This window comes from Paenibacillus sp. LjRoot153, assembly GCF_964253085.1.
GTDB lineage: Bacteria > Bacillota > Bacilli > Paenibacillales > NBRC-103111 > Paenibacillus_E.
Genome location: NZ_CAXUQH020000001.1, coordinates 6,165,000 through 6,280,342, shown reverse-complemented (window position 1 = coordinate 6,280,342; position 115,343 = coordinate 6,165,000). Strand labels below are relative to the sequence as shown.

The following is a 115,343-nucleotide window of genomic DNA, read 5'->3' as shown; positions in this document are numbered from 1 at the left end:
TACGCATGCTTTTCTTCTGTGAGTAGCAGAATAATTAATGGAAAGGAAGTGTGGAATGGATTTTCGTTTTGATATCATACTTGATTATGTCCCCTTGCTGCTGAAAGGTACGCTATGGACGATTGGTATTTCCATTCTCTCCATCTGTTTCGGGTCTGTATTGGGGCTGGCAGTTGGTTTAGGTAAAATGTCACACCGCGGCTATTTGAGATGGCCGACGAGTATCTATGTTAACTTTTTCCGTGGCACACCGTTGCTGGTTCAAATATTGCTTGTTCACTTCGGGGTTGTCCCTTTATTCTTAGGGTCGACGAACCCGATCATCGCATCTATTGTGGCATTGTCTTTGAATTCAGCGGGGTATATGGCGGAGATTTTCCGTGCAGGTATCCAATCGATCGATAAAGGCCAGACTGAAGCCGCGCATTCCCTGGGCATGACGCATTTCCAAACGATGAAATCGGTCATTTTACCGCAAGCGATCAAACGGATGATTCCGCCATTTGGTAATGAATTTATCGTTTTGATTAAGGATTCCTCCTTGTTTGCAATCATCGCGGCACCAGAGCTTATGTATTGGTCCAATGCCATGCGCAGCCAATATTTCAAAGTATGGGAGCCGTATTTGACAGCTGCACTTATTTATTTTATTCTTACTTACTCTCTTAGCAAGCTTCTTGGCTATATCGAAAGGAGAGTATAATATGACAGCTTTAATAGAAGTAAAGAACTTGAAAAAAGCGTTCGGAGATAACGTTGTTCTTCGTGACATTAGCACGAAAATTAAGCACCAAGAGGTGCTGGTTGTGATTGGTCCCTCAGGTTCAGGGAAATCTACGTTCTTACGTTGTTTGAACCTACTAGAAGAGCCCAATGGTGGAACAATTACGATTGATGGTCGTAATCTCATGGACCCTACAAACAAAATTAATGAGATCCGCATGGAACTGGGTATGGTTTTTCAGCGGTTTCACTTATTCCCGCATATGAAGGTTGTTGATAATATTATGCTTGCGCCTATCCAGGTGCGGAAATGGCCAGAGGATAAAGCGCGGAAGAAAGCCCTGGAGCTTTTGGCCAAGGTCGGACTGGCGGATAAAGCTAACGCGCTTCCGGATTCTTTATCCGGTGGTCAGGCACAGCGTGTTGCGATTGCACGTGCACTTGCGATGGAGCCAAAAATCATGTTATTCGATGAACCAACCTCTGCGCTGGATCCCGAAATGGTTGGCGAAGTGCTGAATGTTATGAAGCAATTGGCCCAAGAAGGCATGACAATGGTTGTCGTGACGCATGAAATGGGCTTCGCGCGTGAAGTAGGCGATCGTGTCATGTTCATGGAGCAAGGTGTTATTGTTGAGGAAGGCAGCCCGCAACAAATTTTTGAGGCACCTACCCAGGAACGTACGAAATCGTTTTTGTCCAAAGTGCTATAGATCAATTACAATGAGGCTCGCGCTTAGCGCGGCCTTTTTTTTATTGAAAGCTAATTTCAACGGTAGAAGGTCATGCAGGTGAACTAGTTGATGGACATATCTAAGGAAAGAACGTTATCATAATGAAAGGTAGGTTTCATAAAGGGGGAAGTGAGTTCGTGTTTAAAAGTAAGCGGTTTCGAAATAATTGGATTATTATTCTGCTTATTTCCAGTATTCCTGGACTTATCTTCGGAGGATTAATGAATTGGTTGGCAGGAGGACGCCTAGAAAACGAGCTGCTTCAGATGCACAATAAACAGATTCAACTGAGAGCGGCCAATATCGACGAACAGTTCTCATACTTGGAAACATCGGTAATGCATTGGGCATTCGATCCGAATTTCAGTTATTCATTAGCGAGTTTAAGTCTATCGCGCGATTTTGAGATTGCTCGCAACATTACACAGACTTTAGCCAATATGAAAGGTGCCAATCCACTGGCTATTGAAGCAGAGTTGTTCTTGGAAGGGTCAGCCCCCGTGCGATTTCATCCGCAATACGAGGCATTAACGGATGCTGCGCAGATCGACGGATACAGGCAATTGCTCGCGCATGATAAGAACGTGTTCTGGTCACAGATTACTTCCGAATCGGATTCTCCAAGTGATAACCCATTATCTTTAATGGTAAAAATACCTGAAACCGATGAGAAGCCTTTCGGTATCATTGCGGTCACTATCGAAACGACGAGGGTCGTCAAACTACTGCAAACGTTGGCCCCTTATGACGACGGGGGGACGTTCCTGTTGGACGAGAATGGCGAGCAACTGCTATCTAGCTCAGGGCAAGAATCAGCGTCGCAGCTGGAAGAAGCCATTAAGAGAGAGGTTCTTGCCAGCAAGACTAAATCAGGCTCATTTCTGTTTGATTGGAATCAAACGACCTACACCGTATCCTTTGGGACGATGTCACGCATTGGTACCGATTGGAAGTACGTTACTGCTTCTCCGATCAGCACGATTACAAAGCCGGTCGTTTTTATTTCTCAACTGGTTTTGACATTAAGCATCGCGATGCTGCTGCTCGCATTCGTTTTATCTTGGCTTGCTTCACGACGCATCTATTCGCCTATCGCCCAGTTAGTTAGGATGCTGACGGGAAATACTGCATTAACGGGGTTAGGGAACGAACATCATGATGATTTTAAAATAATTGAGAAAGAATGGCTGCACCTGACTAGAGAGAGCATGACGCTTCAGAATAAGCTGGAACAGCAACTTCCTCATCTCAAGGAGGGCTTCCTGCTTCAACTTGTTCAAGGGTATCTCTATTCATACTCCGAGCAGGCTCTTCTTGAGAGGATGCGTAATTTCGGCTGGTCGGTGGACAATCGGCATTACGCCGTGCTGTACATCCATTTGAGCGGATTTGAAAACTTGGAAGGACGCTTCTCGTCTGGCGATGAAGGTCTCGTCACTTTCGTTGCTGCGAATATTACGAAGGAGCTCGCCTCAAGCCGTTTCGAGCAAGCGGAAGTAATGAATTTCCACGATTTGTCAGTGGGTCTTCTCCTTATCGTTCCTGACGAAACCGAAACGGAACTGAAAGAAGCATTCAGAACCTTTAGTCAAGAACTGACCCAGGCTATTCATCATGTGCTCAACGTGTACGTCTCGGTTACGATCGGCAGTCTCGCTTTATCTGTCATTCATGTGCCCTCCCGATTTGAGGAAGCGATGCAGGCATCTAGCAGACGCCGCTTCGAGAGCCGGAACCAAATTATCGATTTGGAATCTATGGATGAGTACGATAAAGAGAACCAGGAGATTCATTATCCTTTCGCACTCGAAAGAGAGATCATTCAAGCGCTTCGTACAGCCCAGAAAGATGAGGCGAAACAGCTTATTCAGACTTTCCTGGAAGAGCTGATTGAACGCGGTGCTAAAATAATTGACATTCACCAGGGAGCGCTTCAACTGCTTGGTAGTATCTTGCATGCTATTCGACTTGCGGGTCTGGATCCAAACCGTATATTCAAATCGGCTAATTTGTACGAACAACTCATGCAAATTGGAGACCCACAAAAAATGATCGCCTGGTTTCACGACAAAGTAGTGAGTCCGTGCATGCTGGAACTGGAATCACGCTCCGACTCGCAAGTGAAAAAGACCGTAGAAACTGTGATGATTTATTTGCAGAACAATTATATGAAGGAAATATCTCTAGAAAGCTGCGCCGATCAAGCAGGCACGAATACGGTTGCGTTAAGCAAAGCGTTCAAACAGGTCAAAGGTAAAAATTTCATCGACTATTTAACCGAGCTGCGCATTGAAAAAGCGAAGGATCTCTTGCGTGACACGGATTTGAAAATCAATGACATCGCCGAGAAGGTTGGATATCAGCCAAGTTATTTTAATCGGATCTTTAAGAAACAAGAAAGTATTACACCAAGCCAATATCGGGATTTATACCGAAATTAATAGCATGATGGCCACAAACCGCCTGTAATGGCGGTTTGTTTTTTTTGCGATTGAAAAAAAGTCTTATTCCTTTAAAAAAGTGAAAGCTCCCGTCATAGATGAAATTAAAAAGTGTTGTTGAAGGAAATTTCAGCAGATATTAGTCTTGAACCAAGACACAAAATGAATTTGTAGAGGGGTAAAGATGAAATGGGACAGAAAAAGCATCTACGTGTGCGTTGGTTGGAAGAAGCACCACCAAGCTCTAGCGGCGTTACATGGGGAGTACCTTGGCACATAGGTGAATTGAATCGGTCGCAAGCCGGCGCTTTCAACCTGATTGGTCCATCCGGAGACGCATTTGAGCTTCAGAGCTGGCCAACCGCCTATTGGCCTGACGGCAGCGTGAAATGGACAGCGCACGCTGCGTCGTTTGATAAGCCTGAAAGCGAAGGCTATTCACTTATATCCGCTTATGAACAGTCTCCAGCGGTCCTTGCGAGATCTCTCTTGAAGGTTACACAATCGGCTGATGAAGTGATTGTCGACACAGGTGTCATCCGGTGTATCGTCGGAAAGCAAGGAAAGTCACTCATCCGGGCTTTATATCACGGGGAGAAACAGCTTGGCAAGGAAGGTTCACTCGTCTGTATGCGTGAAGAACGACGGACGACATCGCGTGGCCGTCTTTACCAGGAAGAATCGTTTTATGGTGAGGTCAAATCCGTAACGATCGAACAGGAGGGATCCTCACGGGTCGTACTGCTAGTGGAAGGCGAGCATATTTCCAAGGAAGGCGATCATTCTTGGCTCCCGTTTCGGTTGCGTCTATATTTCTATGCCAACCAAGCATCGATTCGGATGGTCCACACGTCATTGTTTAACGGAGATCCGCAGGAGGACTTTGTGAAAGGGCTTGGTATCTCCTTTGGTTTACCGCTAAGAGCTCCTCTTTACAACAGGTATGTTCGTTTTGCGGGCGATACCGGCTTTTTCAGCGAATCCCCCCGGCATCTGTCCACATGGCGAACGAAGGGTGTCTACACAGAAATGTTCAGGCAGCAGCAAGCTGGAGAAGCGATTGCATTCGATCCTGAGAAGGATGCGAAATTCAAGGCACTGCTTGACAATTCCGCTGCGTGGGACAGCTATAAATTAACGCAGCTTTCGGCCGACTCCTATTCTGTCGTCAAGCAAACACATGAAGAATGCAGCCCAGTGAAGGCCATCAGCGGTAACCGTGCGAATGGGCTCGTATACGCAGGAGACACTCACGGCGGACTTGCAGTAGGTCTACGTAATTTTTGGCAGAAACACCCTTCGTCTTTGGAAGTAAAAGGTATGACGACGGATGAGGCCAAGCTAACAATCTGGTTCTGGTCGCCAGATACGGCAGCGATGGATATGCGTCATTACGATACGACAACGTATGTAGAAAGCGGCTATGAAGGGGCAGAAGAGCTACGCAGTACACCCTATGGAATCGGAAATACGAACGAGCTTATGCTGTGGTGCTGCGATGGGACACCTGCTGCTGCCGATCTTGCCAACATGACTGGGAATGTGCAAGCCCCGCCGCAGCTCGTATGTGAACCTACACGTTATCATGATACGAACGTATTCGGCATCTGGAGCCTGCCTGACCGCAGCACGCCTGCAAAAGTTTGGATCGAAGATCAACTCGATGCCTGTTTGAGCTTTTACCAGCAAGAGGTTGAACAAAGGCGTTGGTACGGTTTCTGGAATTATGGAGATTTCATGCATACATACGATGAAGTAAGACATGAATGGAGATACGACGTAGGCGGTTTTGCCTGGCAGAACACCGAGCTTGTACCGAACATCTGGCTGTGGCTCTCGTTTTTGCGATCGGGGCGAGCAGATTTGTTCCGCATGGCGGAGGCTATGACGCGTCATACGAGTGAAGTCGATGTCTATCATTTAGGTGAATATGCAGGGCTCGGATCTCGTCATAATGTGGTTCACTGGGGGTGCGGATGCAAGGAAGCGCGTATCGCAATGGCGGGTTTACACCGTTACTTTTATTTCTTGACTGCAGATGAACGTATTGGAGATATTTTGGCGGAAGTGGCCGATGCTGATTTCGCCACCGTCGGAATCGATCCGATGCGAGCCTATTTCCCAAAGGATGAGCATCCAACCCACGTGAGGAGTGGACCGGACTGGGCGGCTTTCAGCTCGAATTGGATGTCGCAATGGGAACGCTTTGAGTATACGAAATATCGAGATAAGATCCTGCAAGGAATTAAGAACTTGAAGGCTGCACCATTCCGGCTCTTATCAGGCACTACATTCGGATACGATCCGAATACTGGGATTCTTACCCATATCAGTGATGGGAATTACGGATTTCATATGGTCATATCCTTCGGCGCACCGCAGGTGTGGATTGAGCTTTCGCAGCTGCTCTCTGATCCTGAATGGGATGACATGCTTGTGGAATTTGGCAACTTCTACTACTTAGAATCCGAGGAAAAGTTAGCACGTACGAATGGGGTCATTTCTCAAGATCAATTCAGTTGGCCGATGTTTGCGGCAACGATGGCGGCCTATGCAGCCAATAGGCGTAATAATGCGGAGTTGGCTGCGAAGACATGGCGCATTCTGCTGGAGAATCGACTGCCTGGAGAAAGTGAGGACGCGTTGCGAACCTATCAAGTGCCGGAGCTGGCGTATGTAAGGCCGATTCAAGAGCAGCCGACCATCACGACAAACGTAACATCACAATGGTCATTGAATGCGATAATGTGCCTTGAGCTGATCGGGAACGAACTTCCGACGGAGCTGAATGCTGAATTTATGAATTTGCTCAACAAGTAAGTGCAGTGCAGTCTAAACATTCCATGTTTAATGTTCGGGGAGGAATTTTTTTTGAAATATGTAAGGATCAATGAAACGGATATTAAACAAGCTATCGATCGGGTTGTAACAAGAACCTTTCAGATGGATATGACATGGGATTGGCCCGCTGGTGTCGCATTCTACGGAGTAGGTCAAGCTTATCTGGCTACAGGTGAAGCGAAGTATTTGGAACAATTGCAAATGTGGATCGATGAGCAGCTGGAGGATGGTATACCTACTTTAACCGTCAACGCGGTATCCATCGGTCATACTCTGCTAACCCTGTACGAACAAACCAAAGAGGAAAGGTATCTGGATGTAGCCGTCCAAATGGCGGAATTCTTGCGAACCGATGCAGTTCGATTCGGGGGTGGGGTGTTTCAGCATACCGTATCGCAAAACTACGATTTCCCGCAACAGGCTTGGGTCGATACGATGTTTATGGCCGGATATTTTCTCATCCGCATCGGTACTTTGCTTCGTAGAAACGATTGGCTGGACGATGGCCTACTGCAGTATCATGCACACGAGCGCTTTTTGCAGGACCCTGAAACGAATCTGTATGTTCACGGTTGGGATCATATCGCGCAGAACAACATGTCCGCGGTTTATTGGGCTCGAGGAAATGCATGGGCGGCATACACGATGGCGGAAGCTCTTCATATTGTAGAAGTCACACATCCGTCTTATATGAAAATGTACGATTCACTGCGTGATCAGCTTAGCAGCATCGTTCGGCTTCAAACCATTCACGGTCTCTGGCATACCGTATTGAACGATCCGACCGCTTATGAGGAAACATCAGGTTCAGCGGGTCTTGCTGCCGGATTAATTCGATATAACGAAGCCATCGGCGCCCCTATGTACAATACATACATTCAGAAGGCGGTGCCTGCCATATTATCGAAAATATCGAATAACGGTACAGTAATGGACGTATCGGCAGGAACGGCTGTGATGAAAGATGCTGACGGCTATATAGGGGTTGCCCATCAGCGAATACAAGGTTGGGGACAGGGCCTGGCATTGGTATTCCTATCTTCGCTTCTTACGTACAAATGGGTAAAGGACATTTCCCAAATGGAATAAAGCTATTGTTCAACTCATTTATATTTCCACAGGAAAGCGGCTGCCATGCAGACGCTTTCCTGTGATAACACATTTTTTCTGAGTAGTTCAAACAAGAATACCTTTGTGCTGGGCCTTATTTTGTTGCTAATACTTTTTTTCTGGATTCATACTATTTTGAAGAAAGCGATTTTTTAAAAAAGTGTTATTGTCAGAAATTTATGAATCTTATAGTGTGGGACTTACAGAGCCACAAGTTAAAATTTTAATTGCGAAGGAGTGAAAACATGATCAAAACTTCAAATACTGAACAGCACATCGTGCCTGTCCCAGACGTTAGAACTTCCAAGCGAAGCACGTTAATAGCAAAAATAGTAAGAGATAAATATTTGCTGCTGCTGGTGCTGCCGGGATTAGCCTACTTTATTATTTTTAAATATGTTCCGATGTGGGGGGTCCTGCTAGCCTTCAAAAATTATCAACCTTATGTCGGTTTTATGAAAAGCGAGTGGGTCGGACTTGATAATTTTAAGCAATTTTTTCAAGATCCTGTCTTCTTCAAATTGATACGCAACACGCTTTTGCTTGGCTTGTACGATATGGTGTTTTTCTTCCCAGCACCAATCATACTGGCTATCTTACTAAACGAAGTTCGCAAATCTTTTTACAAACGTTTCATTCAATCGCTGATTTATATCCCGCATTTTATTTCGATGGTTATCGTTGCAAGTATTTCCTATCTTCTTTTGACGACAGAAGGTGGTGTCATTAATGAATTGATGCTGAAGGTATTCGGGCATAAAATCGACTTTCTAACTAGCGAAAACTGGTTTCGTTCCATGATTATCACACAGAGTATTTGGAAAGAGATGGGTTGGGGAACGATCATTTTTCTCGCAGCGCTTGCGGGGGTAGATCAAGAGCAATATGAAGCGGCCATCGTCGATGGAGCAAATCGATTTCGCCAGCTGTGGCACATTACACTGCCAGCTATTCAGGGAACGATCATTGTCGTGCTGATTTTGCGAATGGGTCACTTTATGGACCGTGGATTTGAACAAGTATTATTAATGATTAATCCGTTAAACAGATCGGTTGCTGAGGTGTTTGATACGTATGTTTATACAGCGGGGATCATTCAGGGCGCTTTCAGCTACAGCGCGGCAGTAGGGCTATTTAAAGCCATTATCGGTGTCGTTCTCGTTTTTACAACGAATTATTTAGCTAAAAGGGCTGGACATTCCGGTATATTCTGATTTTTGCACATGATTACGAAGTCAGTTTTGCATTCGCAAAACGCTTAGGAGGAGAGTACGATGAACACACGCCATTTGTCTGTAGGCGAAAAATTGTTTGATATCGCCAATTATTTGTTTCTTGCTATCGTTGCCCTGGCCATGATCCTTCCGGTCATGTATATCGTGGCGGGATCGTTCGCAAGCGATCTCGAGATAGGGAGCAGATCCTTTTTCCTTATTCCCAAAGACATCACATTTGATGCCTATAAATTTGTTTTTAAAGATAATACGTTACCGAGAAGTTTGGGAGTATCTGTATTTATAACCATTGGGGGTACTCTTGTAAATCTTTTCTTTACCTTTACGATGGCCTATGCTTTATCGCGGAGCCATATGATTGGCCGAAATGTCTTCATGAACCTGATCATCTTCACCATGGTGTTTAGCGGTGGAATTATTCCTACTTACCTGGTTGTTAAAAGCTTAGGACTGTTGAACACCTACTGGGCTGTTATGCTGCCTGTTGCGATCAACGCCTTTAACTTGATTGTTATAAAATCATTTTTTCAGGAAATTCCTAACGAATTGATTGAATCGGCACGAATTGATGGGTGTAATGATATTGGTGTGCTGTGGCGTATTATTCTTCCGCTTTCTAAACCAGTTATCGCAACATTCGCTCTTTTCTACGCAGTTGCACATTGGAACGATTTCTTTAATGCGCTGATCTATTTATCAGACGCCAAGAAGTGGCCGATGCAGGTGCTATTGCGGCAAATTGTACTAATGGCAACGGGCTCGCTAGAAATGGGAACTTACGATCCTACTTACGTAAAACCTCCGGATCAATCGATTAAAATGGCAATCATCGTCGTGGGGACATTACCGATTTTGTTGGTTTACCCATTTATTCAAAAGTATTTTGCTAAAGGGGTCTTAATTGGTGCTGTAAAAGGTTAATCGTTTTCGATGTAAAGGGATTATTTTCGGATTGTCGCAGCATCGGTTCAAGACTGGTAAGGTATTGACGACAGGTGCTTGCTTCAACATATACAAAACCATGTTTGATATGACAAAGGGAGGCAAAAGAATATGAATTGGGACAAAAAGAAAAAACCATTGTACGCAACGACTAGCGTGTTATTAGCAGTTACAGTTATTGCAGGGTGCAGTTCGGGTACTGACGTGTCTAAACCGACAGACACAGCTAAGGCAACCGCAGGAGCGACGACGGCAGCAGTAGAAAAGCCATTACCAATCAGTATTATGCTGAAGAGCTATTACAATGATACAGCTACCCCGGAAAGTAAAGTATGGAAAAAAGTAGAAGAATATACAAACACGAAGCTGGATTTTCAATTTGTTCCTGATGCAAGCTATAACGATAAACTGAACATAACACTAGCTTCCGGTTCGATTCCTTCTCTTCTATTTGTAAATAATGCGAAATTGCCTGCTGTAGCCAACGCGATCAAAGGAGGCGCATTCTGGGAAATAGGCCCTTATCTCAAAGATTATCCAAATCTTAAACAAGCGAACCCAACCGTTCTTAACAATACGTCGGTAAACGGTAAATACTATGGCCTCTTTGTATCCCGCCCGATCGGACGAATGGGGATCAGCTACCGCAAGGATTGGCTTGATAACTTAGGCATGAAGGAACCGAAGACGATCGATGAATTTTACGCGATGTTAAAGGCATTCGCCACCAAGGATCCGGATCAAAACGGCAAAAACGATACGTATGGCATGGTTGTAACCAAATATGCGGGCCCTTTTGATATTATGCAAACTTGGTTCGGGGCTCCGAATAAGTGGGCTGAGAAAGACGGTAAGCTAATACCGGCCCATTTGACTCCAGAATATATGGAGGCACTCAAATTTTTCAAAAAGCTGTATGATGAGAAGTTAATCAATCAAGATTTTGCAGTTTATGATTCAGCGAAATGGAATGATCCGATTATTAACGGACAAGCGGGTGTAGCGGTTGACGTGACAGAACGTTCCTATCAAATTGAAGAGAAAATGAAACAAGTCAATCCGAAGGGCAGTATAGATTTAATTGGTGCTGTAAGCGGTCCTACCGGCCTTCATAATCAACCGACAGCTGGGCATAACGGTATGTTCCTCATCTCGAAATCGAGCGTTAAAACAGAAGCTGATTTGAAGAAAGTACTTACTTTCTTGGATAAGACCAACGATAAAGAGATGCAAGCGCTACTCAACTTTGGTATTGAAGGTGTTCATTATAAAGTGGAAGATGGCAAACAGGTTATTCTAATCGTTCCGACTGACCCAATGGCTCCTGATATTAATAATAAGAATATGAACCAGATCTTATCTTCGATTCCGTACATTATACCTGACATGTTCAAACCGTCTACACCGCTTCGCACGAAATCGGTCGAAGTGCAAAAGGCCAATGAGAAAATTATTGTTACAAATCCAGGAGAACCATTTACAACTGCAACCTATACACAAAAAGGCGCGCAATTGGATCAAATGGTGGAAGACGCAAGAATTAAATTTATTGTTGGCAAAATTGATGAAGCCGGCTATAAAGCCGAAATGGATTTGTGGAAAAAGAGCGGTGGCGATGACTATACGAAAGAAATAAGCGAAGCCTTCGCTGCAAGCAAAACTAAATAAGGTAACGGAGTAGAACTACTCTTAGCGGATAAGGTCCAGTCGCTCCATAGGACTGGACCTTATCCTAAGGGTTCCGGATGGAATTTATTACGTTTTTACTAAGGGAGCGATTGCGATGACAACGGCAAGATCTAGAGGCGGTAAAGGAACGGTTTGGCCTTCGGAACGACGCAGTTATACTGACCGGATTACAGGCGTAACCGTAACTCAGTTAACGAATCATTGTTCGCATAGTCATCATATTTATTTTACAAATAATGGATTCTACGGAGATGGGAAGTTGATCTTTGGATCAGATCGTGAGAATGTTACCAATTTGTACAGCATGGATCTGCGCGATGGTGTAATAACCCAATTAACGGATTTGGAACGTGGCCGTGAATCTCGGATTCAAGGGACCTTTCTTCATCCAGACGGACATGAGGCCTATTTCTACTATGACAATGCGATCATGGCAATCAACTTGGGAACGATGGAAGAACGGATTCTCTATACGATTCCTGAGAACTATAAATTCGGCAGCTTGAGCTGCACCGCAGATGGGCAGTGGTTATGCTTTGGTCTGAACAAGGATTTAACACAAAGTATCGCAATGGATACCAAGAATGGTTACTTGGGTTTTGAGGAGTATTTCCGTGCGAAGCCGCACTCTATGATTATGGGAGTTTCCCCTATCGACGGGAAAGTGAAAAAGTTTCATGAAGACCAGCTGTGGATTGGCCACGTCAATACGTCTCCAACGCAAGCTCATCTGTTAACATTTTGCCATGAAGGGCCTTGGGAACAGATTGATCATCGAATTTGGGTGCTGGATATCGCTTCCGGGCAAGTTTGGAAGGTAAAGGATAAGATACCGAATGAATATGTTGGCCACGAATATTGGCTGTCAGACGGCATTCATATCGGTTACCACGGTTTTACTAATTCTCTTGAGGATCATACCGGGAAAATTATCGGAGCTGTCCTGTTTGATAACAGTCATGTCGAACAGTACGAGTTTCCTTTTCAAAATATGCATGTTCATTCTAATGATTTATCCCTTGTTATCGGTGACGGTCAGCAAACGAGCGCCTATCATGGGCAGCAATTTCAAGATACGATTCAGGTATGGCGCAATGATGGGGCAGGATTTAAAGGTCCGCGTATATTATGTAAGCACCGAGGAAGTTTCCATTCGCAAAATCTTCACGTCCATCCGAGACTAAGCCCTGACGGCAAGCATGTACTGTTTACGAGTGATATGTCGGGATATGGTAACTTGTACATGGTCGACGTGCCAGCATTCGAATCTTTACCTGAGATGCCAGTTACATGAAGACACAACCAAATCTACTTCTCATCTTTACGGACCAGCAGCGATGGGATACGTTAGGGGCTTACGGAAACGAAACGATTCAAACGCCGCATTTGGATCGGTTGGCGCAGGAAGGAGCCGTTTTCGAAAACGCGATTACCCCGTATCCGCTATGTGCTCCTGCCAGAGCATGTACGATGACGGGGTTTGCTGCCGGAAAGACGAATGTGTTCAATAACGAATCCAATCCTGTAACTGCTGCCGATGAATCAATTGCTGCTTATTTGTCCAAAGCCGGGTATCACAATCAGGCGATCGGGAAGATGCATTTTACACCGGATGAGCAAACATATGGGATGGATCATCTTATTTTATCTGAAGAAATGAGAGGTGTACGTACGGCTGGAAGCTTAGAGGATATTCGGTTTGATGATTATGACCGCTACCTCATGGAGCATGATGCCTGGGGATGGGAGAAACCTCCCGAGATTGGTTATAACGAGCTTAAGCCGCTCGTGAACGGCCTGCCCAAAGAGCTTCATATTACACAATGGTGTGGGGATCGAACCGTAGAATGGCTTAAAACGGAAAGACCTTCTAACAAGCCCTTTTTCTTATGGACATCGTTCGTCAAACCTCATGCTCCGTTCGATTGTCCTTCACACTTGACGGATTTGTATGCGCCGGAAGAAATGCCTAGGCCTTGGGTGTCTGAAAAGGATGGAACATCAAAAAATCCTTATTTGGGGTCGCATCGTCAAGCGATGGAAGCTGATCTATACTCGGAACAAGCTATTCTAACAAACAGGGCTTATTATTATGCCAATATAACGTTTATTGATGAACAAATTGGTCGGATTATGCAAACGTTGGAGGAAGAGGGGCTGGTGGGCAATACGCTCGTTATTTTCACTTCCGATCACGGGGAACTGCTTGGCGACCATCGGTTATGGTATAAAAACTTAGGGTACGAAGGCAGTTTGCACATCCCGATGTTAGCGTGGTGGCCTGGTGTTATTCATCCGGGTACCCGCTGTGAAGAATTGACTACCCTGCTCGATATTTTTCCTACTCTCGTCAATCGGACAAGTGAAAAGGGCAAGTACGAAGGCAGATCTGGTTTGGATCTATTGGAACTGCTCACGGAACCTTCCTCGGTTCGCCGAAATGTAGTCTGTTCCGAATTTTATGTGGCACCCAACTATATGCTCCATGTTCGCAGCAAAGAGTGGAAATATCTCTTTTATCAGAACGGTGGTTATGAGGAACTGTATGATCTCCTGAGCGATCCGCATGAACTTGTTGATTTGGCGAAGGATCCCGACTTTCAGCATGTAATAAAAGAGCATCAAGAGGAAGCTATTCGTTGGGTTATCGATTATGGAAATCCTGAAATTGCACTCGATGAAACAGGATGTAAGTTGAAGGTGATGCCATTTCAGCCTCAAGCAGCCAAATTTAATCCAAGGCCGTTTTCGCGAATGCCTTGGGATTCCAGAATTCCGCCATCGTTGCTTCCCGAACAGCAGCGCTCATGGTTTTGGAAAGAGCTGGGTGGGGATTGGAGCAAGCTTATCCGCTTATTGGGAGGAGGCGTGTAGAACATGAATTGGAATGAAATCTTCTCACTAGAGAAGCTTATTTATCATAATCCTTTGGCGGATGAACAGGATGTACGGGATTTCAAAATGGAAGGAGAAGCCGTTGTCAGTTTTCCGCTGAATCGAATGCGAATGGAAAATAAGCTTGACCCCAGAATGGGGCAAAAATCTAATTTCGTTTATTGGTGTTCGGTTGAATTTCCGGACAACATCGCAATCACGTGGGATTTTTGGCCGATTCGCGAGCCCGGCCTTTGCATTTTGTTTTTCGCCGCAAAAGGAATCGGTGCTGAAGATTTGTTTGACACTCGGCTTTCTGTAAGAACCGGCACGTATGACCAATATCACCATGGAGATATTGATGCTTTTCATGTTTCGTACTTCAGACGCAAGGAAGAAAATGAGCGGAGTTTTCATACGTGCAATCTGCGCAAAAGCTATGGCTTTCATTTGGTTTCGCAGGGTGGAGATCCAATCCCGTCTGTTGCGGATGCAAAGGGTCCATACCGAATGAAATTATTAAAATGGGAGCGTGAAATCTTATTCGTTATTAATGACCTGACCATTTTTCATTGGGTTGATGACGGAAAAGCTTTCGGGAAGCCCCTGTGCGGAGGAAAGATCGGCTTTCGTCAGATGGCTCCTCTCATAGCGGAATACGCCAATCTTAACGTATATTCGATTTCAAAAATGTGAAATGATTTTAATTGGTTTGAGAAGCCTGGTTTATTTATAATCCAGGCTATTTTTCTATGTTTGATACCTCGAAATTATTCAGGTTTTCTCCCAAAATGCATATTTCATGTGATATATTGACAATAGGTATAATTTCCCACTAAAATTAAAGTGTACTATTCCAGTGGGAATTATAGAAATTAGCTTTTTATCGTTATATCAATGTATCTATTATTCTAGGAGGCAAGCTCATGTCAAATTCTGAACGTAAACATTTACCAGAAACACTAGCGATTCATGCAGGTCAAAAGGTTGACCCCGCGACTAATTCAAGAGCGGTTCCTATTTATCAAACGACATCCTATGTGTTCAACGACACCGAGCATGCTGCGAATTTATTTGCACTTAAAGAGTTTGGCAATATCTATACACGGATTATGAATCCGACGACAGATGTATTTGAACAACGTATTGCTGCACTGGAAGGTGCGCCTGCCGCGCTTGCGGTGGCATCCGGTCAAGCAGCCATCACGTTTTCGATTCTGAACATTGCCGAAGTTGGTGATGAAATCGTATCAGCTTCCGCATTATATGGTGGTACATATAATTTATTTGCAAATACATTGCCTAAATTAGGGATTAAGGTGAAATTCGTAGATGCTAGTAATCCAGATAATTTCAGTGCTGCGATTACGGAGAAAACGAAAGCCATCTATGCTGAATCCATTGGTAATCCCAAAGGGGATGTCCTGGATATTGAAGCCGTAGCGGCGATTGCGCATGAACATGGGATTCCGCTTATCGTAGATAATACGTTCCCAAGTCCCTATCTGCTCAGACCAATCGAGCATGGCGCTGATATTGTGGTACACTCTGCGACCAAGTTTATTGGAGGTCACGGTACGACCATCGGTGGCGTTATTGTAGACGGAGGGAAGTTTGATTGGGCGGCAAGCGGCAAATTCCCAGGTTTGACGACGCCAGACCCGAGTTATAATGGTGTTGTTTACACAGAAGCCGTCGGTCCAATTGCCTATATCATCAAGGCACGCGTGCAATTATTGCGAGACTTGGGAGCATCCCTGTCCCCGAATAGTTCATTCTTATTATTACAAGGCTTAGAAACGCTGCATCTTCGTCTTGAACGTCACAGCTCCAATGCGTTGAAAGTAGCTCAATATTTAGAAGCACATGAGTCCGTGGAGTGGGTAAGCTATGCGGGACTTGAAAGTCACCCGTCCTATTCATTAGCTAAGAAGTATTTGCCGAAAGGACAGGGCGCGATTCTAAGTTTTGGTATTAAAGGCGGCATCGAAGCGGGCAAAAAGCTGATACACGCTGTAGAGCTATTCTCTCATTTGGCCAATGTGGGAGATTCCAAATCCTTAATTATTCATCCTGCAAGTACCACACATTCGCAATTAAATGAGCAGGAACAAGTATCTGCTGGTGTATCTCCTGGACTTATCCGTCTATCCGTTGGAACAGAAGCGATTGAGGATATTATTTATGATTTGGAACAAGCCATCGTCGCTAGTCAAAAGTAAACTTGAAACGTTAACCCGTTCCGCATAAAATATGAGAAGGCTGCGATTTAGGAGCTCAACCTAAATCCAGCCTTTTTTTCTCATTCATTTGAAAAAAATGCATGAAGTATGAAACTTTTTCAATTAATTAGCGGTCTATTACTTTGAAAAGCTTATAGAACTTCTAGGAGGCATGAAGACAAGAAATGAAGGGGAAATGGAAAGCCAACATGCATAACAAAATGACAACTAAAATGAAAATATCCATCGCCATATTGCTGGCTTTAACTATTGTGGCAGGTTGCGGCAATAAAAGTGATGTCGTGTCTACGATTTCGCCTTTGCCAACAACAGCAGTTAGTGCAACATCAACCCCAACGGCTTCGCCAAGCGTTGCAGCGACACCGACGACTTCAGCGACCGCTTCGTCAGCGGCTACACCTACATCGAAACCATCGTCTAGTCCAGCGACTTCACCTGCGGCAAGCAATACGCCGCCGACTAAGAATGGCGCAATTCAGGTGATAGCTAAACCGGAAAGTATTACGGTTCTGGTTAATAAGCAGAACGCGCTGCCTTCCAGCTATGAGCCGACGGATCTTGTCTATCCGAACATTGCATTTACTTTTACCGAAAAAAATGATAAACGTAAAATGCGACAAGTTGCCGCTACGGCTATCGAGAAGTTATTCGCGGGCGCGGCAAAGGATGGCATCCAGCTTGCGGGCGTATCTGCATATCGTTCGTATGCCACACAGAAAGCGCTATTTGAAAGTTATGTGAAAAAAGACGGCGAAGAAAAAGCCAAAACATACAGCGCAGTTCCTGGAACTAGTGAACATGAAACAGGGCTTGCCATCGATGTCTCGGGCAGCAATGGGAAATGTGCAGCAGCGGATTGCTTTGGTGGAACGAAAGAAGCGGTTTGGTTAGAGAAGCACGCGAATGAGTATGGTTTTATTATCCGCTACCCTCAGGGAAAAGCAGCCATTACGGGCTATCAATATGAGCCATGGCATTTGCGATATGTTGGAGCCGACATTGCGAAGGAAATCCAGTCGAAGAACTTGACGATGGAAGAGTATTACAATACCGTACCAGTTTCGAAATAAACGTATGCCAAAAACCCCGCTCGGACGTTTGAAGTCCAAGAGGGGTTTTTTGGGCTTTGATTTTACCATCCTCGTTGATAAGGCCCTGGTGGAGCGAGCTCGATTCGTAAGTCACGAGCAGCTGATCTTGCCCAATAAGGATCACGCAATAGCACTCTGCCTAGAAAAATGAGATCGGCACGATTATTCTGAAGAATCTCTTCCGCTTGCTGCGGTTCTGTAATCAGTCCGACAGCACCGACAGGGATATCAGCATGGGTACGAATTTCTTCGGCGAAAGGCACTTGGTAGCCTGGGAAAAAGTGTGGAACGATCGGTGCATTGCCGCCGGAACTGACATCGATCAGATGGACGCCAAGTTCTTTGAGCTGAGTCGCGAAATAGACATGATCCTTCGGCGTAAGTCCTCCTTCCACATATTCATGAGCCGAAATACGGACAAATAGGGGACCATCCCACCGGGTTTGAATAGCCTGAACCGTTTCACGTAAGAAGCGGAACCGTCCCTCTTGATCACCACCATACGCATCTTGACGATGATTCGAAAGCGGTGATAAGAATTCATTGATGAGATAGCCATGCGCCGCATGTATTTCAATAACGTCAAAACCAGCTTGCTTGGCACGATCAGCTGCATCAGCGAAGGCTTTGATTGTATCCTGAATGTCTGTAAGTGTAGCTTCTTCAGGTGTTTTGAACGTATCTGAGAATGGGATGGCTGACGGGGCAATAATCGGAGTATCTAGGACGGCTTTTCTGCCCGCGTGGGCAAGCTGAATGCCTGCATGAGAGCCATGATTATGGATGGACGAGACTACACGCTTTAAGCCATCGATATGAGCGTCCTCCCAGATCCCTAAATCCCGCGTGGAAATCCGTCCTTGCGCAGTAACTGCTGTTGCTTCAAATATAAGTAGTCCCACTTGGCCGACGGCCCGTGTAGCGTAATGAATATGATGCCAATCCTTGACTTCACCGGATTCATCAGAAGCATACATACACATAGGTGACATCACGATACGATTCTTCAAAGTTATGCCGGCAATAGTGTAGGGCGTAAATAACATGCACAATCAACTCCTTAGAGGTAATAGAAATAATTGTTCCATTGTATACTATTCCTGTTGGAATTATCAAATTTAAATTTCGTATTGAAAATGCTTGACGTTCTAGACATTCTATCCTAATCTTCGTGTAGGAGAATAAATATATGCATGTCGTAATTTTGCACCTTCATCTGTCACCAATTCGAAATTTATCCGCATTCATAGCCGTGATACAATGAACCCAAGTCACTTATTTGGAGGTCATTCAGGATGAAAGTAGCAATGTTGAGTTTCTGGCATGTACATGCAAAGGATTATGCGAAACAGGTAAACGAGCACCCGGATACAGAAATCGTTGCCATTTGGGACGAGATTGTAGAAAGAGGTCAGCAAGAAGCCGAAGTACGAGGTGTGGCTTTCTACGCAAGTCTTGAAGAGTTATTAGCCAATCCAGAAATCGAAGCCGTTGTTGTAGATACACCAACCAACCTTCACCGAGATGTAATCATCGCTGCCGCACGGGCAGGTAAACATATTTTTACAGAGAAAGTCATTGCTCCTACGCTTCATGAAGTGAATGAGATCCTTGCAGCAGTTGAGGAAGCAGGTGTGACTTTAACGGTCTCCTTACCGCGTTTGAATTCACCATCAACATTAGCTATTCAAGATATAGTTGCCAAGGAGTTATTAGGTCAAATCACACTTGTGCGTACGCGACTCTCTCATAATGGCGGAATTTCGACTACGGCGAATCCGAATGGTTGGCTGCCGCAGCATTTCTATAATGCCGAGCAATGTGGTGGCGGAGCACTCATCGATCTTGGTTGTCATCCCATGTATCTGAACCGACTACTACTAGGCTTACCTGTTGCTGTAAGCGCTTCTTATGGCTATGTGACAGGAAGAGAAGTTGAAGATAATGCCGTATCGCTGCTCCAATATGAGAATGGTGCTTTGGGCATCGTGGAAGCGGGATTTGTAAATGCCTTCTCACCTTTCGTTATTGAAGTACATGGCACAGCAGGCAGTGTATTATATTCTGAGCAAGATGGCCGAGTCATGCTGCGTACGAACAAGCTGGAAGAAGCGACAGGACAATGGGTGGCTTACGACTCAATACCAGAGGCCAAGCCAACTGCGTTTGATCAATGGGTAGCACATATTCAAAATGGCACCAAAGCCGCCGAAAATATCGGCTTGGCTGTAGACTTGACGAAGCTAATGGAAGCTTCCAATCTATCCGTTGCTAGCAAAAGCCAAGTACGATTGGATTCCTTGGCAAACTAATCGTCACCAACTGGAAAGGAAGCGGTGTTTCCCTATGAGTCAACCCTTTTACTTCGAACCTATGCTAGAAAATCCGATGGCTTTAGATCGCCTGGAACTAAGCTTCCGTTGGGGAGCTTACGGAATTCGAGTATTGCGTTGTCATCTGACTTCCTTTCCAGCGGGAGCCATCGTAAATTATCATCAGCATTCCGAGTACGAGATTCACTATATCCCCTGCGGCAAAGGGCGAGTTATTCTGGATGGGATTACGCACCCACTCCATGAAGGACTGCTCTACGTCACAGCACCTGGTGTCATTCATCGGCAAGAAGCGGATGAGCATGAAGCGATGGGCGAACTATGTCTCCACGTGGATATTGTGAAACTATCGGATAAGGAAGAAGCAGGAGCCTCCGCGATGTCCTCCTCTGGTTGGGGAGAGGAATGGGAGATGGCAGAAGCTGAAGCGTGTATTGGACAGCTCTGTGAGGTGCCCCATATTCCGGCGGTGGATCGCCATGAAGCGATGAAATGCTTCCTCGTCGCTTATGAAGCGTGGCGGAACAACCAGCTAGGTCAATACACGGTGATTAAACAGTCCATCATTCAGATGCTGTTAAGAACAGTTAGTGCTTATAAACCGGAACAGCAGGGAGTTAATCTGCCAGCCCGTGATATGAAGAACTATCGCTATCAGATGGCGGTTCAGTTCATTTCGGACAATTTCCGTCGTCCCCTAACCTTGGAGGGGGTAGCAGAACGCGTGCAGATCAGCTCTAGGCAGCTGCAACGGATCTTCAAGGAGAAGGCAAATGTTTCCTTCAGCGAATACTTGGAGCAAATTCGCCTCAAATTCGTATGCAGCGAGCTGCTGCAAACCACGCTGACGCTGGAGAAAATAGCAGAGCGCAGCGGCTTCACGTCCAGCAATTACTTGCATTACGTATTCAAGAAAGCGCATGGCACAACGCCTAATGCCTACCGCGAAAATACAGTGCTCCAACACGCGAGCACGATGTAAACCAAAAAACAGAGCTGTCTAAAAGTAGAGAATCTACTTGTGGACAGCTCTGTTTTAGTTACGCCCTAGCATCTCAATCATATCGAAACCTTTAGCTACTCCAACCACACAAATCAGCAGTCAGCGCACCAGCAAACTAACATCAAGCACCTCAATCACATCGAAACCCTTAGCTACTCCAACCACACAAATCAGCATCCAGCACACCGTACACCAGCCAGCCACACACCAGCCCCCCTACTAACTGGAAAACATACAGCTATTTCGAGCCAATTTCGCGATTTTATCCGAATAACTGGAAAAACTCCAGCTATTTTCAGGCTTTCTCCACAAAAGAAGCAGATAGCCGGAATTTAACTGGAGTTTTTCCATCTAAACTTATATTTTAGCTGAAGTTGATGAATTTAACTGGAGTTTAGTTTTTCCAGTTAAACGCAACCTTTCATCTCAATTAAGGTCCTATTCGAAAAGCTTCCGCAGATTTACGCCATATGGAGCTTGAACGATGCCTTTTTCCGTGATAATCGCGGTTACATACTCATTCGGCGTCACATCGAACGCTGGATTGAAAACTTTCACGCCAACAGGCGCTGTGCGCTTGCCAAAACCTTGCGTGATCTCGTCCTCATGGCGCTCCTCGATCGGAATATCGCCGCCAGTTGGCGTGTTCAAGTCAATGGTTGACAGCGGACTTGCCACATAGAACGGGATGCCATGCGCCTTCGCCAGCACAGCTACGCTGTACGTGCCGATTTTGTTGGCTACATCGCCGTTCGCCGCAACGCGGTCTGTTCCGACGATGACCGCTTGAATCCAGCCCTTTGCCATGACTGCGCCGGCCATGTTGTCACAGATCAGCGTGACGTCTACGCCAGCCTGCTGCAGTTCAAAAGCCGTGAGCCGCGCGCCTTGCAGCACGGGCCGTGTTTCATCGGCGAACACTTTGATGTTCAGCCCTTGTTCCTTCGCCAAGTAGAACGGCGCTAGCGCCGTGCCGTACTTAGCGGTAGCCAAACCGCCGGCGTTGCAATGCGTCAGCACGCCAAACCCATCCTCGAACAGCGTGAGCGCATGTTCGCCGATACGGCGGTTGGTGTCTTCGTCCTCCGCCTGAATGACCTGCGCTTCTGCAAGAAGCGCAGCCTTGAAAGCATCCGGGCTCACGCCATCGGCTGCCAAAGCACCCGCTCTCGCGCGCATGCGATCGAGCGCCCAGAACAAGTTCACCGCTGTCGGACGTGACGTCGCCAGGTAATCCGCTTGCTTCTGGACTTCCGCCAGAAGCCCATCAACCGCAGCATCCACGCCGCGGATGCCGAGATACACCCCATACGCGGCGGCGATGCCAATCGCAGGTGCGCCGCGAACTTTCAGGTGCCGAATCGCTTCCCACACCTCAATCGGTGTCTCCAGCGGCAAGTACACAATCTCCTCCGGCAGCAGTCGTTGATCCAGCAAATCCAGCTGCTGGCCGTTCCAGCGCAAGGATTGCAATGCGCCTTGCACTTCATCTTTTACATTGTTCGTAGTCGTCATATGACATAACCTCTTTCTGCTGCTCGTGTTGCAATTGCAAGTAGTTCATCAATCGTTGCTACCTGACGGTTAGCTCGAATGCATGCTGTTCCGATCGTTAAGGCCATGCGCTGAGCGCGTTCTCGCGCTGCAGCATTTTCGATTTTATCAATATCTGCAACGTGGGCAAGACCAACTATGCGACGTACCATTTTGGCGCCAGTGAATCCGACCGTATCGCGCAACAAGTTTAACATGAAATAATCTTGGTATCCTGGAGCGGTAAATACACGGTCAACACCTTGCTCATTCCATAGGGCACGGAAGTTTTCTTCAAAGTGCGTCCATACATCCTTAATGGTTTGTGTTAAATATGCACGGTAAGCGGAACGGCTTTCTTCATCCTTACTCCAACCTTCTTGCGCAGCAAAGTTGAGTAGGAGATTGGCTAGAACAGCACCAATATCGAAGCCCATCGGTCCATAATAAGCGAATTCTGGGTCAATGACTTTTGTCGAATCGGGCTTGATGAAAATACTGCCAGTATGCAAATCGCCATGGAGCAGGGCTTGTGCTTGTGTTAAGAACTTGTTCCGCAGAATCGCAACTTCGAAGTGAAGCTCTTTGTCTGCCCACAGCTGTTCTGCTGCATCACGGATAGGCGCTTCAATATTGTTCGTTTCGGCATCACGATATGGATCATCGAAGATCAAATCTTCCGTAATTTTGCAAAGTTCAGGGTTGATGAAGCGTCCCAGCTGAATCTTTTTCTCTTGTTGATTTTTGCCTAAATCTGACGTGAAGAATAGCGTCTTAGCTAGAAAGCGCCCAATATGCTCCGCAAATAGGGGGTATTGGTTGCCCTCAATCAACCCTCTCCGCATGATCACGTGATCACTCAAATCTTCCATAACTGTAAGCGCTAGGTCTGCATCATAGGCGTACACATGGGGGACTAAGTCTGGCACGAGCCCCTCTTCAATGATCAACGCTTCACTCTCAATGCGCGCACGATCAAGCGTCAGCGGCCAGGATTCCCCAACAACTTTGGCATAAGGAAGAGCTTGCTTCAAAATAATACTTTTTCCTGTAGCAGCTTCTGTTATACGAAATACGAGGTTTAAATTCCCATCCCCAATTTCTTGGCTGGCCAGATCAGAACCTGTTTGAAATAATTGCGGAATACGGCGTGCGTATTCGATGGCTTGCGCTTCCGATAACGGATGATAAGTGGACATGAATGAACCTCCTAAAAGTTTTCGTCAGAAAACTGACTTCGTAAGCGTGCTCTTAAGTGATTGGAATTAATTCCAACTAATTTACTGAGTATTAATATTCTTTACCTAGTATAAGACAAATTGTTTCCGCATGAAATACACTTTTCAGAAATGTCGTTTATTTTACATAAAATCCGCGTGATATACGTAAATTAGCGTGTACAAGGACGATTTTAGGCAAAATAAAGGAGGATTTGAATGACGAGCGCAACATTCGTTTCAACGCAATCAATTCAAACTGTTCTTAATAAGCAAATTGCAAACTGGAATTTACTGTTCGTAAAGCTTCATAATTTTCATTGGTATGTTAAAGGGAATCAATTTTTTACGCTTCATGTAAAATTTGAGGAGCTATACAATGAGGCTGGGCTGCATGTGGATGAGTTGGCTGAACGATTATTGGCGATTGGCGGTCAACCTGCCGCAACGATGAAAGCTTACTTAGAAATTTCTTCACTTAAGGAAGCTTCTGGCACAGAAACAGCTACGAAAATGGTTGAAGCAATTATTGAAGATTTCACGATCCTTACACAAGAACTGAAAGCAGGCATGCAGATCTGTGAGGAAGCGAGTGACGATACCACTTCGGATATGCTTTTGGCGATCCAAACTTCTTTGGAAAAGCATCGCTGGATGCTGCAATCATTCCTGGGATGAGAAATTTACACAATCTTTAATTCAATCAAACATTCACGAGATGAAATTCCATTATCCTAGAGATAAAGGATTTCAAAGGATGTGAAATGGATGAAAATTCTGAATGTCATATTTGCCATTGCTGTAGGCACCATTTTCTTATTCTTTGCGTACCAGGCAGAAGCACCTGACAGCACTCATGAACCGAATCCAATGAAACATAATCAAGATCAGTTTACCCGAATGCAGGTTACGTATAACAAAGATCCAGAGAATTAAAGGAATGGCCGATTTTTAGGGCTGTTCCTTTTTATTTTTCCTGAAAAATGTCAATCTGCATTTGTTTTGCTTACAAAGTTTATTTATAATAGATAGATTAATGAGGAGAACGAGGGGTTGCGACATGGGGCATGGGAAAGCTTTAAAGGAATGGGCATCTGCTGTCAAAGCGTTAGAAGCGGGTTCGCAAATTTTTATTATGCGCAAGGGAGGTATTGTCGAAGAAACAAGAGACTTTCAGGTGGAATCGAATGATTTCTTTCTATATCCAACATATGAGCATCAGCGAAAAGAACTACTGAAGGAGCAATACCGCGGGATTATCGATGAAACGTTGGTCAACTGGAGTGCACAAGATAAACATGTAACCATCAACTCCTTTGCCCGAATGGTGGAAGATATCGAGGTCAGCGACCAGGAAAAGCTCAATCAGTTGTTTCCCTTTCATATTTGGACAGAAAATTTCACAGAAGAGCGATTGAAGTGGAAACGTAAAAACCCGCTGCATATAATGATTTTAAGGGTATTTACGTTGAACGAACCGATCCAAATTGAGATCGAACAGGCCTATATTGGCTGCAAATCATGGATACAGCTTGGGGCATTGGTACCGAATGATTCCGAAATGACCCCCGTGTTGAATGAGAAAGAATTTAACGCACAAGTTGCTGAAATAAAACGTACTTTGGCGTAAAATTTACGTAGTATTTCACAAATCGCTCTCCTTTTTCATGGAATTGCCCTTTCTTGATTTGTTACAGTAAGTTATAATAGAATTATTCTAATGAGAATCAGTGATAATCACTACACAGGATTGTCATCTATCTAGTACACTCAAACATTATGGAGGCTTAATGAAAATGGCAAATTCATCAACATTTACAATAGAGGGTCTGAAAGCGACCATCGAAGGAAAGGAAATTTTGAAAGGTCTTAGCCTAGAAATCAAAGGCGGCGAAATTCACGCGATCATGGGGCCGAACGGTACGGGTAAAAGTACATTGGCATCCGCGTTGATGGGTCATCCGAAGTATGAAGTTACAGAGGGTTCTGTCACTTTAGATGGCGAAGATGTTCTTGAGATGGCTGTTGACGAAAGAGCACGCGCTGGTTTGTTCTTGGCTATGCAATACCCAAGCGAAATCACTGGTGTAACGAATGCTGACTTCTTGCGCAGTGCAATGAACGTTCGCCGCGGTGAAGGTAACGAAATTTCTTTGATCAAATTCATTCGTCAAATGGAAGCGAAAATGAAGCAACTGGAAATGAATCCTGAGTTCATGCACCGTTACTTGAATGAAGGTTTCTCCGGCGGTGAGAAAAAGCGTAATGAAATTCTTCAAATGCTTTTGCTTGAGCCTAAATTCGTTATCCTAGATGAAATCGACTCCGGTCTAGATATCGATGCTTTGCGTATCGTTGCTGAAGGTGTTAACGCGATGCGCAGTGAAGAGCGCGGATTCTTGATCATTACGCATTACCAACGTTTGTTGAACTACGTTAAACCTGATTTTGTACATGTTATGATGCAAGGTCGCATCGTGAAATCCGGTGGTCCTGAGCTCGCTGAGCGTTTGGAAGCGGAAGGTTACGATTGGATTAAAGAAGAACTTGGCATCGTTGATGAAACGGTTGGTCAAGACGAGGAAGAATTCAAAGTTCCTATGAACACACCAGGGCCGAAGTACTAGGAGATGAGAGACTTTGATCTTAGGATCAAAGATACTTATAAATGGAGGAAATCATGAGCACTAAAACAACACTTTCCATCGATACTAATGCTGTTACTGAGCTCTCCCGCAGCAAGCAAGAGCCGGAGTGGATGACAGCCCTTCGTACTGAAGGGGTAGCATTAGCGAATTCGTTGGAATTACCTATACTAGAAAAAACAAGAATCGACCGTTGGAGCATTTCCGCCTACGGTTCCTATAAAGAGCAAGCAGCTTTGAGTTCACTTGATGCTTTGCCTGAAGTGACCAAGGGATTAACGAATTCCGATAACCTAATTGTTCAACGCAATTCCGGTATTGTGTTCAATCAAGTATCCGAAGAATTGAAAAAGCAAGGCGTTATTTTCACAGATCTTGAAACGGCTGTTCGTGAGCATGGGGATTTGGTTAAGCCTTATTTCATGAAGGCAGTTCAAGCGAATGAAAATCAACTTACAGCTCTGCATGCAGCATTGTGGAATGGCGGTATTTTCATCTACGTTCCGAAAAACGTCGTTGTTGATATCCCACTTCAAGCTTTGTTTGTTGCAGATGATGCTGAAGCTACATTTGCTCCGCATGTCCTGATTGTTGCTGAACAATTCAGTTCCGTTACGTATGTTGATAACTTTGTGTCCTCCGTTGGAGACGCAGCGCTTGTACAGAATGGAATCGTTGAAGTATTTGCAAAACCAGGCTCACGCGTTAGCTATTCCTCCATTCACAGCTTGGAAGCATCTGTAACAGATCTCACATATCGTCGTGCGATCCTTGAAGATGACTCCCGTATTGGATGGGTTGTCGGTGAGTTGAACTACGGGAATTCGATGTCCGATACGACATCTATTCTCAAAGGGAAAGGCTCCGACTCCGATGCGAAAGTCATCTGTGTGGGTACGCATGAACAAAAACTAAACTTGACGACTCGCGCTGTACATTGGGGCAAAGCGTCGACAAGCGATATGATTACACGTGCGGTAATGCGTGATAGTTCAACTGCGATCATTAACGGGATCACAAAGATCGAAAAAGGCGCACAAGGCTGTAACGGTCAACAAACCGAGAAAGTCTTGATGCTTAGCCCGAAAGCGCGCGGAGACGCGAATCCGATTCTTCTAATCGACGAAGATGATGTTAAAGCAGGTCATGCGGCGAGTGTTGGGCAAGTGAATGCAGAACAAGTTCACTACCTAATGTCCCGTGGGATTACAAAGGAAGAAGCTCAACGCTTAATCATTTACGGATTCTTGGCACCAGTCGTTTCCGAAATTCCAGTTAAGAGCGTTGAAGAACAGCTGCAAAGCTTAGTGGAGAGGAAGCTAGGACAATGATATCTGCCGAGATACGTGAACTTTTTCCCATTCTGAAGCAAGAAGTGAACGGTCATCCTTTGGTTTACTTGGATAGTGCTGCTACTTCCCAGAAGCCTATTCAGGTGATTGAGGCACTGAAGCATTACTACGAGTGGGATAATGCTAACGTTCATCGCGGGGTTCATACCCTAGGTTCCCGGGCAACGGATGCGTATGAAGGAGCAAGAGCCAAAGTGGCTAAGTTCATCGGCGCAGCCAGTGAGCAGGAAATTATTTTCACTAGAGGCACAACAACCGCTATCAATATTGTGGCAGCTAGCTTTGCCGAATCGGTACTTCGTGAGGGCGATGAAATCGTCCTTACACCGATGGAGCATCACAGCAACCTGATCCCTTGGCAGCAAGCTGCTAAGAAATCAGGCGCCACTTTAAAATATATTCCGCTTCAGCCAGACGGATCCATATCCATTGCAGATGTAGAGAACACCATTACTGATCGTACCAAGATTGTTTCGATTGTGTATGTGTCTAACGTGCTCGGCGTCATCAACCCGATCAAAGAAATTGCCGCTATTGCCCACAAGCATGGTGCCAAAATCATGGTCGATGGTGCGCAAAGTACGCCTCACATGAAAGTGGATGTGCAAGATTTGGATTGTGACTTTTATGCATTATCCGGACATAAGATGTGTGGGCCTACCGGAATCGGGGCATTGTATGGGAAGAAGTCTTTATTGAATAACATGGAACCTGTTGAGTTTGGCGGCGAAATGATCGATCATGTCGATCTTTATGAGTCGACTTGGAAGGAACTTCCGTGGAAATTCGAAGGCGGAACGCCTATGATTGCAGGAGCAGTTGGTCTTGGAGCGGCCATCGACTTCTTAACGGAAGTTGGGATGGATAACATATATAAACATGATGTAAAGCTCACCAATTATGCGTTGAATCGTATGATGCAGATACCAGACTTAGCTGTGTATGGGCCTACTACGAATCGTGCAGGACTTGTAACGTTCAACCTTGGGGATGTTCATCCTCATGACGTAGCAACCGTGTTGGATTCAATGGGCATTGCAGTTCGTGCTGGTCACCACTGCTGCCAACCACTTATGAGATGGTTAGAACAAAGCAGCACAGCTCGTGCAAGCTTTTATCTATATAATACGGAAGATGATGTAGACCGTCTTGTGACGGCTTTACTGAAAACAAAGGAGTACTTCGGCGATGCAATTGGATGATTTATACCGTAGAGTAATTATGGATCACTATAAAACTCCTCGCAACCGTGGGAAATTTGAGTCCGGCGAGTCCGTTACGATCGATCTTAACAACCCAACCTGTGGGGATAAAATTTCACTGCAGATGCAGGTTGAAGAGGGTATCGTGAAAATGGCGAAATTCACAGGTGAAGGCTGCTCGATTAGCTTATCTTCTGCATCCATGATGACGGATGCGGTCAAAGGCAAAACAATCGAAGAAGCACTGAAGATGGCTGATGATTTCTCTGGCTTGATGAAGGGTGAATCCGTAGAATTTGAATATGAAGACATTGAGGCCCTGTCGGGCGTTAACAAATTCCCCGCGAGGATTAAATGCGCAACTCTGGCGTGGAACGCACTACGCAAAGGGATTGAACATTCTCACAAAACCGATAACTAACGCATTTGCGATGGAATAGGTTAAAGATATGGAACAAAGAGAACGTTAAGGAGGAATCAACCATGGCTAAACAAATGCCAGATTTAGAGGATTACAAATACGGTTTTAGAGATGAGCACAAATCCATTTTCCAATCCGGTAAAGGCTTAACTCGTGAAATCGTTGAAGAAATCTCAAGAATTAAAGGCGAACCAGAATGGATGCTGGAATTCCGTCTGAAATCCCTTGAGCAATTCTTCAAAATGCCTATGCCGCGTTGGGGCGGAAACATGGATGATTTGGATTTCGATGATATCCAATACTATGTTCGTCCATCCGAGAAGCAAGGTAAAACGTGGGAAGAAGTTCCTACGGAAATTAAAGAAACGTTTGACAAGCTTGGTATCCCTGAAGCAGAGCAAAAGTTCCTTGCTGGTGTATCTGCACAGTATGAATCCGAGGTTGTTTACCACAGCATGCAAAAAGAGCTTGAAGATCAAGGTGTTATCTTCACAGATACAGACACAGCTCTTCGTGAATACCCGGAGTTGTTCAGACAATATTTCGGAACAATCATTCCGCCAGCTGACAACAAATTTGCTGCATTAAACAGCGCAGTTTGGTCTGGTGGATCCTTCATCTACGTACCAAAAGGTGTTAAATGTGAAGTGCCTTTGCAGGCTTACTTCCGTATTAACTCCGAGAACATGGGCCAATTTGAGCGTACATTAATTATTACTGACGAAGATAGCTTTGTGCATTACGTTGAGGGCTGTACAGCTCCAATCTATAGCACGAACTCGCTTCATAGTGCAGTAGTAGAAATCGTATGTTTGAAAAACTCCCGTGCTCGTTACACAACGATCCAAAACTGGGCACCTAACATCTACAACCTCGTTACCAAACGTGCGGTTGCAGAAGAAGGAGCTACGATGGAGTGGGTTGATGGTAACATCGGTTCCAAGCTGACAATGAAGTACCCAGCAGTTGTACTTAAAGGCCGCGGCGCTAAAGGGATGGTTCTTTCCATCGCTGTTGCGGGCAAAGGTCAACATCAAGATGCGGGCGCGAAAATGACGCATTTGGCACCAGATACAACATCGACGATTGTTTCCAAGTCGATCTCCAAGCATGGCGGTAAAGTAACTTACCGTGGATTAGCTTCCTTTGGACGCAACTCCCAAGGTTCCAAAGCTAACATCAAGTGCGATACGTTGATCTTGGATAACGAATCGACTTCAGATACAATTCCTTACAATGAAATCTTGAACGACAACATTACGCTGGAGCATGAAGCGACAGTATCCAAGGTATCTGAGGATCAATTGTTCTACCTCATGAGCCGTGGTCTTACAGAAGCAGAAGCGACGCAAATGATCGTTATGGGCTTCATCGAGCCATTCACCAAAGAACTTCCGATGGAATATGCCGTAGAAATGAACCGTCTCATCAAGTTCGAGATGGAAGGATCTATCGGTTAATCTCCTAATAAAAAGCGTGTCAGAGAACATTCTCTGGCACGCTTTTTCGCATGTTAACCGTTGATTCGCTTACGATTCTGTGTCGCGGCTGATTGGAGAGCCACATATAATGATTGAATATTGAACTTCTTCTTGAATTCAAAACGATAAGCCGCCGTCGTAATGTTATTGGCTTTGTAATAAGGTGAGGTTATGTAATGGATGGTGAGCTCGCTGTCATCAAACCCTGTACCACCAGATTCCATCGATACTTCATAGATCGAATCTAGATCAATCGTGGAGACCTTCGTTTTCTTGCCAGTGACACCTTGATGATCAATCAGGATAATGCGCTCGTCGGTGATTACGAAAGAATCTCGAACAAGTTTAAAGCCTGTTGTGATGACTTCATTTGGCATCAGATACGTTCCATACTGCCTCGTAAGCTCCTCAACAGAAACTTCTGATAAATTTCCTAGTAAACCACTAAAAATACCCACTATCATCACTCCTCCTTGAACAAATATATGTCTCAATTCCACATCTATACGGCGTTCTCCGCTGACTGTATCCGTTGCTTCCAACAAACGCCAAGTCCGTTTGTACGCCTGAATTGCATAATTGACTGCCACTTGTCTCACTCTATAAAGGATTAAATGTGTTCCTGAAGGAGAGAGAAATTCATGTGGAAAAAGCTAAAGACACCAGCAATAGGTAGTATGGTCGTTGTGCTGGCGATTTCGACAGCAGCTTGTGGGAAGGATAATCTAAGCCCACAAAGTGTAACACCAACTCAAAGTCCATCTGGTCTAACTGGGACTGGCAATTCAGTGACGAAGAGTCTATCGCAAACGGGCAAAGATATCATTGGGCTTGCAACCAATGATGATGCAGTCCTTCCGATGAAACAAATCGGGAATGTCAATTATGTATCTGCCCAAGACCTCATTAAAACATTGAATTTCCAATCAGATTGGGAAGATTCGGGAGGCAAGCTAATTTTAGGGGATAATGATGCCAACTTTGAATTGACCATGAACTCGACTAAAGCCAGTAAGGAAGGCGCAGATATTCAACTAAGCCAGCCTGTAGTGAAGGAAGGCGCGACGGCGTATTTACCTGTCTCTGATTTGGCGGATTTATTTCAAGACGATATGTCGTATGAAGTTAGGAATAGTAATGTTATTATTCACGCTTCACCTATTGCGATCATCGAAAATGAGGATGATCCTGTAAGCGCGAATGATAACTCGCCAGAGTTGAATTTCGGGGATGATCCGTCTGATCCATTCAAAGGCGATGGAGCAGGAGTAAATCCTGCATGGATGTCTAATCAAACGAATGGTGATCTACCAGTGTGGTCGGCAAACAATCCGGACGAGGTCATGCCAGTTTTGAAAAATATCGATATCAATGCCATGATCAATAAAGGAAAGAACTATTTAGGAGTCAAATATAAATTTGGTACAGGCTCATATCCCAAAACAGGACGATTTGATTGCTCTACATTTACCCAATATATTTTTGGGAAATACAATATTAGTCTGCCGCGGGTAGCTCGGCAACAAGGTGCTAAAGGTAACTTGGTATCACGTAAGTCGTTGCGCAAAGGTGATTTGATGTTTTTCTACGTGCCGGGGCGTTTCAAAACGAATAGAACGGTTGGTCATGTAGGGATTTACATCGGAAACAATAAGATGCTGCATGCATCCCCTAAACCGAAGAATGGGGTACAAATTACAAATATTGATAAACCCTATTGGAAAAAAACGTTTTTAAAAGCAAAGCGAATTGCTTATTAATGGAATTAGTGGTAAAAGCCTATCCCAAGGATAGGCTTTTATTTTTGTTTATTTTGAAACAATTGAATCCCTTCTGCGTTTAAATGTGTAGGAAGTTTTTTTGTGGAGGAGGCATGGAAGAATGACAATTGTACTTTATGAAAAATTGCCCGAGGGGCAGCTGCTCCGACTCGGTGAACGTGCATGGGATGATCAGCTTATTCAAGCCTTAAATGTGGCTAATTTTATTCTCGTTGGCGGGAAGGAATATGAAATGATTGAGGGGCGATTGAATTTAGATCTCCATGTTTTCGAATTGCTGCTCGTTAAAGCCGGCTCAGAAGGGGGAGGGAGCAAGGAGTGAAACGACCGCTTAAAGTACTATCAGCTTCACTCAGTCTGATTCTGTTTAGTCAAATGCTTTGGGTATCGGCTCAGGCTGCAGAGACACCTAGTCCGAGCACGAGTTCATCTAAATTAGTAGAATGGTCGAATGAAGATGTCAAAGCGTATTACGATCCACAAGTGGATTGGAGCTTGCCTATTCCGCCTGATAAAAGCTTAGCTGCACCATCACCATCACCATCGCCAACGCCGAGCACAACTGGTAGCAGCAATGCTCCTATCATTGTGAATCAAGTTTCGGGTAATGGCTTTGGATGGGATGATCTGCTGCTGTATCATCTGATTTTCAATACCGTAAGCCCTTATTCATCTAGCAGCTGGGGGAACAATCACCGCTCTTATTATTATCGATCCAATACGCCCTATGTCAATAAAACGTATCAACCCAGTTCGTTTACGAATCGGTCTACCACGAAGACACCAACAACCTCTAGCGGAAGTGGGACCTTTACTTCGAACTCGAATAAATCGTCAACTACCACCAAAGGTACAACAGGTTCTTCGGTTAGTGGTTCAAACGCGAGTGGCAGTACATCGACCAGCGGCTCCAAGTCAACATCAACCTCTTCAGGCAGCATAGGTGGTAAATCAAGCGGTTTTAGCTCCTCCTCCAGCTCAAGCTCTGGGGGTTAATCGAATGGGATTTGAAGTAATTGGAATACCAGCCCTTGACAGAAATTCTCGTGTTCAGCAATTAGCTGATCTGGGGTTTACATGGGCTAATTTGGATAACGAAGAGTACTGGATTGATCAACTTGTGGTTATGCCAAATGAGGTTTATCAGGACCTTATTCATGCAGCTGCTGAACTTTGGCAGGTGTTTGATAAAGCCGTTCGTTATGTTCTCGGTAAAAGGGAGCTTTATGCAGACTTATCGATACCGGAAGTGCTATGGGATGGGCTGGATCGACTTGAGCCGAATGGCAAAGGCTTCATAAGCCGCTATGCGAGATTTGATTTTACTGTCGATCAAACAGGGAACATTAAACTACTAGAACTAAACGCAGATACGCCTACGGGTTATGTCGAAGCCTCCATTGCGACTCCGTGGCTTTGTGAGCAATTTGGTTTGGAATCACCGAATCGTAGGATGAAGGAGCTTCTAAGGGCAGCCTGGGAAATTGAGGCACCTGATTACGCGGCCTGTATAGCCTACGGAGTGCATGCGGAAGACACGGGTACGATAAATGCACTTGTTGCCCATAGTGGGAGAAAAATGACATGCGTGGATTGTTTGGACTTATGGATCGATGAAGGCGTCGTCAAGGTTGGTACTGATCAGACCATTGGGCGTATGTTTGCCTTATATCCGAAAGAGTGGATGGGGGTTGACGACGGGGGAGAAGCGCTGTCGTATGCGATCGAGGAGCAATTCGTTCATTTGTTCAACCCCTTGCATGCTGTGATTTTACAATCCAAAGGCTTGCAAGCATTAATCTGGGATCTTCATGCCAGACAGTCAGACCTATTTACGCAAGAGGAACATGAAATGATTAAGACCTACATGCTGCCAACGTATATGGATCCTGTTCTCGAAGGTAACTTTGTATCCAAATCGATGTTTGGCCGCGAAGGCGGATCTGTAGAACTATACAACGAGCATGGAGAGTTGGAGTTCAAGGATGAAGCGGGCTTTGATACGAGCGTGTTTTTTAAACGTGTGTATCAAGAAAGGGCTGACCTGCCGCGGCTAACCTTTGAGCATGGTCAAGGATATTTATTAACTGGCCTATTCGTATTGAATGGTACGCCTTGCGGGCTTCTAGGTAGAGCAGGCGGCATTATAACGGGGAATGCAAGTCAATTTGTGGCGATTGGAGTGAAAGCGCCTTGAAACAAGGAAGATTTATTGGATTGGCAATAGGACTTATCGGCGTCATTGTCATCATATGGATCATCAGTACGGCATTCGATAAGAAGCCATCTGTTCTAAGCCAAACGACATCAGGCAACGCAGCGACGACATCGAATTATGCGCCTGGTGACGTGCCGTGGGACTATCAAGTCCAGCAAGTCAAGGTTGGTGATCTCATTGATGGTGATATGGTGTTGTTGCCGAACAATGAGCGAATTTCCAACGATCAGAATTTTGCGACTGGGGATAGCATCTGGGTATTGAGTTTCATGCAAGCAACGATGAAAGTGGACAGTCAAGGGAAGAACGATGTCACTTTGTCGCAATGGAAACCGATAAAGTCATTCAAAACAAAAGAAGAAGCAGACAAAGATCTAACGGAGTTGAAAGTGGAAATAAAGACAGATGTGAAATTGATCGGGGTATATAAAACAGAGCTAGATAGCAAGTTTAGGTACTTCGCCGTTATCGAATTGCCAACCGGACAAAAGGTTAAGCAGCCGATTCCAGAAGAAAGATATAAAATCTTCAGGGATAAAAAAGAAGTAAGCGTAGTCCTAGAAGAAGTGCATGATTATACAGATTTTGATCAATCGATGGCTAAATTTCGGGGGTGGGTAGAGTGATCGTTGTAGATCTTATCATAAGTTTATTCGTCATTGTCCTGTTACAGTTTGCAGGGATGTACATCTTTAGTTTAATGACACCCTATCGTGATATGGAAGAAATAAATAACGGCAATGTGGCTGTGGGTATCTATGGGAGGCAAGTTCATAGCTACGGCTATCATTCTCGGCATTGCTGCCTATACGAATTCCTCCATCTGGCATATGAGCTTATGGTTTGCGGTAGGGTACGTATGCTTAATAGCCTCATATTGGGTTTTTGATTGGCTAACCCCAGGTGTGAAGCTATCAGACCAGCTAAAGCAAGGAAATGTGGCAATTGGTACCCTACTTGCAGCAGTTTATATTGGTATAGCGCTTTCAATAAGCAGTCTAATTATTTAACATATCTATGTATTAGATCGCAATTTTCGTTATTTCTACATTCGCGAGCTGCGATAAATCCAAGAACTGATTGTTGATGTTGATGAGCGGTCGGAAGAAATCAGTAGGGTTCGTCATGATGATGGTACCTTCACGTCCGTCGCTCAAAGACACTTTTTTACCTATAAAATTAGGAATCATGTTACGTATGAATACTTGAGTGATTTTGGGATCCAGTTCGCCAAAGCTCATGCGATGAAGCTCTTTAAGCACATGAAGAAGATCACGTCGCTGTTGATACACTCTGTTGGATATCATGGCGCTATAGACATCTGCGACCGCGACTATGCGCGAGTAAGAATGGATGTCCGTACCGTTTTTCCGTAGAGGATAGCCTGTACCATCCATACGCTCGTGATGCTGAAGGGCGACGAGTGCGAGCGTTTCATCCTTTAATGATTTGCGTATGATATCATAGCCATGAATGGTGTGCTTCTGAACTTCCTCGAACTCTTCCTTCGTTAGCTTGCCTGGTTTATTCAAAATATCCGGATGAATTCTACATTTACCAATATCGTGCAAATAGCCTGCTTTTCCGACAATTAGAGCATCCTTCTCGGATTTATTCATCCATTTGGCTAGATAATAGGATAGCATCCCAACTTGAACACTATGCTGAAGGGTGTAGTCATCTTGACTGTGCAAAGAAAGGAGTAGAGAAACAACATCCTTCTCCTCTTGAATGCTATCAATCATCGGATTGAAAGCGGATTCTACAGTGTCATTGCGAATAGAACCTCCGTCTTGCAAAACTTCAAAGAGTTCTTTGATACCCTGGATAGCATTGTTAAATGAGGTAACCTGTAACATGTTAGCTTGTTTGGATGGCGCTTCCTCTACGACTTTCTCGATTTCACTGCGTCTTGGAGCTATATCAACATAATCCACACTGTGGCGATTGAGCATCGAAATGTCTCCAGCATCGAGAACAGTGCCTGAGGATAAAAGATGAAGGCCTACTTCATTGTAGGAATCGGAAATTAATTTGTCACCAACGATAAGTTGAAGCACATGTACACGCATAGAAGCTCCTCTCCAAGTCCTAATATCTGGTAGGTATATTGTAATACTACATCCCAATATAACGACTGTAAAGACTTTTGGCTTGAATTAAATCCTCAGTCCCTTGGATGAGAACACGCCCGCCAGGGAATAGAATAATTTGAATATCCTCAGAAGCGTGAAATTTTAAAAGAAAACGGTTTTTCTCAACCAGACCAAGCGGTTGCAGCCGTTCCTCCCAGTATTCCAGAGGTTGTGTGCTTGGAATAACTGGATGAATTTGAACCGAATTGCGTCCGCATAAAGACTGTATGGTATCACTTTCAAGATGGGCATCTAAGTACTCATATTGCTTAAGCGCACAAGCGGGACAATCCGGCTTCTTAGCCCCAGATACCCGTATCGCGGAGTTCTGATTGAACCATAAGTCCCATTGCTGCATGCTGAGATTGAGCTGCTCGGTAGCGCCTACGAGCAACTTAAGAGCCTCTGTAGCTTGAAATGAAGCGACAACATGGATGATCCCTCCAATGACGCCTGCAGTGTCACAAGTATCCGTGGTACCCGCAGCTGGAGCTTGTGGGAAGAGGCAGCGCAAACAAGGCGTTCGTTCAGGAATAATCGTCAGTGAGACACCTCGCGAAGCCACGGCACCGCCATAGATCCAAGGGATCCCTAATTTCATGCTGACATCGTTGAGCAGAAAACGAACGGCAAAGTTATCAGTTCCATCGAGAATCACATCGACATCATGAAGTAATTGTTCGGCATTCGTAGCATTAAGATCACAGACATGAGGATCAATGACGACAGTGGAATTCACTAGTTGAAGACGTTTCGCAGCGGCGATTGACTTTGGAATCGTCGCAGAAGCGTCCTCTTCATCGTACAGCATTTGTCTTTGGAGATTGCTCTTATCAACAAAATCACGATCTATGATCCGGACATATCCAACGCCTGCTCGCACCATATGATTGGCAAGAACAGTGCCTAAAGCTCCCATGCCAACAATAGCAACACGACCAAGACTAAGTTTGCGCTGACCTTCCATGCCAATAGGGGGGAAGAGAATTTGTCTCGAATAGCGGGGGTCAACCGCATTTTCTGTATATAAAAGTGGATCCAAGTTAAGTCATCTCCGTTCAAATCAGTTATCAGCCTTCGGTGTTTGCAGCGGGTTCCAGGGGCCTGTTTGATTGCCTTTCCATTCGGACCCATCCTCCCAGATTTCTTTTTTCCAAATGGGTACAATTTGTTTCAAACGCTCAATGGCATACCGACTAGCGTCATAGCAATCAGCGCGGTGAGGGGAGGAAACAGCGATCACGACACTCGCTTCTGCAATCGCTACCTTACCCAATCGATGTGTGATGGCACATAGCGTGCCTGGCCACTTGGAATCGATTTCTTCACCGATGCTCGCCATCGTTTTCAAGGCCATAGGGACATAAGCCTCATACTCCAATAGGACCGTTCGCTGTCCATATGTCATTTCTCGCGTAGTGCCAATGAAGGCTAGTGAAGCGCCATGGTTGGGATGATTCACCTTTGAGGTCACGGATACGACATCAATCGTTGAATCGGTAATTTCATAAAGTGAAGGCTGTCCACCTGAAACAGGTGGTATGAGTGCGAGCTCGTCGGAGGCGGAAACCGTATCCTGATCACCGGCGTAAGCTTGATTTTTGGCGAAAAAGCAAATAGGAAGCTGCGCAGAGGCAGCAGGATAGTCAGTGATGATTTTATCCTTCAATTGTGCAATGGTAATCGATTCTTGATCGACTGAAATCGTTAGAACAGCAGTACCGAATAGGTCTACAAGACCTGCGAAGAGTTGGATGTGTAAGTTCAATTTGTTTCTCCTTGCGTTAGATGTTAGAATCCCTTACAGCATATCATATTTTGCCCTAAAAATGGTATAATGGAGTGATCCCTTGGCAGGACATGGAATTTGAATTAACGGAGGAGTTATAAGCATGCAAATGAATTCACTCATAGAAGTGTCTGACTTACATAAGAACAAAGAAGCTTTTACCGTTGATGAAATGGTTGCGTTAGCGGAACTGCGGTTGAACAGTCAAGATCGCGTTCCGTCGGTGGAGGGGGAGGCATTTGATCTCAAATCGTGGTACCGAAATTGGAGCAACAAGGGGAAGAAGAGTGCAGCTGAAGAGCCTACTCATGTGAGGGTGGAAGCGGTAGATGAGTTCCAAGCGTTGATACCGTGGGGGCAAGCGGATCAAGCTCTATTCCTGTATGCACAAGAGGGACAACCGCTGAAGAAAGGCTATCCGATTCGACTATACGTGCCAGACGGAAGCAGTGAATGTCTGAATGTAAAAAGTATTGTAAAAGTCTGGTTTCTGAATGATCCAGCTTTAGGTGAAGAAGCAACTTATGGGTTCAAGAACAAAGTAACCCTCGATGAGCTCAAATTCAAGAAATGAGGAAGAGGATACTTGCATAACATAGAGACATGCTAGGATTTAGTTGTCTATGAAGAGAGGTGAACGGGATGTCGGCCCCCTTGCAACGACTAGTTATTTTACATACGAATGATATTCATAGCCATTTCGAACAGATGCCCAAAATCAGCGCCTATTTTGATCGTGTCCGCCGGCTCTGGCCGCAAGATCAAGTATTGACACTTGATATTGGCGATCATATGGATCGGATGTTTCCAGAGACAGAAGGAACGAATGCGATCGCCAATTTAGAAATCATGAATGCCACAGGCTATGAAGCCATGGTTCTAGGTAATAATGAAGGATTAACCTTCACACCGGATTGGCTTAGAGCTGTTGTGCTGGAGCATGCACAATTTCCGATTATTGGCAGCAATATTACGGATATCAACACGAAGGAAACGCCAGATTGGATGCTGCCATCACTAACTGTTGAGAAATCAGGACTTCGTATTGGTCTGATTGGGGTCACAGCCGCTTATCAAGATTACTATGAGCTGCTCGGCTGGCATGTAACAGATCCCATGAAGGCTGTAAGCGCCCATGTGAGCCTATTACGTCCGAACGTGGATATTCTAATCGTCATGTCGCATTTAGGCCTTAGAACGGATCAACGGATGGCTGAGGAGCTGGATGGCATCGATCTCATCCTTGGCGGTCACACCCATCATTTACTCGAAGAGCCGCTTCTGCTCAGCGGCACTTATATTGGTGCGGCCGGCAAGTTCGGACAATATGCCGGCCATATTGAGCTTGCCTACGACCCGGCGCAGCGCCGGATCGTAGAGCTGCAAGGCCGCGTCGTCCCGATGACGGACGCGAGCGAGGAAGACAGCAGCGTCATCACGCTGCTGGAGCACTACCGCATCGCCAGCAGCGCCTCGCTGGCGGTGGAGGTGGCGCAGCTGCGGCAGCCGCTGCGCCTGGATTGGTACGGCGAATCCCCGCTCGGCAACTTGCTTGCCGCGGGTATTCGCCGCTGGACCAGCGCCGAGATCGGGCTGGTCAATAGCGGGCAGCTCCTTCAGGGACTGAAGGAGGGGGGCTTGACCCGAGGCCGGCTGCTGGAAATCTGCCCCGGCCCGATCAATCCCTGCCGCATGCTGCTCAGCGGCGCGGATATTCGTCAAGCGCTCGAAGAGTCGCTGCTTGACGAATTCATGGAGAAGCCGATACGCGGCTACGGCTTCCGCGGGGAGGTGCTAGGCGTCCTCTGTGTGGACGGGATAACCGTCCAAGTGAATGCCACGCGCCCTCCCTACGAGCGAATCGTCGCCGTGTATGTCGGCGAGGAATTGCTAGATCCAGAACGTTCCTACCTAGTGGGCACGATTGATATGTTTACGTTCGGCTCCGGCTATTTATCGCTGAGCCGAGGCAAGCAGATCGTTTACATGCTGCCGGAATTTATCCGTGATGTGCTAGCTGATCAACTCCAAGATGAGTCTGCGATTGCAGGCAGCCACCACCTTCGGTTCACAGATGTTGTCAGACCCAGTCCAAAACAGGTAGAATAAGAAATTGAAGCAAGATAGAGGTTGTTCAAAAAGTCCACTTTTGATCATGAAGTATTCCATGAAGGGTATTCGACATCGAATATTGAATTCAGCCGGAACTTCCGGTGCTCACGTAGCTTTCACTACTACGCTCCGCTCCTCATTTCCTAGCTTCTTTCAATCTTCTCGATGCTGAAAACCGGACTTTTTGAAAACGCAATAAAAGTTATCAGAATATAGGGGGCAATTATGCATACAATTTTTGAGGCGATCATTATTGGGATCGTTGAAGGCTTGACGGAGTTTTTACCCGTATCCTCGACAGGGCATATGATTTTGGCACAAAGCTTACTAAACACACAAAATGACGAAGTCATGAAAACGTTCGATTTCGTGATTCAATTAGGCGCTATTATGGCGGTTGTCATTATCTATTGGAAGCGAATCCTTTCCTTATTTGGACTTGTGAATCGGAAAAGCGAAAGTAAAACAGGGAAAAAGCTGAATTTAATTCACATTTTAATTGGTATTATACCTGCTGGTGTGATTGGTGTTTTATTTAATGATGTTGTGGATGAGAAGCTATTTAATACAACAACCGTCTTAATTGGACTCGTGCTCGGTGGTATTTTATTGATCATTGCCGAGAAGAAAAAGGAACAACCCAAAACGACCGTACTTGATGATTTGACGTATCGACAAGCTTTCGCTATCGGATTGTGGCAGCTCGTTTCGATTTGGCCTGGCTTTTCTCGATCTGGTTCCACGATTGCCGGTGGTATGCTTTCAGGTGTAAGCCGTGCGGCTTCAGCTGATTTCACCTTCATTATGGCGATTCCGATTATGTTCGGTGCTTCAGGTGTCTACTTTTTGAAAAATTATGAAGCATTGTCATCCGACGATTTGGCCTTTTTTATTGTAGGATTTCTAGTGGCTTTCGTTGTGGCTTTACTGGCCGTCGTATCCTTCATTAAGTTTGTACAAAAGATGAAGCTCACTTACTTTGCATATTATCGTTTTGCCATCGCGATTATTTTCGCGCTTTATATGTTTTTAAAGTAAAATATTTAAGTAACATTAGCGAATCGCGTCGAAAGACGCGGTTTTTTGTATTGAACTTTTCTTTGAAATCTATTACATTTAAATAGAACGTAATGCTCACCTATGCGGGGGTCCTGAAATGCTGTTTATGCCGATCAACATGTGTCAACCTGGGATGAGGCTGGCTAAGAATATATACAACGATGATGGTATGGTCCTTTTGGCCGTTAATGTTGAGCTTACACAGAGACTACTCGATCGCTTGTTTAGCTATGGAATTGATTATATTTACATAGAAGATGCAAGAACAAATGACATTATTCAACCAGATGTCATTCAGGATGAAACAAGAAGCAAAGCGGTCACCGAAATTCGCAATACTTTCAAGAAGGTAATGGAAGATTCGAATAAACGCGGAGCTGTGAATTATTACGACATTGGTCGTAATTTTCGTGATGTCATGAAGATGATTATTGATGATCTTAGTGCTCATGAGGGTGCTATGGTCATGCTCAATAATATGAATGTGAAAGATAATTACTTATTTCAGCACTCAGTTAACGTAAGCATTTATGCGATCATGCTTGGAATCAGTTATGGGTATAGTCGAGATAAACTCGAGACACTTGGTTTAGGTGCGTTATTGCATGATATTGGGAAAACGAAAGTGCCATTAGGCATTCTGCGCAAGCCTTCTCAGCTAACTCCGGACGAGTTCAAGGAAATGAAAAATCATACGACCTATGGCTTCAATCTATTGAAGGACGAGCCGAATATCCCACTTCTTTCTGCTCATTGTGCCTTGCAGCATCATGAACGGATTAATGGCAGCGGATATCCGCGGGGAATTCAAGGGAATGAGATAAATGAGTTCTCCAGATGGATTGGACTCGTCGATTCCTATGACGCTATGACGACTACACGGGTGTATCGCAGACCTTTATTGCCACATGAAGCGATGGAGCAGTTATTCGCGGGCTCTGGCACGATGTATGATCAAAGTCAGATTGCTTTGTTTCGAGACAAAATTGCCATCTACCCACTAGGGATTACAGTACGGTTGAATACAGGCGAATATGGTATCGTATCGAAGTTGAACATGGCTGTTCCGCAAAGACCAACTATTCGCGTGCTTCAAGATGAAGCAGGTACTGTACTTAAGGAACCCTATGAAATTGATCTTTCAAGCAAGCTATCGACTTTAATTTCCGAAATTGGGGAAATTAAAGTAAGCGAATCGGAATTAGATTCAAATATGCCTACACTTCTTTAGAATAGATATAGCACATATTGGAAAAAGAACCTGGGAAACCAGGTTCTTTTTGTAGATTAAGGAGGAAGCACGATGCGGGAGTCCATGGAAAAAGGTGTGTTTTGGAAATGGGGGCACGCCATGTTTCGGTTCCGATGGCTAGTGCTCACGATTGGCATTAGCTTAATGCTTATCTTTGCTATTTTCGCTCAAAAAGCGCCAGGTATGTTGAAAGACAACGGGTTTACTCCCAAAGGGAGCGAATCCGATCTGGGATTGATTCAAATGCGGGATGAGCTTGGTGTGCCTCGAACACAGCTTAATTTCGTTTATACGGGGCACAATGGGCTTGATATAACGGTGAAAGATCAGCAAGATGCGATTATGGCCTCACTTACGAAGGTGAAAGAACTGTCTTATGTGGAGGATGTGAAATTTGTAACTACGCCTCGTAATGAGGGACATGTAGATATACAGGCTGTTAGTGTATCGCTCACGTTGGATACAGATCCAGCATTAGAGGTATACCCGGAGCTTAAGTCGCTTGTACATCCGCCTGCAGGTATGGACGTGTATGTAACGGGAGGGCCCGCGATTCTGTATGACATGCAAGTTGCCAGCAAACATGATATTGCCAAGTCGGAAGCGATTGGTTTACCTATTGCACTTCTAGTGTTGCTAATTGTCTTCGGTACATTCGTTGCAGCACTTTTACCCATGATCGTGGGATTAATGAGTGTGACGCTCACACTGGGAGTTACCTATTTTATCGCGCAGCATCAATCTTTATCGAATTTTTTGCCGAATATGGTTACGATGCTAGGGCTTGCTGTCGGGATTGACTATGCGCTCTTTCTGGTAAGCCGCTTTCGTGAAGAGCTCAAAGTGCAAGGTAATGTAGCTGCTGCCGTAGCCATGACATGCCAAACAGCAGGACGATCAATTTTCTTCTCTGGAATCGCTGTACTCATTGGTTTGTTGGGTATGCTGTTTGTGGATTTGACCTTCTTCCGGTCTCTCTGTCTCGGAGGGGTTATCGTTGTATCTATTTCCGTAGTTGTGGCCAATACGGTGCTGTTAGCTCTTCTTGGTATATTGGGTCATCGCATTAACTCCTTGCAGGTCGTTCCTAAACGATTCCGTAAGCAAGAAACATCGAAGTTCTGGGAGAAAATCGCTTATGCGGTAATGAAACGTCCAGTCGTTTTAGTTGTGCTAGTAGGTGGTGTATTGATCTACAGTATGACGCCCATCTGGCATATGAAATTAGGTGTGCCTAATGCGGAGGTCCTTCCTCCAAGCTATGAATCACGATATGGAGCGGAGCTGCTCAAAACCGCCTATGACCCTCGCATGACAGGACCCATTCAAATTGTAATACAATCGAAAGATGAGATTTGGTCATCAGCCTCGATCGGCGAGATTCAAGCCTACGGAGAACGGGTCAGGGCAGTCGCTGGCGTAAAAGAAGTGCAGAGCTATCTAACCGTCTTAGGGCAGCATTCGGATGCAGAGCTTGCAGGGATGTTTACAAAGCCTGATGTTCAAAAGCAGTTAGAAGACGCGCAATTAGCCAAAGGCCATACCGCTTTGATGGTAGTTATTCCAGAGAAGGATACGGATGATCCTGCGACGGATGCGTTAGTTCACGAGCTCCGCAAGTTGAATAAAGAAGGATTAGAGACTGCCGTTACAGGTGGACCTGCCTACCGATTGGACATCATTGATCGCATTCAAAAGGAAATTCCTGAAGTTCTTATTTTCGTCATGGGAATTACCTATCTCGTTCTCTTGCTGGCTTTTCGCTCGGTCCTGCTCCCACTTAAAGCTGTGCTTATGAATATGCTTAGTTTAGGCGCTAGTTTAGGCATCGTTGTTTTAGTTTTCCAACATGGCATTATGGCGGATATACTGCACATTACGTCAATCGGATATGTGAGTGCAACACTGCCTGTCATCATCTTCTGCGTCGTTTTTGGTATCTCAATGGATTACGAAGTGTTCCTCATTTCACGTATTATGGAAGAGTATGAGGCAAGCGGAGACAATGATCAGAGTACAGCTGAAGGGTTGAAAAAAACAGGGAGCTTGATTACAAGTGCAGCTTTCATCCTTGTAGTCGTAGTTGGATCTTTTATTTTCACGGATATTGAAATTATGAAGGCTCTGGGACTAGGTCTCGGACTTGCGGTATTGATTGACGCCACAATCGTAAGGGTTATGCTTGTTCCTGCGCTTATGAAACTGCTCGGTGATGCAAATTGGTGGGCACCAAGGTGGCTCCGTGTGAAGCCCCAGGCAAAAGTGGAGAAGCGGTAGCGCCATCTGCACTTCCTGTCTCTGTTTCCTTTTTTGTGAATCATAAGTTACAATAAAGGGCATAGGTATAGGCATAATAGGTAGTAACATGTTCTTGAATAGGAAATGATAGGTCAGGTGTAAACAGCATGAATAGGAACGTAACACACTCCATCTTACCGGAGTTAACTCCCCAATATGATCCTTGGGACCCCATTCGGTCGTATCGGAAATACGGGAAACATGTATTAACCAGCATTGAGCTTACCATCACCAATCTGTGTAATATGCGTTGTGAGCATTGTGCAGTTGGAGATTCACTTACGATGTCAGAAGGACCCCGTATTCCGTTGCCAGTCATATTACAAAAGCTGGATGAAATTGAACATTTGGAAACGATCAGTTTAACAGGCGGCGAGCCGTCCTACCACATCAAGATCGTGAAGGACTACATGCTACCCATCCTGAAGTATGCGCGGGAGCGGGGGATTCGCACTCAAATTAACTCGAATTTAACGTTAGATTTGGAGCGTTATGAGCTGCTTGCGCCTTATCTCGATGTGATGCATATTTCGTTTAATTATTTGAATGCAGATGATTTCCATCAAGTAGGATTTGTGAACTCAGAGCGTCCAGTGGGGCAAGGGGCGGCATTAGGGATGTATGAGCGAATGGTAAATAATACGATCGCGCTTAGTAAAGGCGGTTTGTACATTTCCGCGGAGTCGATGATTAACACGCGGACCCATTTGAAATTGCCTGAGATCCATCAGCTCATTAATGAAATGGGATGCAAGCGTCACGAGGTACATCCGATGTATGCGAGTTCTTTCGCTTCACATCTTCCAATGGTTACACTGGACGAATTGCGCACGAGTATTCATCGCTTGTTAGATTATCGCAATCCAGAAATGTGGATGCTATTCGGAACGCTGCCTTTCTTCGCATGTAATGAACTGGAAGCGGATCGTACATTAGTTAAGCGTCTACGTGAGGAGCAAAATGTTACGGTTCGTAACGACCCTGATGGGCGGAACCGATTGAATGTCAGTACGTTTACTGGCGAGGTTTTCGTCACCGATTTTGCTAATGAGCCTCCGCTTGGAAATATACATGATGATGGGCTTGATGATATCTTTGCACGTTGGGAGAACAATGCGCTGAACCAGCGGGTGAATTGTTTCTGTAGTACCGCTTCTTGTTGCGGACCCAACCTGCTTGTAGCTGACTCGTACTATCGCACTGTGGATTTCAAAAGCCGTAAAGCTATTATCTAATCATCTTTCTGAAGGAGAAATACATTTTGCCACATACGTCGTTTGATTTCGGTTCCATCGCACTCAATCTTTTCCTGGTTATCCTACTCGTCCTGTTAAATGGATTTTTCGTAGCAGCTGAGTTTGCTCTTGTGAAGGTACGGCAGTCTCGCATTCAGCAGCTGGTTAATGAAGGCAGCGGAAAAGCCAAATATGCGAGTATCGTAACGTCACAACTGGATAGGTATTTATCAGCTACACAGCTTGGCATTACACTTGCCTCCTTGGGACTGGGTTGGATAGGAGAACCTGCGATTCATGATCTGATTATGGAGCCTCTATTTCATACTTTTGGCTTAGGGGAATCCGTGTATACAACGACTATGTCTTTTATAATTGCTTTCGGATTTATTACGTTTATGCACATTGTGCTGGGGGAATTGGCTCCTAAATCGTTTGCGATCCAAAAACCTGAACTGACTTCCTTGTGGCTCTCAGCTCCGCTATTGTTTTTCTACAGACTATTTCGCCCGATTATTTGGGTACTTAATGGCGCAGCGAACAAATTCCTTTCGATGATTGGCGTAGAGCCAGCCAGCGAGCATGAAGCAGCGCATACCGAGGAAGAAATTCGAATCCTGATGGATGAGAGTGTCAAAAGCGGTCATATCAATGAAGACGAGATGACGCTTTTCGATAACATTTTTGAATTTTCCGATCTCATCGCCCGTGAAGTGATGCTGCCTCGGACAGATATGGATTGTCTGTTTCTGGAAACAAGCTTTATCGATAATTTGCGGTTCGTTCACGAAACCAAGCACACACGCTACCCTGTAGCTGATGGGCATAAAGATAACATCGTAGGTTTTGTACATATTGCTGACTTACTGACAGCGGATCCTGATGTCGAGCAGGAGCTTAAGAACTTCATTCGTCCTATTTTGAATGTACCGGAGTCGATGGAAGTTAGCCGCGTACTCAAGCTTATGCAGAAAAAGCACTCCCAACTCGCGATCGTTGTTGATGAGTACGGGGGAACTGCGGGGCTCTTAGCTTTGGAAGATATCATCGAGGAAATCGTGGGAGAATTGCATGACGAATTTGATGTGAATGAACGGCCTGGCGTGGAAGTGAAAGACAAATACACCTCTGTCGATGGTCGTGTATTGCTGGAAGACCTGAACGACATGCTGGACCTTCAAATTGAAGACGATGATGTGGATTCGATTGGCGGCTGGCTGTTTAAGAAGGTGGAAGGCGCTCCTGTCAAAGGGAAGAAAGTACCTTATGCCAATCATGTTTTCGAAGTGACCGAGGTAGATCGATTACGTATTGTTCGTATACATATAACGAATATCGACACTGTTAAACCGGGAAATGAATAATCGGAGGAGTCTCTATGTCACCTAAGACAGCAATACTCATGGCGTTAGGAATATTGGTGTTATACGGTTTGTTCACCGTAGGGCTGCCATTTCTTCTAGCGCTGGTGACAGCTATTTTTTTAGACCCACTTACAACGCTCTTGATGCGTGTCTCGAAAATGAGCCGATTTGTCGCTGCAACGATCGTTAGTACAGCATTCACTTTACTGATGGTGGCATTAATCTATTTTATTGGGATGAATGTCGTTACCGAGTTAATTGACCTTGGTCGTAAAGCGCCTAATTACATGGAGGATGTCAATAAATACGTGGATCAAGCTGTGGTGCGAACCCAAGTATTCTATGATTCTTTATCCCCAGAGATGGCAGCGCAAGTACAGACGTGGGTAGAACGGAGTACAGAGACGTTAACGGGAGCATTGACGAGTATTTTGAGTGGTATTTCAGGATTTTTCCTCAATATGGCTGGGAAGATCCCTAATTTATTCATGCTATTGATCATCTATGTGATCACCCTGTATTTGTGCATGTACAACTTACCCAATTTGAAGGTTGCTTTTCTCTCGATGTTTGAAACGAAAACCAAGGATAAAATGGAAAATGTGTTGACTTATTTGCGAGAGGCTATTTTTGGCTTTATTCGCGCGCAGCTGATCATGGCGATATTTACGTATTTGTTAACTTTCATTGGACTGCTCGTACTGCGGGCAGAGTACCCACTCGCAATTTCACTGCTAGTTATGGTGATGGAATTCGTGCCCGTGATTGGGACCGGAATTATTTTCATCCCATGGATCATTTATCAGTTGCTGCTCGGATATACGGGTATGGGAATTGGATTGTTCGTGCTCTTCTTGGTACTCATCATCCTCCGCCGGATTGTTGAGCCCAAAGTGCTTAGTGATGCTGTTGGGATCAACTCGTTAGCGGCTTTAATTTCCTTGTACATTGGCTTTGAATGGCTAGGCTTTGCCGGCTTGTTCCTCGGACCTTTGGTCGTCATAATTTATCAAGCATTGCGCAAAGCAGGCGTGTTGAATTTGAATATTAAATTAGATTAAAGATGAGCTAAAAGAAATCCCTTTTCGAATTGCGCGGGTGCAATCGGTGAGGGTTTTTTTGTGTTTTGCGGGGCGAAAGGTTCGGGAAAGGAGCTGAAGTGATTTTCTCCTCGAAAAAGATGGAAAATCAGTGATTTTGGTCAAGTTATACCGCATATAACGAGTCATATAGGTTCTGAAAAGGAGGAGACGTATGTACACACAATTTAAAAGTTGGTACCCGTATATCGGACCGTGTGACCCCTGTCCACCGATTCGAGTGAAATGGTATAATACGCCGCCGCAATTATATATGAATTTTCAACCACCAGGATTGCCACAGTATAGCCCCTATGATGCTTTGAAAATAGGGACACTCTGGCCAGCACTTTATGGGCCCTATCCGAATCCGTTACAGGAGACAAGAGGTGATGAAGGAGGCCAATCTACATGAGCGAGCAAGTGCTGCCTGAAGCCTATTACAAGCAACTTCGTGATTTGCAAGCCGTGGATTTTGTATTGGTGGAGTTGACCCTATATTTGGATACGCACCCTGACGATCTGAGCGTGATTCAACAATATAATCAATTTGCTCACAAGCGGTTGCACATGGTTCAGCAGTTTGAATTTGAATTCGGTCCTTTGATGTCTTACGGTCATAGCTTCACGAAGGCGCCATGGCAGTGGAAGGAAACACCTTGGCCGTGGCAAGTTTAAGAAGGAGGATAGCCAATGTGGATTTATGAGAAAAAGCTGCAATACCCAGTCAAGGTAAGCAAATGTGATCCGCGGATGGCCAAACTGCTTCTTGAGCAGTATGGGGGAGCAGATGGGGAACTTGCTGCGGCACTTCGGTATTTGAACCAACGCTATTCGATTCCGGATAAGGTTGTCGGATTGCTGACGGACATAGGTACGGAAGAGTTTGCTCATCTCGAGATGATTGCGACTATGGTGTATAAACTCACGAAAGACGCCACGCTGGAGCAGATGAAGGCGGCTGGATTGGATGATCACTACGTAGCCCATGATCGAGGGCTCTTCTATCAGAGCGCAGGAGGCGTCCCCTGGACCGCAACCTACATACAAGCGAAAGGAGACCCTATCGCCGACCTTTACGAGGACATAGCAGCAGAAGAGAAGGCGAGAGCGACTTACCAATGGCTCATTGACGTAACGGATGATGTGGATTTACAAGACAGCTTGAAATTTCTCAGGGAAAGGGAGATTGTACATTCGCTTCGATTTAGGGAGGCTGTCGAAATACTGAAGGATGATCGTGTGGAGAAGAAGATATTTTAGGGAGGAAGCTGTGTAAGTCCGATTTATCGGAACTAAAATAAGGATTACTTGTAAAAATGACCATTAGTTCGCTTTTGCCGAATTAATTACTCATTTTCCCTATGTGAGAGTTGTTTTGGTTGATTTAGTTAGGCTATTTAGGACTAATTAAGATCAAAGGATGCAGATAATGAGATTAGTTCGGCAATTTCGGACTAATAGGTTGCTGAGGGAGTGATCCGTCCCGAATTAGTCGAGATAAAAAGTGGTCGCTCATCGTTGAATAACGAAGGAGCGACCACTTTTTCTTATTCCATTTATCTAATTAGACAACTACAATTAAGCTTCTTTCATCGCCGCGCCGTGCACCCAAACCTGCTCGAGCTCAAGCTCCGAGCTGATCAGCAACAAGTCGGCGTGCTTGCCTTCGGCAATCGAGCCGTGCGTCGCTTCGAGGCCGAGCAGCCTCGCCGGATTGCCGCTCGCATAGCGGCTTGCGTCTGCGACGCTGACACCGACCTCGCGCACCATAAACCGGAGCGCATCGATCATCGTCAGCGTACTGCCGGCGAGCGCGCCGCCCTCCGTCAGTCGGGCAACGCCTGCCTGCACGGTGACGGCTTGGCCGCCTAGGTCGTACTGCCCGTCGCCGAGCCCGGCGGCGGACATGGCGTCCGTGATCAGCAGCAAGCCATGCGGCTGCTTCACCATCGTCAGCAGCTTAATCGCTGCTGGGTGCACATGGATCCCATCGGCGATCACTTCGCCGCTGATGCGTGCGTCGGTGAGGACGGCACCGACGGTCCCTGGCTCGCGATGATGCAGCGGCTTCATCGCGTTGAAGGTATGCACCGCGTGCGAGAGCCCCGCAGCCACCGCCGACTCGATGTCGGCGTAAGAGGCGTCTGTGTGGCCGCATGCGGCAACGATGCCATGATCGCGCAGCCACGCGATCATCTCATGGCCCCCCTCGCGCTCGGGGGCCAACGTCAACTGCTTCATGAGCTGCGGGAACCGCTCATGCCAATCGATCAACCATGGCAGCTGAGGCGTAACCATGAGCTTCGGATCTTGAGCGCCTGCCCACTTCGGCGAAATGAAAGGGCCTTCCAAGTGCACACCAAGCAGCTGAGCATAAGGCATGCCCTGCTCCATATAGCTGTGAACTTCAACAAGTACACGATCAATCGCTTCACGCGTAGCTGTCATCGTCGTTGCCAGCATGGCAGTTGTGCCGTGGGCAGCATGGTAACGTGTAATCGTATCCAGTGTCTCCGTATTCGCATCCATGAAATCAGCGCCGTAACCGCCATGCACATGAACGTCAATGAAGCCAGGCAGCAACCATTTACCTACTGCTTCTATGCGAACCACACTTGGACTAGCTGTGTCCTGCCAACCAGATGATTCACCTACGTAAGCCAATTTGCCATCAACCACATGAACCAATCCATTTTCAATTATGCCATGTTCCGTGACTACCCTGGCACCTGAGATGAGAAGATCCCTCATTCGAACAGCCTCCCAGCCTCAGCGTCAAGCAGAACAACTAGGTGAGGATGAGTCTGCAGCAGTGTGGCGGGAACTTCGGTTGTAATAGGTCCTGTTAGAGCCCGATGTACGATTTCGGCTTTATCGGCGCCGCGTACGATTAATAGAATCGTTTTGGCTTTCAGAATAGTACCAACGCCCATCGTCAAGGCGTGCGTAGGCACATCTTGGATCGAATCGAAATACCGCGCATTCGCTTCACGTGTTTCTTCTTTTAATTCAACACGGTGCGTACCACTAATCAAGGAATCGTCAGGCTCATTAAAGCCGATATGACCGTTATGGCCGAGGCCTAGAATTTGCAGATCAATTTGCTTGGCATCATCCAAAAGTTGATTGAATCGCTCACACTCTGCTTCCAAATCAGCTGCATTACCATTCGGGATATGAGCGGAATCTGCAGGAAGATCAATATGCGCAAATAAATGCTGCTGCATATAAGCATGATAGCTTTCAGGATGGTCGACTGGTAAGCCAACGTACTCATCCAGATTAAAAGTCGTAACTTGTTTAAAACTAACGCGGCCTTTCTCGTAGGCTTTCACGAGCTCTTCGTAAATACCAACGGGTGTGCCGCCTGTGGCTAAGCCGAGAACAGCTTTTGGCTGCATTTGAACCAGGGAAGTTATAATACCTGCACCTGCTTCGTTAAGTTCTTGTTGATTCTGGAAAATATGAAGATTCATATTCATTATTCCTCGCTTTCATGGAAGTAAGTGGTAAGGGGGATAAGTAAGGTTCAGTTTACTATTTAGTAAGATTTAGTTTTATTTTGCATGAAAATTTCATTTTTTGATAAAATTATTCTCATTTCAATCATAACTGAAATTTTTGAGATCGGCAATAACCATTTTCAACGATTCTACATTGACTTACATGGGTATGTTTGCCATTCTTAACATAGATCATTACTACTATTTTAGACATATAAAGGAGTAAGAACATGACTACTCGGGGACAACTGCCAGATGCGATGCTTTTTGATTTGGATGGGACGTTATTTCAGACGGAAACTTTACTATTACCAGCGTACCATGCGACCTTCGACGAGCTTCGAGCCAAAGGAATATATGAGGGAGAGACACCGCCTGAAGAACGCATTCTCGGTGCGTTAGGCATGCTCCTTGAACAAATTTGGATGCGTGTTATGCCAGAGTCGCCTGTTGCCGTACATCAGGAGGCTGATAAGTTATTGATTAAGTACCAGGTCGAGGGACTTCAGGAGGGCCGCGGGGTATTGTACGAGGGTGTGGCAGAAACCTTGCAGACCTTGCATGCCAAAGGCGTCCGTTTATTTGTAGCCAGCAATGGGCTAGAAGATTACGTCAAACAAGTCATCACGGAGATGGGGCTAGCGCATCTTTTTGAAGGTTTATACAGTGCAGGAGAATACAAAACGCGATCCAAAGTAGATTTAGTCAAAATTTTGCTCGAAAAACACGGCATTCAGTCCGCTTGGATGGTTGGAGATCGCTCGTCAGATGTAGAAGCAGGACTTCGCAATAATCTTAAAGTTGCGGCTTGTGATTATGCAGGCTTTCGAGAAGCAGGTGAACTTGAGGGTGCGCATATCCGAATTGGACGATTTGCTGAGCTGCTGGACTACATTTCCTAATTCTCGCAGGTCTGTCGCAAAGCGGGAGCCTTGGGCATACACTGTAGCACATTGAGAGATAGAGGTGCTGATCAGAATGCCTTCTTTTGTAGGGATATTCAATATTATAAGGAATGAAGGAAACCTGATTAACGGAGATACGTGTATCATTGCCCCGACGAGTGCCTCCAAATCATACACAGGTGCTGGCGGAGGAATCACGGGGGACTTCTCGATTTCTACGACCGTATTCAGTGCGACAATTACCTTAGACCCTGATGTGATTGATGCAGGGGCGAATAAGACAGCAACGGGGACCTAAGTGATTCTAGTTGCCTATGAAGTTGACCGATTCAAGCTCACCATGCGTGGCGAGATGAATCGGTCTTTTCTTTTTGGAGAAGCCTATTGACACGGGCAAGCATGCTTATTTATTATTAACATATGAACAATCACTCATATATAAATGTTTTGACCTAAGTTCGTAAGTAGTGAGCAACTGGGGAGGGAATGCCATGCATCAGCATGATTCGAAAAAGGAACACGCATGTGGACATGACCACGGAGAAGATAAAGGTCATAAGCATCATGACCATGAGGGCCAAGCTCACCATGAAGCTAAGCATCACGGTCATCACCACGATCATCATCACGGGCATGGCCATCATCATGGGCACTCAGGAAATAAACAAGGGCTGCTGATCGCGCTAGGCATAACAGCAGGTATCATTGTGCTTGAATTTGTTGGCGGTCTCTGGACGAATAGTCTGGCACTGCTGTCTGATTCTGGTCATATGCTAAGCGATGCTGGTGCGCTAGCTTTGAGCCTCCTAGCGCTATGGTTTACAGCGAAGCCTAGCTCAGCTCGTTTGTCCTTTGGATTTCACCGTATTGAAATATTAGCAGCACTTTTTAATGCGGTGACGTTATTCGTCATTGCTGGACTCATTATATGGGAAGCGATTGAACGCTTCCTACATCCTGCTGTCGTTGCTAGCGGGTCCATGATGTTCATAGCGTGCATAGGACTAATCGCCAATTTATTAAGCGCTTGGTCGCTCATGCGTAAGGGCGATGTACATGGTAATCTGAATTTACGCAGCGCTTATCTGCATATCTTAGGTGATGCGTTAGGTTCTGTAGGCGCGATCATTGCCGGAGCCGTGATGCTGCTTTTCGGGTGGTATGCGGCAGATCCTATCATTAGCATCATTGTGTCTCTACTTATTTTAAGAGGTGCCTGGGGCGTCCTGAAATCAACTCTTCACATCTTAATGGAAGGAACACCAAGTGCGATTTCTATTGATTCTGTTAAAACAGTACTAGAAGGTATCGAAGGTGTCATTGACGTTCATGACTTGCATGTGTGGACGATTACTTCGGGCATAGAAGCCATGAGTTGTCATTTGCTGATTAAGGATGATGTGGATAGCCAAGATATTCTGCAGCAAGGAATTACCGTCATTGAGAAGCGGTTTGGCATTACGCACGCGACCATACAAATCGAGAAATCAACGATCAGCCATCAAGCTCTCCCGGTATAAAATAAGTGACGATGACAGGAGGAGTTCCTATGGATAAGGGATTACTAGAAGCGAGGAATGTAACCGATGATTGTAGCTGTGAGCATGCGGCTATAACGCAAGCGGAGCGAGAGAACGAGCTAACCGATGAGCAAGCGACTGGTATTGCTGAGATTTTCAAAGCCTTAGGAGATCCTACACGCGTTAAAATCATCTACATCCTATTGAATAAGGAGCTTTGTGTTCACGATCTGGGAATGCGAATTGGGATGGAGCAGTCTGCTGTATCCCATCAACTTAGATATTTGCGAGATCTCCATATTGTCAAAAGACGCAAAGAAGGCAAGACCGTATATTACTCACTGGATGACGAGCACATTGAGCAAATTTTTGTTCAAACGATGGGGCATTTAGGACACGAATAAGGCCAAGTAAACAAAAATAACAAGCGTTCACCCAGCAAGGTGATTCGCTTGTTATTTTTGTGATGTGTTACTCCGTCTTATCATCCGTGCCTTTTTTTTGCCGAAGCATCCAAAGCGCATATTCCAATGGCCGTGTTACGGCCTTATGGTAGGTTGCGTGCTGCCCGATCCTGCGAAATACTTCTCGTGATGGTTTCGGATTCACTTCGAGAAGCCATACACTGCCTTTGGGATCTACAGCGATGTCCATTCCCAATTCACACAGCTTGCCGAATTTGACCTCCAAATAGTCGGCCAGCTTATAAGCAAAATCGTTCATCTCGTCTTTGATGCCTGCAATTTTCTCTTGCGATGAGAAACGATATCCTAATAAGCGATCTTGCGATACAGCCGTGCCGCCACCGTGAAGATTGGAGGTAATACTGCGATGAGGTCCAATTCTTCCTGCGCACCCCGTCACTTCCCATGCGCCTTGACCATTTTTCTGAATAAGCAGCCGATAGTCATGAACACGACCATCATTCAGTGTCAGATGGATACCTTGCTGAACGACATAGTCGGGGCTTAAATTCAGTGTATGCAGTTTGATGGCCAGCTGTCTTTCATTCGCTCTGAAGGGAGCGATGATCGACCGGAATTGATTTCTGCCTTGTAACAAGTAGAGATCAGAGGAAATCTGTTCAATCCGAAGAATTCCTCTTCCTCCGGTGCCATTCTTCGGTTTTACATAGATGAGCTTATGTTTCTTCAGAAACTTCATCAACTCATGGATGGTGCTGTAGCGAACAGTTGATGGTAGATAAGGGCGAATGGCACTGCTTTGGGAGAGGGTTTGATGCATCGCCCATTTATTGGCCAGCGGTTTGCTCAAATAAATGAGCTTGGCATGGCGGTTGCGAAAAGCTTGAAGCATATGATAATTCGCGGCGGCTCTATAGCGGCAACGATCATAGATAATGGGAGGTAACGTTGTGTACTTCCGAAGCCATCTTCCTCGACTGGAATCAAATGTGAGAGTTCGCACTGCATTTCCCTGTACATCCGCCGGAGTAAACACCTCGACTTGAACGCCAAGCCGTTGGCCTTCCTTGCTAAGCCGCTTGAAGTAAGCCAGTTCCTCAAGTCGTGAGTTGTTTAAATAAATAGCGAGTACGCCTAGTCGTTCTTGAGCCAAGCATAATCACCTTCTTCTCCGATTATTGATCAAATGAAGACTGTATTGAATAATCCGTTCAAGTGATTTCTGGCGGATTCGAGGTTCATCGAATTTCATGGGTTTCGAATTCGCTTCAAAAAACCAAATGTGTCCAGACGTGTCGACACCGATATCCATGGACATTTCACCAAGCGGATTGCCGGATGATTTCTCTATTTGTGTAGCCAGAGTAATAACCGCAAGTCGAACCCGTTTTAGAATATTTTTAGCTTCTTTGGCTCCAAAAACATAAGCAAGCAGCTTGCGTGGTTCGTCAATCGAGCCTCCGCGCGGAACGTGTGTTGTTATGCTTGCTTTGCCTGCTACTCGGGCTCCAATCCCAGAGACACTCCATTCTCCTCTAGCTGTTTTCTGGACTAGTGCACGCAGATCATAAGCACGTTCTTTGAATCGGGTTAGCGCAATCCCTTGTTGGACGATATAATCTTGGCCACCGCTATGATGTTCCCATTCCTGCCAGATGTCCTCTGAGCCGTTATGATAACTATAGACCATTTTCTTGTCTTGAAGGCGACTTAGACGATATTGCCCATTGCTTCCCTTGGAGCTCATGCGATCTATACGCATAATGCCCATTCCTGCTTTACCTTTAACAGGCTTCAAGTAGAGCACGGGGTGCTTCTGTAATAACTGAGCGAGATCGGATACTTCGTTCATTTGCAGTGTATCCGGCATGAAGGGCTTACTTTCTTTGGCGTTATTTAACCAACTGAATAATGTCCATTTGTTAAAAAAGGAAGGATTGAACAAATGAATGCTGGTGCTGCGTTTACAAGCCTGAATGGTTTGCTGGACTTCTGGTCGCATTTCCATTTTCCGGTAAGGGATGCGGTTGTAAACAACTTGAGGAGAGGGAACGAGTTCCCTGCTCCATTTATTGTCACCAGGACGAAAGCGATAACCGTACATTTCAGAGTTCGAAATACTGAAGTCCTTGGTCGTCACGACATAAACGTCCAGACCAAAGCGCTCGCCAGTTTTAATCAGGTCCAGAAAGTTATCTAAATTACCGCGAAATACACGGGAACTGTCTTTCACTGTGAGGATTGCTAATCTAGGTTTAGGAGCTTTCTCGTGAAGGGTAAAACCCATTAGTTTTCCCTCCTTGAGCGGAAACGGCTCAAATAAAGACAATGTTCATACACACTTTGTATGGTGGCAGTGTCTCCGTCTTTCAGTGAGGGATGCTTGAAAATGGATCGACCAGGCTTCGCATTCGCTTCAAACATCCATACATTTTCATTTTGATCAATACCGATATCGAAGCCTAACTCACCGAGCAAATGATTATAATTATTTTCGATGCCTTGCGCGAGTTTAATCGCTGTTTCCTTGGCATTTTCAAGTATTTGTTCCCCGCGTGCCCCATAAACTAGACGAAGAACCTGCTCAGGTGTCATGAGCTGACCACCGTTTCGGATATGCGTTGTGACACTGCCTTTTCCTGATTTCTTAGCCCCAATCGCCGCGACAACCCATTGGTTACTGCCGTTTTTCGTCAAGTGGAAGCGGAAGTCAATCGGACAATTATCAATTTCGATGAGTCGAATCCCTTGTTGGGCGACATAGCTTGCTAAACGGCCGCGTCCTGTTCCCAGCATTTGCATCAAACCTTCGAATTTGGCATAACGAATCAGAACATTTTTATTCCCTTTCCGGAAGCGGACGAAATAACCACGCTTCGGATTATAGGTAACACGATATATGCCGATGCCAAGGCTGCCTGCTGTTGGTTTTAAGTAAATAAATTTATGTTTATCAAGCATTTCTTTGATTTGTTCGGCAGTGGGATTAATTCGGGATTCGGGCACGAAGCGAAAGGCATCGTCACCGTCTAACATTTTGTAAACATCCCACTTATCAAAGAAGCTCCAGTTAAAGATCGGCACACCTCTTTGCACGAAACGATTTTTAAATCCCTCCATACCTGCGGACTTCTCCGCTTTGCGGCTGGATAGACGGTTGTAGATAACATCCGGAAGCGGGAAGGTTTTACGCATCCAACCTCCGCCTTCTTTCGGGACCAGGCCAGACACCGTTTCTTGAATCCAGTTCACACTCTTGGGACTGAAAGCGAAGCTGAACGAACGATGCGAACCTGTATTGATGACTTGGCGAATGAAGCCTGTTTTGGAGCCGAAGGGCGATGTACCGCTCTCCACATTCGTTAAAACGCCGATAAGTGGACCGATGCGAAGCTCTTTATTATTGGTGTTAGCTACTAACACATTCCCTGTGCGAGGAATACGTAAGGAGGCCATTAGGGAAAGCGGGATGTACATATGCTGACCACTTTTTTTGATCAAACGGATCGGTAACGAAGTCCCTTTACCCCCAACCTTTACAGTAATGGATTTGATTCCGGTTAACCGTAAAGCTTTGGCGAGATCACTCGTCAAGTAGACCGATCTATCTGTTCGTTGTACGGCGTGGAGCATACACGATGTCAAACTCATTAGGTTACCCTCCTAAACTTGTTGCCCTACGGGGCTTTCCGTGTCAAACCAAGCAGATATGACGTTCTGCCCCCATGAGCACGTTCAAACAAAGCTTAGCTAACTTCAGCTCAGCTGTTTGTTTAACAAAAATCCAGCATAGTGGATCGGATTTGCAATTGATTTCGAACGTGCTCGCTCATTATGCAAACGGGCGAAAATCGTTCGACCCGGCTTTGAATTCACTTCTAGAATCCATACACGTCCGCTGGTATCAATGCCGAAATCAATGCCTAGCTCGGCTAATCGACCATGATAGGACTCAAGTACAGATGGGATATGTTTAGAGAGTATGGCGATGGTGTCAATCAGTTGATCGGACTTCATTTCCCCGAACTCTCGAGTTAGATACTCACTCACATCTTCGGCAGTGCCTCCGCCATGCAGATTGGAAGTGATGCTTCCAGGCTTTCCAACGCGAACGGCCATGCCCGTATGTTCCCAGTTTCCTCGACCATTTTTCTGGACTAGGGATCGTACATCATAGGACATTCCGTTCATCGAGTGGAGCTGTAAATATTGTTGCAGGAGGTAAGGACGTGAGCCAATCAGGCTTTTCAGCCACTGCCAGCAAACTGACCACTCCCGAAACTCTCCTAAGACGGGATGATTACGTCCATCTCGTCCTTGCAGCCGAAACAGGGAGCCCTCTTTGTGAATGTGAATCGCACCTCTGCCTTGACTCCCGCCTTGAGGCTTTAAGAATGCGTCTGAATGGCTCTGTAACCAACTTTCAAGTTGATGTCCGCTTCGGAGTCTGCTGGTCTCTGGCAAGTAGGGCAGTAAGGCAGAATCTTTCTGCAGAATCAGCCCCACTTCCCACTTTCCGCCAAGACCGTAGCCAAGGAATCGAATCGTAGGGATCTCACGCAGCTTGCGTACATGATATTGATAGGTGAGATAACTATGTTTATTGCTGAAGAAGCAACGATCATAAATGAGAGAAGGAAGGGGAAACAGCTTGGTAATCCATGCTAACTGTATCCGATCGTACATATAGCCTCTTACCATCTCTTGCATCCAATCGATGCGATTTGGCGAGAAAACAAACACATCGATCCCTTTGCTAGCACCATGTGCCGTCAGACTCTGATAAAAATTCGAGCTTGCAAAGGGGAGGGCGCGGTTCAGTTCGGTAACCATGATGCCTAACAAGGGTCGTTGTGTTCGCAATCGCATATTTCACCTCAATGCTTCGCTAGAAAACGAGCATATTTTACTAAAGTTCTTACAGAAGGTCTGATTTTATTTTTAGTATTGTCGGTGTTGAGTGCTGTATTATCATCCTTAGACGGCTTGGAGTTAACTTCGAGCAGCCACACTCTGCCTGATCGATCAACAGCAAGATCAATCCCTAATTCACCGAAATGACTGTGTATTTGGGTTTCTATCCCTTTGGCGATATCCAAAGAAGCCTTGCGTAAACGACGAATAATCGAAGCGCGAGCTGCAGTTGTGGAGAAAGAGGCTTTGGCGAGCGCAGCCGGTACAGTTGATAAGGATCCACCTCGTGCCAGGTTAGAAACAAAGTGCTGAGAGCCTGCAATTCGACCTACAATTGAAGTGATTTCCCATTCTCCCTTTTCTCCTCGTTGCACAAGTGCTCGGAAGTCAATTGGATTCCCCTCGGATGATATGAGATCAAGTCCTTGTTGTATTTGATAGCGCTGAGTCTTGAGCTTCCCGGAAATAGACTGGAACACGGCAAGCAGTGAAGGGAACGTTTGTCTGCGGACTCCTGCAAGGCTAGTTGAATGAGCCGTATACGCTTCGCCAAGGCTTTCTTTGCGAATGCGAATAATGCCATTCCCAAGACTTCCAGTAATTGGTTTGAGGAATAGGACACCATGGCGAGCGGCCATAGATTTCAGCATTTGAAAGTTTTTGAAAAGATAAGACTCAGGTAAGTAGCTATGCAACGTGCTATCTTTTCGCAAAGCTTCGAAAACCTCTGTTTTGTTCAAATATTTCTCGTTAAAGATTTCAGTGCCATATCGGGACTTAACGTCCTTCATGAACTGTTGTACATTGGACATATTCTCGTACTTGCGTGAGGTGAGACGATTGTAGATGACATTCGGAATCGGGAACGTTCTTTTACTCCAAGAACCATTGGCATAAGAATAAGCAGAAAGTGACTGTGGATTGGCGTGCATTTCTTTAGGTGGGAAGAAACACACGCTAGCCCCCATCTGATCACATGCATCGGTCAATTCTTTACAAAAAGTGGTGATAGGACCAAAAGGGCGGTTGGGGGAACTCGCGTTAACGCGGCTAATCATGACACCAATTAAGGGTCCAATCGACATTGTATTCGAAGTTGGCTTATAGTTGATGGTAAGCCGAGCCCCTTGATGAAGACCTATCTTAGCTGCAAGCGCAGGGTCGACACGGAGGCTATTCGGTACAGCAGCTGTGACCACTTTAACATCCTGCTGATATGAGCCGAATCGCATGTTAATCATTTGATTGGATGGAACTTTCCATTTTCTTGCAATGGATTCACTTAGAACAACGGTCCGATCATCCAAAAAGATGCTGGTGCTTTGAATGGTTACGCCAACTTTCGATCTGGTCAATAGTGAACACTCCTTCCAGCATGAGAAAATCCCTATCGAGGCCATTCAAGGATGATCGACCGCTATTCTCCCCTACAAAGTGACGAGAATCTTCGAAGCAAAGTCCGTCTGTACCAAGTGAGAACTCGGTCGGCATTTAAACTTTCCACTTACTGCCGGTCAGTCATCTTCGGCTTTCTTCGATATGCGTTTCTACATTACTTTGTGGGGGCCCCGGGAAAGGAGAGACTTTGGTATCCGACCAAAGATCCCTATATCTGGTAGATTTTATCTCCAACAAGAAAGCTGTTTCGTTAACCGAAAGCGAATACTTTCTTATCTGGTCATGGCGGTATTACTGTTTATGCAAAGTAAACTACTCCATCATATGAGGACATATTTCCCTTTGTGCCTAGGCTTCTGAAGGAAAGCGCCCATTCTTCAAACATAACTTCAGGGAGTATTCAGCTAATTTTTAGGGTTTACTCAGGATTTTAGGTCTTTAACCACGTATAATGAGCTTAGATTCTTATTCATAGAGATGGGATGGGTTAGGTATGAAAGCATCCTCGAAATGGACCAAATGGCAGATCGGATTGGTTAGCGCGATGATTGTTGTCTATTTGTTTCAGGAAGTCAAAGAGAGCCCAGAATTTCTTGCGGCTGTTCGAGAAGCATCGAATTCTGAGCTGAATACGACACCGGTGATTGCACAGAAAAAGCTAGATATGCCATCGACAGAAACGTTCAGTCGCAAGCCAAATAATAGGATGGAGCGCAGTGGGAGTAGTCGAGACCAGCTTAATCGGACAGATGATTCTTACGCGCAATCACTCCCACAATCGCAAACGCAAAAGAATGCGCAGACCCACACAAGAAGTCACGCATCCTAGCGTCGAGTCTGGTCAGGAGAGGATGGCTACATGTTTCGCGATTTTACATTTCGTGCGATGAATTCACACATTCAAGTCTTACTGGAATCGGAAAAGTCAACCGCTGAGCTTGAAATCCCTGTGTTGGATGGATTTGCTTCTGCAGAGCAACGGTTTAGCCGGTTTCTTCCGACAAGTGAATGCTCAAATCTCAATGCGAGAAGTGGGCAGCTAAGTTTTGTTTCTGACAGCATGCTCGAAGTCCTTGAACTAGCAAGGCATTATCAGGAACAAACGAATGGTGCTTTTGATATTTGTGTAGGACATGCAATGGAGCAGGCTGGATATAGACAATCATTTGAAAGTATACAGGAACGAATGATGGAGCTTGAGCAACAGGCTTTTCCTCCACACTCTGGTATGGCGTTGCAAGTGGATCCTTGGATGAAATCGGTTCGCTTATTGGCCGGCCACAAAGTGGATTTCGGTGGGATTGTGAAAAGCTGGACAGCACAGCATGTTGCGAATCGTCTGCAGGCAGATTGGCGAGTTCGTAGAGGCTTCATTAATGCCGGCGGCGATGTGAAGGTGTGGGGAGGTGCGACTGAGAAGGAGCCTTGGTGCATTGGGATTGCCAATCCCTTCGAAGCGGATCCGTCCATGGAAGTTACGCTTCAACTACGAACAGGTGCTGTCGCTACTTCCAGCATATTGCGTAGACGTTGGCTAACGAACGCAGGGGAGATGCATCACCTTATGGATACACGCACGATGCGGCCAAGCCTGTCATCTGTTGTGCAGTGCACGGTTGTCGGCCAAGATTTGATAGCCTGTGAAGTCTGGGCAAAAGTGTTGTGCATGCTCGGGGTTGAGGAAGGCGTCCCCCTCTTCCAACATAGATCACATGGCATGGAAGCACTGTTATATACCTCCGTTGGTGATGTGTTACAGGTGAAACCGCTTCTCGGCAGCATGGAGCTGACCTGGACCGGGTTGAAAGGAGAAAGAACCCTATGATTCATTTTTTAATTGAACTACCTACTTGGCTGCTCATTCGAACCTTTGGTATTCTTTCCTACCTAACATTGTTCGTTGGCATGGCGATCGGCATCACTTACAGCTTTCCTCAGATCAAAGGGCACAAGAAAGGCTTATTGCTCCGCTGGCACACCTATGCGAATTTAACAGGAACCTGCTTCGCCTTCCTGCATACGGTTCTTCTCATTATAGATACTTTTATGCCTTTCGACTGGGCGGAACTGTTAATCCCTTTTTCAGCTAAAAATAATCCAGTACTGAACGGCTTGGGAACTATCGCTATGTATGGTTTACTACTTGTACTGTTCACAACGGATATTCGACATAAGTTGAAAAGAAAGGTATGGCTTGCTCTTCATATGTTGTCTTATCCGATATTTGTATTGTCCCTGTTGCATGGCATCTTCCTAGGGACAGATAGTAACCAAGGGTGGGCAGCCATGATGTACATCGCAACAGCAATTATCCTTGTTAGTTTAACGCTGCTTAGATTTCAATTGTCGTCACGTAAACGTCAAGTTAAGGTGGGTCAAACGAAACAAGTATGATTCAGAGTTCCAATCCATGCGATTGGGACTCTTTTGCTTATTCCTTTGTTGCGAAACATGTCGAAAATGTCTATAGTTAAAGGGTATTTATTATGAAATGAGGATAGTAAACCGACATGGCAAAAGCAAAGATTACGGAGCTTGATATTGTCAGAGCCATTTCCATCTTGGCTGTAGTTCTGATTCATGTAACGGCAGACTGGACCGTGGATCCAGCGTTGAAAGGCAGCAGCACGCAGCTGTTTATTTTATTTCTGAACAAAATAAGTTATTTTGCTGTACCCGTCTTTATCTTTTTGAGCGGCATCGTGCTGTTCTATATTTATGCGGATAATTGGAGTGCTAAGCAAGCAGGCATATTCTACTGGAAACGTGTTCGGCAAGTGCTCGTCCCCTATATTGTTTGGTCATTTTTCTACTATATATATAATCCTTGGCTGTGGACGCCTGAGCATCCAATTAAAGTAGATCTGAGCGTATTTCTCGAGCAGTTAAAATGGGCAGATTCGGGCTATCACTTATATTTTATGATTATTATTGTACAGTTTTACCTGCTGTTTCCTTTGCTCGTTTGGGCTGTCAGGAATGCAGCATGGTTTCGCAAAACGCTTGCGTTTTGGGGGTTAGCCATTCAGGCTGGTGTGTACATCTATAGTCACTGGATCGGTCCTATCAGTCATAAACCTGAGCTATGTATCACCTATTTCGGTTACTTCCTCGTTGGCGGAGCCATCGGGATGAATTATGGCAATTTCCGCGCGTGGCTGGATCGCAACAAAGGGTGGGTTATTCCATCCTCGATCATGAGTGGTTTGGTGTACACGGGGCTATATTTATTAGCATCAAGAGGGTATTCCTTTGAAAATACTTGGTTCGAGATTACCTGGCTGATGTACAATCTTGGCATCGGCGTGAGCATGATCTGGATGGCTAAGGAGCTCCTATTGAGGTGGAAGCGCGTGGCGAGCTTTTTCGTCTCGCTGGGGATGGTCTCCTTCGGTGTTTACCTCATGCATCCAGCCTTACTGTCCTTATGGAAATATAAGGTTCACATGCCGGGCTCGATTCTACTATTTAATGTGTACAATGGCATCGTGATTGTTTTGATTGTGGCTATCCCTTGGATATTGACATTGCTGTATCGGAAGGGAAGAAAAGTTCTGTTGAAGTGAGTAGAGGGAGACTTGGTTCGCTGGGTCTCTTTTTTATTTTTAGCGTTCAGTAGAGGGAGCCAGCTACTCGGATTTTGAATTTACTGAGAATGCCATTAATAAACTCCGCAAATAAGCTTCGTTGTCTTATTTGGCTAAATGTACGGCCATTTGGATGAATAAGTACTTTTGGAGTTCTTAATGGAGGGCAACCGCCACTATTCTCACCAGATCCACCAATCCCACCAGCCCCATCAGTTCCGCCAGCTCCACAATCCCTCTCACTCCCACCACCAGTAACCACGCACCTATCCTCGCCGCCTTTCCTACTTCCTCCGTTTAGATGGATTTGAAAATCGCTCCATTTTCAAGGATACTGAGAGAAAAGAGATAGAGGAGTGGACTCCATTCATGAATGCAATCATTGATCTACTAAAAAGCCATCGCTCCATTCGTAAATTTACAAATGAGCCCATTAGCATCGAGCAACGCGAAGCGATTATCCAGGCGGCTCAAGCTGCCTCCACCTCGAGTAATATGCAAGCTTACAGCATCATCCATGTAACAGATGCTGACCTGAAGGGCCAGCTAGCCGAGCTAGCTGGCAATCAAGCTTACGTCAGCGAGTGCCCGCTTTTCCTCGTGTGGTGCGCAGACCTGCACCGCTACGCGGAGGCGGTCCACCAACACGTGGACACGCCGGTCACAGGCAATGCTGAGAATCTCATCATTGCCACGGTCGAGGCTGCATTAGCTGCGCAAAATGCAGCGATCGCCGCCGAGTCACTCGGCCTCGGCGTCTGCTACATCGGCGGGCTGCGCAATAAGCCCGCGGAAGTATCCGAGCTGCTGGGCTTGCCCCAGCTCGTGTACCCGATCTTTGGCATGTGCATCGGCATGCCGGATCAAGAGCCGCTGCACCGCCCGCGGCTCCCGCTTGAAGCTGTATACCACGAGAATCGGTATACACCAAACAGCAGCGCGGTCGAGTCGTACGACGAGACGATCCGCGACTACATGAATGTGCGTACCGGCGGTAAAGTCGATACGACCTGGACCAAGGAAATGGCTGCGAAAGCGCAGCGTCCAAGGAAGCATATGAAAGCCTTTCTGAGCAGTCAAGGCTACGAAGTGGAATAAACTGGCCGTACTGCGCCCCACGCATTCATATTTCGACTACTTGTCTCATACAATGGAAGTAGGTAGAGCTAGGTTCGAGGTTATTATGAACGAAAGGCGTGTGATTCGGTTGAAAGGTTTCAAAAATGTCGTGTACATGAGTTTGGCAGTCGGCATGTTATTTTATTCCATTCCACAATTGCAATTTCGTGAGGTTGGTTCTTTGCCGATGATTTTTAGTGTCATCTGGCTTGTGATGGCTTTGCTCATCATCGCCGCGCATTTGCATCAAATCCTTGGTGTAGATGAAGAGAAACGTAAGCAACAACTCCGAATTAACCGGATGAAGAAATGGCAAATGGAACAGCTTGTACAAGGCAGACGGAAGCTTCTTCAATTCCGCAAGTAAGCGAAGAATGAGCTAAACTTTGACTTCGAACATATGTTTGGTATAATGAATATGAAGCATCCAATCCAATAGGGTTGGATGCTTTTCCATCTTCCAATGCCTCATTGTTCTTACCCATTAGAACGATTATACTAGTAGTACAGACTAATACAGGAATTAATAATGAGGTGTAACAGTTGGATACACATTCCGTCGATACATTAACGAAGCATGAGCAGATTTTGCGGCATATTGAGGACCTGAAGCTAGGCAGTCGGATTTCTGTACGCAAAATCGCCAAAAATATGGAAGTCAGCGAAGGCACTGCCTATCGCGCAATTAAAGAGGCGGAGAATCAAGGACTTGTTTCAACGAAAGAGAGGATCGGAACCGTTCGTGTGGAGAAGAAGCTTCGTCAGAACATCGATAAGCTGACGTTTGCCGAGGTTGTGAACATGGTCGATGGTCAGGTGCTTGGCGGAGCGAAGGGGCTGCATAAAACGCTGCATAAGTTCGTCATCGGCGCTATGGAGCAAGATGCCATGATGCGCTACATCGAGGCAGGCAGCTTACTTATTGTAGGTAACCGGAATAAAGCCCACTTGTGTGCCCTAGAGCAAGGCGCCGGCGTTCTCATTACAGGTGGATTTAACACGAGCCCAGAGGTCAAAGTGCTAGCGGATGAGCTGGAACTGCCGATTATTTCAAGCAGCTATGACACCTTTACCGTCGCGTCCATGATTAACCGAGCTATCTACGATCGTTTGATCAAAAAGAAAATCATGCTCGTGGAAGATATTCTCGCTTCTGGCGCAGCGCTCTTCGCCTTGAAGGCGAACAGTACATTGAAGGATTGGCAGCGCATGTCCGAGGATACGGGCTACAGCCGCTTTCCTGTTGTCGACGAATGGAATCGGATTATTGGTGTTGTAACCTCCAAAGATATGGTTGGCGCGAGCATCCAACAATCTGTTGATAAATTAATGACACGCAATCCATTAACTGTTTCACCTCAGACATCGGTCGCATCAGCCGCACACATGATGGTGTGGGAAGGCATTGAGCTTTTGCCAGTTGTGGATACCAATCGCAAAATCGTCGGTGTGCTGAACCGCAGCGATATCTTGAAAGCCATGCAATCTATCCAGAAACAGCCGCAGAACGGCGAAACATTTGAAGATTTGATCTGGTCCGGGATGGAAGAGGTCAGAGATGAGAAGGGCAAACTGCAATTTCATGGCGTAATTACCCCGCAGATGACGAATCATTTGGGGACGGTTTCGGAAGGGGTTCTCACGACACTTATGACGCAGGCGGCTTACCGTATTGTGCAGGAGCATAAGAAGGGAGATCTCGTCATGGATAATATGTCGACCTATTTTCTGAAGCCGCTTCAGATTGATTCCAAAATAGAAATACGACCCACCATCATTGAGGTGAGCCGTAAATTTGGCAAGATCGATGTAGAAATTTATCATGCAGGAGCTCTGGTTTCCAAAGCGATGCTAACCGCTCAAGTGATCTAGCGGAGCTGGCGATCAAAGTGACCGTGATTGCGGATACCAACGAATACATTGAACACTCCGATCAATACAAGTACGGTACCGAAGATGCGGCGGAAACTGGATTCGCTGAAGAAGAAGATCTGCGTAATTGCAATGAGTACGAGCATCAAGCCCATGCAAATGTTCATGCGTGCTGTATACAAGCCTCGTTTGGCGGCATCTGGCTCGCGACGTGAGCGAATGCTATAGAACAAGGTAAGCCCAAGGAAGAGGCAAATAAGAATAAAGAGCGTCAATTGTATGGCGTGCATAATAATAATCCGTCCCTTTTCGTTGAATTTACAATTAACTTTAGCGATTTTAAGGGGGGATTGCAAGATGAGCGACCATTTCACGTTATGTTTTTTTCTCTTGCGCTGTAATCCAAAGGGTTAATTCGGTTTGAATGAGAACGATGGATTTGACCTCGACGACATATTTTTTATCATGCAGAAAATACGTTCTTTGTGTAATAAGACGCTCGTAGAGGGGCTGAGAATCCCTTACGAAGGTTGCCTTTTGGCCAATGACGAGCTTGAGTTCAGCTTTCACATCACCTTCGATTTCCTTTTGAATATCCTCGCTGATCAGATCATCTTGATTTTTGGGCAGCAAATGAACATTAATAACATTGACTAAGGTTTGATTATTTTTGGTTTTTTTCAAGCTAGCGATATCATCTTCGAGATCACTATTTTCCTGCAAAACTTTATGCAATTGCACATATAACTCGTTGTATGTGTGTTGATGAATACTCATGTACACGGCACTCCCAATGATCGCTCCCGACAACAGCAGTCCAAAGCTCGCCAGCAGTCGTTGGTATCTTGCAAAAGGAGGGATTCTCAAGGCTGATGCCCACCTTTGCAGATCATTTGAATAAGCGCAGTTCCGAATTGTGCCCCTGTAAAAGCAACGACGATATAGACAATCTGCTTGATTGCCGGATTGAGATGGCCGATGGCCACATGACTTTCAATATAACGGATTGGATCAATGGTACCGCCAACCGCAGCAACCATCGCCCAAATCTTGATATTTTCCGAAATGGTCAGCATTTTCTCCGTTGGAGATTGCAATGTTAATACGGCTGCGATGCCGCTCAGCATACTGCCTCCGAATACAACCCCAAACGCAATACAGAAATACATGATAATACTTGCCCAAAAGCCAGCCATGTGCCAATCGCTTCCTTTCTACTGAGTTGGAGGACAATCTCTCTCTACTACTGTATGGGACTGGCTAGCTCCAATATGATAAAATGCATGGAAATAAATCAAAAAGAAGGGGGGAACCAGCGGATGAGTTCGTTTGTACATCTGCATGTGCATAGTGAATATAGCTTATTAGACGGTGCGGCACGGATGGAGGAGCTTGTTTCACAAGCGGCTAATCTGGGCATGACCTCTCTGGCGTTGACAGATCATGGCGTCATGTACGGGGCGATCGCATTCTACAAAGCTTGCAAACAGCGGGGCATCAAACCAATTATTGGCTGTGAGGTTTACTTCACTTCGAGTTCCATTCGTGAAAAAGGGACACGGCAGGAACAGCCGATTTATCACCTTATTTTGCTTGCCAAAAATTTCAAAGGCTATCAAAACCTAATGAAGCTCACGTCGATTGCACATCTACAGGGCTTTCACTATAAACCGCGTATTGATTTAGAACATTTGTCCCAGCACTCGGAAGGGCTAATTTGCCTCAGTTCCTGCTTAGGGAGTGAGGTTTCCCAGCATTTGCTGCATAACCGATATGATGAGGCTCGCAAAGCGGCAGAGCGTTATCGCGACATATTCGGCGACGATTTCTTTCTGGAGATTCAAGATCATGGCATGATTGAGCAGAAAAAAGTGATGGTTTCCATGATTGAATTGAGCAAAGAAACCGGCATTCCTTTAATCGCAACGAATGATGTGCATTATGTAACTGAGCCAGATCATGTGATGCAAGATATTCTTATTTGTATAGGCACTGGCAAAACGGTAGAGGATACAGATCGGCTCAAGATGGGAACGAGTCAGATGTATTTGAAAAGCGATGAGGAGATGCGGCGTTTATTCGTCCATGTGCCTGAAGCGCTTGCGAATACTGCTGTGGTTGCCTCGCGCTGTGAATTAGAACTGACGTTCGGTAAGTCGATTTTGCCAAGTTTTAGTCCGATCCCTGAGCATTTAACAGCAGGGGCTTATTTGCAGGAGCTGTGCAGATTAGGGCTAGAACAGCGTTATGGCAGCAAGCCTGAGTGGCACGATGCGAGCCATCCTTTGAGAAAACAAGCCGAAGAACGACTCTCTTACGAGCTTGGTGTCATAGCGAACATGGGCTTCTCGGATTACTTTTTAATCGTGTGGGACTTTATTCGATTCGCGCATGAGAAACGGATCATGACAGGGCCAGGGCGGGGATCCTCTGCGGGAAGCTTAGTAGCGTATGTGCTGCGCATTACGAATGTCGATCCGCTGCAATATAAGCTGCTATTCGAGCGGTTTTTGAATCCGGAACGGATAACGATGCCTGATATTGATATCGATTTTAGCGACGAACGTCGGGATGAAGTTATTGATTATGTCGTTGCCAAATATGGTCATGAACACGTTGCCCAAATTATTACCTTCGGAACGATGGCGGCCAAAGCCGCAGTTCGGGATGTAGGGCGTGTCCTCAATGTGCCCTATGGAGATGTGGATCGTGCAGCTAAAGCAATTCCGAATCAACTTGGGATGACTTTGAAGGAAGCACTTCAGGTTAGCACAGATTTGAAAGGGATGGTAGCCAGACAACCGAAGACCGCAGAACTATTAGAGATGGCTATGCGAGTTGAGGGGATGCCGCGCCATGCTTCAACGCATGCAGCTGGTGTTGTCATTTCGCGAGAGCCGCTGACACATTACGTGCCTTTACAAGAAGGAACGACACAGACGGCGCTCACTCAATATACGATGGAGCATTTAGAGGCGATCGGACTCCTCAAGATGGATTTTCTGGGTTTACGGACTCTTTCCATTATTGAACGAACTGTCGATTGGCTTTCCCAAATGGAAGAGGTTCACATTAACTTCGATCTCCTTAATATGGATTCAGATGATATCACCTATGAGATGCTCAGCAGAGGGGAAACAACAGGCGTATTCCAATTGGAGTCAACAGGCTGTCGCAAGGTCCTCAAGGACTTGAAGCCATCAGAATTCGAAGATATTATTTCCGTCTTAGCCTTGTATCGTCCAGGTCCGATGGAGTTTATTCCCAAATATATTGCCGGTAAGCACGGACAAGTGGAAGTTGTTTATCCGCATCCAACGCTTGAGCCCATTCTACGGGACACTTACGGCATCATCGTATACCAAGAGCAAATCATGCAAATTGCCTCCTCCATGGCAGGCTTTAGCTTAGGTGAAGCGGATCTATTGCGTAGAGCCGTTTCCAAAAAGAAGCGGGAAGTACTCGATGAAGAACGGACGCATTTCGTTTCGGGAAGTTTACGTCAAGGTTTTAACGCGGATGAGGCGAACCATGTGTATGATATGATCGTGCGTTTTGCCGATTACGGCTTCCCGCGGGCGCATGCGACGGCTTATGGGGTTCTTGCTTTCCAAACGGCTTATCTTAAAGCGCATTATCCGATCTATTTCATGGCTTCGATGCTAACCGCGGTTATGGGGAATCATCGCAAGGTTGCTGAGTATGTGGACGAATGTAGACGCGTGAAGTTAGCTGTCCTGCCACCAGATGTGAATGGCAGCGGAACCGTGTTTACGCCGGATTCGCGTGCTGGAGCGATCCGTTTTGGACTAGCTGCTATCAAAAATGTAGGAACACAAGCCATAGATGCCATTCTTAGCGAGAGAAAGAAAGCTCCGTTTGAGAGTTTGCTTGATTTCTGTCGCAGGGTTGACCTTCGTGTATGTAATAAACGGGTGGTTGAATCGCTTATTCAAGGCGGAGCTTTCGATTCGCTCGGCGGTCATCGTGCCCAGCATCTAGCTATCCTAGATGAAACCATCGCTTCCGCTACCAAATGGCGCAAGGAACGGGACGATCTGCAGCTTCACCTGTTCGGATTCGTCGAAGAACCGAATTGGGAGGTGGAGGTGCCGAATATTCCTCCGATGCCGCAATCCAAGCAGCTCGAGCTTGAGAAAGAGCTGCTCGGCATGTACATCTCTGGTCATCCGCTGGATGCCTATGCAGAACAGCTGGCAGAGTTGGATGCCGTGATGCTGCATCAGTTAACAGAGCAACCAGATCATAGCGATGTTCTGGTTGCCGGGATGATCCTCTCGAACAAGACGATTGTCACCAAAAAAGGTGACCCGATGGCGTTCATGGAGCTTGAGGATCGCATTGATAAGGTCGAGGTGGTCTTGTTCCCCGAGACCTGGAAGAAGTCGGCTCCGCTCGTGCAGAAGGGCAGACTCGTCCTCGTCCGTGCGAAGCTGCAGCTTCAGGACGAGGACCCGCCCAAGCTGCTCGCGGAGCAGCTTGCCGCGCTGGACGACCCGGAGGCCGTCCAGCGGCTTCGCCGGCAGCCTGCGGGCAGACGATCCCCTGACGACGTCAGGGATCGTGCACCGCGCTCGGCTGCCCCACAGAGCGGCGCGCGCAGCGCCGCTCCAGCACCGCAGGCAGCCCCGGCAGCGGGCCGCCCACAGCCCGTCGCTGCGGAGGCGAAGCCGCAGCGTGTGTTCGTCAAGATCACGGCTGACTGCGAGCAGCCGGATAAGCTCTTGCAGCTGAAAGCGCTGCTGAAGCTGCATAAGGGCCAGCTTGCGGTTGCGCTTTTCTATGAAAGCAGCAACAAGCTCCTGGCCTTGAGCGACCAGTACCGGGTCGATCCGACCAAGGATCTGACGCGCATGATTGAGACGATTATGGGCAAAGATTCTGTCCGAGTGAAATGAAGAAATCTCAATCGTGGTTGTTCGCTAGTGGTAAATATGACTTCCTCCGCATATGAATAGGAACCCGGCTTTTCTTTTTATATAAGCATCCCATTGCTAGGAGGAGGATTTATGACCGAACAACACATGATCCAGCTACTCCAGAAACGCGGCGTGTCCGTGGATCAAGTATCAGAAATCGTATACAAGCTGCAGAAGCCGTATAATGATCAACTCACGATTGAAGAATGTGTAGACAGTGTGATGGCAGTACTTTCCAAGCGCGAAGTGCAATATACCCTCTATACAGGGATTGCATTGGATGAATTAGCCGAGAAGAAAATGCTGCCAGAGCCGCTGCAATCGATTCTTGAGGTGGATGAACCTCTCTATGGGGTAGACGAGACGTTAGCTCTTGGGATTGTTCATGTGTATGGGATGATTGGTTTAACCAGCTTCGGCTACTTGGATAAGGAAAAAATAGGAATCATTCGCGCTCTGAACGATGATCGCAGCGCTGTTCATGTGTTTCTAGATGATTTAGTTTGCGGATTAGCGGCAGCAGCCTCAGCCAGAATCGCTCACCAAAATGAGCATGCGCCTGATTATAGCTCTAAACACCGTCTGGACTAAGCCTAAATAGTTCAGGCTTTACTTTTTATATCGATGTGCTCTGTTGCGGGCAAAAGTGGAATTATGCTATCATTATTGCATTGTGTGTTCCTATGCGTATAAAGGATGTTATTATCGTCATTGCTTAGTTGCTTTAGTGGTTGTAGTTGCACGTCATAGGAGGTTTATTAATGTGGACGGTGATCTATATAGCTCCTACTGCGAAAATTGCAGAGCGGATTAAACAGAGACTGACGGAAGAAGGTTTTCTGGTTCAGGTACGAGGCATCTCTTTATCCAAAAATCAGTTTGAAATTGTTGTTCCCGAAGGGGAGCTGGAAGAAGTACAAGAAGTGCTCAATTCTATTTTACATAGATAGTTAAAGTAGAACTAAGAAACGTGGCTTGTCAGGAAATATAGATCATAGCCAAGTAGAGGTGGAAATGTGCTAAAGGATTTATTTCAAAAGCGAAAATATGCAACGATTCCTTCCGAGAGAACGAAAAGGGAGATTCCTGAGGGTTTAATGAATAAATGTCCGAAGTGTGGCACGATTCAAACAAGCAAAGAGCTTGAGAAGAATCTAAAAGTGTGTACGTCTTGCGGTTATCATTATCGTTTAAGCGCATCCGAACGAATCCAACTTACGCTCGATGAAGGTCAATTTGTAGAATTTGATGCGGATATGATCTCCGAAGATCCATTGCAGTTTCCTGATTATGTCGAGAAATTGGACAAAGCCAAGAACGCAACGAAGCTTCAAGATGCGATTATGACGGGTCAAGGAACAATTGGCGGATATCCGGTTATCGTTGCTGCGATGAGCTTTGATTTTATGGGAGGCTCGCTAGGTTCCGTTGTTGGTGAGAAAATGACGAGAGCCGTCGAAATTGCGATTGAGAAAAAGCTTCCGATTCTCATTTATTCCACATCTGGTGGCGCACGTATGCAAGAAAGTATTCTTAGCCTAATGCAAATGGCCAAAACTAGTGCAGCATTGTCCAAGCTTAGCGAAGATGGCGGATTATTCATATCGATAATTACCGATCCGACTTTCGGCGGGGTTTCGGCGAGCTTTGCGATGCTTGGTGATATTATTATTGCAGAGCCGGCTGCATCATTTGGATTTACGGGCCGCCGTGTTATCGAGCAAACGATTAAACAGAAGCTGCCTGATAATTTCCAAACATCTGAATTCAATCTCGAGCATGGTCAGCTCGACAAGGTCGTCTGCCGCAAGGATATGAGACCGACGTTAATTAAGCTGCTCGACATGCACGGAACGAAGGAGGAGGCGACATATGGCGGGTGAAATGCCGTTTGAACAGCCACTGGCGGAACTAAAAAGCAAAATTGCCGAGCTGCGTAAATTTGGGGCAGAGAAGCAAATCGACTTTTCAGAAGAAATTCGCCGTTTGGAAGAAAGATATGCTCAACTAGAAGACGAATTGTATACAACGATGACGTCTGCGGAGAAAATGCAATTAGCACGCCATCCGCAAAGACCGACGACGATCGATTATATTAACACGATTTTTACGGATTTCATCGAGTTTCATGGTGATCGCTTATATGGTGATGATCTAGCCATCGTTGGTGGACTAGCGAAGTTAAACGGGGTACCCGTGACGGTAGTTGGTCACCAAAAAGGGAAAGATACGAAGGACAATATCGCACGTAATTTCGGATGTCCGCACCCAGAAGGGTTCCGTAAAGCGCTGCGCTTGATGCGTCAAGCTAACAAATTTAAGCGTCCCATTGTGACATTTATTGATACAAAAGGGGCATTCCCTGGGAATGCTGCGGAAGAACGCGGTCAAGGAGAAGCGATTGCCAGAAATCTACTGGAAATGGCCTCTTTTCGTGTGCCGATCATCTGTATCGTTATCGGAGAGGGCGGCAGTGGCGGCGCTCTTGCATTAGGTTTAGGCAATAAGGTGTTAATGTTGGAGAACGCGATTTATTCGGTTATTAGTCCCGAAGGCGCGGCTTCGATTCTTTATAAAGATGCTTCTAAAGCATTACACGCGGCAGAAGCTATGAAAATTACGGCTGATCACATCCTTGAGCTAGGCGTCATCGATGGGATCATACCGGAGCCGAAGGGCGGCGCTCACCGGGATTTAGCAACACAAGCCGAACATATTAAATCAGCGATCTGGGAACAGCTTCAGCAACTGCTAAGTTTGAACGAACAGGAGCTGCTCGAGGACCGTTACCGTAAATTTAGAGATATCGGTCGGTTCACATTCACTCAGGAGGGTAACAGTAACCATGCGTAAAACGAAAATTGTCTGTACGATTGGACCAGCAAGCGAATCACAAGAAAATCTTAAAAAGCTTCTAGAAGCGGGCATGAACGTAGCTCGTCTTAATTTCTCCCACGGAGATTTTGAAGAGCACGGCGCACGTATCCGCAACCTTCGCGCTGCATCCGCCGAGACAGGTAAAATAGCTGCTATTTTGCTTGATACCAAAGGACCGGAAATCCGTACAGGCAAGCTAAAAGAAGAGCCAATTGAGCTTGTTCAGGACAAGCATATTATTTTGACAACCGAAGAAATTCTAGGGGATACAGACCGTATCTCAGTTACGTACTCAGATCTGCCGCGTGACGTTAAAGTCGGATCGACGATTCTGATCGATGATGGTTTGATTGGTCTTACGGTTGTTGATATTCGTGGAACTGAAATCGAGTGCCGTATCGTCAATGGCGGAACGATCAAAAGTAAAAAAGGCGTTAACGTACCAGGCGTGAAAATCAGCCTTCCAGGTATCACAGAAAAAGATGCGAATGATATCGTGTTCGGTATCGAACAAGGTGTAGATTTCATCGCAGCTTCTTTCGTGCGTAAAGCAAGTGACGTCATGGAAATCCGTGAATTGTTGGAGCGTCACAACGCTTCGCATATCCAAATCATCTCCAAAATCGAAAACCAAGAAGGCGTTGACAACCTTGACGAAATTCTTGAAGTTTCCGATGGTTTGATGGTTGCTCGTGGAGATCTTGGTGTTGAGATTCCTGCTGAGGACGTGCCGGTTGTTCAAAAGCAAATGATCAAAAAATGTAACATTGTAGGTAAACCGGTTATTACGGCTACAATGATGCTGGATTCTATGCAACGTAACCCGCGTCCTACACGTGCAGAAGCAAGTGACGTAGCGAATGCGGTATTCGACGGAACGGATGCAGTGATGTTGTCCGGCGAGACAGCTGCTGGGAAATACCCAGTTGAATCTGTTGAAACAATGGCTCGTATTGCTGAGCGTGCAGAAGCTGCCTTGGAATATAAAGAAATTTTCCTTCGTCAAGCTCAAGCGCAACAAGTAACCGTAACAGAGGCGATCTCCCAAGCGGTAGCGAACTCCGCATTGGAGCTTGGTGCGAAAGCAATTCTGACAGCAACGGAAAGTGGCTACACAGCGCGTATGGTATCCAAATACCGTCCGAAATCCCCGATTATCGCTGTTACACCAAGTGAGCAAGTGATTCGCCGTTTATCCCTCGTTTGGGGTGTTATTCCTGTGTTGGGTACACAAGCGAAAACAACAGATGAGCTATTTAACCTAGCGGTGGACAGCTCCATCAAAACAGGTATCGTTTCCCTTGGCGATATCGTTGTCATCACAGCTGGCGTGCCAGTTGGCCGCTCTGGAACAACGAACCTAATCAAAGTTCATCACGTTGGTGAGATGATTGCCAAAGGGACAGGCATCGGCATGCAAACGGCGACAGGGACTGTCGTAACGGCACGCACACCTGAAGAAGCTAATGCGAAAATGGTAGACGGAGCTGTGCTTGTAACAGTTTCAACAGATAAAGAGTACATGCCAGCTGTTCAAAGAGCATCTGCTTTGATTACCGAAGTAGGCGGCATCACGTCTCACGCGGCAGTTGTTGCACTTAGCCTTGGAATTCCAGTTATCGTAGGCGTGGAAAATGCAGTTGAATTAATTAAAGACGGTACAGAAGTTTCCATTTACCCAGAAGTAGGCGTTATCTACTCAGGTCAAGCGAGCGTTCTGTAAGTGAAGTGATAACGAAGAGTGAAGCGAGAGTACGATATCGCTTCACTCTTTTTTGCGTTGTTGGCTTTTTAATTTTTCTAAACATTATTTAGTATTTTTCTTGCCGCATCAGTTTAGCTTAAAAGATGGGACTCAAATAGAGTATTTAATGTATTTATCCAATGAAACTAACTGAAAAAGGAATAATGGAACCCAAACGCGCCTCACAGCAGCATTTAAGACTCACGCACCACCTATGGTATAATAAAATCACCATGTATATCGGGAGGTTCAGCATGACTCAGGAACGGTGGCATCAACAACAGCTGCGTGTGCGTTATCAGGAGACGGATCAAATGGGGGTCGTGTACCATGCCAATTATTTGACTTGGTTTGAAATCGGCCGTACAGAGCTTATACGATCCCTAGGTTATCCCTATCGTAAAATAGAGGAAAAGGGACTCTTGCTTCCCGTTACAGAAGCTGATCTCAAATTCAAAAAACCAGCGCGATACGATGATCTTGTGGGAATCTATACACGAGTGTCACAAATGAGCAGCGTTCGGCTGCAATTTGCGTATGAAATACGGAGAATACATGACGATCTCACCGAAGAATTACTAGTAACCGGAACATCTGGTCATGTTTGGGTGAATCCTTCTTGGAGGCCAGTACGTATAGAGAAGGAAGCGCCAGAATTGTGGCAGCTCATTGGGAAGTATACTGAAGACGGAGGCTGAACCTATGTTTCGATGGATTATAGCTATTTTTATTCTCGTACCTGCGGTAGAAATTACAATGTTGATCATGCTTGGACATCTGGTCGGAGGTTGGATGACCTTCCTGTTAATCATAGCGAGCGGCTTCTTAGGTGCTTACTTTGCGAAGCGAGAGGGACGCAAGGTGATGGAGTATGCGAAGTTTGAGTGGTCGCAAGGCCAGCTGCCAGCGCAGCAAATCCTCGATGGGATCTGTATTTTCCTTGGAGGCATTTTGCTCATTACACCGGGATTCATAACGGATATTCTAGGTTTCCTGCTCGTTTTTCCGTACACAAGACCGATATTCAAGGTACTTCTGCTGGCCATCATTCGCAAGCAAATTGGCAAAGGCAACATGCACATCATCAATCGCAGATAAGCAGTTATTGTTAATAAACTAAAGGCTCGGTCATCCTCCTACTCAGGAGGTGCCGAGCCTTTGTGTATGTAAGCTGCGATATCATGAAAAATTTTCGCACGATAGAAGGCGGTAATTAGGATCAGGGATACAGGACCAATGATAAGTCCTAATAGCCCGAATAGCTTTAACCCTACGAACATCGCAATAAGTGTAGCGAGTGGATCTAAGCCGACTGAGGAGGCTAATACCTTTGGCTCCATAATTTGCCGCGCGATAACAATAACCCCATACAGGACACTGAGTCCAATACCAAGCACGATATTACCTTGCGCGAAGAAAACGTAGAGGATCCATGGCACCATGACTGCGCCTGTTCCCAGATACGGCATCAAGTCCGCTAAGCCAGTTAATAGGCCGATGGTGATCGCATAATCAACTCGGAGAACAAGCAAGCCGATGATCACGACGAGTGCTGTGAGTGAAACCAGAATCAACTGTGCTCTTAAATAGCCGAACAAGGCTTTCTGTAAATCCGTTCGGATTAACTTTGTCGTTTTAACAATCATGTCCGAGAAGATGCCTTTATAGCGTTTGATTAGCCCGTACCAATCCTTACTGATGAAAAAGGTGGCCAACATGACAATGATCGTGATCGTCGCGATATTAGGCAGAGAGGTCAGGAAAGCTTTGAGTGCGGCAAAAATATAGGTGATGACCAATTTACTAACGTCCGCGATAGAACCTGCTGTAGAGGAGAGATTGGTGTTAACCGTCTCCTGATATTTCGGATTATTTTCAAAAAACTCATTCACGCGTTCAATCCATTGCTGGAAGGTGACCGAATTAATGAACACATTAAATTCCTCGACCCATCGGTTGATCTGGAGTTGAATCGTATCCGCAAGGGAGCCAAGTTCCACGACAATATTAGCTACAAGCAATGTGATGATCGTAACCATCGCACCTAAGAATATGAGCATAGATAACGAGACAGATAGCCATCTGGGTAATTTTAATTTGAATTGAAAGAAATTAACAAGCGGATTGAGCATAAGTGCGATAATCCAACCGAAAATAAAAGGGTAAATGAGTGGAACGATATAGTAAAAGGCAATGGCTACTAGGAAGAGAATTATGGCCACCCATATGCCTCTGAAAATTTGATGAACGAGTCGCGGATTTAGGATACCCATGGTAGGAATCACTCCTTGTTTCAAGTCATTTATATTGTAACATGAACATGGATAAATACGGAAATATCATGATCTTTACAAAATCTTAATATATTGAAATACGGGGAATTGGATTGTCGCCCCCCTCAGACGCATAGTACAATGGAGATATTAGATCACTAAAATGGAAAAATACTGGAGGATTTATGAGTATTGCGCGCGAACCAGAACTGAAGGATATTAAAGAACTCAAAGAAGTCAGAGAGATTTCGATTTCAACCAAGTACTTAAATCGTGATTTGAGCTGGATCGAGTTCAATTGGCGTGTGCTTGAGGAAGCGCAGGATGCGAGTACACCACTGCTAGAGCGTGTGAAATTTCTGTCGATCGTATCGAGCAACCTCGATGAATTCATGAGTGTTCGTGTCGCAGGACTCAAGGATCAGATAAAGGCTGGCTATACCAAAAAGGATTTCACCGGCTACACACCGGCAGGACTCATTAAACGTATTATGAAGCGCACGGCGAAAATGGTGACAGAGCAGTACAAGACGTATCGAGAAGTGACGCGACACTTAGTGAAGGAAGGCATCGTTTTCACGGAATATGAAGACCTGAATACGTCTCAGAAGAAAGCCATGGACGCGTACTACCATGATATTATTTTTCCAGTGCTCACGCCGATGGCTGTCGATCAGAGCCGCCCATTTCCACTCGTACATAATCAATCCTTATATCTGGCCGTGTTGCTTGTTCGTGAGGGTGAGGATTTGGATGAAGAACCTTTTTTCGCCATTGTACAAATTCCTAGCAATTTATCTCGTTGTATTCCTGTTCCTACACGTTCCAATAGTAAAAAGACCGAGTTTATTCTACTTGAAGAGTTAATCGAGCATCACATTCAGTCCCTATTCAGTGGTTACATACCTATTTCTGTGCATGGCTTCCGAGTGACGCGAAATGCGGATTTAACGCTCAATGAAGAAGGCGCGGAGGATTTACTGGAAGAGATCGAAAAGGAGCTTAGGCGCAGACGCTGGGGCTCTCCTGTGAGGCTGGAGGTCCAAGAAGGTATCCATCCTTACGCTTTAGCACAATTACAGGATGAATTTGAGATAGAGGAACAAATATTTGAGATCGACGGCCCCTTAGACATCACGTATTTTATGAAGCTTGCCAACACATTGAATGGGTTCGATAATCTTCGTTATCCGCGCATTGTTGCCAAATATCCCGTTGAGTTTGAAGATACTGCAGATTCGGCAGACTTTTTCAATATTCTTAAAATGAAAGATGTCCTCGTTCATCATCCGTATGAGACATTTGACGCAGTGACGGACTTTATTGTCCATGCCGCCTACGATCCGCACGTATTAGCCATCAAGATGACCCTTTACAGGGCGAGTGGCAAATCACCGATTATTCAGGCATTGGCAAGAGCGGCTGAATCCGGTAAGCAAGTAACGGTGGTTGTCGAGCTGAAGGCTAGGTTCGATGAAGAGCGGAATATTGCTTGGGCGAGAATGCTGGAGAAGTCGGGCTGTCACGTGGTTTACGGGCTAGTAGGACTCAAAACGCATGCCAAAATCACGCTTGTCGTAAGGCAGGAGGAGCATACGCTTCGTCGTTATGTTCATGTCGGAACAGGTAACTACAATGATAGTACGGCGCGACTCTATACGGATGTAGGTTTGTTCACGTCGAACAGTGTTATTGGCGAAGATGCTTCTGCACTTTTCAACGAAATTACGGGATATTCTGCACCTCATGATTGGCAATCCTTTGCTGTCGCGCCAACAGACTTGAAAGATAAGTTGTTCGAGCTCATCGCACGTGAATCAGCGCATGCTAGAGCAGGTCGGCCAGCTCAGATTATTGCGAAAATGAACTCGCTATCGAATCAAGAAATGGTGGATGCGTTATACGCGGCGTCACAAGCTGGCGTGAAGATCGAACTCATCATTCGAGGTGTATGCTGCTTAAGGCCTGGTGTGCCTGGTCTAAGTGAGAATATTACCGTTCGGAGTATTGTAGACCGATTCCTGGAACATTCACGGATTTACTATTTCGAAAATGGGGGGCATGTCGATGTCTATCTGTCTTCGGCAGATTGGATGACGCGTAATTTAACTCGACGAATTGAGTTGATGTGCCCGGTTTTGGACCGAGAAATGAAGAAAATGATGATTCAAATTCTAAACGTGTCACTTCATGATAATGTCAAAGCAAGAGAGCTCATGTCCAATGGGATGTATACGCGCATAAAAAATGAACTGACCCCCTATCGGAGCCAGTTCGAGGCGATGCGAATTACTTCATGGAAAAAACTTCGGCTTGAATCGTGAGCTTAAGTCCCCAGATTTTTTCGAAATCTTTGGTGAATGCGTTAAGCTCCTTGAGCTCCAAATAAGGATTGTGAGCGCAAAGCAGATTGAGATTCATTGAAGTGTCATTGCGCTGGATACTGATGACCGCTTGAATGGGCTGTGTCTCGCTAGCATCCATGGCCATGGCAATCTTAAGGACGGCTCCAAGCTTGATGATTAAGGTAACATCGGATTCCAGTAAGAGGTCCTTGTACACAAGTGCCTGCTGCTGGGTCCGATTTTTTGTTTTGAATGTTGCGATTAGAGAAGCAAGGACAATCTCCCGATGACTTAGGCCGTCAATATGAGCTTCTTGAATCATATACTCAGTGTGCTTAAGGTACTGATAGTAATGGACGCTCACACCAATACGGTACAAAAGAGCTGCAGTGTGCAGCAACAGCCTGCCGCGTGCTTCTAAATCTGTCGATGGCGCTAGCGCATCGTAGATTTGCATCGCTAAGGTATCAATATGCCGGACATGCGTGACAGCTGCATTCGAGTGAAGTGTCAAAATATTCTGGATGCTGGCTTCCAATACATTAGCTTTCACGGGTTGTTTCGGATTATTGGTTTCAAAGAATAGACCGTCGCGCAAGCCAGACCCGCTGATGAGACAAGATGAGGATTTCGCTGCTTCGAAGATCGTCTCTAGAATAAGCAGACCAGGCACCATTATATCAGCTCGTTCTTTGGCGAGGCCGTCGATCTTCTTCCTTTTCTCAATAGACAATGTGGATAAAAGCAACGAGAATTCCTGAAGCTCACCTGGCTTCATAACGTAATTATGAGCCAACTGAAGCGGGTATTTATTTCGCTTACGGCTCATTTTCCCGAGTGTCCGGATCGTCCCGCCTAGTCCGACCATAGGAAGATTGGGGGAATTCATAATCCATGGCTGAGAAGCTAAGGCTTCATGTACCATTTTGCGAATATCAGCCATCTCTTGATCAGTTAGATTAGCGCCTTTCATAAATTGTCGCGTGGTATTCACGGCTCCGAAAGGAAAAGAGACACTTTGTACTAACTCCCGATCCTTTACGAAAGAGACCTCCGTGCTTCCGCCACCAATATCAATAATCATGCCATTGCGGAAATCCATGGAGTTAATGACGCCTAAATATCCATAACGGGCTTCCTCAAAGCCGCTCAAAACCTCAATAGTCAGACCCGTTTGTTCCTCGAGAATACGTACGATTTCTGACGTGTTGGCAGCGTTCCGAACAGCTGCAGTTGCAACGGCACGAACGGTTGTAACAAATTGAGACTGGCATAACCTGGCATAGTGGGTTAAGATAGGAACGATTGAAATAATATCTTTGTTATGTAAGATGCCATCAGGACCCATGCGTTCGCTAAGTCTTGCGGAATCTTTATGCTCACTCACGACGCGATAAGCTCCATGGGCATTTATTTCATAAATGACAAGTCGGATGGAGTTGGATCCGATATCGATGATGCCAATCCTAGTTGCAAGGTTGCTCATAGTGTCGCTCCTTTTTAACTCAATTCACGGATTCATTGGTTACATTGTATCAATCTCGCACTAGGTCTACAAATTTTTCCGTGCACACTGCATAATTCGGGGAAATTAACAAAAACTTGTATCGTGTGTTTGGAACCTGTGTACGAAAAATGGTGTGAAAATTCCGCCAAAAAGAAAACTTATGATAGTGATAATGAACTTCTATGACCCCTTTTGTTCACTTAACGAGTAAAATACTTTATTATTAAAAGAAGAAAACAGCAATATTATGCTAATAGAGTAGCTAAGGAGAGATTCCCATGTCTGCAACCAAAGGTTTAGAAGGAATTGTAGCCACAACCTCGTCGATCAGCTCCATTGTAGATGGCGTGCTTACGTATCGCGGGATTGATATTGATGACCTCGCAGAAAATGCGACTTTTGAAGAAGTTATTTACTTACTTTGGTTCGGCAAATTGCCTACTCAAGCTGAGCTTGAGAAATTGCAAAGCGACCTGAACGCATACAGCAAAGTACCAGATGCGGTAATTGACCTTATTCGTACATTCCCGAAAGATGTAAATTCGATGGCTGCTCTTCGTACAGCTGTTTCTGCACTTGCGCTGTATGATGACGAAGCAAACGATTCGAGTTCGGAATCCAATGTACGTAAAGCGATCAAGCTGCAAGCACAAATTCCAAGTATTATCGCAGCTTTCGCACGTATTCGTGAAGGCAAAGAGCCAGTAGCTTCCCCAGGATATTCTTCTGTTGCTGCTAACTTCTTGTTCCAACTAACGGGTAAAGAGCCGGATAAAGTTGCAATCGAAGCGTTGGACAAAGCATTAGTACTGCATGCTGACCACGAGTTGAATGCATCGACATTCGCTGCGCGTGTAACTGTTGCAACACTGACAGATATCTACTCCGGTATTACTTCCGCAATCGGCACACTCAAAGGACCTCTTCACGGTGGTGCTAACGAAGCGGTAATGGTTATGCTTGAAGAGATCGGTACTGTTGAGAACGTTGTTCCTTACATTAACGATAAATTAGAGCGCAAGGACAAAATCATGGGCTTTGGTCACCGCGTATATAAAAACGGCGATCCTCGTGCAAAGCACTTGCAAAAAATGTCTTATGAGCTTGGTAAATTGACGGGCAACCTGAAATGGTACGAAATGTCCATTAAAGCAGACGAGTTGGTAACAGGTCTTAAAGGTTTGAAACCTAACGTAGATTTCTACTCGGCATCCGTATACACGACGCTAGAAATCCCACGTGACTTGTTCACGCCGATCTTCGCGATCAGCCGTACTTCCGGTTGGGCAGCTCATATTCTTGAGCAGTACGAGAACAACCGCTTGATCCGTCCTCGTGCAGAGTACACAGGTCCAGTTAACCAAAAATATATCCCAATTGGCCAACGCTAATTGTAAGTTATTTAAGCTCAAGGTGCGGGCAGTTCAGTACCCATCCCCAGGTCATCTGGGGGAGTACTGCGACTCCCGTCACTTTTTGTGTGCCTAGCTATGCACAACATATAGATAAGAAATCATTTTCATACAAATTTGAGGAGGAACTATTCACATGCCACAATTCGAAACTTACGAGCTACCAACAGAAGGACAAAAAATCACAATCGAAAACGGTGTACTTCAAGTCCCTAATAACCCAATTATCCCTTTCATCGAGGGTGACGGTACTGGTCCTGACATCTGGGCAGCTTCCGTGCGTGTTCTAGATGCTGCTGTTGAGAAAGCATATAAAGGCGAGAAGAAAATCGCTTGGTACGAAGTATTTGCTGGTGAGAAAGCATTCAACAAATTCAACAACTGGTTGCCGAATGATACATTAACAGCTATGCGTGAATACATCGTGTCCATCAAAGGACCTCTAACTACACCAATCGGTGGCGGTATCCGTTCCCTGAACGTGGCACTTCGTCAAGAGCTAGATCTTTACGTATGTTCCCGTCCAGTTCGTTACTTCAATGGTGTTCCATCCCCAGTTAAACGTCCTGAGTTGGTTGACATGGTTATTTTCCGTGAAAACACAGAAGATATCTATGCAGGTATCGAGTGGGAAGCTGGTTCCGAAGCTGTTAAAAAAGTGATCTCCTTCTTGCAAAATGAAATGGGCGTTAACAAAATCCGTTTCCCAGAAACTTCAGGTATCGGTGTTAAACCAGTATCCTCCGAAGGTACAGAGCGTTTGGTTCGCGCTGCTATCGAGTACGCAATCAAACATGGCCGCAAAACGTTAACATTGGTACACAAAGGTAACATCATGAAGTTCACAGAAGGCGCGTTCAAAAACTGGGGTTATGAGTTGGCTGAGCGTGAATATGCTGATAAAACATTTACATGGGCACAATACGATCGTATCAAAGAAGCAGAAGGCGCAGAAGCTGCAAACAAAGCACAAAAAGACGCTGAAGCTGCTGGCAAAATCATCGTAAAAGATGCGATCGCTGACATCGCGCTTCAACAAGTATTGACGCGTCCTACTGATTTCGACGTTATCGCTACTTTGAACTTGAACGGTGACTACCTATCTGATGCACTAGCTGCACAAGTTGGTGGTATCGGTATCGCTCCAGGAGCTAACATCAACTACTTGACTGGTCACGCAATCTTCGAAGCAACTCACGGTACAGCTCCTAAATACGCTGGTCTTGATGTTGTTAACCCAGGTTCTGTTATTCTTTCCGGCGTAATGTTGCTTGAGCACCTTGGCTGGTTGGAAGCTGCTGAGCTGATCTACAAAGGCTTGGAAACATCCATCAACAACAAAACAGTTACTTATGACTTCGCACGCTTGATGGAAGGCGCGAAAGAAATTAAGTGCTCTGAGTTCGCGAACGAAATCATCAAAAACATGGCTTAATTCGTACCTATAGTTGAGTTAGACAAAAGAATATGAGGAGGTATATTTTAAATGGCTATTCGTCGTAATAAAATTACCGTTGTTGGCGCGGGTTTCACAGGTGCTACTACTGCTCTAATGCTAGCTCAAAAAGAACTTGGGGACGTTGTTCTACTCGATATTCCGCAATTAGAAAACCCTACAAAGGGGAAAGCACTTGACATGCTTGAGGCAGGTCCTGTGCAAGGCTATGACGCTCAAATCACAGGTACATCCAGTTATGCGGATGCAGCTGGCTCTGACATTGTCATCATCACAGCAGGGATCGCTCGAAAACCGGGAATGAGCCGCGACGATCTTGTTAACACAAATGCGGGTATCGTGAAATCCGTTTGTGAGAACGTGAAGGAAGTTGCTCCTGATTCTATCGTGATCATTTTGAGTAACCCTGTTGATGCGATGACTTACGTCGCTTACCAGGCGCTTGGTTTCCCGAAAAACCGCGTTATCGGTCAATCCGGTGTACTTGATACAGCCCGTTATCTAACGTTTATCTCGCAAGAGTTGAACGTATCCGTTGAGGATGTGAAGGGGGTTGTTATCGGCGGACACGGTGATGACATGGTACCACTCGTGCGTTACACATATGCTGGCGGCGTGCCTATTGAGAAGCTGATATCAGCTGATCGCATCGAAGCCATCGTTCAACGTACACGTACTGGCGGCGGCGAAATCGTTAACCTGCTTGGTAACGGTAGTGCATACTACGCACCAGCGGCTTCCCTTGTGCAAATGACGGAAGCTATCCTAAAAGATAAAAAGCGAATCATTCCTACAATCGCGCTACTTGAAGGCGAGTACGGCTATAATAACCTGTTCATGGGTGTTCTGACGGTTCTGGGTGCTAACGGCATCGAGAAAATTATGGACATCGAATTGACAGAAGCTGAGAGATCAGCTTTGGACAAAACAGCTGAATCCGTACGTAACGTCATTAAAGTTGTAGCGGGTTAATCTACTTATAATGAAGGGCCAACTTCCTATTGAACTAGGAGGCTGGCCCTTTTTTTGCAGAATGGCTTACAATCTTTGAAGTTCCTAAGAGGTATGTTACTATTAAGCATTAGAGTTTTAGTTCATGGTTAGTAAATAAAGCCCATAGTAGGTGCAAATCGAAGGATGAAGAATGTAGTCAAAAACGAAAGTTTACAAATGATCGTTATCGCCATAGCTACGGCCATTGGTGAACAATTCAAGATAAATCCCTTTAGCAATGATTTTTTTCGCATTGGTCTTGGTGTCAGTATCTTTTTGTTTTTTTTATTGCTCATGCCGCATCTATCTTATGTGAAAACGGGCATTCTTACTGGGATTGTAAGCATAATCGTTCAGTCCGTAGATTGGATTACTCATGTCCACTCATTTACTGTTATGGAGAGCTTACAGAATAATGTTGCAGCCGGTTGTTACTATATTGTATTTGCTTTTGGAATGAGCAAGTTTCAAAAAAGAATGAATGAATTCCATCCCTTGATCTTAGGGGGATATATAGCATTAATTGATTTCGTTGCTAACGAGACGGAGATCATCTTACGTGGGATATTCCTTGGCACGAATACCTTTTATTTTGGAGAATGGTTCCTTATTATAGTCATAGCGTTAGTACGAAGTTATTTTGTAATCGGTCTGTACAACAGCATTGTTATAAGTCAGATGCGATTTCTTCATGTTGAGCAGGAAAAGAGGATGGAGCAGATGCTGAACATCAACTCGGGTTTATATGGAGAAGCCTTTTATTTGAAAAAAGCGATGGATACAATAGAGAATATTACCGGGGATAGCTATGATCTCTATCGGGAATTAAAGGGGGATAATCTCCAAGATTACAGTCTGCGTACGTTAGGAATCGCCCAACAAATTCATGAAGTAAAGAAGGATTCCCAACGTATTTTGGCAGGGTTATTCAAATTATTCGATAGCGAAGTTGTCGTGAACATGAGCCTTTCGGAGATCCTGCATTTTGTTGTAAAGGGAAATCAAACCTATAGTGAAATGCTGAAGAAAAAGATTCGCATTGCAAAAGAACGGACATTTGATCTCCAGACTTCGCACTATGTGCCTTTACTGACGATCATGAATAACTTGGTGGCAAATGCGGTAGAAGCTATAGAAAAGAGCGGAACCATCCATATTCGGGTTTATGAAAAAGAAGAAGATGTATGTTTTATCGTTACAGACTCCGGAAAAGGAATTCCTGATCATAAGAAGGAGATCATATTTGAACCAGGTTATACAACGAAATACAATGAAGAAGGGATAGCGGCAACCGGCATCGGTCTTTCTCATGTACGCGATATTATTCATTCCTTAGGGGGAAGTATCGCTGTAGGAACATCAGAGAAAGCAATCGAAACTCAGTTTGTTGCTCGTCTCCCCAAAAAAAGTCTAATTCAAGAGGGTGGAGTCGTTGGCACTTTCAATAATAATCGTTGATGATGATGCTGTCTGCAGAAGTATGCTGCAAGATATTATTGATGAATCCGGCATTGGCGAGGTCATGGGGACTGCGGAAGGTGGAAATGAGGGTTCCCGAATGATTCTTAAATCGAAACCGGATGTTGTGTTGATCGATTTATTGATGCCCGATCAGGATGGTATTGAGACCATCACACAATTAAAAAACAGTGGTTATCATGGGAAATTTATTATGATTTCTCAAATCGAAAATAAGGACATGGTAGGAGAAGCCTATCAAAAAGGAATCGAGTTTTTTATTCATAAGCCGATTAATCGTGTGGAAGTAGAACACGTATTGAGTAAAGTCAATGAGCAGTGGAAATATGAGCGCTATGTTTCTGAGATAAAGCAGTCTTTAGCAAGATTGGATATCGTAGAACCATCAACGGTTCGGAAAGAACGAAAAGTTCGTGATGTTGTAAAGACGATTCTAATGGATTTGGGGATCATCGGTGAGATTGGCAGTAAAGATATTGTGGCTTTAATGGAGTATGCGATCGAACAGAGACAGGTAACTAGTTTCCCCCCTTTAAAAGAATTGTATGAGGCTGTGGCCCACACCTATAAACAAAGTCAGAAAGATGTTGAGAAAGAAAGTAAGGCGATAGAACAACGCATTCGGCGGACGATCATGGCTGCTTTAAATAATATGGCTTCCATTGGTTTAACCGATTATAGCAATCCTAAGTTTGAATATTATGCACCGCTTTACTTTGATTTCCAGGATGTTCGTATGAAAATGAAAGTCATGGATGAAGAACAAGTTCCCGAAAAAGGAAAAGTAAATATCAAAAAGTTTTTGCAAGTTTTTTATATGGAGACACTTGAAAAATTTAATAGTTGAATAGGGAATTCAACCTCTTAAGTCTGGATTTTGTAAGGACTGGAGGTTTGAATTTCTTTTTTTTTAATCACTGTGATGTATCATCACATGAAGTAGATGTCTATTTAGAATGTAATCGGATACAAAATTTACAAGCTGGAAGTGATTGTGAATCATGTGAACTTTATTTTCATGTGTTGTAATTAATTTTGTAGGATTCTGTAAGTTACTGTAGAGCATCAGATAGGATTTAATCATAAAGAGATCGCATCAGTCGATCAAACATTTTATCGAGGGAAAGGGGTATTTATATGAAAAAAGGTTTATCAATCGTACTGGGAACGGTTATCGCTTTATCGCTTAGTGCTTGTGGAAATGGTGCAACTACGAATAAGACTACGGAGACTACTCAGCCAGCAAAAACAACGACAGTTAAGAAATACTCGTTCGGTACGGATGCGACATATCCCCCTTTTGAGTTTCAAAAAGAGGGGAAATACATTGGAATAGACATTGATTTAATCAACGCAATCGCCAAAGAAGAGGGATTTGAAGTTGATTTAAAACCTATGAATTTTAAAGGAATTATACCCGCAATCACGGCAAAACAATTGGATGGCGCTTTGGCTGGTATCAGTATTACGGATGAACGGAAACAGGTAGTTGGTCTTTCGGATCCGTATTACCAAGCGGGACTTTCGCTAATCGTTCGAGAAGATAATACTACGATCAAAACCCCGGAAGATTTGAAAGGGAAAGTTATTGCCATTAAAAAGGGAACTTCCGGAGCTAAGCTTGCAGATGAATATGCTAAAACATATGGTGCGCAGGTTAAATATTTCGATGATAGCCCCTCGATGTATCAGGAAGTCGCAAATAAAAACGCAGATGTAACGGTGGAAGACTTTCCGGTGATCTCCTATAAGATTGCTGTTGATCCAAATTCCAAGCTGAAAATCGTTGGCGATCGTTTGAATAGCGATTTTTACGGTATTGCGGTCAGTAAAGATAATGAGGAATTGTTGAAAAAAATCAATGATGGACTTAAGAAGCTAAAAGATAACGGAAAATATGATGAAATTCTCAATACGTATATGGGAAAATCCACAAAATAAATAACACAAATGCTAACCTTTTGTTATCCCATGTTGGATGGTTTTCAGAAGGTTAGCACTATTATGAATTCAACTTAAGGAAGGGGTGGGGTCAGGTGACTTCCTCACTGCAAGTTATTTTAGATGCACTACCCATGTTGTTAAAAGGCTCTTTAATTACTTTTAAAATTGTTGTCATTTCTTTACCGATTGCTTTTGTTATAGGTTTAATTACGGGTTTGATGAATGTTTCTTCCAGTAGAATCTTGCGAACTATAGCTACTTTTTATGTTGATATCATTCGTGGAACACCGCTATTAGTGCAGGTCTTCTTTGAATATTTTGGTATACCTGCTTTCTTCGATATTCGAATACCAGCAGAGACCGCAGGTATTATTGCCATCAGTTTAAATGCGGGCGCCTATATATCGGAGATTTTCCGTGGTGGTATTATCTCTATTAATAAAGGACAGATGGAAGCGGCACGCTCATTGGGATTAAGTAAATGGTTAACAATGCGATTGGTCATTTTACCACAAGCGATTCGCCGGATGGTGCCTGCTTTTGTTAATCAATTCATTGTAAGTATAAAGGACACTTCTCTATTGTCCGTTATTGGAATTAACGAGTTGACACAGCGCGGGGAAATCATAATCTCTGCGAACTATCGTGCTTTTGAGATATGGGGAGTCGTGGGTATCATCTACTTCATTATCATCTATGTTTTATCCCTCTTATCTCGCGTATTAGAGAGGAGGTATGCATCCCAATGATCGTCGTAAAAAACCTGAAAAAGAGATTCGGTACGAACGAGGTACTGAAAGATATTTCGACAAAGATACAGGAAAAAGAAGTGGTTTGCGTTATCGGACCCTCGGGTTCAGGTAAAAGTACATTCCTGCGATGTCTGAATCTTCTTGAGGATGTGACATCTGGAAAAGTAGTCATTGGCGATGTAGAGGTCAATTCTCCGAACACGAATATCGATCAATTACGCGAAAATGTAGGCATGGTGTTCCAACTTTTTAACTTATTTCCTCACTTAACCGTATTGGAAAATATTATGCTGGCTCCGAAACACATTAAAAAAATAGATAAGCAGCAAAATGAACAAAAAGCCATGGAACTGCTAAGTAAAGTGGGTCTGGCTGCAAAGCGGGATGCTTATCCTGACCAGTTGTCGGGTGGACAACAGCAGCGTGTAGCGATTGCCCGTGCGTTGGCTATGAATCCGCGTGTCATGTTATTCGATGAACCAACTTCGGCGTTAGACCCCGAGATGGTCGGCGAAGTGCTGCAGGTGATGAAGGATTTGGCCCATGAAGGAATCACCATGATTGTCGTCACGCATGAAATGGGCTTCGCTCGCGAAGTGGCAGACCGTGTCATTTTCATGGATGGGGGGTATATCGTAGAAGAAGGAACACCTTCAGAATTATTCGATTCACCCAAACACGAACGTACCCAAGCATTTCTTAGCAAAATTCTATAGACGGATTTATCCGTATTGCATCAAAATTACGTTAGGAGTTAATCATCATCATGTGCAACGATCAGACATCAGGACAAGCAACAAGTAAGAAAAAAGGAACGGTTGAGCGGTTTACGTCTAGTGGTTTTATTTTGGCCGCGATTGGCAGTTCAGTAGGGCTCGGTAACATGTGGAAGTTTCCCTACATAACAGGTAAACATGGCGGGGCTGCCTTTTTCCTGTTGTTCATCATTTGTTTAATTATTGTAGGCTTACCCATTTTGCTTGCTGAGATGACGATTGGCCGCGGAGGCAGAGGCAATGCTTCGGTATCCTTTTTTAATCTTACAGGTAAAAAGTACTGGGGTGCGTTCGGATTGCTATCCATCCTAACCGCTTTCATGATCATGTCCTACTATGCAGTAGTCGCGGGATGGACGCTCCATTATACGGTAGAGTCGTTTAGCGGCTTTTTATTTCAAGAGGGATCCGACTATAAAACCAAGTTTCTATCGTTCGCTTCGGGCTACTGGCCTATCTTCTGGCAGGCTGTTGTTATGCTGACTACGGGCTGGATTCTCGCCAAAGGGGTCTCCGGTGGTATTGAGAAATTCAATAAAGTTTTGATTCCCGGTTTTCTCATCATCCTGCTGATTCTTATGGTTCGTTCGCTTACACTGCCAGGGGCAGCAGCAGGGGTGTCCTTTTTCTTAAAACCGGACTTCTCCAAGCTGGATGCGGAGTCTGCGCTAGTTGCTTTGGGACATGCGTTTTTTTCATTATCGCTCGGGATGGGATGTATGTTAACTTATGGTTCATATGTGGAAAAAAGACAATCGCTCGGTACTGCGACGCTCGCCATCGGTTTCGGTGATTTGGTGTATGCATTCATCGCAGGTCTTGTCATTTTCCCTACGGTGTTTTCTTATGGGCTTCAGCCTAGTGAAGGCGTAGGCTTGGCGTTCATGGCGCTGCCGGCAGCATTCTCTCAAATGCCATTTGGTTTTTTCTTTGGTGGTTTGTTCTTCTTATTGCTAGCCATTGCTGCGTTGACTTCTGCCATTTCCATCTTGGAAGTACCAGTCGCTTATGCCATGCATAAATGGCAATGGAACCGCAAAAAATCAGCGATTATTTTATCCATTGTTTGCTTCTTGGTAGGTGTTCCTTCTGGACTTTCAGTCGGGGGAGTGCTGGGGGACTTCCATCCCGGAGGTAAAAGTATTTTTGATTGGATGGACTTTATTACTTCCTACGTTCTGATGCCATTCGGTGGATTAGTTGTAACCTTGTTTACGGGATACGCATGGAAAAAGGCTGGAGAAGAAGCAGGGTTGAAGGGCTTCTGGTATAAAGCCTGGATGTTCTTGCTTCGTGTAGTAGCACCCGTACTCATCGTTTGCGTGTTCTTACATTCAGTAGGGATAATCAAATTTTCTTAATCCGAAACGTTTATGATCGGACATTCGTGCTGAGGATAACAGTGAACTAAGAGGTCGACACTTTTTTTTGTGGTGATGCACAAAAAGTTGTTGTTTTTGTAAATTAATTTCCAGAAGCTATCCCATGAGCATGGCCTATGATACGATATGTATAGCCAAATTACATTGGTTAATTATTCCATAGGATGGTGGGAATTGATGTTGAGAAGAACTTGGTTGCGCAAGAAAAGCTGGCGAAGATTGTTGGTTACCGGAGCAATATTTAGTACATTGGTAAGCGTCGTACCGCAAGCATGGGCAGAAGGACCGAATGATCCAGCACCAACGATTACTCCTGCATCCCCCAATGGAAAAAAGGTATTGTTTGATAATACCCATGGTCAAACCGCAGGAGCGGCAGATTGGGTGATTGACGGGGCTTTCTCTGATTTCGCAAATGCGCTAGGAAACGCCGGTTACTATGTGAAGGAGTTACGTAAAAGTACAACACTTACACTCTCGGACTTATCTGCTTATGATGTTTTCGTCATAGGGGAAGCTAATATTCCTTATAAAACCACAGAACAGAGCGCCATGCTGCAATATGTGCAAGCAGGCGGAAGTATTTTCTTCATTGGTGATCATTACAATGCGGATCGGAATAAGAACCGTTGGGATTCATCCGAGGTATTCAATGGCTATCGTCATGGCGCTTGGACGAATCCTGCATTAGGGATGAGTACCGAAGAGGCTGCATCAGCAGCGATGACAGGCGTAGCAAGCTCGGATTGGTTATCTACGAACTTCGGGGTACGTTTTCGATACAATGCGCTAGGAGATATAACGGCGAACAATATTGTGAGCGGTGCGCAGGCGTTTGGCATTACAAGTGGTGTTTCCACAGTTGCTATGCATGCGGGTTCGACGTTAGCTATTACAAATCCTAACAAAGCGAAAGGTATTGTGTATGTACCATCCACAACGACGAAATGGGCGAGTGCTGTGGATCAAGGGGTATACAATGGTGGAGGCGTAGCGGAAGGACCGTATGTGGCTGTAGCGAAGGTAAGCGCTGGTAAAGCAGGCTTCATCGGTGACTCCTCCCCTGTTGAGGATGCGACGCCAAAATATAAGAGGGAAGAAACAGGTGGTGTGAAAACGACCTATGCCGGTTTCCAGGAGCAGAATGACGCAACCTTGCTCGTCAATATGGTCAATTGGTTAGCCACCAAAGAGAGCTACACGAGTTTGACTCAGGTGTCTGGATTGACTTTAGACACGACGACCACACTATTCACATGGGAACAGCCGGCCAACACGACGGAGCCGCAAGCGGAGCCATGGGCAGCACCAGCAGCAGGATATAAGTGGTATGATCCGACGACTTTTAAAGTAGGGTCATATGGAATTCCTACTTCTACGAATACAACGGATCCATTTGCTTTCGTTCATCAAGCTCAGCTGCCGAATCATTACGTATTCCAAGTAAAGATTATTATGAATGGGTTAGGAGCTAACTCCACAACCACTGGCTATAATATAGGTATTTACAACAGCTCTGGAACGCAAGTGGCGAAGGTACAGAATAGTGATGGCTCATGGCCAGCTGCGTATGGATATAGCACGAGCTTCTCGATGACAGCGAATGCGAGCGGGCACGCAGAAAAGATTGTGAATGTCCAAATCAATACGACAGCATCTGGAGCAGCGAGCATGCGGATTAGACAGAATACAACGAATAAGTTCACGGAAGCTGTAACGATTGCGAATGTAGCAGCAGAACCGCTGCCTTAGGGACTACCATTATTTTAGAACAACCCTTGTTCCTGTATGGAAGCCTTCGCACGATTTGACAACAGAAGGATCGAAAGGTCATTCAATGTCAATGCTAGAAGGCTCCCCGCAGGGAGAACAGGGGTTGTTTTCTGCTTATTTAGTCACAGTTTTATGGAGATATGGTGAATTTGTAGGGATTTTGACATCGCTTTCTTGTTACCCACAATCTGATTCTGTATACTAAAAGAGAACGATTCTAATTAAAATTGCGGAGGTTGACTTAATGCCAGAATCAGTGCAACATGTTATGCTTTTTTTACACGTAATTAGTGCTTTATTGCTTGGATCTTATGTTGTTTTCCCTTTCATTGTAGGACGAGCTGCTGGCTTATCCGGCGCAGGACAAGAAAGCTTCATGGGACTACTGTCTACGCTCAACCGAATTGGTCAGTTTTCCTTGATTGTTACCTTCATCTCTGGAGGAGCGATGGTCAGCGAAGGTAGTTTCTCTGGTTTGTGGATGGCGCTCGCTATCATTTTACTCGTAATTGTGGGGGCAGTTACAGGAATGATCGGTGGCCGCATCAAGAAGTTGAGAGCGAACAGTGCAGCAGGGAAAAGTACATCAGCGGATGCTGCGAAAATTAAAACATTCAGCTGGATCGCTTTTGTAGCGGTTATCCTAGCTATTGTGATTATGACAAACCCTCAAATTTTGGCTTAGTTTTAGAGTGGTGTGAAGAACCTCCTTTCCATGAGTAAGTGGAAAGGAGGTTCTTTGGTGTTTGTTCGATGGACTCTCAGCCCAGCTAGTTGCCGGATCTGCTGAATAGATGGATTTTGTACAGCTAATTCTGCAGAATTTGAGGAGTTTTTTGATATAGATGGATTTTGTACAGCTAATTTCAGTCTTATCGGCCTAATGACCAAATTAGCTGCATGAAATCCATGTAAATCAGAATTAAAGGTGGAAATTGAGAAAATAGCTGGAGGTTTTCCAGTTAGTCTAGTCTGAGGCTGAGATTATTTCGGATCTGCAATATCCAGTGTGATCTCATCCAGTGTTTTCTCGAAGGAGGCACTCATGTGCTCCAAGAAGTAATCGACTTCCGGCATGTTCATCTTTTTCAAGCTTTCGAGAACTTGCTGCTTGGCAACGACAAACTCACGATTGCCGGTGGAGAGCTCAGTTAAACATTTGATGTAGGCTTCGATCAGATCAGCGGCCTTCACCCAGCGGTAGAGCTCAGGGTCAGGATCTTGAATGAGGCCGCGATAGATGCTGCTAAGCGCAGGTGGTATCGTGCCGATCAGCCGTTCTACGGCGACGTCTTCGATCTCGCGGAAATTTCGCAGAATTTGCTCGTTGTTGTGCTTTACGGGCTGCGGGATGTCACCCGTCAGCACTTCGGAGGCATCGTGGAACAAGGCGATAGAGACGACGCGGTCGGTCGGTACATTCCCGCCATAGACTTCGTTGGAAATGGTGCACAGCATATGCGCAATTGAAGCTACGTAGAAGGAATGCTCGGCTACGTTCTCGCGGCGCGTGTTCCACATGAGGCTCCAGCGGTCGATATATTTGAGACGATATAAGTAAGCAAAAAAGTGATGATTCATGGGGTTGAGCTCCTTCATGTTCGGATGTGCGGGAGGCTCGCTCCCGCCAAGGGCTACTTCACGCTCGGCGCCACCCGAACAGCCACCTTACCGGTGGCCGGGGTGTAGACGAGCGACTGCCCGATCAGCGCTTGCAGATCGTCAAGCGCGATCGTGACCTGCCCGTGCTCGCGCAGCACGGGCTGCCGCAGCCGGACGCGCGCGCCGTCGCCGCGCGTCGCGGTTGTGGCATTCACCCCCAGGGTGAATGCCGCTTGCCCGAGGCGGAGGCGCAGCTCTCCGCCTTCCGCCGTTGCGCTGCCGCCGAGCTGAGCGGCAGCAGCGGCCGCGTCCACGCGCAGCGGCGCGCTGCCCGGCAGCGCCGTAACCCGGCGCTGGATCGAGCGGTGCAGCAGCTCCGGCGTGATGCCGGGGCTGCCCGCGTTGATCCGCGGGATCAACATGAGATCGGCGCTGCGCGTCGCCATCTCGGGCGAGATCGTGAAGGCGTAGCGGATGCCCGCCTTCTTTACTTGCTCCGTCGCCGCAGGCGACGTGATGCCGAACGGGTAAGCCATCGCGTCGAGCGGCTTATTATCAGTAAGCGGTGCTAGCTTGCCGATGCAGGCTTGTGCATCCGTAAACACGCGCTGCTGGAGAGTATCGGCGGTGTCGCCTTCGACCCTGCCCACAAGCGCGGCTTCCCCACTTGGGACTTTGTGGTGTAGGTTGTCTGTGTGGCATCCGATGTCAATGAAATTCGTGGCATGCGTCATTTCACTAATCTGTTCCTTGGACATCGACGGAATATAGGAGGCCAAGGGGTTCGCTAAATCGGTTGTAATGACGAAGTTGACAGCGGGTATGCGCAAGCTTTTGAGAATTGGATAAGCCCCTGTAAAAAAGCTCTGATACCCGTCATCAAAAGTGACCAGCACCGCGTTTGAGGGTACCGTTGCGCCTGCCATGTACATTTTGAACTCATCTAATGAAATAAAATGATAGCCTTTGCTGAGCAGTGATGTTAGCTGATTCTGAAACAGAGCACTTGTGATTGTGCTTGAGCTCGTATCTGTGTCATGGATGTGATGATACATCAGAACGGCAACCTGATCTTGGTAGTAAATGGTCTCGGAACGTTCAGCCTGCAAGGGGGTTAGCAAAAGCGTTAACCCTAGTAGACTGACGAGAACCGAAATCGTAATCCTTTTATACATGTCGGCGAATCTCCTTGTTTTGCTCACAAGAACCGTCGAACTGTTCCTATGAGGTATGGTATAATGGTTTATATTCTTTAAGATTATGCGGGTAATTGAGAGGAGCTAGAAATCGTTATGCAACATTTTTATCAAAGTGTTTATGATTTGATTGTAGAAACATCCACGAATCTTCCTGGTGATGTTCGTCGTGCGGTACAAGCCGCGCAAATAAAAGAGGATAATGGCACGCGTTCCGCATTGTCGCTATCCCGAATTGCCGATAACATCCATATGGCGGAGACGAATGTATCCCCGATTTGTCAGGATACAGGAATGCCAACGTTTATTATACACTGTCCAGTTGGGGCAAACCAAATTGTTATGAAGAAACATATTCTTGAAGCGGTTGCGAATGCGACGAAAGCTTCCAAACTTCGGACGAATTCCGTAGATTCGCTTACGGGTGCTAATAGCGGGGATAACCTCGGACCAGGAACACCAGTTATTCATTTTGAACAATGGGAACGCGACGATGTGGAAGTGAAGCTCATTCTCAAAGGCGGCGGCTGCGAGAACAAAAATATTCAATACAGCCTCCCAGCTGATCTGGAAGGCGTAGGCAAAGCAGGCCGTGACCTCGACGGGATTCGCAAGTGTGTTATGCACGCCGTGTATCAAGCTCAGGGTCAAGGCTGCAGCGCAGGCTTTATCGGTGTTGGCATCGGCGGCGATCGGACGAGCGGTTACGAGCTTGCGAAGCATCAATTGTTCCGCCATGTAGACGATGTAAACCCACATCCAGACCTTCGTAAAGTTGAGGAGTACGTGATGGAGCACGCGAATACGCTAGGGATTGGCACGATGGGTTTTGGTGGTCAAGTCACTTTGCTTGGTTGTAAAGTGGGCGTTATGAACCGTTTGCCAGCTAGCTTCTTCGTTTCTGTGGCGTATAACTGTTGGGCGTTCCGTCGTCAAGGCGTGATTCTAAATGCGGAAACAGGCGAAATCAATGGCTGGTCTTATCCGAGAGGTGTTGAGGTTTCCTTCCAAGAGGCTTTCGAAGCAAGTGCGGAAGAAGCTAGAAACACGCCGCAAGAAGAGCGTCGCGAGATCGTATTGACAACTCCGATTTCGGAAGAGCAAATTCGCAGCTTGAAGGTCGGTGATGTGGTCGTTATTAATGGAACGATGCATACTGGACGCGATGCCTTGCACAAATATTTGATGGATCACGATGCCCCAATCGATCTAAATGGTGCAGCAATCTATCACTGCGGCCCGGTTATGGCCAAGGATGATGCAGGTGAGTGGCACGTGAAGGCTGCTGGGCCGACAACGAGTATTCGTGAGGAGCCTTACCAAGGCGATATTATTAAAAAGTTCGGCATTCGCGCGGTGATTGGTAAAGGCGGCATGGGTCCAAAAACGCTAGCAGCGTTGAAAGATCACGGCGGCGTGTACTTGAATGCCATCGGTGGTGCTGCACAGTACTACGCACAATGCTTCAAAAAGGTTGAGGGTGTTGACTATCTGGAATTCGGTATTCCAGAAGCGATGTGGCATCTGGAAACAGAAGGCTTCGCTGCGATTGTAACAATGGATTCACACGGCAACAGTTTGCATGCAGATGTAGAGAAGAATTCATTAGAAAAACTGGCAGCACTGAAAGAGCCGGTATTCAAATAATAATTTCCTTATGATGATCTTTACCTTTACAAAAAAAATACTGGATTAGCTGTAGAAATTAGGGTTACTATTTAGAGTAGCCCTTTTTCTATATGTTATAGACTACATCGGCACACAACCCTGTTGGAGGTTCATGCATCCATGACCAAATTTCGTGCAAAGCTAACCCTGATTTTAATCTTATTAATTGGATGCTCGATGTTGGTTGCCGGTATTTTCATGGCAAAGGTTCTCGAGAGTTCACATGTGAATTCATTACAAGAAAATATGGAGCGAGAGCTTCATGTGATTGCTTCCAGTGGTGTATGGGATTATCAAGGGACGGACGCGGAGTTGATTAAGTATTATACGGCGCAGGCCCACCGGCTCAAAGACGCGACAACGGAGCGGTTAACGTATGTACGTGCTGACGGCAAGGTACTCGGTGACTCCGATCAACTGCCAGAACAGATGGACAACCATTTAACAAGACCGGAAATTACAGCAGCCGCTAAGGATGGAATTGGATATACGACGCGTTATAGTGACACGCTGAAAGAGAATATGTTATATGCCGCTATTCCGGTTAAAAATGAAGCCAAAGTGACAATCGGGTATTTACGAATTTCATTGAGCTTAGCCCAAGTAGATAAATCCATTCGCAGTCTCTGGTATTTCCTTATTTCAGGACTGGCAATCCTCTTTGTCGTTGCAGGTATTGTCAGCTATCGGATCGCCAAAGGGATAACACGACCGATTGAGAGAATGACGAAAGTCGCGCAGCAAATAACGAATTTGAACTATGAATCTCGTGTTCCTGCTTATCGGAATGATGAGGTGGGGGAGCTTGGGCAAGCGATTAATCGTATGTCCGAAAGCTTGCAAGGGCAAATGGCGCGCATTCAAGAGAATGAACGCAGACTGCAAGGCGTCATGGAAAACATGATGAGCGGCATTATGATGATTGACCGTGAAGAGCGGATTATGCTGCTCAATCCTTCGGCTGAAGCGATTCTGGGCTTTTCTTCCCAGGAGTTATTAGGGAAGAAATATAATGAAGCGAAGCAGCAGTATGATTTTACCAAAATGATTCAAGAATGCATTGAGCTTCAGGAACCGATTTCGGACGAGATGATGTTCTATTACCCGGCTGAACGTATTCTGGATATTCATTTGAGCCCTATCGCACATGAGGATGAAGAATGGTCAGGCGTGCTTATCGTGCTCCACGATATCACGGCGGTTCGCAGATTAGAGCGAATGCGCAGTGAATTCGTGGCGAATGTCTCCCATGAGCTGAAGACGCCGATTGCGGCAGTTAAGGGCTTCGCGGAGACGCTGCTGGCAGGCGCGTTGAACGATAAGGAAACGGCGGTATCGTTTCTGCAAATCATTTTTGATGAGAGTGAACGGTTGAACCGATTAATTGGGGATATTTTGGAGCTCTCGAAGATTGAATCGAAGCGGATTCCGATGAATTTCTCACCTGTTTATTTGCCTGAATTTCTAGAGAGATCGCTTAGTGTATTACGGAAAGAAGCAGAGAAGAAGCATATCGAGCTCAGCATGATGGTAGAGGATGATATGTATATTGAAGCGGATGAGGATCGATTGCGACAAATCATCATCAATTTGCTGTCCAATGGCATTGCCTATACGCAAGATGGCGGGAAAGTCAGGCTTCGTGTAGAACCCTTGGAGACTAATGTTGACGGGGATTATGAGCGACTGCGCATCATTGTTTCGGATACGGGAATGGGGATACCGAAGAAGGATTTGCCGCGTATTTTTGAACGGTTTTATCGGGTAGATAAAGCGCGATCCCGAAGCTCAGGCGGTACAGGACTGGGGTTATCCATCGTTAAGCATCTAGTGGAAATGCATAAAGGAACGATTCGCGTTGAAAGTGAAGTGGGTGTAGGCACGAAATTTATTATTGAGTTGCCTGTGATTCATTAAAATAGGCTGATAATTTGTTGCGGATTTACACCGCGATGACGAAGGCTTTACAATGCCTTTACATTTGTGTGATACACTGGGGTTGTGCATTGTTAATAAACTGTAAATGCGGGGGATCCCATGGCACAAAAGATACTAGTTATTGAAGATGAGCCGACATTGGCTCGGTTGTTATCTTATAACCTTTCGCAGGAAGCCTATGATACGAAGGTGATTGATCATGGTGGAGATGGCTTGCAGGAGGCGCTTCAGCAGTCGTATGATTTGATCATTTTGGATATTATGCTACCGGGACTTAGTGGCTTTGAGGTGTTGGCAAAGCTTAGGCAGAAAGGAAATCGAACGCCTGTCATTATCCTCACGGCTCGTAACGCAGAAGATGAAGTCGTACAGGGCTTGAAGCATGGGGCAGATGATTATATCACGAAGCCATTTGGGGTCGCCGAGCTGCTTGCGCGTGTGGCTGCTGTCTTGCGGCGTACACAATCGGATGAAGCAGCTGCGGATATAGCCAAGTCGAATGAGAAAGTCATTCAGGCGGGTGAGCTTCGTATTTATCCAGAGAAATATGAAGTTGTGCTAAATGGCGAGTCGATTCCGTTGCGTCCTAAGGAATTTGAAGTTCTGCTGTATCTGGTCCAGCGACCAGGTGTAGTTGTTACTCGAGATGATCTCATGAATATCGTGTGGGGCTTCGACTATATCGGGGGGCAGCGTACAGTTGATGTGCATGTGAGCTCTCTACGCAAGAAGCTGGAAATGAATCAGCAATCTGTACAGATTGATTCGATACGCGGCGTGGGGTACAAGCTTGTAGCCACGATGATTAAAAAGTAAGTAGCATGGATGCTGATTAGTCAGTGGCCGTGCTTTTTTTTTAATGTGATAACACAATTGCATACAATCATCGCAAAATCGGGAATTTTATTAACGGTGGTATTGGGTATAATTAGTATATACATACGAGTACTGTCATTTTGAAAATTTGCAGGATCATTATAGAGGAGGAACATCATGTCAACGACGTATCGGATCGCAATTATTGGGTGTGGAGGGATTGCCACTGGCAAACACATGCCTAGTCTAAGCAAATTGGACAATGTAGAAATGGTAGCATTCTGTGATATCGTTTCGGAGAAAGCACAGGAAGCTGCTGCGAAATTTGGCAAGGGAGAAGCTCGTGTTTATGAAGATTATCGTGAGGTATTACAAGATAGCTCTATCGATATCGTTCATGTGTGTACGCCGAATGATTCCCATGCGGAAATTACGATTGCTGCATTGGAAGCTGGCAAGCATGTTATGTCAGAGAAGCCTATGGCGAAAACAGCAGCTGACGCAAGACGTATGGTTGAAGCGGCTAAACGTACTGGTAAAAAGCTAACAGTCGGCTACAACAATCGTTTCCGTGGTGATAGCCAACATTTACATAAGCTTTGTTCCGAAGGCGAGCTTGGTGAAATTTATTTCGCGAAGGCACATGCGATTCGTCGCCGCGCGGTGCCTACATGGGGCGTGTTCCTCGATGAAGAAAAACAAGGCGGAGGCCCGTTGATCGATATCGGTACGCATGCCTTAGATTTGACGTTGTGGATGATGAACAACTATGAGCCAGCGGTTGTTTTAGGGACGTCCTATCACAAGTTATCCCAGCGTGAGAACGCGGCGAATGCTTGGGGTCCTTGGGATCCAGCTAAGTTCACAGTGGAAGATTCCGCATTTGGCATGATTACGATGAAAAATGGCGCTACGATTATTCTTGAATCAAGCTGGGCGTTGAATACGCTTGAAGTCGATGAAGCGAAATGTACACTTTCCGGAACGGAAGGCGGCGCTGATATGAAAGGTGGTCTGCGCATCAACGGTGAGAAGCACAGTCGCTTATTCACGACAGACGTGGAATTGCAAGCGGGCGGGGTTGCTTTTTATGATGGAAAGGCAGAAGTTGCCTCAGATCTAGAAATGAGATTGTGGATTCAAGCGATAGAGAACGACACGGATCCAGTTGTTACACCAGAACAAGCGTGTGTTGTGTCTGAGATTTTAGAAGCCATTTATGAGTCAGCGAAAACAGGTAAGGCTGTTTACTTCGACTAGTTCTATTTCCTGGGAAATGGTTAATGATGCGAAAAATCCCTTCTTCCGATTCTACTATCGGTTGGAGGGATTTTTTGTTGTTTTTCGATGCTCGCCAGGCGTCGTGCCTGTGCGTTGTTTGAATATTTTAGAAAAATGATGTAAATCAGCAAAGCCGCAATAGTCGGAGATGGATTCAAGACTGTGCTCTGTATTCGTAAGTAATTCCTTCGCATGGTGAATGCGCATCTGCAATAAATATTGGTGCGGAGACGTGCCATAACGTTGCTTGAAAAGAAAGCTGAACCTAGAAACAGATAGATTGGCGCGACTCGCCATGTCCTGGACTGAAATGGGATCACTTAAATGATTAGAGAAATAAGAGGTGATCCAGTTTAAGGATGGAGCTAATGAAGGGACATCACGTTGATAGGGTTCCAAAATAGAAAGAATGATGTCTAGCATCAACTGCTGTGTTCTCAGTTGGGTAAACGAATTAGGCATATGGAAAAGCTCAATGGTTTGCAGCAATTTTTCTTTGAGAAGAAAGGGGTCCTGTGGCTGGACATGTACGGGAACTTGAGTCATGAACAGGTCTTGAAGGGTTGGCTGCATCAGATGGCTGTAGGCAGAAAGATCAATTTGCCCTGGTCGGGTGGGAAAGCTATCTGCTCGCTCGGGATTATAGGCGATGTCAAAATGGAGAAAAGGTGTGACCGTGTTCGTTAGTCCCTCTAAAGAAAGCAGGCTGCCTGGTTGGACGAGGCAGAATTGACCTGAATAGAACATATATTTCTGATGATCGACCCAGAAACAGCAAGTACCCTCTTGGATGTATACCAATAAATAATCCAAGAGTCTACGTTCTGGATAGTTCCATGGTCTGCGTACGGCAAAGTCACATTCTCTGATGTAAGGGACAATAGGTGGGGAATCTAGTAATTGTTGCAGCATGGAAGACCTCTTTTCATATAAATTCCCAAGTTTTTCGGACGATAGGTGCTGTACGCTACTCTTATTCTAGTGCAGGTGGCATACTGAAATCCAGTTGTTTTTGACAAATCAATAACCTTGTTTGACAAAGATTATAAGGCAGTTGGGTCGTATAATAAAGCTATAAATAGACAAATTGAGGTGCATAGCGCATGAGTAATCTTGAAGCTAATCCAATCCATGCATTGCCGTTATTAGAAGACTGTTATACGTTGTCGAAGGAACAGCAGGAATGCTATCAACGAGATGGTCATATCGCTCTTCGAGGCGTAGCGAGCGAAGCTGAGATCCATGTGTATGAGCCGATCATATCCAACTTGGTGAAAACGTTGAACAACCAAGATAAACCACTAGATCAACGTGATACGTATGGGAAGGCGTTTATTCAAATTTCGAATTTATGGGAGCAAAGTGAAGCGATCCGACGTTTCGTTTTTGCTAAGCGTTTTGCCAAGATTGCTGCTGACTTAATGGGCGTTGACGGCGTTCGCATGTATCATGATCAAGCGTTGTACAAGGAACCGCATGGCGGTCATACCCCTTGGCATCAAGATCAAATTTATTGGCCGCTGGATACCGATAAAACGATTACGATGTGGATGCCGCTTGTGCCGATTTCAGAGGCAGTAGGGTCCATGACATTTGCTTCGGAATCCCATCTCATTGGCTACATTAATAAAATGGTTATTTCCGATGAATCCCATCGTACTTTGGCAGGATATATCGAGGGTAAGGGCTTTGAGACAAAGTCTCATGGCGCGATGGCAGCAGGGGATGCTACGTTCCATGCTGGATGGACGCTGCATAGCGCACCTGGCAATCCGACGGATACGATGCGCAAAGTTATGACCGTCATTTATTATGCGGATGGCTTGCGGATTGCTGAACCGGATAGTAAAGCGCGTGAGAGTGATTTGAACAGGTGGTTCCCTGGCTTGCAGCCGGGGGAGCTGGCAGCCTCTGAGCTGAATCCATTGTTATATAGCCGTAAATAAATAAGAAGATCGCTTGCCCACTGTAAAAGTGAGGAAGCGATCTTTTTATTTTAGTGTTGAGGGTTACCATTTGCTGCCATGTGGAGAAGGACAACGGGCACTGCTAAGTTTTGCTTTCACGCCCATCAAGCAGCCGCAGTGGCGGCAAGTTGTGCCGTAGTGATAGTCGCTGCAGCTCGTGCAGACCGCGATGCGGCGGTCATATTCAGCCTCCGTAGTCAGCTTCAGGTTACGCACACGTAGCGTTTCACCGAAAAGCTTAGCGATTTCTTCGGGTGTTACGTGAACAGAGGCGGTACACCCTTTGCAATCCGAACCGGTTTCTGTTCTAATTCCACTTGAGGTATCCATATGAATTGGCTCCTATGCAAGACAAAGTGTGACCACAGAGCGGGCAGGAAGGGTAACGAGCAGAACGTCATTTTCGACTCGATAATCGGTAAAAGGTTGTGAGTTCACAGCATTGGGCTCATCGAACGTATTGTGCGCATCCATCGTATCCGAAGTGATAACCAAACCTGAGATCGTTCCACCAAAGTGTCCCTTGATGTCACATTGGACTTCAAGCGATTCGGCATGGTGCAAATTACAAAGGGAAATATGTAGTTGGTTGTCTGCATTTAATGAAGCGGATGCGCTAAGTTGATCGATTTGTTTGCCATCCATTTCATAGGAAGGGCTCACCGCTTCCGTAGCGATATAGCTCGCATCTTGATGCACCTTATACATATCGAACACATGATAAGTCGGTGTAAGCAGCATATCTGCACCCTCTGTAAGGATGACCGCTTGCAATACATTGACAACTTGCGCAATATTGGCCATACGTACACGATCACTGTGATGATGGAAAAGGTTTAAATTAATGCCAGCGACGAGCGCATCACGGATAGTATTCTGCTGATAGAGAAAGCCAGGGTTCGTGCCAGGCTCTACATTGTACCAAGTGCCCCATTCATCCACGATTAAGGCGACTCTTTTGTCAGGATCATAGGTGTTCATTATGGCCGAATGACGGGTAATAAGTTCATCCATGTATAAGGTTTTCTCTAGGGTGTTGAACCAGTCTTGTTCATTGAAATCTGTTGCGGATCCTTTGTCTTTCCAGACTCCCGTAGGGAGGGTATAGTAATGAAGACTGATGCCATCCATGTATTTCGTTGCTTCACGCATCAAGACTTCAGTCCAATTGTAATCAGCGCTATTGGCGCCACAGGCGATTTTGAAAATTTTATTATCCCCATAGTTCCTTACATAGCAAGCATATCTACGATACAAATCAGCGTAGTATTCAGGACGCATGTCACCACCGCAGCCCCAGTTCTCGTTCCCCACGCCAAAATAAGTGAGCTTCCATGGCTTCTCACGGCCATTTTCTTGACGCCAGTTCGCCATCGGGGACTCGCCGTCGAAGGTCATATATTCTACCCATTCCGACATTTCCGCCACGGTACCGCTTCCAACATTACCACTAATATAGGGTTCAGCCCCGATTATTTCGCATAAACGAAGAAACTCATGCGTACCGAAATGGTTATTCTCGAGAACACCGCCCCAGTGCGTATTGATCATTCGTTTGCGTTTCTCGGCTGGACCGACACCATCTTTCCAGTGATATTCGTCTGCAAAGCAGCCGCCAGGCCAGCGAAGAACTGGAATTTGCAGCTTTTTGAGAGCTTCAAGTACATCGTTACGCATACCTTCTGTGTTAGGGATGGGGGAGTCGTGTCCAACCCAGATGCCCTCATAGATACATCGACCTAAATGCTCAGAGAAATGACCGTAAATATTTCGATTAATCGTTTGCAGCGGTGAATCCGCGTGAATAGTCAGCTTAGCCATGAAAGTATCTGCTCCTTAGTGTTTCATATTGGAAACCGACTCCCGACTGATCAGAGCAGCCGAAAGTATGATTTGTTCCTGTGAAATAGACGTTTGTTCGTGGTGGCGGTGAATGGCAGAAAGTAGTTCCTCGACGAGATGCTTGGCATCCAAGCTAAATGTCGTCAGTCTTGGTGATATTTGAGCAGCCAGCGGAATATCATCACAGCCAATGATGGATACTTCTTCCGGAATGGCGCGGCCATTTTCTCGAAGGCCTTGCATGCAACCAGCAGCCATCCAATCATTCACAGCGAAGATAGCATTTGGCAGCTCGGCTGTAAGCAGAAGGTCCGCTGCTCGGCGGCCGCCTTCCCAGTTCATTTTCTCCGTAATGATCTGGACTTGCGTGTCTTTCGACTGGCAATAAGCAAGGAAGCCTTGCTTACGAAGCCTGGATGAATCGTACTTGTCTGGCCCTGCTAGCAGGGTGAACGAGCGATGTCCTGCATCGTATAACGTTTTGGCTGCTTTGCTCCCGATCCGAAAATCATCGAAATATATTTGGATGATATCTTCACGATGAGCATAGCGCTGAATGGAGAAAAGCTGGCCGGTCGTCTTGAGCCGATCCAATTGCTCGTCATCCATCTGCCCGATTAGAATGAGCGGACTTGTAGGTGCAGCTTCGCGTGGCAGATCAGGGTGAACCATGGAAATTTTGATGGCTTGCTTGGCAGCTAAATTCGTAATTTCGACAAGAAAATTCGTGTAGTAGGGGTCATTTCCTTTGATATCGGATGAACACATGACATATAACGTGTCCAAAAGTACAGCTGGAACGATATATGTTCCTTTGCCTCGTAATTGGACGAGAAGGCCTTCCTGTACCAAAGTTTTGATCGCTGCCCTTACACTAACCCGGCTCGCTTCAAAGTTCTCGGACAAATCCCGTTCGGACGGGATCTTGACGAGTTGATCCTTCTGCAAGGATTGAATTTGCACACGAAGCTGTTCGACCAGTCTTTCTTTAATAAGTGGAGATTTCTGCATGTGACTAAACCACCATTCGCTGATACCATTTTGAATCAATGTAATACCAATAAGATACCACGTAGGGTGTGGGGTAGTCTAGGAGTTTTTTTTTTTTATTTTACCCTGATCGGCGAGAATATCGGAAACAAATGGATGAAGAGCGGTGAAGGTCCTATCCTATTTAAATCTAATGTGGAGGACAAATGGTACTTATTTATTGATGAGTATGGATTAAGAGGATATATACCGCTGGAGACGAAGGATTTGGATTCGGGCGAATGGAAGTTGCCTGCGGAATTCTCGTTGCCTACTCATTCACTCAAACAAATTTCGATACTCCGTTGGGGTTCTTTCTGCAACTTGTTTAAAAATTCTACTGAAATAATAAGGATCTGGATAGCCTACACGCTGAGAGATTTCTCTGATAGAGAGATTCTTTTCCTTTGTAAGCAAATATTTGGCGTGATTTATTCGCACTGTTGTTAAGTATTTGGAAGGTGGTCCCCCTGAATGTTTGATGAAAATTTTACTAAGATAAGAAGGATGAAAATTAAAGTGCCTGGAGATTGATTCCAGTGTAATTTCTTCATAAAAGTTTTCTTTTAAATATAGTTGAATCATCTTCACAATTTCTTCAGGTGCACGCATATTTTTCTCGGAGGAAGGCAGTGACTTAGGTAACTGCCTTTTGTTTTCAATCGACATCTTGATCTTGATTAGGACTTGTTCCAAATCGCTAGTTATGATCGGTTTCAACAAATATTCGTTTACGTTGAATTTAATAGCTTGACGCGCATAATCGAAATTGTTGAAACCACTGATGATTACCTTTTCTATATGGGGAAATTGAAGTGACACTTGCTTTAAGAGCTCTAATCCATCAATGGCAGGCATTTGAATATCCGTAAATAAAACATCGACAGTATTATTTTCAAGAACCTTCAGCGCGGACAAACCGTCTTGAGCAGTACCAATGATAACAAAGGAAGTATCTAGAGATTGAATTTTCTTAACGATATTATTCAAAATCAATTCTTCATCCTCAACGACTACAACGCGAATCTGTGTTGTATGCTCCACTTCGACGCACCCCTTCAACATTTTCCTCCAACGATAACCTTTGCCCCGCCATCAGGTAGGTTAACGGTTTGCATATACATATTTGTACTGTAAGAAATTTTCAGCCTGAGATAAATATTCAGTAGCCCCATTCCATCAAGCTGTAGGCCAGGAATAATCCCGGTCTGTTCGATTTCCTGAATCCTATTATTAAATTCAGCGATGGCTCTCTGATCAAATCCAGGTCCGTTATCGGTAACTTCTACGAACCAGTGGTCGTTCTCCTGATACCCTCTCACCTTAATTGTCCATGGAGGTAACAGTTTGGATGAGTACTTTAGTGAATTCTCAACAAGCGGTTGAATAATTAATCTTGGAACGGGAATATTCTGCATATTCTCTGCCATTTCAAATGTATACATAACGTTTTGTTTATGTCTGATTTTAATGCATTCCAGATACTTTTCGGTATAGGCTAGTTCAGTTTCTAAAGGAACAAGAGATGAATTATCAGCGGATATGTATCTTAACATCATGGATAAATTCTCAATCATGATTACAATTTGTTCGTTCATATTCTCTTCGGCCATGATGGAAATCGTAGTTAATGTATTGTATAAAAAATGTGGATTCATCTGCGATTGAAGCGCTAACATTTTGGCTTGAAGTTCCTGTAACTGGGACATTAACAATTGGTCCATCGATTCTTTCAGTCGTTCACTCATCTTGTTAAAAGCGAACTGCAAGCGATCAAGCTCGTTTAAACCGCTGTTTAGTTCCAAATGTGTATGAGAGGTGATACCTACTAAATTTGTGGATTTCATAGTGGCATGCATTCTTGCTATGGGCTTTGTGATTCGTTTAGCTGCAAGGTAAGAAAGGGAAATAGCAAGTAGTAGAATGGCGAAACTAACCATGGCGATTTTCTTGGTAAAATCATTTAAGGGGCCTAATAATTGCTGTTCGGAGACAATGAGAGCAATGTTCCAACCTGTGTACTCGGAATGAGCGATACTATAAATTTCTTTCTCATTTGTGATAGAGTTACGGATGTTACTGATAGCTGAATGGGAATTGGTTTGCAGAAGGGTAAAGTAAGAAATTAGTTCCTTAGCTTTGGGGTCAATGGGATATATAATGTCCCCAATATCATTATATACAATAACCTTTTGCCCGTAGTTGTGCTTCATGTAATCATTAATGTTGGTAAATAATTTGTCTGCATCTTGCTTGACTTCTACGATACCTTCTGGGGTATTATTAGCATCAAAAAACAACCGAACCAGTGAGATGGAATACGCATCCTTGGAGGATAGGAATAGTGAAAGCTCATCATCCTTCTCCGGAATTGTGATGTATTTGCCGTTGGTATTTGCGAGCACCTCTTCATACCAAAGTTTATTAGGCAAGTTTACTTTCGTTCTCCGGTTGTCGATGCCGGATCCAAACATGTTTCCTCCTAAATCATATAAATTAATTTGATTAACGGGGAGAGCAGGTCCATTTGCTGCAACTAAAATGTCTGCTAGATCTTTATTGTTATTGATCGAGTCGCCAGATCCCTCAGTGAATTTGAGGAATCTGTCTTTCACTAGATTGGAATACAAGATATTTAAGGATACAGCGTCAATTCTTCTTATTTCTAGGTCTAATTTGTCCTGCATGGATTGTGAGAGATTATCAAGAGATTCAACAGCCTTTTTCTTTAATAAATCGGATGACCACATATAAAAAGGTACAACCACTAACGATAGTACCACTATGATGATTAAGGAATAGGTCTGAAAAAGAACGAATCGAATGGTACGTTTGTGAATGACCATAGTCTCCTACTGAATACATGAATAAGATTTTTTATGTTTAGTTTGCGGTGTTTATAGTGAATTGTCAAAAGAAATTTGACGAGGTAAAGAATGTCCAGTTATAAAGCACTGTAAATCCATGGAAGATGGAAATGAATTGCATATATAATGAAAGCGTAAACATTATCGACCACAAGTGAAAAGGGGAAACGAGACCAATGAAAAAAACATTTACGGTGATTATGTCGATTGGGATTATGGCGTCTATGTTAGCAGGATGTGGAAGTAAAGTGGAGACCGTAACACCAGCAGCTTCAAGCAGTGCTACCAATAGTGCGAAACCTACAGAAAAGCCTAAAGAAAAAGTTACACTGACCTACATGGCTAGCCAAGATTGGATAAAGGATTCCGAAATGCAGCTCGCAAAGAAGTTTGAAGCGGAGACAGGCATTCATATTGATTACCAAATCGTTCCATCAGATCAGTACCAGAATATTTTGAAGACGAAACTCAATGCGAAGGAAGCCCCGGATATTTTCGGTGGACAGGACGGACAGCTTGATTTGAACAATTTGTACGGGGTCGAAAAAAATGCGGTTGATTTAAGTGGTGAAGAATGGGTAAAACGAGAAGACCCTCTTTTTGTAGAACAAGGATCCTATAATAAAAAGGTGTATGCACTGACCATTTGGGATCCAAGTTATGACTGGGTTATCGTATATAACAAAAAAATATATGAAAAGCTAAACCTCAAAGTACCGACTACTTATGCTGATTTTAAAGCGGTATCAGAGAAGATCAAGTCTGCAGGCACGACGCCTATTTATGAACCCGTGTCTGATGGCTGGCATCATGTGCTTTGGTTTCCTGAGCTTGGGCCTAAATTCGAAGAAGTCAATCCTGGATTAACGGATAAGCTAAATAGTAATAAGGAGCAATTCGCGAACGTACCGATTATGGAGCAGGCACTTACGCAACTCAATGAACTTGCGAAGTCGGGTTACATGGGAGATAACTACTTTTCAAATACGTACGCCGATACAGAAAAGAACATGGCAAGCGGCAAATATGCTATGACGGTGTATAATCTTGGGCTGCCGGCGCAAATCGAAAAAGCGTTCCCAGAGGTTAAAGCGGATACATTTGGCTATTTCTTGATGCCGCTTGCTGACAATCAGATATTAAATGTGAATCCTGCTGCGCCAAGTAAATTTATTTATTCAGGATCCAAACATATTGATTTGGCAAAGAAATATTTTCAGTATCTGACGAAGCCAGAAAACTTGCAATTCTTTTTGGATAACGAGCCGAAGTTCTTAGCTTTGAATTTCAAAGATATTAAGAACCGTTATACACCTGATCAAAAGGCATTCTTCGATACGTATGGCAAAAAACAAGGCACCGTGTATCAAACATCCATTAGTTACCTAAATCCGCAATGGATGGATATGGGGAAAGACATTTCAGCGATGTTTTCAGGGAAAATGCAGCCTAAGGATATTTTGAAAAGCATCGACAAAAGAAGAAGCGATGCGGCAAAAGCAGCCAAAGACCCTGCTTGGGCACAATAGTTTAACCAAAGTATAAATCAGAACAGCCCAGTGGATAGGATAATACCTCTTGCTGGGTTGTTACTGAAGATAATATGGAGCGGAGAGTCCTACAATGAACAAAAGCATATATCCCTTTTATTTTTCAATTGGCGCATTGGTACTGTATCTGCTGTTTTTTGTAATTCCAGGATTTATGGGAATTTACTTTTCTTTTACAGACTGGAACAGTTATAGCGAAGGAATTGAATTCATTGGACTTGATAATTTTCGAACGATCTTCTCAGGGAATGAGAAATACGTATCATATTTAAATCATACAGTTACGTTCACGATAACAACGGCCATATTGAAAACGGGAATCGGGCTCTTCCTTGCTCTGATATTAAATCATGGCATTAAAGGTAAAAACTTTCATCGTGTGGTTATCTTTATGCCAGTTATCGTTCCTACATTAATTGTAGGATTAATTTTCAAGTCCGTATTGCATCCTGAAGTTGGATTAGTCAATGAGTTCCTAAGATCCATCGGTTTGGAATTTTTGGCTAAAAGTTGGCTGACGGATATCCATTTGGCCTTTAAATCCATTATTGCTGTCGATACCTGGAAAGGGGTCGGTTATATCATGGTCATTCTACTGGCAGGTCTACAGGCCATTCCGGATATGTACTATGAGGCTGCGGAAATGGATGGAGCTAACTTTTGGAATAAATTCAAGCATATCATTGTTCCACTATTGATGCCGGCGCTTACAGTTACAACAGTTCTTAATTTTATCTATGGATTCAAAGTGTTTGATATTGTGTACGCGCTTACGAATGGAGGACCAGGCTACGAGACAGAAGTACTGTATACGGGTGTGTTTAAGGAATTTTCCCTCGGTCGTTATGGTGTAGGTACTGCTTTGTCTACAGTCATGTTTCTCGTTATGATCGTGATTGGCTTTTTTGCAGTCAAATGGATGAGCAAAGAAGATGAGGTGGGCAAATGAAGCTGAGCATGGTAAAGAATGGTTTGAAAAATATGGCTGCCTGGATCGTGAGCATGATCACGCTAGCTCCACTCCTGTTAATTGTGATTAATTCTTTAAAGGATAAAACGCAGGCTAGCTCGATGGGTTTTGATTTGCCTAAACAACTACATTTCGAAAACTTCCTGGTCGTTATTGAAAAAGGGAAATTACTACGTTCGCTTTTGAACAGTTTATTTTATACCGGAGCTTCTACAATTCTATGTATTTTATTATCCGCTATGGCAGCCTACATCTACTCTAGAAATCGTTCAAGATTGAATCGTTT

The 115,343-nt window shown here is 45.2% G+C and carries 106 protein-coding genes and 1 pseudogene (1 of these 107 only partly in view); 79 read left to right on the top strand and 28 right to left on the bottom strand.

Translation table 11 applies throughout. The features are described from left to right. Positions 1–55 precede the first annotated feature (55 nt). The 13 genes from ACSQ8P_RS27115 to ACSQ8P_RS27055 all read left to right on the top strand — a co-directional run bounded on the left by ACSQ8P_RS27115 (position 56) and on the right by ACSQ8P_RS27055 (position 17,902). Positions 56–703: an amino acid ABC transporter permease gene (locus ACSQ8P_RS27115; protein WP_056624247.1), complete on the top strand. Its 648-nt coding sequence runs from the start codon at positions 56–58 to the stop codon at positions 701–703. A 1-nt stretch (position 704) separates the two neighbouring features. Then, the gene (locus tag ACSQ8P_RS27110) at positions 705–1,436 is read left to right on the top strand and encodes an amino acid ABC transporter ATP-binding protein (protein ID WP_436238034.1); all 732 of its coding nucleotides are present in this window, start codon (positions 705–707) and stop codon (positions 1,434–1,436) included. Positions 1,437–1,594: 158 nt separating this feature from the next. Then, positions 1,595–3,898 (top strand): helix-turn-helix domain-containing protein, encoded by a 2,304-nt coding sequence (locus ACSQ8P_RS27105; protein ID WP_436238033.1) that lies wholly within the window; start codon positions 1,595–1,597, stop codon positions 3,896–3,898. Between the two features lie 189 nt (positions 3,899–4,087). Beyond that, complete coding sequence (locus tag ACSQ8P_RS27100) at positions 4,088–6,718, top strand: hypothetical protein (protein WP_436238032.1); 2,631 nt, start codon at positions 4,088–4,090, stop codon at positions 6,716–6,718. 30 nt (positions 6,719–6,748) lie between these two features. Continuing rightward, on the top strand, positions 6,749–7,828 hold the full coding sequence (locus tag ACSQ8P_RS27095; protein ID WP_436238031.1) for a glycoside hydrolase family 88/105 protein: 1,080 nt from the start codon (positions 6,749–6,751) through the stop codon (positions 7,826–7,828). 269 nt (positions 7,829–8,097) lie between these two features. Next, on the top strand, positions 8,098–9,063 hold the full coding sequence (locus ACSQ8P_RS27090) for an ABC transporter permease (RefSeq protein ID WP_436239613.1): 966 nt from the start codon (positions 8,098–8,100) through the stop codon (positions 9,061–9,063). Positions 9,064–9,123: 60 nt separating this feature from the next. Further along, on the top strand, positions 9,124–10,005 hold the full coding sequence (locus tag ACSQ8P_RS27085; RefSeq protein WP_436238030.1) for a carbohydrate ABC transporter permease: 882 nt from the start codon (positions 9,124–9,126) through the stop codon (positions 10,003–10,005). A 132-nt stretch (positions 10,006–10,137) separates the two neighbouring features. Continuing rightward, the gene (locus ACSQ8P_RS27080; RefSeq protein ID WP_436238029.1) at positions 10,138–11,694 is read left to right on the top strand and encodes an extracellular solute-binding protein; all 1,557 of its coding nucleotides are present in this window, start codon (positions 10,138–10,140) and stop codon (positions 11,692–11,694) included. 115 nt (positions 11,695–11,809) lie between these two features. Next, positions 11,810–13,009 carry an oligogalacturonate lyase family protein gene (locus ACSQ8P_RS27075; RefSeq protein ID WP_436238028.1) on the top strand — a complete coding sequence of 400 codons (1,200 nt, stop codon included), beginning with the start codon at positions 11,810–11,812 and terminating at the stop codon, positions 13,007–13,009. Next, a complete protein-coding gene (locus tag ACSQ8P_RS27070) occupies positions 13,006–14,589 on the top strand; it encodes a sulfatase family protein (RefSeq protein ID WP_436238027.1) in 1,584 nt (527 codons plus the stop codon). The genes ACSQ8P_RS27075 and ACSQ8P_RS27070 overlap by 4 nt, the downstream gene beginning before the upstream one ends. A gap of 3 nt (positions 14,590–14,592) precedes the next feature. Next, positions 14,593–15,285, top strand: a complete 693-nt coding sequence (locus ACSQ8P_RS27065) for a DUF1961 family protein (RefSeq protein WP_436238026.1) — start codon at positions 14,593–14,595, stop codon at positions 15,283–15,285. A 230-nt stretch (positions 15,286–15,515) separates the two neighbouring features. After that, positions 15,516–16,811 carry a homocysteine synthase gene (locus tag ACSQ8P_RS27060; protein ID WP_436238025.1) on the top strand — a complete coding sequence of 432 codons (1,296 nt, stop codon included), beginning with the start codon at positions 15,516–15,518 and terminating at the stop codon, positions 16,809–16,811. A 185-nt stretch (positions 16,812–16,996) separates the two neighbouring features. Further along, the gene (locus ACSQ8P_RS27055) at positions 16,997–17,902 is read left to right on the top strand and encodes a M15 family metallopeptidase (protein WP_436238024.1); all 906 of its coding nucleotides are present in this window, start codon (positions 16,997–16,999) and stop codon (positions 17,900–17,902) included. A 62-nt stretch (positions 17,903–17,964) separates the two neighbouring features. On the opposite strand, the gene namA is transcribed toward ACSQ8P_RS27055, so the two are convergent. Then, positions 17,965–18,969, bottom strand: coding sequence for an NADPH dehydrogenase NamA (gene namA / locus ACSQ8P_RS27050; RefSeq protein WP_436238023.1), 1,005 nt, complete (start codon positions 18,967–18,969; stop codon positions 17,965–17,967). Positions 18,970–19,218: 249 nt separating this feature from the next. On the opposite strand from namA, the gene ACSQ8P_RS27045 reads away from it, so the two are divergent. Beyond that, positions 19,219–20,235 carry a Gfo/Idh/MocA family protein gene (locus tag ACSQ8P_RS27045; RefSeq protein ID WP_436238022.1) on the top strand — a complete coding sequence of 339 codons (1,017 nt, stop codon included), beginning with the start codon at positions 19,219–19,221 and terminating at the stop codon, positions 20,233–20,235. 34 nt (positions 20,236–20,269) lie between these two features. After that, a complete protein-coding gene (locus ACSQ8P_RS27040) occupies positions 20,270–21,238 on the top strand; it encodes a helix-turn-helix domain-containing protein (RefSeq protein ID WP_436238021.1) in 969 nt (322 codons plus the stop codon). 459 nt (positions 21,239–21,697) lie between these two features. Here the strand turns inward: ACSQ8P_RS27040 and mtnA are convergent, their stop codons facing one another. Then, positions 21,698–22,774 (bottom strand): S-methyl-5-thioribose-1-phosphate isomerase, encoded by a 1,077-nt coding sequence (gene mtnA / locus ACSQ8P_RS27035; RefSeq protein ID WP_436238020.1) that lies wholly within the window; start codon positions 22,772–22,774, stop codon positions 21,698–21,700. Beyond that, complete coding sequence (gene mtnK / locus ACSQ8P_RS27030) at positions 22,771–23,991, bottom strand: S-methyl-5-thioribose kinase (RefSeq protein WP_436238019.1); 1,221 nt, start codon at positions 23,989–23,991, stop codon at positions 22,771–22,773. Before mtnK ends, mtnA begins: the two co-directional genes overlap by 4 nt. 237 nt (positions 23,992–24,228) lie before the next feature. Between mtnK and ACSQ8P_RS27025 the strand changes: the two genes are divergently transcribed. The 8 genes from ACSQ8P_RS27025 (at position 24,229) to sufB (ending at position 31,089) form a co-directional block, all read left to right on the top strand. Beyond that, positions 24,229–24,687, top strand: coding sequence for a Dps family protein (locus ACSQ8P_RS27025; protein WP_436238018.1), 459 nt, complete (start codon positions 24,229–24,231; stop codon positions 24,685–24,687). 90 nt (positions 24,688–24,777) lie between these two features. After that, positions 24,778–24,945 (top strand): hypothetical protein, encoded by a 168-nt coding sequence (locus ACSQ8P_RS27020; RefSeq protein ID WP_436238017.1) that lies wholly within the window; start codon positions 24,778–24,780, stop codon positions 24,943–24,945. Positions 24,946–25,069: 124 nt separating this feature from the next. After that, a complete protein-coding gene (locus ACSQ8P_RS27015) occupies positions 25,070–25,639 on the top strand; it encodes a DUF1802 family protein (RefSeq protein WP_436238016.1) in 570 nt (189 codons plus the stop codon). Positions 25,640–25,805: 166 nt separating this feature from the next. Next, positions 25,806–26,636 carry a Fe-S cluster assembly ATPase SufC gene (gene sufC / locus ACSQ8P_RS27010; protein ID WP_171637983.1) on the top strand — a complete coding sequence of 277 codons (831 nt, stop codon included), beginning with the start codon at positions 25,806–25,808 and terminating at the stop codon, positions 26,634–26,636. A gap of 53 nt (positions 26,637–26,689) precedes the next feature. Then, positions 26,690–27,985, top strand: coding sequence for a Fe-S cluster assembly protein SufD (gene sufD / locus ACSQ8P_RS27005; protein ID WP_436238015.1), 1,296 nt, complete (start codon positions 26,690–26,692; stop codon positions 27,983–27,985). Next, positions 27,982–29,208, top strand: a complete 1,227-nt coding sequence (locus tag ACSQ8P_RS27000) for a cysteine desulfurase (protein ID WP_436238014.1) — start codon at positions 27,982–27,984, stop codon at positions 29,206–29,208. Before sufD ends, ACSQ8P_RS27000 begins: the two co-directional genes overlap by 4 nt. Beyond that, positions 29,195–29,629: a Fe-S cluster assembly sulfur transfer protein SufU gene (sufU, locus tag ACSQ8P_RS26995; protein ID WP_057310356.1), complete on the top strand. Its 435-nt coding sequence runs from the start codon at positions 29,195–29,197 to the stop codon at positions 29,627–29,629. Before ACSQ8P_RS27000 ends, sufU begins: the two co-directional genes overlap by 14 nt. A 62-nt stretch (positions 29,630–29,691) precedes the next feature. Beyond that, positions 29,692–31,089 carry a Fe-S cluster assembly protein SufB gene (sufB, locus tag ACSQ8P_RS26990; RefSeq protein ID WP_056624188.1) on the top strand — a complete coding sequence of 466 codons (1,398 nt, stop codon included), beginning with the start codon at positions 29,692–29,694 and terminating at the stop codon, positions 31,087–31,089. Positions 31,090–31,142: 53 nt separating this feature from the next. On the opposite strand, the gene ACSQ8P_RS26985 is transcribed toward sufB, so the two are convergent. Beyond that, positions 31,143–31,700, bottom strand: a complete 558-nt coding sequence (locus ACSQ8P_RS26985) for a PH domain-containing protein (protein ID WP_436238013.1) — start codon at positions 31,698–31,700, stop codon at positions 31,143–31,145. A 51-nt stretch (positions 31,701–31,751) separates the two neighbouring features. Here ACSQ8P_RS26985 and ACSQ8P_RS26980 point away from each other — a divergent pair, with 51 nt between their 5' ends. The 6 genes and pseudogenes from ACSQ8P_RS26980 (at position 31,752) to ACSQ8P_RS26955 (ending at position 36,119) form a co-directional block, all read left to right on the top strand. Next, positions 31,752–32,870 carry an NlpC/P60 family protein gene (locus ACSQ8P_RS26980; protein WP_436238012.1) on the top strand — a complete coding sequence of 373 codons (1,119 nt, stop codon included), beginning with the start codon at positions 31,752–31,754 and terminating at the stop codon, positions 32,868–32,870. A 121-nt stretch (positions 32,871–32,991) separates the two neighbouring features. Then, positions 32,992–33,213, top strand: a complete 222-nt coding sequence (locus tag ACSQ8P_RS26975; RefSeq protein WP_436238011.1) for a hypothetical protein — start codon at positions 32,992–32,994, stop codon at positions 33,211–33,213. Next, positions 33,210–33,887 carry a hypothetical protein gene (locus ACSQ8P_RS26970; protein WP_436238010.1) on the top strand — a complete coding sequence of 226 codons (678 nt, stop codon included), beginning with the start codon at positions 33,210–33,212 and terminating at the stop codon, positions 33,885–33,887. Before ACSQ8P_RS26975 ends, ACSQ8P_RS26970 begins: the two co-directional genes overlap by 4 nt. A gap of 4 nt (positions 33,888–33,891) precedes the next feature. Further along, the gene (locus ACSQ8P_RS26965) at positions 33,892–35,088 is read left to right on the top strand and encodes a glutathionylspermidine synthase family protein (protein ID WP_436238009.1); all 1,197 of its coding nucleotides are present in this window, start codon (positions 33,892–33,894) and stop codon (positions 35,086–35,088) included. After that, on the top strand, positions 35,085–35,735 hold the full coding sequence (locus tag ACSQ8P_RS26960; protein WP_436238008.1) for a signal peptide protein: 651 nt from the start codon (positions 35,085–35,087) through the stop codon (positions 35,733–35,735). Before ACSQ8P_RS26965 ends, ACSQ8P_RS26960 begins: the two co-directional genes overlap by 4 nt. A 56-nt stretch (positions 35,736–35,791) precedes the next feature. Continuing rightward, positions 35,792–36,119 (top strand): annotated as a pseudogene (locus ACSQ8P_RS26955) (DUF350 domain-containing protein). A gap of 12 nt (positions 36,120–36,131) precedes the next feature. Here ACSQ8P_RS26955 and ACSQ8P_RS26950 read toward each other — a convergent pair. Genes ACSQ8P_RS26950 through ACSQ8P_RS26940 form a run of 3 tightly spaced genes read right to left on the bottom strand, consistent with a single transcriptional unit; the run spans position 36,132 to position 39,012 of the window. Beyond that, entirely contained in the window at positions 36,132–37,181 is a 1,050-nt protein-coding gene (locus ACSQ8P_RS26950) for an HD-GYP domain-containing protein (protein WP_436238007.1), read from the bottom strand. Between the two features lie 46 nt (positions 37,182–37,227). Continuing rightward, the gene (locus ACSQ8P_RS26945; protein WP_436238006.1) at positions 37,228–38,286 is read right to left on the bottom strand and encodes a ThiF family adenylyltransferase; all 1,059 of its coding nucleotides are present in this window, start codon (positions 38,284–38,286) and stop codon (positions 37,228–37,230) included. Between the two features lie 21 nt (positions 38,287–38,307). After that, positions 38,308–39,012: a molybdenum cofactor biosynthesis protein gene (locus ACSQ8P_RS26940; protein WP_436238005.1), complete on the bottom strand. Its 705-nt coding sequence runs from the start codon at positions 39,010–39,012 to the stop codon at positions 38,308–38,310. Between the two features lie 124 nt (positions 39,013–39,136). Between ACSQ8P_RS26940 and ACSQ8P_RS26935 the strand changes: the two genes are divergently transcribed. The 11 genes from ACSQ8P_RS26935 to ACSQ8P_RS26885 all read left to right on the top strand — a co-directional run bounded on the left by ACSQ8P_RS26935 (position 39,137) and on the right by ACSQ8P_RS26885 (position 50,695). Beyond that, the gene (locus ACSQ8P_RS26935) at positions 39,137–39,607 is read left to right on the top strand and encodes a molybdopterin-dependent oxidoreductase (protein WP_436238004.1); all 471 of its coding nucleotides are present in this window, start codon (positions 39,137–39,139) and stop codon (positions 39,605–39,607) included. 68 nt (positions 39,608–39,675) lie between these two features. Further along, positions 39,676–41,142, top strand: a complete 1,467-nt coding sequence (locus ACSQ8P_RS26930; protein WP_436238003.1) for a bifunctional metallophosphatase/5'-nucleotidase — start codon at positions 39,676–39,678, stop codon at positions 41,140–41,142. A 228-nt stretch (positions 41,143–41,370) separates the two neighbouring features. After that, positions 41,371–42,183 carry an undecaprenyl-diphosphate phosphatase gene (locus tag ACSQ8P_RS26925; RefSeq protein ID WP_436238002.1) on the top strand — a complete coding sequence of 271 codons (813 nt, stop codon included), beginning with the start codon at positions 41,371–41,373 and terminating at the stop codon, positions 42,181–42,183. Between the two features lie 139 nt (positions 42,184–42,322). Further along, positions 42,323–43,435, top strand: coding sequence for an HD-GYP domain-containing protein (locus ACSQ8P_RS26920; RefSeq protein ID WP_436238001.1), 1,113 nt, complete (start codon positions 42,323–42,325; stop codon positions 43,433–43,435). A gap of 72 nt (positions 43,436–43,507) precedes the next feature. After that, positions 43,508–45,733 carry an MMPL family transporter gene (locus ACSQ8P_RS26915; RefSeq protein ID WP_436238000.1) on the top strand — a complete coding sequence of 742 codons (2,226 nt, stop codon included), beginning with the start codon at positions 43,508–43,510 and terminating at the stop codon, positions 45,731–45,733. A 128-nt stretch (positions 45,734–45,861) separates the two neighbouring features. Further along, positions 45,862–46,989 carry a radical SAM/CxCxxxxC motif protein YfkAB gene (gene yfkAB / locus ACSQ8P_RS26910; RefSeq protein WP_436237999.1) on the top strand — a complete coding sequence of 376 codons (1,128 nt, stop codon included), beginning with the start codon at positions 45,862–45,864 and terminating at the stop codon, positions 46,987–46,989. A gap of 26 nt (positions 46,990–47,015) precedes the next feature. Further along, positions 47,016–48,353, top strand: a complete 1,338-nt coding sequence (locus tag ACSQ8P_RS26905) for a hemolysin family protein (protein WP_436237998.1) — start codon at positions 47,016–47,018, stop codon at positions 48,351–48,353. Positions 48,354–48,367: 14 nt separating this feature from the next. Next, the gene (gene ytvI / locus ACSQ8P_RS26900; RefSeq protein ID WP_436237997.1) at positions 48,368–49,414 is read left to right on the top strand and encodes a sporulation integral membrane protein YtvI; all 1,047 of its coding nucleotides are present in this window, start codon (positions 48,368–48,370) and stop codon (positions 49,412–49,414) included. Between the two features lie 193 nt (positions 49,415–49,607). After that, a complete protein-coding gene (locus ACSQ8P_RS26895) occupies positions 49,608–49,847 on the top strand; it encodes a spore coat associated protein CotJA (RefSeq protein ID WP_436237996.1) in 240 nt (79 codons plus the stop codon). Further along, on the top strand, positions 49,844–50,110 hold the full coding sequence (locus ACSQ8P_RS26890) for a spore coat protein CotJB (RefSeq protein ID WP_436237995.1): 267 nt from the start codon (positions 49,844–49,846) through the stop codon (positions 50,108–50,110). Before ACSQ8P_RS26895 ends, ACSQ8P_RS26890 begins: the two co-directional genes overlap by 4 nt. A gap of 15 nt (positions 50,111–50,125) precedes the next feature. Continuing rightward, a complete protein-coding gene (locus tag ACSQ8P_RS26885; protein ID WP_436237994.1) occupies positions 50,126–50,695 on the top strand; it encodes a manganese catalase family protein in 570 nt (189 codons plus the stop codon). A 318-nt stretch (positions 50,696–51,013) separates the two neighbouring features. Here the strand turns inward: ACSQ8P_RS26885 and nagA are convergent, their stop codons facing one another. After that, on the bottom strand, positions 51,014–52,186 hold the full coding sequence (nagA, locus tag ACSQ8P_RS26880; RefSeq protein ID WP_436237993.1) for an N-acetylglucosamine-6-phosphate deacetylase: 1,173 nt from the start codon (positions 52,184–52,186) through the stop codon (positions 51,014–51,016). Next, the gene (gene nagB, locus ACSQ8P_RS26875) at positions 52,183–52,911 is read right to left on the bottom strand and encodes a glucosamine-6-phosphate deaminase (RefSeq protein ID WP_436239612.1); all 729 of its coding nucleotides are present in this window, start codon (positions 52,909–52,911) and stop codon (positions 52,183–52,185) included. The genes nagA and nagB overlap by 4 nt, the downstream gene beginning before the upstream one ends. A gap of 257 nt (positions 52,912–53,168) precedes the next feature. Here nagB and ACSQ8P_RS26870 point away from each other — a divergent pair, with 257 nt between their 5' ends. The 4 genes from ACSQ8P_RS26870 to ACSQ8P_RS26855 all read left to right on the top strand — a co-directional run bounded on the left by ACSQ8P_RS26870 (position 53,169) and on the right by ACSQ8P_RS26855 (position 55,767). After that, positions 53,169–53,840, top strand: coding sequence for an HAD family hydrolase (locus ACSQ8P_RS26870; protein ID WP_436237992.1), 672 nt, complete (start codon positions 53,169–53,171; stop codon positions 53,838–53,840). Positions 53,841–53,916: 76 nt separating this feature from the next. Next, positions 53,917–54,141 (top strand): spore germination protein, encoded by a 225-nt coding sequence (locus ACSQ8P_RS26865; protein ID WP_056624122.1) that lies wholly within the window; start codon positions 53,917–53,919, stop codon positions 54,139–54,141. Positions 54,142–54,334: 193 nt separating this feature from the next. Continuing rightward, entirely contained in the window at positions 54,335–55,363 is a 1,029-nt protein-coding gene (locus tag ACSQ8P_RS26860; RefSeq protein ID WP_436237991.1) for a cation diffusion facilitator family transporter, read from the top strand. Between the two features lie 29 nt (positions 55,364–55,392). Then, positions 55,393–55,767, top strand: coding sequence for an ArsR/SmtB family transcription factor (locus ACSQ8P_RS26855; protein ID WP_436237990.1), 375 nt, complete (start codon positions 55,393–55,395; stop codon positions 55,765–55,767). 67 nt (positions 55,768–55,834) lie between these two features. On the opposite strand, the gene ACSQ8P_RS26850 is transcribed toward ACSQ8P_RS26855, so the two are convergent. From ACSQ8P_RS26850 to ACSQ8P_RS26830, 5 genes are all read right to left on the bottom strand, one after another. Next, on the bottom strand, positions 55,835–56,941 hold the full coding sequence (locus tag ACSQ8P_RS26850) for a YheC/YheD family protein (RefSeq protein WP_436237989.1): 1,107 nt from the start codon (positions 56,939–56,941) through the stop codon (positions 55,835–55,837). Positions 56,942–56,947: 6 nt separating this feature from the next. Beyond that, positions 56,948–58,075: a YheC/YheD family protein gene (locus tag ACSQ8P_RS26845; RefSeq protein ID WP_436237988.1), complete on the bottom strand. Its 1,128-nt coding sequence runs from the start codon at positions 58,073–58,075 to the stop codon at positions 56,948–56,950. Continuing rightward, positions 58,075–59,439 (bottom strand): YheC/YheD family protein, encoded by a 1,365-nt coding sequence (locus tag ACSQ8P_RS26840; protein WP_436237987.1) that lies wholly within the window; start codon positions 59,437–59,439, stop codon positions 58,075–58,077. Before ACSQ8P_RS26840 ends, ACSQ8P_RS26845 begins: the two co-directional genes overlap by 1 nt. Positions 59,440–59,544: 105 nt before the next feature. Further along, complete coding sequence (locus tag ACSQ8P_RS26835; RefSeq protein WP_436237986.1) at positions 59,545–60,651, bottom strand: YheC/YheD family protein; 1,107 nt, start codon at positions 60,649–60,651, stop codon at positions 59,545–59,547. A 14-nt stretch (positions 60,652–60,665) separates the two neighbouring features. Further along, positions 60,666–62,057 (bottom strand): YheC/YheD family protein, encoded by a 1,392-nt coding sequence (locus ACSQ8P_RS26830; protein ID WP_436237985.1) that lies wholly within the window; start codon positions 62,055–62,057, stop codon positions 60,666–60,668. A gap of 536 nt (positions 62,058–62,593) precedes the next feature. Here ACSQ8P_RS26830 and ACSQ8P_RS26825 point away from each other — a divergent pair. The 4 genes from ACSQ8P_RS26825 to ACSQ8P_RS26810 all read left to right on the top strand — a co-directional run bounded on the left by ACSQ8P_RS26825 (position 62,594) and on the right by ACSQ8P_RS26810 (position 65,666). Beyond that, complete coding sequence (locus ACSQ8P_RS26825; RefSeq protein WP_436237984.1) at positions 62,594–62,929, top strand: hypothetical protein; 336 nt, start codon at positions 62,594–62,596, stop codon at positions 62,927–62,929. Positions 62,930–62,959: 30 nt separating this feature from the next. Continuing rightward, a complete protein-coding gene (locus tag ACSQ8P_RS26820; RefSeq protein WP_436237983.1) occupies positions 62,960–63,925 on the top strand; it encodes an FAD:protein FMN transferase in 966 nt (321 codons plus the stop codon). Further along, a complete protein-coding gene (locus tag ACSQ8P_RS26815) occupies positions 63,922–64,494 on the top strand; it encodes a ferric reductase-like transmembrane domain-containing protein (RefSeq protein ID WP_436237982.1) in 573 nt (190 codons plus the stop codon). The genes ACSQ8P_RS26820 and ACSQ8P_RS26815 overlap by 4 nt, the downstream gene beginning before the upstream one ends. Positions 64,495–64,610: 116 nt before the next feature. Continuing rightward, complete coding sequence (locus tag ACSQ8P_RS26810) at positions 64,611–65,666, top strand: acyltransferase (protein ID WP_436237981.1); 1,056 nt, start codon at positions 64,611–64,613, stop codon at positions 65,664–65,666. Between the two features lie 46 nt (positions 65,667–65,712). Here ACSQ8P_RS26810 and ACSQ8P_RS26805 read toward each other — a convergent pair whose 3' ends face one another. Beyond that, positions 65,713–65,949, bottom strand: coding sequence for a hypothetical protein (locus tag ACSQ8P_RS26805; protein ID WP_436237980.1), 237 nt, complete (start codon positions 65,947–65,949; stop codon positions 65,713–65,715). A gap of 107 nt (positions 65,950–66,056) precedes the next feature. Between ACSQ8P_RS26805 and nfsA the strand changes: the two genes are divergently transcribed. The 3 genes from nfsA (at position 66,057) to ACSQ8P_RS26790 (ending at position 68,678) form a co-directional block, all read left to right on the top strand. After that, positions 66,057–66,785 carry an oxygen-insensitive NADPH nitroreductase gene (gene nfsA, locus ACSQ8P_RS26800; protein ID WP_436237979.1) on the top strand — a complete coding sequence of 243 codons (729 nt, stop codon included), beginning with the start codon at positions 66,057–66,059 and terminating at the stop codon, positions 66,783–66,785. A gap of 85 nt (positions 66,786–66,870) precedes the next feature. Then, positions 66,871–67,173: a hypothetical protein gene (locus ACSQ8P_RS26795; protein WP_235549686.1), complete on the top strand. Its 303-nt coding sequence runs from the start codon at positions 66,871–66,873 to the stop codon at positions 67,171–67,173. A gap of 176 nt (positions 67,174–67,349) precedes the next feature. Further along, positions 67,350–68,678, top strand: a complete 1,329-nt coding sequence (locus tag ACSQ8P_RS26790) for a DRTGG domain-containing protein (protein ID WP_056624077.1) — start codon at positions 67,350–67,352, stop codon at positions 68,676–68,678. Here the strand turns inward: ACSQ8P_RS26790 and ACSQ8P_RS26785 are convergent. The 3 genes from ACSQ8P_RS26785 to ACSQ8P_RS26775 form a co-directional block, all read right to left on the bottom strand. Further along, positions 68,675–68,968 carry a YtpI family protein gene (locus ACSQ8P_RS26785; protein WP_436237978.1) on the bottom strand — a complete coding sequence of 98 codons (294 nt, stop codon included), beginning with the start codon at positions 68,966–68,968 and terminating at the stop codon, positions 68,675–68,677. The genes ACSQ8P_RS26790 and ACSQ8P_RS26785 overlap by 4 nt on opposite strands. 85 nt (positions 68,969–69,053) lie before the next feature. Beyond that, the gene (locus tag ACSQ8P_RS26780) at positions 69,054–69,545 is read right to left on the bottom strand and encodes a hypothetical protein (protein ID WP_436237977.1); all 492 of its coding nucleotides are present in this window, start codon (positions 69,543–69,545) and stop codon (positions 69,054–69,056) included. After that, entirely contained in the window at positions 69,542–69,874 is a 333-nt protein-coding gene (locus tag ACSQ8P_RS26775) for a YtrH family sporulation protein (RefSeq protein WP_056624073.1), read from the bottom strand. The genes ACSQ8P_RS26780 and ACSQ8P_RS26775 overlap by 4 nt, the downstream gene beginning before the upstream one ends. Before the next feature lie 123 nt (positions 69,875–69,997). Here ACSQ8P_RS26775 and ACSQ8P_RS26770 point away from each other — a divergent pair, with 123 nt between their 5' ends. From ACSQ8P_RS26770 to ACSQ8P_RS26735, 8 genes are all read left to right on the top strand, one after another. Next, positions 69,998–73,597, top strand: a complete 3,600-nt coding sequence (locus ACSQ8P_RS26770; protein WP_436237976.1) for a DNA polymerase III subunit alpha — start codon at positions 69,998–70,000, stop codon at positions 73,595–73,597. A 111-nt stretch (positions 73,598–73,708) separates the two neighbouring features. Then, positions 73,709–74,209 carry a phosphatidylglycerophosphatase A family protein gene (locus ACSQ8P_RS26765; RefSeq protein ID WP_436237975.1) on the top strand — a complete coding sequence of 167 codons (501 nt, stop codon included), beginning with the start codon at positions 73,709–73,711 and terminating at the stop codon, positions 74,207–74,209. A 170-nt stretch (positions 74,210–74,379) separates the two neighbouring features. Continuing rightward, the gene (locus tag ACSQ8P_RS26760) at positions 74,380–74,568 is read left to right on the top strand and encodes a hypothetical protein (RefSeq protein WP_028554922.1); all 189 of its coding nucleotides are present in this window, start codon (positions 74,380–74,382) and stop codon (positions 74,566–74,568) included. Between the two features lie 66 nt (positions 74,569–74,634). Beyond that, entirely contained in the window at positions 74,635–75,501 is an 867-nt protein-coding gene (accD, locus tag ACSQ8P_RS26755; protein WP_436237974.1) for an acetyl-CoA carboxylase, carboxyltransferase subunit beta, read from the top strand. After that, positions 75,491–76,471 carry an acetyl-CoA carboxylase carboxyltransferase subunit alpha gene (locus tag ACSQ8P_RS26750; protein WP_436237973.1) on the top strand — a complete coding sequence of 327 codons (981 nt, stop codon included), beginning with the start codon at positions 75,491–75,493 and terminating at the stop codon, positions 76,469–76,471. Before accD ends, ACSQ8P_RS26750 begins: the two co-directional genes overlap by 11 nt. Further along, positions 76,464–78,218, top strand: a complete 1,755-nt coding sequence (gene pyk / locus ACSQ8P_RS26745) for a pyruvate kinase (protein ID WP_436237972.1) — start codon at positions 76,464–76,466, stop codon at positions 78,216–78,218. Before ACSQ8P_RS26750 ends, pyk begins: the two co-directional genes overlap by 8 nt. A gap of 275 nt (positions 78,219–78,493) precedes the next feature. Continuing rightward, positions 78,494–78,937: an acyl-CoA thioesterase gene (locus ACSQ8P_RS26740; protein ID WP_436237971.1), complete on the top strand. Its 444-nt coding sequence runs from the start codon at positions 78,494–78,496 to the stop codon at positions 78,935–78,937. A gap of 4 nt (positions 78,938–78,941) precedes the next feature. Further along, positions 78,942–79,337 (top strand): FxsA family protein, encoded by a 396-nt coding sequence (locus ACSQ8P_RS26735; protein WP_236286057.1) that lies wholly within the window; start codon positions 78,942–78,944, stop codon positions 79,335–79,337. A 38-nt stretch (positions 79,338–79,375) separates the two neighbouring features. On the opposite strand, the gene ytvI (ACSQ8P_RS26730) is transcribed toward ACSQ8P_RS26735, so the two are convergent. Then, positions 79,376–80,512 carry a sporulation integral membrane protein YtvI gene (gene ytvI / locus ACSQ8P_RS26730; protein WP_436237970.1) on the bottom strand — a complete coding sequence of 379 codons (1,137 nt, stop codon included), beginning with the start codon at positions 80,510–80,512 and terminating at the stop codon, positions 79,376–79,378. Between the two features lie 185 nt (positions 80,513–80,697). Here ytvI (ACSQ8P_RS26730) and ppk1 point away from each other — a divergent pair, with 185 nt between their 5' ends. Further along, complete coding sequence (ppk1, locus tag ACSQ8P_RS26725; protein ID WP_436237969.1) at positions 80,698–82,836, top strand: polyphosphate kinase 1; 2,139 nt, start codon at positions 80,698–80,700, stop codon at positions 82,834–82,836. On the opposite strand, the gene ACSQ8P_RS26720 is transcribed toward ppk1, so the two are convergent. Beyond that, positions 82,802–84,343, bottom strand: a complete 1,542-nt coding sequence (locus ACSQ8P_RS26720; RefSeq protein ID WP_436237968.1) for a Ppx/GppA phosphatase family protein — start codon at positions 84,341–84,343, stop codon at positions 82,802–82,804. The genes ppk1 and ACSQ8P_RS26720 overlap by 35 nt on opposite strands. Before the next feature lie 299 nt (positions 84,344–84,642). On the opposite strand from ACSQ8P_RS26720, the gene citZ reads away from it, so the two are divergent. The 11 genes from citZ (at position 84,643) to ACSQ8P_RS26665 (ending at position 97,016) form a co-directional block, all read left to right on the top strand. Further along, positions 84,643–85,755, top strand: a complete 1,113-nt coding sequence (citZ, locus tag ACSQ8P_RS26715; protein WP_436237967.1) for a citrate synthase — start codon at positions 84,643–84,645, stop codon at positions 85,753–85,755. 157 nt (positions 85,756–85,912) lie between these two features. Further along, positions 85,913–87,211: an NADP-dependent isocitrate dehydrogenase gene (gene icd / locus ACSQ8P_RS26710; protein WP_436237966.1), complete on the top strand. Its 1,299-nt coding sequence runs from the start codon at positions 85,913–85,915 to the stop codon at positions 87,209–87,211. Positions 87,212–87,262: 51 nt separating this feature from the next. Then, the gene (mdh, locus tag ACSQ8P_RS26705) at positions 87,263–88,204 is read left to right on the top strand and encodes a malate dehydrogenase (protein ID WP_436237965.1); all 942 of its coding nucleotides are present in this window, start codon (positions 87,263–87,265) and stop codon (positions 88,202–88,204) included. A gap of 165 nt (positions 88,205–88,369) precedes the next feature. Continuing rightward, on the top strand, positions 88,370–89,683 hold the full coding sequence (locus ACSQ8P_RS26700) for a sensor histidine kinase (RefSeq protein ID WP_436237964.1): 1,314 nt from the start codon (positions 88,370–88,372) through the stop codon (positions 89,681–89,683). After that, positions 89,658–90,551: a response regulator gene (locus ACSQ8P_RS26695; RefSeq protein ID WP_436237963.1), complete on the top strand. Its 894-nt coding sequence runs from the start codon at positions 89,658–89,660 to the stop codon at positions 90,549–90,551. The genes ACSQ8P_RS26700 and ACSQ8P_RS26695 overlap by 26 nt, the downstream gene beginning before the upstream one ends. Before the next feature lie 290 nt (positions 90,552–90,841). Then, positions 90,842–91,645: a transporter substrate-binding domain-containing protein gene (locus tag ACSQ8P_RS26690; protein ID WP_436237962.1), complete on the top strand. Its 804-nt coding sequence runs from the start codon at positions 90,842–90,844 to the stop codon at positions 91,643–91,645. A gap of 95 nt (positions 91,646–91,740) precedes the next feature. Beyond that, on the top strand, positions 91,741–92,397 hold the full coding sequence (locus ACSQ8P_RS26685) for an amino acid ABC transporter permease (RefSeq protein WP_436237961.1): 657 nt from the start codon (positions 91,741–91,743) through the stop codon (positions 92,395–92,397). Then, entirely contained in the window at positions 92,394–93,116 is a 723-nt protein-coding gene (locus tag ACSQ8P_RS26680; RefSeq protein WP_436237960.1) for an amino acid ABC transporter ATP-binding protein, read from the top strand. Before ACSQ8P_RS26685 ends, ACSQ8P_RS26680 begins: the two co-directional genes overlap by 4 nt. A gap of 50 nt (positions 93,117–93,166) precedes the next feature. Continuing rightward, positions 93,167–94,537 (top strand): sodium-dependent transporter, encoded by a 1,371-nt coding sequence (locus ACSQ8P_RS26675; protein ID WP_436237959.1) that lies wholly within the window; start codon positions 93,167–93,169, stop codon positions 94,535–94,537. Between the two features lie 198 nt (positions 94,538–94,735). After that, the gene (locus ACSQ8P_RS26670; RefSeq protein ID WP_436237958.1) at positions 94,736–96,310 is read left to right on the top strand and encodes a DNA-binding protein; all 1,575 of its coding nucleotides are present in this window, start codon (positions 94,736–94,738) and stop codon (positions 96,308–96,310) included. 265 nt (positions 96,311–96,575) lie between these two features. Further along, on the top strand, positions 96,576–97,016 hold the full coding sequence (locus ACSQ8P_RS26665) for a hypothetical protein (RefSeq protein ID WP_436237957.1): 441 nt from the start codon (positions 96,576–96,578) through the stop codon (positions 97,014–97,016). Between the two features lie 299 nt (positions 97,017–97,315). Here ACSQ8P_RS26665 and yfbR read toward each other — a convergent pair whose 3' ends face one another. After that, entirely contained in the window at positions 97,316–97,912 is a 597-nt protein-coding gene (gene yfbR / locus ACSQ8P_RS26660) for a 5'-deoxynucleotidase (RefSeq protein ID WP_436237956.1), read from the bottom strand. Positions 97,913–97,965: 53 nt separating this feature from the next. After that, positions 97,966–99,108 (bottom strand): polysaccharide deacetylase family protein, encoded by a 1,143-nt coding sequence (locus ACSQ8P_RS26655; RefSeq protein WP_436237955.1) that lies wholly within the window; start codon positions 99,106–99,108, stop codon positions 97,966–97,968. Positions 99,109–99,225: 117 nt separating this feature from the next. Between ACSQ8P_RS26655 and ACSQ8P_RS26650 the strand changes: the two genes are divergently transcribed. From ACSQ8P_RS26650 to ACSQ8P_RS26635, 4 genes are all read left to right on the top strand, one after another. Next, a complete protein-coding gene (locus ACSQ8P_RS26650; RefSeq protein WP_056624020.1) occupies positions 99,226–100,776 on the top strand; it encodes a fumarate hydratase in 1,551 nt (516 codons plus the stop codon). A 141-nt stretch (positions 100,777–100,917) separates the two neighbouring features. Then, positions 100,918–102,714 carry a two-component system histidine kinase PnpS gene (pnpS, locus tag ACSQ8P_RS26645; protein ID WP_436237954.1) on the top strand — a complete coding sequence of 599 codons (1,797 nt, stop codon included), beginning with the start codon at positions 100,918–100,920 and terminating at the stop codon, positions 102,712–102,714. 120 nt (positions 102,715–102,834) lie between these two features. Further along, the gene (locus ACSQ8P_RS26640) at positions 102,835–103,551 is read left to right on the top strand and encodes a response regulator transcription factor (protein ID WP_056624013.1); all 717 of its coding nucleotides are present in this window, start codon (positions 102,835–102,837) and stop codon (positions 103,549–103,551) included. 177 nt (positions 103,552–103,728) lie between these two features. Beyond that, the gene (locus ACSQ8P_RS26635; protein ID WP_436237953.1) at positions 103,729–104,811 is read left to right on the top strand and encodes a Gfo/Idh/MocA family protein; all 1,083 of its coding nucleotides are present in this window, start codon (positions 103,729–103,731) and stop codon (positions 104,809–104,811) included. A 54-nt stretch (positions 104,812–104,865) separates the two neighbouring features. On the opposite strand, the gene ACSQ8P_RS26630 is transcribed toward ACSQ8P_RS26635, so the two are convergent. Continuing rightward, positions 104,866–105,744, bottom strand: a complete 879-nt coding sequence (locus ACSQ8P_RS26630; protein WP_436237952.1) for a helix-turn-helix domain-containing protein — start codon at positions 105,742–105,744, stop codon at positions 104,866–104,868. A 191-nt stretch (positions 105,745–105,935) separates the two neighbouring features. Here ACSQ8P_RS26630 and ACSQ8P_RS26625 point away from each other — a divergent pair, with 191 nt between their 5' ends. After that, positions 105,936–106,778 (top strand): phytanoyl-CoA dioxygenase family protein, encoded by an 843-nt coding sequence (locus ACSQ8P_RS26625; RefSeq protein WP_436237951.1) that lies wholly within the window; start codon positions 105,936–105,938, stop codon positions 106,776–106,778. A 63-nt stretch (positions 106,779–106,841) separates the two neighbouring features. Here ACSQ8P_RS26625 and ACSQ8P_RS26620 read toward each other — a convergent pair whose 3' ends face one another. The 5 genes from ACSQ8P_RS26620 to ACSQ8P_RS26600 form a co-directional block, all read right to left on the bottom strand. After that, positions 106,842–107,129 carry a DUF6171 family protein gene (locus ACSQ8P_RS26620; RefSeq protein ID WP_436237950.1) on the bottom strand — a complete coding sequence of 96 codons (288 nt, stop codon included), beginning with the start codon at positions 107,127–107,129 and terminating at the stop codon, positions 106,842–106,844. A 12-nt stretch (positions 107,130–107,141) separates the two neighbouring features. Continuing rightward, the gene (locus ACSQ8P_RS26615; RefSeq protein ID WP_436237949.1) at positions 107,142–108,620 is read right to left on the bottom strand and encodes an alpha-N-arabinofuranosidase; all 1,479 of its coding nucleotides are present in this window, start codon (positions 108,618–108,620) and stop codon (positions 107,142–107,144) included. A gap of 15 nt (positions 108,621–108,635) precedes the next feature. Continuing rightward, positions 108,636–109,652, bottom strand: a complete 1,017-nt coding sequence (locus ACSQ8P_RS26610; protein WP_436237948.1) for a GntR family transcriptional regulator — start codon at positions 109,650–109,652, stop codon at positions 108,636–108,638. Between the two features lie 297 nt (positions 109,653–109,949). Further along, positions 109,950–110,714 carry a response regulator transcription factor gene (locus ACSQ8P_RS26605; RefSeq protein WP_436237947.1) on the bottom strand — a complete coding sequence of 255 codons (765 nt, stop codon included), beginning with the start codon at positions 110,712–110,714 and terminating at the stop codon, positions 109,950–109,952. A 14-nt stretch (positions 110,715–110,728) separates the two neighbouring features. Further along, complete coding sequence (locus tag ACSQ8P_RS26600; RefSeq protein WP_436237946.1) at positions 110,729–112,357, bottom strand: sensor histidine kinase; 1,629 nt, start codon at positions 112,355–112,357, stop codon at positions 110,729–110,731. Positions 112,358–112,713: 356 nt separating this feature from the next. Here ACSQ8P_RS26600 and ACSQ8P_RS26595 point away from each other — a divergent pair, with 356 nt between their 5' ends. From ACSQ8P_RS26595 to ACSQ8P_RS26585, 3 genes are all read left to right on the top strand, one after another. Beyond that, entirely contained in the window at positions 112,714–114,066 is a 1,353-nt protein-coding gene (locus ACSQ8P_RS26595; protein ID WP_436237945.1) for an ABC transporter substrate-binding protein, read from the top strand. 94 nt (positions 114,067–114,160) lie between these two features. Further along, on the top strand, positions 114,161–115,036 hold the full coding sequence (locus ACSQ8P_RS26590) for a carbohydrate ABC transporter permease (RefSeq protein ID WP_436237944.1): 876 nt from the start codon (positions 114,161–114,163) through the stop codon (positions 115,034–115,036). Beyond that, on the top strand, positions 115,033–115,343 hold the 5' end (the start) of the coding sequence (locus tag ACSQ8P_RS26585; RefSeq protein WP_436237943.1) for a carbohydrate ABC transporter permease. It continues 511 nt past the right edge of the window; the window shows 311 of its 822 coding nt (coding positions 1–311); it begins with the start codon at positions 115,033–115,035; the stop codon falls past the right edge of the window. The genes ACSQ8P_RS26590 and ACSQ8P_RS26585 overlap by 4 nt, the downstream gene beginning before the upstream one ends.

Bases quoted from the DNA above. Each gene is read 5' to 3' on its own strand.
- ACSQ8P_RS27115 (WP_056624247.1), top strand. From the start codon at position 56: ATGGATTTTCGTTTTGATATCATACTTGATTATGTCCCCTTGCTGCTG.
- ACSQ8P_RS27110 (WP_436238034.1), top strand. From the start codon at position 705: ATGACAGCTTTAATAGAAGTAAAGAACTTGAAAAAAGCGTTCGGAGAT.
- ACSQ8P_RS27100 (WP_436238032.1), top strand. From the start codon at position 4,088: ATGGGACAGAAAAAGCATCTACGTGTGCGTTGGTTGGAAGAAGCACCA.
- ACSQ8P_RS27095 (WP_436238031.1), top strand. From the start codon at position 6,749: ATGTTCGGGGAGGAATTTTTTTTGAAATATGTAAGGATCAATGAAACG.
- ACSQ8P_RS27085 (WP_436238030.1), top strand. From the start codon at position 9,124: ATGAACACACGCCATTTGTCTGTAGGCGAAAAATTGTTTGATATCGCC.
- ACSQ8P_RS27080 (WP_436238029.1), top strand. From the start codon at position 10,138: ATGAATTGGGACAAAAAGAAAAAACCATTGTACGCAACGACTAGCGTG.
- ACSQ8P_RS27075 (WP_436238028.1), top strand. From the start codon at position 11,810: ATGACAACGGCAAGATCTAGAGGCGGTAAAGGAACGGTTTGGCCTTCG.
- ACSQ8P_RS27070 (WP_436238027.1), top strand. From the start codon at position 13,006: ATGAAGACACAACCAAATCTACTTCTCATCTTTACGGACCAGCAGCGA.
- ACSQ8P_RS27065 (WP_436238026.1), top strand. From the start codon at position 14,593: ATGAATTGGAATGAAATCTTCTCACTAGAGAAGCTTATTTATCATAAT.
- ACSQ8P_RS27060 (WP_436238025.1), top strand. From the start codon at position 15,516: ATGTCAAATTCTGAACGTAAACATTTACCAGAAACACTAGCGATTCAT.
- ACSQ8P_RS27055 (WP_436238024.1), top strand. From the start codon at position 16,997: ATGAAGGGGAAATGGAAAGCCAACATGCATAACAAAATGACAACTAAA.
- namA (WP_436238023.1), bottom strand. From the start codon at position 18,969: ATGTTATTTACGCCCTACACTATTGCCGGCATAACTTTGAAGAATCGT.
- ACSQ8P_RS27045 (WP_436238022.1), top strand. From the start codon at position 19,219: ATGAAAGTAGCAATGTTGAGTTTCTGGCATGTACATGCAAAGGATTAT.
- ACSQ8P_RS27040 (WP_436238021.1), top strand. From the start codon at position 20,270: ATGAGTCAACCCTTTTACTTCGAACCTATGCTAGAAAATCCGATGGCT.
- mtnA (WP_436238020.1), bottom strand. From the start codon at position 22,774: ATGACGACTACGAACAATGTAAAAGATGAAGTGCAAGGCGCATTGCAA.
- mtnK (WP_436238019.1), bottom strand. From the start codon at position 23,991: ATGTCCACTTATCATCCGTTATCGGAAGCGCAAGCCATCGAATACGCA.
- ACSQ8P_RS27025 (WP_436238018.1), top strand. From the start codon at position 24,229: ATGACGAGCGCAACATTCGTTTCAACGCAATCAATTCAAACTGTTCTT.
- ACSQ8P_RS27020 (WP_436238017.1), top strand. From the start codon at position 24,778: ATGAAAATTCTGAATGTCATATTTGCCATTGCTGTAGGCACCATTTTC.
- ACSQ8P_RS27015 (WP_436238016.1), top strand. From the start codon at position 25,070: ATGGGGCATGGGAAAGCTTTAAAGGAATGGGCATCTGCTGTCAAAGCG.
- sufC (WP_171637983.1), top strand. From the start codon at position 25,806: ATGGCAAATTCATCAACATTTACAATAGAGGGTCTGAAAGCGACCATC.
- sufD (WP_436238015.1), top strand. From the start codon at position 26,690: ATGAGCACTAAAACAACACTTTCCATCGATACTAATGCTGTTACTGAG.
- ACSQ8P_RS27000 (WP_436238014.1), top strand. From the start codon at position 27,982: ATGATATCTGCCGAGATACGTGAACTTTTTCCCATTCTGAAGCAAGAA.
- sufU (WP_057310356.1), top strand. From the start codon at position 29,195: ATGCAATTGGATGATTTATACCGTAGAGTAATTATGGATCACTATAAA.
- sufB (WP_056624188.1), top strand. From the start codon at position 29,692: ATGGCTAAACAAATGCCAGATTTAGAGGATTACAAATACGGTTTTAGA.
- ACSQ8P_RS26980 (WP_436238012.1), top strand. From the start codon at position 31,752: ATGTGGAAAAAGCTAAAGACACCAGCAATAGGTAGTATGGTCGTTGTG.
- ACSQ8P_RS26975 (WP_436238011.1), top strand. From the start codon at position 32,992: ATGACAATTGTACTTTATGAAAAATTGCCCGAGGGGCAGCTGCTCCGA.
- ACSQ8P_RS26965 (WP_436238009.1), top strand. From the start codon at position 33,892: ATGGGATTTGAAGTAATTGGAATACCAGCCCTTGACAGAAATTCTCGT.
- ACSQ8P_RS26950 (WP_436238007.1), bottom strand. From the start codon at position 37,181: ATGCGTGTACATGTGCTTCAACTTATCGTTGGTGACAAATTAATTTCC.
- ACSQ8P_RS26935 (WP_436238004.1), top strand. From the start codon at position 39,137: ATGCAAATGAATTCACTCATAGAAGTGTCTGACTTACATAAGAACAAA.
- ACSQ8P_RS26930 (WP_436238003.1), top strand. From the start codon at position 39,676: ATGTCGGCCCCCTTGCAACGACTAGTTATTTTACATACGAATGATATT.
- ACSQ8P_RS26925 (WP_436238002.1), top strand. From the start codon at position 41,371: ATGCATACAATTTTTGAGGCGATCATTATTGGGATCGTTGAAGGCTTG.
- ACSQ8P_RS26920 (WP_436238001.1), top strand. From the start codon at position 42,323: ATGTGTCAACCTGGGATGAGGCTGGCTAAGAATATATACAACGATGAT.
- ACSQ8P_RS26915 (WP_436238000.1), top strand. From the start codon at position 43,508: ATGCGGGAGTCCATGGAAAAAGGTGTGTTTTGGAAATGGGGGCACGCC.
- yfkAB (WP_436237999.1), top strand. From the start codon at position 45,862: ATGAATAGGAACGTAACACACTCCATCTTACCGGAGTTAACTCCCCAA.
- ytvI (WP_436237997.1), top strand. From the start codon at position 48,368: ATGTCACCTAAGACAGCAATACTCATGGCGTTAGGAATATTGGTGTTA.
- ACSQ8P_RS26895 (WP_436237996.1), top strand. From the start codon at position 49,608: ATGTACACACAATTTAAAAGTTGGTACCCGTATATCGGACCGTGTGAC.
- ACSQ8P_RS26890 (WP_436237995.1), top strand. From the start codon at position 49,844: ATGAGCGAGCAAGTGCTGCCTGAAGCCTATTACAAGCAACTTCGTGAT.
- ACSQ8P_RS26885 (WP_436237994.1), top strand. From the start codon at position 50,126: ATGTGGATTTATGAGAAAAAGCTGCAATACCCAGTCAAGGTAAGCAAA.
- nagA (WP_436237993.1), bottom strand. From the start codon at position 52,186: ATGAGGGATCTTCTCATCTCAGGTGCCAGGGTAGTCACGGAACATGGC.
- nagB (WP_436239612.1), bottom strand. From the start codon at position 52,911: ATGAATCTTCATATTTTCCAGAATCAACAAGAACTTAACGAAGCAGGT.
- ACSQ8P_RS26870 (WP_436237992.1), top strand. From the start codon at position 53,169: ATGACTACTCGGGGACAACTGCCAGATGCGATGCTTTTTGATTTGGAT.
- ACSQ8P_RS26865 (WP_056624122.1), top strand. From the start codon at position 53,917: ATGCCTTCTTTTGTAGGGATATTCAATATTATAAGGAATGAAGGAAAC.
- ACSQ8P_RS26860 (WP_436237991.1), top strand. From the start codon at position 54,335: ATGCATCAGCATGATTCGAAAAAGGAACACGCATGTGGACATGACCAC.
- ACSQ8P_RS26855 (WP_436237990.1), top strand. From the start codon at position 55,393: ATGGATAAGGGATTACTAGAAGCGAGGAATGTAACCGATGATTGTAGC.
- ACSQ8P_RS26845 (WP_436237988.1), bottom strand. From the start codon at position 58,075: ATGGGTTTTACCCTTCACGAGAAAGCTCCTAAACCTAGATTAGCAATC.
- ACSQ8P_RS26840 (WP_436237987.1), bottom strand. From the start codon at position 59,439: ATGAGTTTGACATCGTGTATGCTCCACGCCGTACAACGAACAGATAGA.
- ACSQ8P_RS26825 (WP_436237984.1), top strand. From the start codon at position 62,594: ATGAAAGCATCCTCGAAATGGACCAAATGGCAGATCGGATTGGTTAGC.
- ACSQ8P_RS26820 (WP_436237983.1), top strand. From the start codon at position 62,960: ATGTTTCGCGATTTTACATTTCGTGCGATGAATTCACACATTCAAGTC.
- ACSQ8P_RS26815 (WP_436237982.1), top strand. From the start codon at position 63,922: ATGATTCATTTTTTAATTGAACTACCTACTTGGCTGCTCATTCGAACC.
- ACSQ8P_RS26810 (WP_436237981.1), top strand. From the start codon at position 64,611: ATGGCAAAAGCAAAGATTACGGAGCTTGATATTGTCAGAGCCATTTCC.
- nfsA (WP_436237979.1), top strand. From the start codon at position 66,057: ATGAATGCAATCATTGATCTACTAAAAAGCCATCGCTCCATTCGTAAA.
- ACSQ8P_RS26795 (WP_235549686.1), top strand. From the start codon at position 66,871: ATGAACGAAAGGCGTGTGATTCGGTTGAAAGGTTTCAAAAATGTCGTG.
- ACSQ8P_RS26785 (WP_436237978.1), bottom strand. From the start codon at position 68,968: ATGCACGCCATACAATTGACGCTCTTTATTCTTATTTGCCTCTTCCTT.
- ACSQ8P_RS26775 (WP_056624073.1), bottom strand. From the start codon at position 69,874: ATGGCTGGCTTTTGGGCAAGTATTATCATGTATTTCTGTATTGCGTTT.
- ACSQ8P_RS26770 (WP_436237976.1), top strand. From the start codon at position 69,998: ATGAGTTCGTTTGTACATCTGCATGTGCATAGTGAATATAGCTTATTA.
- ACSQ8P_RS26765 (WP_436237975.1), top strand. From the start codon at position 73,709: ATGACCGAACAACACATGATCCAGCTACTCCAGAAACGCGGCGTGTCC.
- ACSQ8P_RS26760 (WP_028554922.1), top strand. From the start codon at position 74,380: ATGTGGACGGTGATCTATATAGCTCCTACTGCGAAAATTGCAGAGCGG.
- ACSQ8P_RS26750 (WP_436237973.1), top strand. From the start codon at position 75,491: ATGGCGGGTGAAATGCCGTTTGAACAGCCACTGGCGGAACTAAAAAGC.
- pyk (WP_436237972.1), top strand. From the start codon at position 76,464: ATGCGTAAAACGAAAATTGTCTGTACGATTGGACCAGCAAGCGAATCA.
- ACSQ8P_RS26740 (WP_436237971.1), top strand. From the start codon at position 78,494: ATGACTCAGGAACGGTGGCATCAACAACAGCTGCGTGTGCGTTATCAG.
- ACSQ8P_RS26735 (WP_236286057.1), top strand. From the start codon at position 78,942: ATGTTTCGATGGATTATAGCTATTTTTATTCTCGTACCTGCGGTAGAA.
- ytvI (WP_436237970.1), bottom strand. From the start codon at position 80,512: ATGGGTATCCTAAATCCGCGACTCGTTCATCAAATTTTCAGAGGCATA.
- ppk1 (WP_436237969.1), top strand. From the start codon at position 80,698: ATGAGTATTGCGCGCGAACCAGAACTGAAGGATATTAAAGAACTCAAA.
- ACSQ8P_RS26720 (WP_436237968.1), bottom strand. From the start codon at position 84,343: ATGAGCAACCTTGCAACTAGGATTGGCATCATCGATATCGGATCCAAC.
- citZ (WP_436237967.1), top strand. From the start codon at position 84,643: ATGTCTGCAACCAAAGGTTTAGAAGGAATTGTAGCCACAACCTCGTCG.
- icd (WP_436237966.1), top strand. From the start codon at position 85,913: ATGCCACAATTCGAAACTTACGAGCTACCAACAGAAGGACAAAAAATC.
- mdh (WP_436237965.1), top strand. From the start codon at position 87,263: ATGGCTATTCGTCGTAATAAAATTACCGTTGTTGGCGCGGGTTTCACA.
- ACSQ8P_RS26700 (WP_436237964.1), top strand. From the start codon at position 88,370: ATGAAGAATGTAGTCAAAAACGAAAGTTTACAAATGATCGTTATCGCC.
- ACSQ8P_RS26690 (WP_436237962.1), top strand. From the start codon at position 90,842: ATGAAAAAAGGTTTATCAATCGTACTGGGAACGGTTATCGCTTTATCG.
- ACSQ8P_RS26680 (WP_436237960.1), top strand. From the start codon at position 92,394: ATGATCGTCGTAAAAAACCTGAAAAAGAGATTCGGTACGAACGAGGTA.
- ACSQ8P_RS26675 (WP_436237959.1), top strand. From the start codon at position 93,167: ATGTGCAACGATCAGACATCAGGACAAGCAACAAGTAAGAAAAAAGGA.
- ACSQ8P_RS26670 (WP_436237958.1), top strand. From the start codon at position 94,736: ATGTTGAGAAGAACTTGGTTGCGCAAGAAAAGCTGGCGAAGATTGTTG.
- ACSQ8P_RS26665 (WP_436237957.1), top strand. From the start codon at position 96,576: ATGCCAGAATCAGTGCAACATGTTATGCTTTTTTTACACGTAATTAGT.
- yfbR (WP_436237956.1), bottom strand. From the start codon at position 97,912: ATGAATCATCACTTTTTTGCTTACTTATATCGTCTCAAATATATCGAC.
- ACSQ8P_RS26655 (WP_436237955.1), bottom strand. From the start codon at position 99,108: ATGTATAAAAGGATTACGATTTCGGTTCTCGTCAGTCTACTAGGGTTA.
- ACSQ8P_RS26650 (WP_056624020.1), top strand. From the start codon at position 99,226: ATGCAACATTTTTATCAAAGTGTTTATGATTTGATTGTAGAAACATCC.
- pnpS (WP_436237954.1), top strand. From the start codon at position 100,918: ATGACCAAATTTCGTGCAAAGCTAACCCTGATTTTAATCTTATTAATT.
- ACSQ8P_RS26640 (WP_056624013.1), top strand. From the start codon at position 102,835: ATGGCACAAAAGATACTAGTTATTGAAGATGAGCCGACATTGGCTCGG.
- ACSQ8P_RS26635 (WP_436237953.1), top strand. From the start codon at position 103,729: ATGTCAACGACGTATCGGATCGCAATTATTGGGTGTGGAGGGATTGCC.
- ACSQ8P_RS26630 (WP_436237952.1), bottom strand. From the start codon at position 105,744: ATGCTGCAACAATTACTAGATTCCCCACCTATTGTCCCTTACATCAGA.
- ACSQ8P_RS26625 (WP_436237951.1), top strand. From the start codon at position 105,936: ATGAGTAATCTTGAAGCTAATCCAATCCATGCATTGCCGTTATTAGAA.
- ACSQ8P_RS26620 (WP_436237950.1), bottom strand. From the start codon at position 107,129: ATGGATACCTCAAGTGGAATTAGAACAGAAACCGGTTCGGATTGCAAA.
- ACSQ8P_RS26615 (WP_436237949.1), bottom strand. From the start codon at position 108,620: ATGGCTAAGCTGACTATTCACGCGGATTCACCGCTGCAAACGATTAAT.
- ACSQ8P_RS26610 (WP_436237948.1), bottom strand. From the start codon at position 109,652: ATGCAGAAATCTCCACTTATTAAAGAAAGACTGGTCGAACAGCTTCGT.
- ACSQ8P_RS26600 (WP_436237946.1), bottom strand. From the start codon at position 112,357: ATGCAGGACAAATTAGACCTAGAAATAAGAAGAATTGACGCTGTATCC.
- ACSQ8P_RS26595 (WP_436237945.1), top strand. From the start codon at position 112,714: ATGAAAAAAACATTTACGGTGATTATGTCGATTGGGATTATGGCGTCT.
- ACSQ8P_RS26590 (WP_436237944.1), top strand. From the start codon at position 114,161: ATGAACAAAAGCATATATCCCTTTTATTTTTCAATTGGCGCATTGGTA.